The organism is Planococcus soli, from assembly GCF_016881065.1.
GTDB classification, from domain to species: Bacteria; Bacillota; Bacilli; order Bacillales_A; family Planococcaceae; genus Planococcus; species Planococcus soli.
In genome coordinates, this window is the sequence record NZ_WXYN01000051.1 from 173014 (window position 1) to 288356 (window position 115343).

At 44.3% G+C, this 115343-nt stretch carries 111 protein-coding genes and 1 riboswitch (1 of these 112 running past the window's edge); of the genes, 77 read left to right on the forward strand and 34 right to left on the reverse strand.

Annotated elements, in window-relative coordinates; genetic code table 11:
• The 17 genes from pdxA to ystJ form a co-directional block, all read left to right on the forward strand.
• On the forward strand, nucleotides 1-436 hold the final stretch of the coding sequence (gene pdxA / locus GJB59_RS15620; protein WP_142826005.1) for a 4-hydroxythreonine-4-phosphate dehydrogenase PdxA. Its footprint begins 563 nt before the window's first position; 436 of the gene's 999 nt are visible here — the last part of the coding sequence; its start codon lies beyond the left edge, outside the window; its stop codon occupies nucleotides 434-436.
• A gap of 330 nt (nucleotides 437-766) precedes the next feature.
• Nucleotides 767-4060, forward strand: coding sequence for an ATP-binding protein (locus GJB59_RS15625; protein WP_142826006.1), 3294 nt, complete (start codon nucleotides 767-769; stop codon nucleotides 4058-4060).
• Nucleotides 4061-4078: 18 nt separating this feature from the next.
• Nucleotides 4079-4774, forward strand: a complete 696-nt coding sequence (locus tag GJB59_RS15630; RefSeq protein WP_142826007.1) for a response regulator transcription factor — start codon at nucleotides 4079-4081, stop codon at nucleotides 4772-4774.
• 161 nt (nucleotides 4775-4935) lie between these two features.
• Nucleotides 4936-5724 carry a YveK family protein gene (locus GJB59_RS15635; protein WP_142826008.1) on the forward strand — a complete coding sequence of 263 codons (789 nt, stop codon included), beginning with the start codon at nucleotides 4936-4938 and terminating at the stop codon, nucleotides 5722-5724.
• Nucleotides 5666-6361, forward strand: coding sequence for a CpsD/CapB family tyrosine-protein kinase (locus GJB59_RS15640; protein WP_142826009.1), 696 nt, complete (start codon nucleotides 5666-5668; stop codon nucleotides 6359-6361). Before GJB59_RS15635 ends, GJB59_RS15640 begins: the two co-directional genes overlap by 59 nt.
• 33 nt (nucleotides 6362-6394) lie before the next feature.
• On the forward strand, nucleotides 6395-7330 hold the full coding sequence (locus GJB59_RS15645) for a polysaccharide biosynthesis protein (RefSeq protein WP_142826010.1): 936 nt from the start codon (nucleotides 6395-6397) through the stop codon (nucleotides 7328-7330).
• A 22-nt stretch (nucleotides 7331-7352) separates the two neighbouring features.
• Nucleotides 7353-7865: a sugar-transfer associated ATP-grasp domain-containing protein gene (locus tag GJB59_RS15650; protein WP_142826011.1), complete on the forward strand. Its 513-nt coding sequence runs from the start codon at nucleotides 7353-7355 to the stop codon at nucleotides 7863-7865.
• Nucleotides 7866-7944: 79 nt separating this feature from the next.
• Nucleotides 7945-9231: a nucleotide sugar dehydrogenase gene (locus tag GJB59_RS15655; protein ID WP_142826012.1), complete on the forward strand. Its 1287-nt coding sequence runs from the start codon at nucleotides 7945-7947 to the stop codon at nucleotides 9229-9231.
• 191 nt (nucleotides 9232-9422) lie between these two features.
• Complete coding sequence (locus GJB59_RS15660; RefSeq protein ID WP_142826013.1) at nucleotides 9423-10184, forward strand: polyphosphate polymerase domain-containing protein; 762 nt, start codon at nucleotides 9423-9425, stop codon at nucleotides 10182-10184.
• A gap of 1 nt (nucleotide 10185) precedes the next feature.
• Nucleotides 10186-10872 (forward strand): DUF4956 domain-containing protein, encoded by a 687-nt coding sequence (locus tag GJB59_RS15665; RefSeq protein WP_142826014.1) that lies wholly within the window; start codon nucleotides 10186-10188, stop codon nucleotides 10870-10872.
• A 90-nt stretch (nucleotides 10873-10962) separates the two neighbouring features.
• Nucleotides 10963-11295: a hypothetical protein gene (locus GJB59_RS15670; RefSeq protein ID WP_142826015.1), complete on the forward strand. Its 333-nt coding sequence runs from the start codon at nucleotides 10963-10965 to the stop codon at nucleotides 11293-11295.
• 127 nt (nucleotides 11296-11422) lie between these two features.
• The gene (locus tag GJB59_RS15675; protein WP_236015722.1) at nucleotides 11423-12409 is read left to right on the forward strand and encodes a LacI family DNA-binding transcriptional regulator; all 987 of its coding nucleotides are present in this window, start codon (nucleotides 11423-11425) and stop codon (nucleotides 12407-12409) included.
• 90 nt (nucleotides 12410-12499) lie between these two features.
• Nucleotides 12500-13777 (forward strand): histidinol dehydrogenase, encoded by a 1278-nt coding sequence (hisD, locus tag GJB59_RS15680; RefSeq protein ID WP_142826017.1) that lies wholly within the window; start codon nucleotides 12500-12502, stop codon nucleotides 13775-13777.
• A gap of 30 nt (nucleotides 13778-13807) precedes the next feature.
• Complete coding sequence (locus GJB59_RS15685) at nucleotides 13808-15124, forward strand: GntP family permease (protein WP_142826018.1); 1317 nt, start codon at nucleotides 13808-13810, stop codon at nucleotides 15122-15124.
• Between the two features lie 81 nt (nucleotides 15125-15205).
• Nucleotides 15206-16153, forward strand: coding sequence for a 3-hydroxyacyl-CoA dehydrogenase family protein (locus GJB59_RS15690; protein WP_328822974.1), 948 nt, complete (start codon nucleotides 15206-15208; stop codon nucleotides 16151-16153).
• Nucleotides 16150-16914, forward strand: coding sequence for an SDR family NAD(P)-dependent oxidoreductase (locus GJB59_RS15695; RefSeq protein ID WP_142826019.1), 765 nt, complete (start codon nucleotides 16150-16152; stop codon nucleotides 16912-16914). The genes GJB59_RS15690 and GJB59_RS15695 overlap by 4 nt, the downstream gene beginning before the upstream one ends.
• 201 nt (nucleotides 16915-17115) lie before the next feature.
• Entirely contained in the window at nucleotides 17116-18363 is a 1248-nt protein-coding gene (gene ystJ / locus GJB59_RS15700) for an NADP-dependent malic enzyme (protein ID WP_142826020.1), read from the forward strand.
• A 213-nt stretch (nucleotides 18364-18576) separates the two neighbouring features.
• Here ystJ and GJB59_RS15705 read toward each other — a convergent pair whose 3' ends face one another.
• From GJB59_RS15705 to GJB59_RS15730, 6 genes are all read right to left on the reverse strand, one after another.
• Nucleotides 18577-19320 carry an ABC transporter ATP-binding protein gene (locus GJB59_RS15705; RefSeq protein ID WP_142826021.1) on the reverse strand — a complete coding sequence of 248 codons (744 nt, stop codon included), beginning with the start codon at nucleotides 19318-19320 and terminating at the stop codon, nucleotides 18577-18579.
• 1 nt (nucleotide 19321) lies between these two features.
• A complete protein-coding gene (locus GJB59_RS15710) occupies nucleotides 19322-20953 on the reverse strand; it encodes an ABC transporter permease (protein WP_142826022.1) in 1632 nt (543 codons plus the stop codon).
• 70 nt (nucleotides 20954-21023) lie between these two features.
• On the reverse strand, nucleotides 21024-22091 hold the full coding sequence (locus tag GJB59_RS15715) for a Fe(3+) ABC transporter substrate-binding protein (protein WP_142826023.1): 1068 nt from the start codon (nucleotides 22089-22091) through the stop codon (nucleotides 21024-21026).
• Nucleotides 22092-22480: 389 nt separating this feature from the next.
• Entirely contained in the window at nucleotides 22481-23587 is a 1107-nt protein-coding gene (locus tag GJB59_RS15720) for a 5-methyltetrahydropteroyltriglutamate--homocysteine S-methyltransferase (RefSeq protein ID WP_142826024.1), read from the reverse strand.
• Nucleotides 23588-23623: 36 nt separating this feature from the next.
• Entirely contained in the window at nucleotides 23624-24796 is a 1173-nt protein-coding gene (locus GJB59_RS15725) for an aminotransferase class I/II-fold pyridoxal phosphate-dependent enzyme (RefSeq protein ID WP_142826025.1), read from the reverse strand.
• On the reverse strand, nucleotides 24789-25913 hold the full coding sequence (locus GJB59_RS15730) for a methionine biosynthesis PLP-dependent protein (RefSeq protein ID WP_142826026.1): 1125 nt from the start codon (nucleotides 25911-25913) through the stop codon (nucleotides 24789-24791). The genes GJB59_RS15725 and GJB59_RS15730 overlap by 8 nt, the downstream gene beginning before the upstream one ends.
• A gap of 76 nt (nucleotides 25914-25989) precedes the next feature.
• A riboswitch (SAM riboswitch) is annotated at nucleotides 25990-26094 on the reverse strand.
• Nucleotides 26095-26337: 243 nt separating this feature from the next.
• Here GJB59_RS15730 and GJB59_RS15735 point away from each other — a divergent pair.
• The 5 genes from GJB59_RS15735 to GJB59_RS15755 all read left to right on the forward strand — a co-directional run bounded on the left by GJB59_RS15735 (nucleotide 26338) and on the right by GJB59_RS15755 (nucleotide 30198).
• Nucleotides 26338-26643 carry an antibiotic biosynthesis monooxygenase family protein gene (locus tag GJB59_RS15735; protein WP_142826027.1) on the forward strand — a complete coding sequence of 102 codons (306 nt, stop codon included), beginning with the start codon at nucleotides 26338-26340 and terminating at the stop codon, nucleotides 26641-26643.
• Nucleotides 26640-26993, forward strand: a complete 354-nt coding sequence (locus GJB59_RS15740; RefSeq protein WP_142826028.1) for a hypothetical protein — start codon at nucleotides 26640-26642, stop codon at nucleotides 26991-26993. The genes GJB59_RS15735 and GJB59_RS15740 overlap by 4 nt, the downstream gene beginning before the upstream one ends.
• A 16-nt stretch (nucleotides 26994-27009) precedes the next feature.
• Entirely contained in the window at nucleotides 27010-27669 is a 660-nt protein-coding gene (locus GJB59_RS15745) for a cobalamin B12-binding domain-containing protein (RefSeq protein ID WP_142826029.1), read from the forward strand.
• Nucleotides 27644-28411, forward strand: a complete 768-nt coding sequence (locus GJB59_RS15750; protein ID WP_142826030.1) for an STAS domain-containing protein — start codon at nucleotides 27644-27646, stop codon at nucleotides 28409-28411. The genes GJB59_RS15745 and GJB59_RS15750 overlap by 26 nt, the downstream gene beginning before the upstream one ends.
• A gap of 779 nt (nucleotides 28412-29190) precedes the next feature.
• Nucleotides 29191-30198, forward strand: coding sequence for an LLM class flavin-dependent oxidoreductase (locus GJB59_RS15755; RefSeq protein WP_142826031.1), 1008 nt, complete (start codon nucleotides 29191-29193; stop codon nucleotides 30196-30198).
• A 79-nt stretch (nucleotides 30199-30277) separates the two neighbouring features.
• Here GJB59_RS15755 and GJB59_RS15760 read toward each other — a convergent pair whose 3' ends face one another.
• The 5 genes from GJB59_RS15760 to GJB59_RS15780 all read right to left on the reverse strand — a co-directional run bounded on the left by GJB59_RS15760 (nucleotide 30278) and on the right by GJB59_RS15780 (nucleotide 33851).
• Nucleotides 30278-30448 (reverse strand): hypothetical protein, encoded by a 171-nt coding sequence (locus GJB59_RS15760; protein WP_185959971.1) that lies wholly within the window; start codon nucleotides 30446-30448, stop codon nucleotides 30278-30280.
• Nucleotides 30449-30635: 187 nt separating this feature from the next.
• The gene (locus GJB59_RS15765; RefSeq protein WP_244946821.1) at nucleotides 30636-31520 is read right to left on the reverse strand and encodes a hypothetical protein; all 885 of its coding nucleotides are present in this window, start codon (nucleotides 31518-31520) and stop codon (nucleotides 30636-30638) included.
• 142 nt (nucleotides 31521-31662) lie between these two features.
• Nucleotides 31663-32385 (reverse strand): amino acid ABC transporter ATP-binding protein, encoded by a 723-nt coding sequence (locus GJB59_RS15770; RefSeq protein ID WP_142826032.1) that lies wholly within the window; start codon nucleotides 32383-32385, stop codon nucleotides 31663-31665.
• A complete protein-coding gene (locus GJB59_RS15775; RefSeq protein ID WP_142826033.1) occupies nucleotides 32378-33037 on the reverse strand; it encodes an amino acid ABC transporter permease in 660 nt (219 codons plus the stop codon). Before GJB59_RS15775 ends, GJB59_RS15770 begins: the two co-directional genes overlap by 8 nt.
• A 28-nt stretch (nucleotides 33038-33065) precedes the next feature.
• Nucleotides 33066-33851 carry an ABC transporter substrate-binding protein gene (locus tag GJB59_RS15780; protein ID WP_142826034.1) on the reverse strand — a complete coding sequence of 262 codons (786 nt, stop codon included), beginning with the start codon at nucleotides 33849-33851 and terminating at the stop codon, nucleotides 33066-33068.
• Nucleotides 33852-34021: 170 nt separating this feature from the next.
• Between GJB59_RS15780 and GJB59_RS15785 the strand changes: the two genes are divergently transcribed.
• On the forward strand, nucleotides 34022-34630 hold the full coding sequence (locus GJB59_RS15785; protein ID WP_142826035.1) for a pyroglutamyl-peptidase I: 609 nt from the start codon (nucleotides 34022-34024) through the stop codon (nucleotides 34628-34630).
• Between the two features lie 616 nt (nucleotides 34631-35246).
• Here the strand turns inward: GJB59_RS15785 and GJB59_RS15790 are convergent.
• Entirely contained in the window at nucleotides 35247-35951 is a 705-nt protein-coding gene (locus GJB59_RS15790) for an HAD family hydrolase (RefSeq protein ID WP_142826036.1), read from the reverse strand.
• A 108-nt stretch (nucleotides 35952-36059) separates the two neighbouring features.
• Between GJB59_RS15790 and GJB59_RS15795 the strand changes: the two genes are divergently transcribed.
• On the forward strand, nucleotides 36060-36353 hold the full coding sequence (locus GJB59_RS15795; protein WP_142826037.1) for a hypothetical protein: 294 nt from the start codon (nucleotides 36060-36062) through the stop codon (nucleotides 36351-36353).
• 112 nt (nucleotides 36354-36465) lie between these two features.
• Here the strand turns inward: GJB59_RS15795 and GJB59_RS15800 are convergent, their stop codons facing one another.
• Both GJB59_RS15800 and aceB read right to left on the reverse strand, forming a co-directional pair.
• Nucleotides 36466-36594, reverse strand: a complete 129-nt coding sequence (locus tag GJB59_RS15800) for a YhfH family protein (RefSeq protein WP_203583280.1) — start codon at nucleotides 36592-36594, stop codon at nucleotides 36466-36468.
• Between the two features lie 19 nt (nucleotides 36595-36613).
• The gene (gene aceB / locus GJB59_RS15805) at nucleotides 36614-38215 is read right to left on the reverse strand and encodes a malate synthase A (protein WP_185959972.1); all 1602 of its coding nucleotides are present in this window, start codon (nucleotides 38213-38215) and stop codon (nucleotides 36614-36616) included.
• Between the two features lie 164 nt (nucleotides 38216-38379).
• On the opposite strand from aceB, the gene GJB59_RS15810 reads away from it, so the two are divergent.
• The gene (locus tag GJB59_RS15810) at nucleotides 38380-39030 is read left to right on the forward strand and encodes a LytR/AlgR family response regulator transcription factor (RefSeq protein WP_142826039.1); all 651 of its coding nucleotides are present in this window, start codon (nucleotides 38380-38382) and stop codon (nucleotides 39028-39030) included.
• A gap of 49 nt (nucleotides 39031-39079) precedes the next feature.
• Here the strand turns inward: GJB59_RS15810 and GJB59_RS15815 are convergent, their stop codons facing one another.
• On the reverse strand, nucleotides 39080-40444 hold the full coding sequence (locus tag GJB59_RS15815; protein ID WP_142826040.1) for an FAD-binding oxidoreductase: 1365 nt from the start codon (nucleotides 40442-40444) through the stop codon (nucleotides 39080-39082).
• Between the two features lie 118 nt (nucleotides 40445-40562).
• Between GJB59_RS15815 and GJB59_RS15820 the strand changes: the two genes are divergently transcribed.
• From GJB59_RS15820 to GJB59_RS15850, 7 genes are all read left to right on the forward strand, one after another.
• Nucleotides 40563-41585, forward strand: coding sequence for a TRAP transporter substrate-binding protein (locus tag GJB59_RS15820; protein WP_142826041.1), 1023 nt, complete (start codon nucleotides 40563-40565; stop codon nucleotides 41583-41585).
• Nucleotides 41586-41926: 341 nt separating this feature from the next.
• Nucleotides 41927-42592: a GntR family transcriptional regulator gene (locus tag GJB59_RS15825; protein WP_142826042.1), complete on the forward strand. Its 666-nt coding sequence runs from the start codon at nucleotides 41927-41929 to the stop codon at nucleotides 42590-42592.
• A complete protein-coding gene (locus tag GJB59_RS15830) occupies nucleotides 42589-43617 on the forward strand; it encodes a TRAP transporter substrate-binding protein (protein ID WP_142826043.1) in 1029 nt (342 codons plus the stop codon). The genes GJB59_RS15825 and GJB59_RS15830 overlap by 4 nt, the downstream gene beginning before the upstream one ends.
• 122 nt (nucleotides 43618-43739) lie before the next feature.
• Nucleotides 43740-44234, forward strand: coding sequence for a TRAP transporter small permease (locus GJB59_RS15835; protein WP_142826044.1), 495 nt, complete (start codon nucleotides 43740-43742; stop codon nucleotides 44232-44234).
• Nucleotides 44231-45520, forward strand: coding sequence for a TRAP transporter large permease (locus tag GJB59_RS15840; protein WP_142826045.1), 1290 nt, complete (start codon nucleotides 44231-44233; stop codon nucleotides 45518-45520). Before GJB59_RS15835 ends, GJB59_RS15840 begins: the two co-directional genes overlap by 4 nt.
• Before the next feature lie 33 nt (nucleotides 45521-45553).
• Complete coding sequence (locus GJB59_RS15845; protein WP_142826046.1) at nucleotides 45554-46714, forward strand: aminotransferase class I/II-fold pyridoxal phosphate-dependent enzyme; 1161 nt, start codon at nucleotides 45554-45556, stop codon at nucleotides 46712-46714.
• A gap of 178 nt (nucleotides 46715-46892) precedes the next feature.
• Nucleotides 46893-47387 carry a cupin domain-containing protein gene (locus GJB59_RS15850; RefSeq protein WP_142826047.1) on the forward strand — a complete coding sequence of 165 codons (495 nt, stop codon included), beginning with the start codon at nucleotides 46893-46895 and terminating at the stop codon, nucleotides 47385-47387.
• A 69-nt stretch (nucleotides 47388-47456) separates the two neighbouring features.
• Here the strand turns inward: GJB59_RS15850 and ahlS are convergent, their stop codons facing one another.
• Nucleotides 47457-48305: an AhlS family quorum-quenching N-acyl homoserine lactonase gene (ahlS, locus tag GJB59_RS15855; protein WP_142826048.1), complete on the reverse strand. Its 849-nt coding sequence runs from the start codon at nucleotides 48303-48305 to the stop codon at nucleotides 47457-47459.
• Nucleotides 48306-48421: 116 nt separating this feature from the next.
• Entirely contained in the window at nucleotides 48422-49786 is a 1365-nt protein-coding gene (locus tag GJB59_RS15860) for an aspartate kinase (protein WP_142826049.1), read from the reverse strand.
• 127 nt (nucleotides 49787-49913) lie between these two features.
• On the opposite strand from GJB59_RS15860, the gene GJB59_RS15865 reads away from it, so the two are divergent.
• Genes GJB59_RS15865 through thrB form a run of 3 tightly spaced genes read left to right on the forward strand, consistent with a single transcriptional unit; the run spans nucleotide 49914 to nucleotide 53166 of the window.
• Nucleotides 49914-51206, forward strand: a complete 1293-nt coding sequence (locus GJB59_RS15865; RefSeq protein WP_142826050.1) for a homoserine dehydrogenase — start codon at nucleotides 49914-49916, stop codon at nucleotides 51204-51206.
• A complete protein-coding gene (thrC, locus tag GJB59_RS15870) occupies nucleotides 51203-52264 on the forward strand; it encodes a threonine synthase (RefSeq protein WP_142826051.1) in 1062 nt (353 codons plus the stop codon). Before GJB59_RS15865 ends, thrC begins: the two co-directional genes overlap by 4 nt.
• On the forward strand, nucleotides 52261-53166 hold the full coding sequence (gene thrB / locus GJB59_RS15875; protein WP_142826052.1) for a homoserine kinase: 906 nt from the start codon (nucleotides 52261-52263) through the stop codon (nucleotides 53164-53166). The genes thrC and thrB overlap by 4 nt, the downstream gene beginning before the upstream one ends.
• A gap of 67 nt (nucleotides 53167-53233) precedes the next feature.
• On the opposite strand, the gene GJB59_RS15880 is transcribed toward thrB, so the two are convergent.
• Complete coding sequence (locus GJB59_RS15880; protein ID WP_142826053.1) at nucleotides 53234-54658, reverse strand: NAD-dependent succinate-semialdehyde dehydrogenase; 1425 nt, start codon at nucleotides 54656-54658, stop codon at nucleotides 53234-53236.
• Nucleotides 54659-54978: 320 nt separating this feature from the next.
• Here GJB59_RS15880 and GJB59_RS15885 point away from each other — a divergent pair, with 320 nt between their 5' ends.
• From GJB59_RS15885 to GJB59_RS15925, 9 genes are all read left to right on the forward strand, one after another.
• Complete coding sequence (locus GJB59_RS15885; RefSeq protein WP_142826054.1) at nucleotides 54979-56175, forward strand: hypothetical protein; 1197 nt, start codon at nucleotides 54979-54981, stop codon at nucleotides 56173-56175.
• A 66-nt stretch (nucleotides 56176-56241) separates the two neighbouring features.
• Nucleotides 56242-57369: an amidohydrolase gene (locus GJB59_RS15890; protein ID WP_142826234.1), complete on the forward strand. Its 1128-nt coding sequence runs from the start codon at nucleotides 56242-56244 to the stop codon at nucleotides 57367-57369.
• A gap of 25 nt (nucleotides 57370-57394) precedes the next feature.
• A complete protein-coding gene (locus GJB59_RS15895; RefSeq protein WP_142826055.1) occupies nucleotides 57395-58696 on the forward strand; it encodes a Zn-dependent hydrolase in 1302 nt (433 codons plus the stop codon).
• 210 nt (nucleotides 58697-58906) lie between these two features.
• A complete protein-coding gene (locus GJB59_RS15900; protein ID WP_142826056.1) occupies nucleotides 58907-59206 on the forward strand; it encodes a replication/maintenance protein RepL in 300 nt (99 codons plus the stop codon).
• Between the two features lie 387 nt (nucleotides 59207-59593).
• Nucleotides 59594-60262: a YveK family protein gene (locus GJB59_RS15905; protein WP_142826057.1), complete on the forward strand. Its 669-nt coding sequence runs from the start codon at nucleotides 59594-59596 to the stop codon at nucleotides 60260-60262.
• A gap of 28 nt (nucleotides 60263-60290) precedes the next feature.
• Nucleotides 60291-61301 (forward strand): GNAT family N-acetyltransferase, encoded by a 1011-nt coding sequence (locus GJB59_RS15910; protein WP_142826058.1) that lies wholly within the window; start codon nucleotides 60291-60293, stop codon nucleotides 61299-61301.
• 56 nt (nucleotides 61302-61357) lie between these two features.
• Nucleotides 61358-61828, forward strand: a complete 471-nt coding sequence (locus GJB59_RS15915) for a hypothetical protein (RefSeq protein ID WP_142826059.1) — start codon at nucleotides 61358-61360, stop codon at nucleotides 61826-61828.
• Between the two features lie 27 nt (nucleotides 61829-61855).
• A complete protein-coding gene (locus GJB59_RS15920; protein ID WP_142826060.1) occupies nucleotides 61856-62185 on the forward strand; it encodes an MGMT family protein in 330 nt (109 codons plus the stop codon).
• A gap of 181 nt (nucleotides 62186-62366) precedes the next feature.
• Entirely contained in the window at nucleotides 62367-63101 is a 735-nt protein-coding gene (locus tag GJB59_RS15925; protein WP_142826061.1) for a gamma-glutamyl-gamma-aminobutyrate hydrolase family protein, read from the forward strand.
• A gap of 37 nt (nucleotides 63102-63138) precedes the next feature.
• Here the strand turns inward: GJB59_RS15925 and GJB59_RS15930 are convergent, their stop codons facing one another.
• From GJB59_RS15930 to GJB59_RS15940, 3 genes are all read right to left on the reverse strand, one after another.
• Nucleotides 63139-63732, reverse strand: a complete 594-nt coding sequence (locus tag GJB59_RS15930) for a DUF3267 domain-containing protein (protein ID WP_142826062.1) — start codon at nucleotides 63730-63732, stop codon at nucleotides 63139-63141.
• 98 nt (nucleotides 63733-63830) lie between these two features.
• Nucleotides 63831-64214: a hypothetical protein gene (locus GJB59_RS15935; protein ID WP_142826063.1), complete on the reverse strand. Its 384-nt coding sequence runs from the start codon at nucleotides 64212-64214 to the stop codon at nucleotides 63831-63833.
• A 5-nt stretch (nucleotides 64215-64219) separates the two neighbouring features.
• Nucleotides 64220-65515 (reverse strand): helix-turn-helix domain-containing protein, encoded by a 1296-nt coding sequence (locus tag GJB59_RS15940; protein WP_142826064.1) that lies wholly within the window; start codon nucleotides 65513-65515, stop codon nucleotides 64220-64222.
• A gap of 516 nt (nucleotides 65516-66031) precedes the next feature.
• On the opposite strand from GJB59_RS15940, the gene GJB59_RS15945 reads away from it, so the two are divergent.
• Together GJB59_RS15945 and GJB59_RS15950 are read left to right on the forward strand one after the other, a co-directional pair.
• Nucleotides 66032-66625, forward strand: coding sequence for a general stress protein (locus tag GJB59_RS15945; RefSeq protein ID WP_142826065.1), 594 nt, complete (start codon nucleotides 66032-66034; stop codon nucleotides 66623-66625).
• Between the two features lie 142 nt (nucleotides 66626-66767).
• Entirely contained in the window at nucleotides 66768-67628 is an 861-nt protein-coding gene (locus GJB59_RS15950) for a YflT domain-containing protein (protein ID WP_142826066.1), read from the forward strand.
• Nucleotides 67629-67660: 32 nt separating this feature from the next.
• Here GJB59_RS15950 and brnQ read toward each other — a convergent pair whose 3' ends face one another.
• The 3 genes from brnQ to GJB59_RS15965 all read right to left on the reverse strand — a co-directional run bounded on the left by brnQ (nucleotide 67661) and on the right by GJB59_RS15965 (nucleotide 69656).
• Nucleotides 67661-68986: a branched-chain amino acid transport system II carrier protein gene (gene brnQ, locus GJB59_RS15955; RefSeq protein WP_142826067.1), complete on the reverse strand. Its 1326-nt coding sequence runs from the start codon at nucleotides 68984-68986 to the stop codon at nucleotides 67661-67663.
• 123 nt (nucleotides 68987-69109) lie between these two features.
• A complete protein-coding gene (locus GJB59_RS15960) occupies nucleotides 69110-69289 on the reverse strand; it encodes a CsbD family protein (RefSeq protein ID WP_142826068.1) in 180 nt (59 codons plus the stop codon).
• Between the two features lie 64 nt (nucleotides 69290-69353).
• Nucleotides 69354-69656, reverse strand: a complete 303-nt coding sequence (locus GJB59_RS15965; protein WP_142826069.1) for a hypothetical protein — start codon at nucleotides 69654-69656, stop codon at nucleotides 69354-69356.
• Nucleotides 69657-69761: 105 nt separating this feature from the next.
• Here GJB59_RS15965 and GJB59_RS15970 point away from each other — a divergent pair, with 105 nt between their 5' ends.
• Both GJB59_RS15970 and GJB59_RS15975 read left to right on the forward strand, forming a co-directional pair.
• The gene (locus tag GJB59_RS15970; protein ID WP_142826070.1) at nucleotides 69762-70724 is read left to right on the forward strand and encodes an NAD-dependent epimerase/dehydratase family protein; all 963 of its coding nucleotides are present in this window, start codon (nucleotides 69762-69764) and stop codon (nucleotides 70722-70724) included.
• Nucleotides 70725-70929: 205 nt separating this feature from the next.
• Nucleotides 70930-72006, forward strand: coding sequence for a glycosyltransferase family 4 protein (locus tag GJB59_RS15975; protein WP_142826071.1), 1077 nt, complete (start codon nucleotides 70930-70932; stop codon nucleotides 72004-72006).
• A 95-nt stretch (nucleotides 72007-72101) separates the two neighbouring features.
• On the opposite strand, the gene GJB59_RS15980 is transcribed toward GJB59_RS15975, so the two are convergent.
• Both GJB59_RS15980 and GJB59_RS15985 read right to left on the reverse strand, forming a co-directional pair.
• On the reverse strand, nucleotides 72102-73145 hold the full coding sequence (locus tag GJB59_RS15980; RefSeq protein ID WP_142826072.1) for an LCP family protein: 1044 nt from the start codon (nucleotides 73143-73145) through the stop codon (nucleotides 72102-72104).
• A 172-nt stretch (nucleotides 73146-73317) separates the two neighbouring features.
• The gene (locus tag GJB59_RS15985) at nucleotides 73318-73953 is read right to left on the reverse strand and encodes a YigZ family protein (RefSeq protein WP_142826073.1); all 636 of its coding nucleotides are present in this window, start codon (nucleotides 73951-73953) and stop codon (nucleotides 73318-73320) included.
• A 156-nt stretch (nucleotides 73954-74109) separates the two neighbouring features.
• Between GJB59_RS15985 and GJB59_RS15990 the strand changes: the two genes are divergently transcribed.
• Entirely contained in the window at nucleotides 74110-75255 is a 1146-nt protein-coding gene (locus tag GJB59_RS15990) for a sensor histidine kinase (protein WP_142826074.1), read from the forward strand.
• 27 nt (nucleotides 75256-75282) lie between these two features.
• Complete coding sequence (locus GJB59_RS15995) at nucleotides 75283-75957, forward strand: response regulator (protein ID WP_142826075.1); 675 nt, start codon at nucleotides 75283-75285, stop codon at nucleotides 75955-75957.
• Nucleotides 75958-76315: 358 nt separating this feature from the next.
• Here the strand turns inward: GJB59_RS15995 and GJB59_RS16000 are convergent, their stop codons facing one another.
• A complete protein-coding gene (locus GJB59_RS16000) occupies nucleotides 76316-76924 on the reverse strand; it encodes a 3'-5' exonuclease (RefSeq protein WP_142826076.1) in 609 nt (202 codons plus the stop codon).
• Nucleotides 76925-77057: 133 nt separating this feature from the next.
• Here GJB59_RS16000 and GJB59_RS16005 point away from each other — a divergent pair, with 133 nt between their 5' ends.
• The 5 genes from GJB59_RS16005 (at nucleotide 77058) to GJB59_RS16025 (ending at nucleotide 80980) form a co-directional block, all read left to right on the forward strand.
• Nucleotides 77058-77624, forward strand: a complete 567-nt coding sequence (locus tag GJB59_RS16005) for a nuclear transport factor 2 family protein (RefSeq protein ID WP_142826077.1) — start codon at nucleotides 77058-77060, stop codon at nucleotides 77622-77624.
• Nucleotides 77625-77728: 104 nt separating this feature from the next.
• Nucleotides 77729-78562 carry a DegV family protein gene (locus tag GJB59_RS16010; protein ID WP_142826078.1) on the forward strand — a complete coding sequence of 278 codons (834 nt, stop codon included), beginning with the start codon at nucleotides 77729-77731 and terminating at the stop codon, nucleotides 78560-78562.
• Nucleotides 78563-78600: 38 nt separating this feature from the next.
• Complete coding sequence (locus tag GJB59_RS16015) at nucleotides 78601-79929, forward strand: ATP-dependent helicase ComFA (protein WP_142826079.1); 1329 nt, start codon at nucleotides 78601-78603, stop codon at nucleotides 79927-79929.
• Nucleotides 79926-80582: a ComF family protein gene (locus GJB59_RS19315; RefSeq protein ID WP_244946822.1), complete on the forward strand. Its 657-nt coding sequence runs from the start codon at nucleotides 79926-79928 to the stop codon at nucleotides 80580-80582. The genes GJB59_RS16015 and GJB59_RS19315 overlap by 4 nt, the downstream gene beginning before the upstream one ends.
• Nucleotides 80583-80620: 38 nt before the next feature.
• Entirely contained in the window at nucleotides 80621-80980 is a 360-nt protein-coding gene (locus tag GJB59_RS16025) for a PilZ domain-containing protein (protein WP_142826080.1), read from the forward strand.
• A gap of 212 nt (nucleotides 80981-81192) precedes the next feature.
• Here GJB59_RS16025 and GJB59_RS16030 read toward each other — a convergent pair whose 3' ends face one another.
• Complete coding sequence (locus tag GJB59_RS16030; protein ID WP_142826081.1) at nucleotides 81193-81900, reverse strand: SDR family NAD(P)-dependent oxidoreductase; 708 nt, start codon at nucleotides 81898-81900, stop codon at nucleotides 81193-81195.
• A gap of 126 nt (nucleotides 81901-82026) precedes the next feature.
• Between GJB59_RS16030 and hpf the strand changes: the two genes are divergently transcribed.
• From hpf to GJB59_RS16090, 12 genes are all read left to right on the forward strand, one after another.
• Complete coding sequence (gene hpf / locus GJB59_RS16035; protein WP_142826082.1) at nucleotides 82027-82593, forward strand: ribosome hibernation-promoting factor, HPF/YfiA family; 567 nt, start codon at nucleotides 82027-82029, stop codon at nucleotides 82591-82593.
• 343 nt (nucleotides 82594-82936) lie between these two features.
• Nucleotides 82937-85453: a preprotein translocase subunit SecA gene (gene secA / locus GJB59_RS16040; RefSeq protein ID WP_142826083.1), complete on the forward strand. Its 2517-nt coding sequence runs from the start codon at nucleotides 82937-82939 to the stop codon at nucleotides 85451-85453.
• Nucleotides 85454-85514: 61 nt separating this feature from the next.
• Nucleotides 85515-86616, forward strand: a protein-coding gene (gene prfB, locus GJB59_RS16045) for a peptide chain release factor 2 (protein ID WP_142826084.1) whose coding sequence is annotated in 2 segments (ribosomal slippage) — nucleotides 85515-85586 and nucleotides 85588-86616 — 1101 coding nt in all. Because the reading frame shifts where the segments join, the coding sequence is not laid out codon by codon here.
• Between the two features lie 163 nt (nucleotides 86617-86779).
• A complete protein-coding gene (locus GJB59_RS16050; protein ID WP_142826085.1) occupies nucleotides 86780-87652 on the forward strand; it encodes a YitT family protein in 873 nt (290 codons plus the stop codon).
• Nucleotides 87653-87702: 50 nt separating this feature from the next.
• Nucleotides 87703-88044 carry a cytochrome c551 gene (cccB, locus tag GJB59_RS16055; protein ID WP_142826086.1) on the forward strand — a complete coding sequence of 114 codons (342 nt, stop codon included), beginning with the start codon at nucleotides 87703-87705 and terminating at the stop codon, nucleotides 88042-88044.
• Between the two features lie 265 nt (nucleotides 88045-88309).
• Nucleotides 88310-88996 (forward strand): cell division ATP-binding protein FtsE, encoded by a 687-nt coding sequence (gene ftsE, locus GJB59_RS16060; RefSeq protein ID WP_142826087.1) that lies wholly within the window; start codon nucleotides 88310-88312, stop codon nucleotides 88994-88996.
• A complete protein-coding gene (gene ftsX / locus GJB59_RS16065) occupies nucleotides 88986-89870 on the forward strand; it encodes a permease-like cell division protein FtsX (protein ID WP_142826088.1) in 885 nt (294 codons plus the stop codon). The genes ftsE and ftsX overlap by 11 nt, the downstream gene beginning before the upstream one ends.
• Nucleotides 89871-89982: 112 nt before the next feature.
• Nucleotides 89983-91455, forward strand: a complete 1473-nt coding sequence (locus GJB59_RS16070; protein ID WP_142826089.1) for a murein hydrolase activator EnvC family protein — start codon at nucleotides 89983-89985, stop codon at nucleotides 91453-91455.
• Nucleotides 91456-91588: 133 nt separating this feature from the next.
• Nucleotides 91589-92167 (forward strand): peroxiredoxin family protein, encoded by a 579-nt coding sequence (locus GJB59_RS16075; RefSeq protein WP_142826090.1) that lies wholly within the window; start codon nucleotides 91589-91591, stop codon nucleotides 92165-92167.
• An 11-nt stretch (nucleotides 92168-92178) separates the two neighbouring features.
• The gene (locus tag GJB59_RS16080) at nucleotides 92179-93285 is read left to right on the forward strand and encodes a trans-sulfuration enzyme family protein (protein ID WP_142826091.1); all 1107 of its coding nucleotides are present in this window, start codon (nucleotides 92179-92181) and stop codon (nucleotides 93283-93285) included.
• A 90-nt stretch (nucleotides 93286-93375) separates the two neighbouring features.
• The gene (locus GJB59_RS16085; RefSeq protein WP_142826236.1) at nucleotides 93376-94527 is read left to right on the forward strand and encodes a PDZ domain-containing protein; all 1152 of its coding nucleotides are present in this window, start codon (nucleotides 93376-93378) and stop codon (nucleotides 94525-94527) included.
• A gap of 12 nt (nucleotides 94528-94539) precedes the next feature.
• On the forward strand, nucleotides 94540-94797 hold the full coding sequence (locus GJB59_RS16090; protein WP_142826092.1) for a CsbA family protein: 258 nt from the start codon (nucleotides 94540-94542) through the stop codon (nucleotides 94795-94797).
• An 18-nt stretch (nucleotides 94798-94815) separates the two neighbouring features.
• Here the strand turns inward: GJB59_RS16090 and GJB59_RS16095 are convergent, their stop codons facing one another.
• The gene (locus GJB59_RS16095; protein ID WP_142826093.1) at nucleotides 94816-95121 is read right to left on the reverse strand and encodes an AzlD domain-containing protein; all 306 of its coding nucleotides are present in this window, start codon (nucleotides 95119-95121) and stop codon (nucleotides 94816-94818) included.
• Nucleotides 95121-95813 (reverse strand): AzlC family ABC transporter permease, encoded by a 693-nt coding sequence (locus GJB59_RS16100; protein WP_142826094.1) that lies wholly within the window; start codon nucleotides 95811-95813, stop codon nucleotides 95121-95123. The genes GJB59_RS16095 and GJB59_RS16100 overlap by 1 nt, the downstream gene beginning before the upstream one ends.
• Before the next feature lie 157 nt (nucleotides 95814-95970).
• Between GJB59_RS16100 and GJB59_RS16105 the strand changes: the two genes are divergently transcribed.
• The 7 genes from GJB59_RS16105 to GJB59_RS16135 all read left to right on the forward strand — a co-directional run bounded on the left by GJB59_RS16105 (nucleotide 95971) and on the right by GJB59_RS16135 (nucleotide 108213).
• Complete coding sequence (locus GJB59_RS16105; RefSeq protein WP_142826095.1) at nucleotides 95971-96582, forward strand: TVP38/TMEM64 family protein; 612 nt, start codon at nucleotides 95971-95973, stop codon at nucleotides 96580-96582.
• A 77-nt stretch (nucleotides 96583-96659) separates the two neighbouring features.
• Nucleotides 96660-100136 carry a helicase-exonuclease AddAB subunit AddB gene (addB, locus tag GJB59_RS16110; protein ID WP_142826096.1) on the forward strand — a complete coding sequence of 1159 codons (3477 nt, stop codon included), beginning with the start codon at nucleotides 96660-96662 and terminating at the stop codon, nucleotides 100134-100136.
• Nucleotides 100114-103722: a helicase-exonuclease AddAB subunit AddA gene (addA, locus tag GJB59_RS16115; protein ID WP_142826097.1), complete on the forward strand. Its 3609-nt coding sequence runs from the start codon at nucleotides 100114-100116 to the stop codon at nucleotides 103720-103722. Before addB ends, addA begins: the two co-directional genes overlap by 23 nt.
• Before the next feature lie 10 nt (nucleotides 103723-103732).
• Entirely contained in the window at nucleotides 103733-104911 is a 1179-nt protein-coding gene (locus GJB59_RS16120; RefSeq protein WP_142826098.1) for a DUF418 domain-containing protein, read from the forward strand.
• A gap of 43 nt (nucleotides 104912-104954) precedes the next feature.
• A complete protein-coding gene (locus GJB59_RS16125) occupies nucleotides 104955-105854 on the forward strand; it encodes a fumarylacetoacetate hydrolase family protein (protein ID WP_142826099.1) in 900 nt (299 codons plus the stop codon).
• Nucleotides 105855-105922: 68 nt separating this feature from the next.
• Nucleotides 105923-106294 (forward strand): YisL family protein, encoded by a 372-nt coding sequence (locus GJB59_RS16130; RefSeq protein WP_142826100.1) that lies wholly within the window; start codon nucleotides 105923-105925, stop codon nucleotides 106292-106294.
• A gap of 452 nt (nucleotides 106295-106746) precedes the next feature.
• Nucleotides 106747-108213, forward strand: a complete 1467-nt coding sequence (locus GJB59_RS16135; protein WP_142826101.1) for an alpha-amylase family glycosyl hydrolase — start codon at nucleotides 106747-106749, stop codon at nucleotides 108211-108213.
• Between the two features lie 63 nt (nucleotides 108214-108276).
• Here the strand turns inward: GJB59_RS16135 and GJB59_RS16140 are convergent, their stop codons facing one another.
• Genes GJB59_RS16140 through GJB59_RS16150 form a run of 3 tightly spaced genes read right to left on the reverse strand, consistent with a single transcriptional unit; the run spans nucleotide 108277 to nucleotide 111310 of the window.
• A complete protein-coding gene (locus GJB59_RS16140) occupies nucleotides 108277-109614 on the reverse strand; it encodes a CoA-disulfide reductase (RefSeq protein WP_142826102.1) in 1338 nt (445 codons plus the stop codon).
• Nucleotides 109615-109628: 14 nt separating this feature from the next.
• Nucleotides 109629-110480: a DegV family protein gene (locus GJB59_RS16145; protein ID WP_142826103.1), complete on the reverse strand. Its 852-nt coding sequence runs from the start codon at nucleotides 110478-110480 to the stop codon at nucleotides 109629-109631.
• 23 nt (nucleotides 110481-110503) lie between these two features.
• Nucleotides 110504-111310, reverse strand: a complete 807-nt coding sequence (locus GJB59_RS16150) for a Cof-type HAD-IIB family hydrolase (protein ID WP_142826104.1) — start codon at nucleotides 111308-111310, stop codon at nucleotides 110504-110506.
• A 160-nt stretch (nucleotides 111311-111470) separates the two neighbouring features.
• On the opposite strand from GJB59_RS16150, the gene GJB59_RS16155 reads away from it, so the two are divergent.
• The 3 genes from GJB59_RS16155 to GJB59_RS16165 all read left to right on the forward strand — a co-directional run bounded on the left by GJB59_RS16155 (nucleotide 111471) and on the right by GJB59_RS16165 (nucleotide 114977).
• Complete coding sequence (locus GJB59_RS16155) at nucleotides 111471-112241, forward strand: prolyl oligopeptidase family serine peptidase (protein WP_142826105.1); 771 nt, start codon at nucleotides 111471-111473, stop codon at nucleotides 112239-112241.
• Between the two features lie 67 nt (nucleotides 112242-112308).
• Nucleotides 112309-112617, forward strand: coding sequence for a metal-sulfur cluster assembly factor (locus GJB59_RS16160; RefSeq protein WP_142826106.1), 309 nt, complete (start codon nucleotides 112309-112311; stop codon nucleotides 112615-112617).
• A gap of 218 nt (nucleotides 112618-112835) precedes the next feature.
• On the forward strand, nucleotides 112836-114977 hold the full coding sequence (locus tag GJB59_RS16165; protein WP_142826107.1) for an ATP-dependent Clp protease ATP-binding subunit: 2142 nt from the start codon (nucleotides 112836-112838) through the stop codon (nucleotides 114975-114977).
• Between the two features lie 32 nt (nucleotides 114978-115009).
• Here GJB59_RS16165 and GJB59_RS16170 read toward each other — a convergent pair whose 3' ends face one another.
• Complete coding sequence (locus GJB59_RS16170; RefSeq protein WP_142826108.1) at nucleotides 115010-115195, reverse strand: YjzD family protein; 186 nt, start codon at nucleotides 115193-115195, stop codon at nucleotides 115010-115012.
• Nucleotides 115196-115343 lie beyond the last annotated feature (148 nt).

The window sequence follows — 115343 nt, forward strand, 5'->3', positions numbered from 1 at the left end:
TATTCAATTGGCTCACGATACCTTAACAAAAGCAGGAATTCAAAATCCGAAAATTGCGGTTTGTGGCATTAATCCGCATGCTGGAGAAAATGGTTTATTCGGAAACGGCGAAGAAGAAGAGAAAATTATTCCAGCTGTGGAACAAGCAATTGCACTAGGGATAGACGTGCAAGGGCCATTACCTGCAGATACCTTGTTTTTCCGAACAGTCCGTGGGGATTTTGATATAGTCGTTGCTATGTACCATGATCAAGGGCATGCGCCAGTTAAAGTTCTTGGTTTGGAAGCGGGGGTCAACATCACCGTAGGGCTTCCGATTATCCGTACCAGCGTAGATCACGGGACGGCTTTTGATATTGCAGGGACTGGAATTGCTGATGAACAAAGTTTAGTTGAAGCATTGCGGCAAGCCGTAGAATTGGCTCCCAAAAAATAAACATAAAAACCATCCACGGTTAATATTTGCCGTGGGTGGTTTTTTGTGTCGATGTGTTTTTTTCTGTTAACTAAAGTATATATGGAAAAATTAGTAGGCATTAAGTTATATTTGAATTTTCAGAAATAAAATAAGTTTTCTTTTTCTGTGAAAAATGTTATGATTTTATTAAATCATAAAACCTATTAAATATACATAAAATGGTTAATTTGATAATCATATATACCTTTAGTCTTTGGTGACTGACGGGATATTTGCTTCAAAGCATTGATAGTAAAGTTAGAGACTCAACTTGAAATAACTGATTAATTGAATAATTGGGGTGAGGAAATGAAAGAATCCTATAGTAGTGGAATTTCTATTGTCATTGGAATTTGTTTTGCTTTGTGGATTTCTTTCTTTTTTCTTAGCATCGAAAAAATATCTGCGAATACAGCCGAAGCCGATGCTGCCATTTTAAATTCTGATACCGGGGAAATGCCGCTTGCAGCTCACTTGGAGATCTTAATAGATACCAAGGGCATACTTGGAATAAGTGAATTGCTGCAGCCTCCGCACAACTGGAAGTTTGTTTTAAATGAACAAGAGGTTCCAAACGGCGGGATTACATCGGACGTCTATTGGCTGCGTTTTACTGTCTCGGACCTATCGTATGATCAGCAATGGCTCCTGGAACTGGCCAACCCCTCCATTGATAAAGCGACTCTTTATACACCGGAACCTTCAGGAGAATTTTCCGCTGCTGCACAGGGGGAAGGCATAGCAGATTCTGGAAGTGCTTTTCGCCATCACAATATTGTGTTTGAGCTGATTCCGCAGAAAGAGAAGGAAACTACATTTTTCTTGAAAGTCGAGTCTCAGGGGTTCATGCATCTCCCTCTGACAATTTGGGAACATGAAGCATTCGAAGCGCAGTCACGGCAGACAAGTGCAATCATCGGGTTATTGACAGGAGTGAGTTTTTTATTTCTAGGCTATTGCATCAAATGGTTTTTCGATTACCGCCAAAAAAACTTCCTGCATCTTTTTATATTGGCATTAACAACACTGGCTGTTTTTTCGGTTGGAACCGGATTAAGCTGGTCCGCGATATGGCCGGAACTTGGATGGGGGAATAGAAAAATTTCAGGAGTGTCCATAGGGATTGCCAGTCTTTCGATTCTATTTATTACCAAAGGTTTATTTAAAGAAGCTATGCTACTGGGATGGTTTTCTAAAGCTATTAAAATTATGGCTTTTTTCATGTTGTTTTCAATTGTTTTTTCTTACTTCTCAGATCAGGTAGCCAACTTGTTTCTGTTTTTTGCGATGTTGCTATCGATTGCCTTATCTTCGAGCGTGTCTTTGCATGCCGGCAAAAAAGGCCATGCTTATGCTATGCCTTACACATTCTCATTATTCTTAGCAATGGCTGCAATCTTCGTTTTATTTCTCACTGCAGCTGCGGTTTTGCCCTATGAAGAGAATGTCCAATATGGGCTTTATTTCGCAAGTGGAATCAGTCTTCTGCTAACAGCGAAAGCACTGCTGGCAAAAGAAAAGCTGAATGCCCAAAAGAACGAGCAATTGGAACGGCAAGCAAAAAATCGCCAGCTGGTGGAAATCGAAGCCTTAAAAAACGCAAACAGGCGGAAAGATGAACTCTTGGCGTTTACTTCAAATGGTTTGCGAACGCCTCTATACGGAATGATCGGCATCGCAGAATCACTGCAGGAATCGGCATCTGGAAAAATGTCTCCTTTAATGGCGAAACAATTAACAGACCTTGTGGCCAGCGGCAAGAATATGGCGCATTTAGTCAACGAGCTTCTCGACTTTTCAAAAATTAGACAGTCTCCTTTACAGGTTCATGCTGAAGCGGTAGCGATTGATGAATTGTGCAATGGGGTTTTATCGATGTGCCGGCCGCTTTTGCAGACAAAATCAGTAAAGCTCTATCATACAGTTCCAGACTCATTGCCAAAAGTGCTCGCTGATCCTGACCGGGTTAAACAGATTTTATACAATCTGGTCGATAACTCCATTCAGCATACGCGTGAAGGAGAGATTATTGTATCGGCACAAGTTATAGGAAATCTGCTGGAAATTTCGGTGAAGGATACCGGAATCGGCATACAGGAGAAGCGCATCCCATCGCTGTTTGAATGGGACATGCCATTGGAGAATTCTCCGGACAATCAGGGTATAGGGTTGCGGATCACCAAAAATTTAGTTGAACTCCAAGGCGGTTCTTTGAAGGTTGAATCACAGGCAGGCAGCGGTTCCATTTTCAGTTTTACTTTGCCAATTCAAAAGGACGAAGAAACTGCCCAATTTTTGAGTAGCTTTGAGTCTGAGATTAAAGAATTGACGGCACCCCAGTTAGCGGATTCCATATTAAAACAGCGGCCGATAAAGAAAAGTCTGCATGTTCTTGTGATTGAATCAGAAGAAATCAACCGCCTGGTTTTATTGCGCCAATTGATGTCAGCAGGCTATCAAGCGTACGGAGCAGCAGATGGGAAAGCGGCGATGGAACTGCTGTCGCATAAGCCGGTAGAGCTGGTAGTGATGGATGGCTATCTGACTGACATGTCGGGCGATGAGTTATGCCGTCGCATCCGGCTGGACTTTACGCTGACGGAATTGCCGATTCTCATGCTGTCGAATGTGGATAGCCTTCGAGAAAAAAAGGATGCTTTTTCAGCGGGAGCCAATGACTTTTTGCTGAAGCCCTGTGACAAAGAAGAGTTTCTTATGCGGATTGAGACCTTGGCAAACATGCGCAGCCTGACGCAGGAAATCACCAATCTGAACTATTTTCTTGAACGCAATGTCAAAGAACGGACCCTGGCACTCGAAATTACCAATATGAACCTGTTGACAGTAAATGATGAAATTCAGGAAATCGAAAAGTCCCGCAATGATATGCTGTCTGCAATTTCGCATGAACTGGGGACACCCATTACATTGATCCACAGCTATATACAGGCGGTTAAAGAAAGTTTGATCGAGGAAAATAATCCAAAGTATTTGGACATGATTCATAAAAAGCTGCTGCTACTTGAGCGGCTCACTGAGGATCTTGTAGAGTTGACTAAATACAAGTCAGGGAGTATGACCTTGCGTTTTGAGGAAAATGAGTTGCAAGGATGGCTGATGCGGCTAGTGGATTCGATGGCTTCTGACGTCAAGCAGAGCGGACGTGTTTTCGAATTCCTAGGAATAAAAGATCCGGATGATATGACTCAGTCATTCCTGGCTGTCGATTTGCATCGCCTCGATCAGGTTATCTCCAATATCCTATGGAATGCCGTTAAGCATACTTCTTCGGAAGAAGGCAAGATTACGCTATCTGCTGAAATGATTGCCAATAATAACAAAGATGCGTGGCTTAGCGAAGAAGTGGATGGAGAAATAGTTCTTCGGATTGCAGACAACGGCTGCGGCATCAAGAAAGAAGCATTGCCTCATATTTTTGAACGCTTTTACAAGATTGACAGTTCTGCTGGCTATAAAGGCAGCGGACTTGGATTGGCAATTGCCAAAGAGATTGTTTTAGCGCATAAAGGACAGATTTGGGCCGATAGCACAGAGGGAAAGGGCAGCGTCTTTATCATCGTATTGCCGCTGGCTCTCCGTTAAGGGATAGGAGGAAGAGAAATGAATGCTGCTACTGTATTAATCGTAGAAGATGACGAAGGAATCCGTGAATTGATGCGGTTGTTCCTGCTGAAAAAAGGCTATGGTGTTCTTCAGGCGGAAGACGGCCTTCAAGCACTGGCACTGCTGGATAAGGAAAAGCCGGATGTTATTTTGTTGGATGTCGAAATGCCAGGTATGAATGGACTGGAAGTGTGCGAAAAAATTCGTCTGAAGACAACTTTGCCGATTCTGTTCGTCAGTTACCGAAAAGAGCTGGTCTATAAAATTCAGGGTCTCGAAGCGGGTGGGGATGATTACATCACCAAGCCGTTTGATTTCAATGAACTCGAGGCACGCATTCGCGCAATTCTTCGAAGAAATGGCTGGAAGAGCGGCGAGGAGGACCAGCTCAATATCCTGAAATATGATGATCTTCATATTCATGTGGATGCCTGTGAGCTGTATGTTGCAGGAATTCCGGTAAAACTTTATCATAAGGAATTTCAATTGCTGTTGCTGCTGGCACAGACGCCCAATCGAGTTTGGACAGCAGAACAATTATACGATCAAGTATGGGGCTACTATTCCGAGGGAGATGTTGGGACAGTTAAGGTGCACATCAGCAATTTGCGGAGAAAAATCGAAAAGGATCCTGCCAATCCACAATTTATCCAGACGGTGCGGGGCTTTGGTTATAAATTCATTTTAGAGTGAAAAGCATTCGGCTGAAATTAGCCAGATGCTTTTTTTGCTTGGACAAATACTGTGCATAAAAATTTTCTCTTTTATTTGAATTTTAAGATTATTTAACGTCTATTTAACCTTTGCACTTTAATGTAAGCATCATAAAGGATAAACATTAGGAGGATCTAATTATGGAGAGTACATTCAATCTGAATAAATTCCTGAAAGCGATGCACAAGAGAAAAGCGTTGATCATCCTCGTCACTCTGGCTTTTATATTCTTTAGTGCTGTTGCGAGCTATACCATCATGAAGCCGGTTTACAAAGCGACCACTCAGATTTTGATCAATCAAAACTCTGTCAGCAGCCAGGACTTTGACAGTCTGGACATCAGTACGAATCTTCAATTGATTGGCACCTATAATGTCATCATTAAAAGTCCAGCGATTTTGGGCAATGTGATTGAGGAATTGGAGCTGGATGACACGGTTCAGTCCCTGACAGAGCGGATCACTGTCAACAATATTGAAAGTTCACAAGTGGTCAGCTTATCAGTCGAGGATTCTTCAACGGAACAGGCCGCGCTGATCGCCAATACGACTGCTAAAGTGTTCCAGGAAGAAATTCAGCAAATGATGAAAGTGGACAATGTCAGTATTTTAGCTGCAGCAGAAGGCACTGGAAGCTCGAAACCGATTCGGCCTGATCCCGTCTTTAACATGGCGATTGGAGCGATTGCAGGCATGGTTTTCGGAATGGGCATCACGTTGATTCTGGAACAACTGAATACAACAGTCCGTTCGGAAGAGGACATCGAAGAAATGGTGGGACTTCACATTTTAGGGGTGGTCAGCCCAGTGGACAGCAATATGAAAATGGAAAAACCGTTAAATCTAACAAACAGATTGGAGAAGGATTTAAATGCGGACAACGAAAAAGACAAAAAGGTTAATGCCGCGAAAATTGGTGGCTCGTACTAACCCGCAATCGATTGCAGCGGAACAATATCGGACGATCCGAACCAACATCAACTTCTCTACTCCCGGTCTGGATTCGAAAGTCATCTTGTTTACGTCCGCTTCAAAAGAAGAAGGAAAGTCAACGACTGCTGCAAATATGGCGATTGTTTTTGCCGAGACTGGCAAAAAAGTCCTGCTGATCGATGCAGACATGCGGCGGCCGACTTTGTACCGGACGTTTCAGCTTGGCAATAATATTGGACTATCCAATTTATTGCTGCGAAAAGGCAAGCTGAAACAATCTGTAAAAGCGAGCGGCATTCAAAATCTGGATTTGCTGATGAGCGGACAAATTCCTCCGAACCCAGCTGAACTGCTGGAATCGGATGCGCTGGATGAATTGATGGAAGAAATGCGCGGAATGTATGATTACGTCCTCTTTGATTCCCCGCCGATCTTGTCGGTCACCGATTCCAAAATTCTGGCAAATAAATGCGACGGTACAGTGCTGGTGGTCAATACCGGCAAGTCTGAAAAAGTCAGCGTTGAAAAAGCGCGCGATTCGCTAGCAACTGCAAAAGCTTTTATTTTGGGAGTCGTTTTAAATAACTATCCGATGACAAAAGAAAACTATTATTACCACAATTATAATGAGTAATTAGCTTGATACGGCAGGGAAGGGAGAAAGGGCATGAAGGTTGATAAGCAGCAAATACTCAAAATTCTTCATCAATCTTTGGTGCCTTTTCTTTTGCTCTTCCGCCATTTTCGTACATTCGTGTTGGATGGTTTTGAACATATCGAAGAAAAACTTGAGCATGCAGCTTTGCCGGCAGCGCCTCATCTAACAAGCAAGACTGTTATGGTAACAGGAGCTGGGGGATTGATCGGTTCAGAAATCAGCCGCCAGCTGATTCAATTTCAACCTGCGCAAATTTTGCTGGTCGGAGACGGAGAAAAATCCATCAATTTGCTTGATGTCCAGCTAAAAAAGCTGTTGGAAAGACATACAGAAATTATTCCAGTTATTATCAATGTTCAAGATAAGAAAAGGGTTTTTGAAGCTGTTGGCCGATATAATCCAGAAATCATTTATCATACAGCCGGCCACCATCAAATGGATGTTTCAGAAGAAAAAGCAGAAGAAACTTTGTACGCCAGCGTTTATGGAACAAATAATATTGCGGAAGCTGCAAACCGCTATCGGGTCGGTACATTTGTGATGGTTTCTTCGGAGCAGGCAGGAAAGCCGCGCAATCTGAAAGAAGCAGCAAAAAGACTGGCAGAAATAACGACGGAAAGCATTGCGGCGACGAGCTTGACCCGGTATACAATTGTTAGGTTGCCTGAAAATCTTCATGTAAAGAAATTAGCCAAAAATTCGGATTTCATTTTTGAACAAAAAGCGCCCATTGTTTATGCAGCGCAAAATATACTTCAGGCGGGAAGTGCAGATGCACGATTCAGCAAAGGCGGACTGTTCCAGCAAAGGGATGGGGTATTGCGCCTAGCATACCAAAAGCAGACAGAGCTCAGCCAAATAGAATTGGCGCGCCTGTTGAAACAATTGAAAACGGCTAAAGAAGACGAGGCACGAAAATTGGTTATTTCATTTATAAAGCAATAAATAAATGAAGGGGTGGAAGAAAATGGGGGCGCAAAAGCATTCTAATGAATTCCGGTTTGAAGAGGATACACATGAACTTCGTACAAAATTTTCATTTCAAAACGATGATATAATTGTTCAGCATCCTTTCCTGAACAAAATTTATCCATATGCCCTAAATACCATTCATTTGGTGACTTATTGCGAAAATAATACAGTATCCTTGCTTTCGGGAAGCTTAGAAATAGGGACTATCGAAAGCATGTCGGGATATGCAGATGAAATTGGCGGAATTTCATGTGGAGTGGATCATCAGGGGAATCTAAAGTCATATGCCTATGATTTAAAGACACTTGAGAAAATCGACAAGCATCCACAAACACGGTTTGTTTTTGCTGGGAGCAGAATTCCACATTTCGATCGCCTCAAAGCATTTGCCATCGATCTGCATGTAAATAATAAAGTGGACGATGTAATTTCGTGGAAGCTGGCATTGGATAGTTACGGCCAAGCTATCCTGATCAATACCCTTATGGAAAAAGAGAACTTGCTTTGATTTTTAAAAAAGGGAATTGATCTGACAAGTGTAAGCGGCTAGGCTATTGGAAAAAGCGGGGAAAGGGGCATACGTCAACATGTTGCAAAACTTGAAAATAGCAGTAGTTGGAATGGGGTATGTCGGATTGCCGATAGCAGTCGCCTTTAACCAAAAATATCCTGTCACCGGCTACGATGTAAATACAGAAAGGATTCAGGCTTTAACATTAGGGCTTGATAAGACCAACGAAGTAAGCCGTGATGAACTTGCAAAATCAAGCATCATTTTTACGGCTGATCCAATGGATTTAAAAGAAGCAGGGTTTATAATTATTGCCGTACCATCAGCTATTGACCAGGATAGTGTGCCTGATTTATCTGCTTTGAAAAAAGCCAGTAAATGTGTAGGGGAACATATGAAAAAAGGTGCGGTAGTAGTCTACGAGTCAATTGTGGCACCGGGGATGACAGAAGAGGTTTGTATTCCGCTGCTGGAAAAGTACTCAGGCTATGAGAGCGGCAAAGAGTTTTTTGTCGGCTACTCCCCGGCAAGAATGGTGCCCGGAGATAGGAAAAACAATTTTACAAAAGTAAAAAAAGTAGTTGCCGGCCAGAATGAAGAAGTCACAGAGTTTTTAGCTATGGTATATGGAAGCATTGTAGGTGGGGGAATACATAAAGCTCCATCCATCCGTGTCGCCGAAACCGCAAAATTGATAGAAAATATCCAACGCGATGTCAATGTGGCACTGATAAACGAATTGGCATTGATCTGTGAACGTTTAAAAATCGATACACAGCAAGTTTTGGAAACAGCGGGCAGCAAGCGCGATTTTCTAAAGGTTGCACCGGGCTTGGTGGGAGGGCAAGGAATTGATCTGGCATCTGTTTATTTGGCAAACAAAGCAGAATCGATCGGCCATAGTTCCCAAGTGATTTTATCAGGACGCAGCATTAACGAAGGGATGAGCAGCTTCATTGCACAGTCACTGATAAAAAAGATGAGCCAGGACAATATCAGTCCGGCTGATGGCCGTGTCATTGTTTTGGGGCTTTCTTATCAAGAGGACATTCCTGATCTGCGAAATTCCAAAGTAATTGGCATCGTACAGGAATTGAGAAAATCCGGCATGGATGTCCAGCTCGCCGATTCCTATGCATGTGCGAAAGATGCTGAAAGCCATTTTGGATCAAAGCTACTCTCTCATCAGCAATTGGAGCCGGCGCATGCGGTCATTCTGGCTGTCCCCCATAAGCAATATAAAGAAGGCGGATGGAAGCAATTTGAAGGCTTATTGATCGGACAGCAAGGAATTGTTTTTGATATTAAAGGCGCCCTTGATGCGAAGAAAAAGCCGGAAAAAATCCAGTTGTGGCGTTTGTAACTTTCTGTATCCAAAAAAAGGCGATGCTTATCAAGAAATCACTCAACCCATCTGCGTCATGCAGATGGGTTTTTCTGTGCATATTTATAGGCAACTCAGGAAAAATTAATACTTGTCTCACGATGTTCACAGAAACGGAGACTAAACTAAATTTATAAAGTTAGTAAATAATCAAAAAGGAGGCGGAGGTTTTGGCTATTGAAATATTTTGCAGAAAAGAGCAAAAGTATTTGATCAGCAAGGAACAGTACAACCGATTGATTGAAGAAATGGGCAATCGCATGAGGAGCGACAAAAATGGGGATAACGGAAAATATACGGTCACCAGCCTTTATTTTGAAAATGAGGCAAAGCAAATCTATTTTGAAACTAAGAACAAATTGCAGTATCGGCAAAAGCTGCGGCTTCGTGTATACGGAGACACTGATTTGGCTGGGACCGCGTTTTTTGAAGTAAAACAAAAGCATAAAGACGTTGTCAATAAACGTCGTGCAGTGATTCCCCTTGCTGAGGCGTATCGCTATTTGAAAGAAGGTAGCAAGGGTGGATTGGACCATTTTCATGTATCGAACCGGCAAGTATTGAAGGAAATTGATTACTTTATAAATTATTACGGCCTTCAACCCGAAATGATTGTCAGCTACGACCGTCATGCATTGCATGGAGTGGATGATGAAGATCTCCGCATCACTTTCGATTTTAACTTGCGTTGCCGCAACCAGGATTTGCATCTCGAGCACGGCACTTATGGCGACCCTTTTATCGATTTGAATCTGGTGGTGCTGGAAGTGAAGGTGGATCACAGCGTACCTTTGTGGCTTGTTCGGATCCTGCAGAGCCTCGACTGTGAGCAGCGCAGCGCGTCAAAATTCTGTACGAGTACAGAATTACTCGATGGTGAACTTTTTCCGTTGGAAACAGAATTTGAAAATACCACAATAGGAGGAAACTGACATGACATTCATTAATGAACTGTTTAACTACAATACGGAAACAGGGGAGTCCACCATTTGGATGAGCCTGGCAGCAATGGCCATAGCCTTGGTTCTAAGCCTAATCATCACCACAGTTTATCAGTATACCTTTAACGGAGAAAATTATTCACAGGATTTTGTCCATACCATCATCATGATGAGCGTGGTCGTTTCAGTAGTCATGAATGTGGTCAGCGGAAATGCAGGTGTGGCTTTCGGGCTGTTTGCGGTTTTTTCCTTGATTCGTTTCCGCAGTGCTGTCACGAATGCAAAAGACATCGCCTATATTTTCTTCGGTCTTTGTGTAGGAATGACCTGCGGGCTGTTTCAATTTCAGCTGGCGATTCTTTTGACCTTATTCGCATGTGGGGTTTTCTATTTCCTTTTCAAAACGAATTATGCAGAAGGGCGGGATACACAGATTTTAAAAGTAACGGTCCCGGAAAATTTAAATCATGAAAACCTGATCGACGATATTCTTAAGGACAAAACGGTCGATCATCAATTGCGCCAAGTAGAGACGACCAATTTGGGGACGATGATTTTGTATACGTTTTCCATTCGCTGCAAACCCAATACGAAAGATCGTGACCTGCTGGATCAGATTCGGGAACGCAACGCCAATTTAAAAGTTTCCTTGTCTTATCTGCCGAATAAAGACTGCTGACGTGAATGCAGTCCGGTATATTTTTTCGGACTGTTTTTTTGGAGATGCGGAAGGGTATGGAACAGTATAGAACTGAAGGAGGGCGAAGTTATGGAAATTAGAGCAAAGAGAGATTTGCTGAAGGACCGTTACGGAAATTATTATATGGTGTCCTACGCTTCCAAAAATGCATTGACGATTGTCAATGCCGCCATGTATCACGCGTTTAACCAAACCTTAAACGATGAGCTTGTCGCTAAGGTAAAAGCGAAATACCCGAAAGATGTAGCCTGTGGAAAGTATTTTGCTGATTTGGTGCATGAACAAGTAGAACAAATGAGTAGCCCTGAACATCCGGGCAAAATTTACGATATTGAAGAAGTGAAAAAAGAATATGTTCTGCATATGAAACCATTGTATGATGATTCATTTCACTTATCATAAAGCGGTTCGCAATGTCAGTCTGCCGTATGAACGGCAGGCTTTTTGTTATGCAGCCAAACAACGGATGCGAAGAGAATAAATATGGTGTAAGCTAGAGTTCGAGATTAGTTGAAAAGGGTTGAAAAGAATGAAGTCTACCATCAATGCAAAAGATGTGGCAAAGCTTGCAGGCGTTTCGCAGTCTTCTGTTTCCAGAGTCTATTTTAAAGGCGCTAAAGTGTCGGAAAAAACACGCCGAAAAGTACTGGCTGCTGCAGAAGAGCTTGGCTATCGGCCAAATGAATTTGCCAGAAGCCTGATCACCAACCGGACAAAAATCATCGGCCTGGTGATGAAAGGCGTGCAAAATCCTTTCTACCCTCAAGTATTGACACAGTTTACTGCTGCTTTTAAAAAATACGGCTATAGTGTGTTGTTCGTCCATACAAATAACGATGAAATCGAAACGGAAGATGTTGAAACTTTACTGAATTACAATGTTGCCGGGGTGGTTATTACGGATGCAACCATGTCGTTGAATGTAGCCGAGAGCTTCCGTGCAAATCATATTCCCTTGGTGTTTTTTAACCGGAAACTGAGCAGCTCGGATTTCTATTCAGTTTGCTGCAATAACTTGAATGCCGGACGTGCAATAGCGGAATATTTACTTAAGCAGGGATTAACCGATATGGCTTATATATCGGGAAATGAAAATACGTCAACCAGTCTGGAGCGGGAAAAAGGCTTTAGCGAAGTATTGGCACAGCATAACTTGGAATACCACAAGCATGCTTCGGACTATACATACGGAGGCGGCTATGCCACTGCACTAGACATCATCGAAGCAGGAGAATTGCCGTCAGCTTTTTTTGTGGCGAACGATATCATGGCGTTAGGCGTTTTGGATGCGCTGCAAAAAAAAGGCGTAGCCGTACCGGAGCAGGTCAAAGTCATTGGCTTTGACAATATTGAAATGGCGTCCTGGCCGGGCTATGAACTGACGACCTGGGAACAGCCCATCGAAAAAATGGTGGAAGAGACGGTAAAATATTTATTGTCAGAAATGGCTGGATACACAGGATCGGCGCAGTCTGTCGAAGTGGAAGGAACATTTATTAAGCGGAAAACGACATAATAGGTGTTGACATTCTCTATGAATTCACCTATTCTCTAAATAGTTTCACTTTTGCATACGTATTCAAAATATGAAATTGGAGGAATTAGCATGATGAAAGTTTTGAAAGCAGGAAAATCGCAGGAAGAAGTAAGCGCTAACGATTCGAAAGTATCGCTAATTGTATCAGAAGCTTTGAAAGCTGTTGAAGCAGATGGAGACAAAGCAGTCCGTGAACTTTCCGAGAAATTTGATAAATGGGCACCAGAATCTTTCCGCTTAACTCAAGAGCAGATAAATGAAATCGTTTCCAAAGTTCCGGACAGTGTCATTGAAGACATTAAATTCGCTCAAAAGAACATCCGTGAGTTTGCAGAAGCGCAACTGGCATCTATGAATGATATCGAAGTTGAAAATATTCCGGGTGTCATCCTGGGCCATAAAAATATTCCAGTTAATAGTGTAGGATGCTATATTCCAGGAGGGCGCTACCCAATGGTTGCTTCTGCACACATGAGTGTATTGACTGCCAAAGTTGCTGGGGTCAAACGTGTAATCGCTTCCACGCCGCCGATCAACGGAGAAATTCCGAATGCGACAATTGCAGCAATGTCGCTGGCAGGTGCTGATGAAATTTATCTTCTCGGCGGAATCCAGGCGATGGCTGCAATGGCGATCGGCACAGAAACAATCGAGTCGGTCGATATGATTGTCGGGCCGGGTAATGCCTTTGTAGCAGAAGCGAAGCGCCAGTTATATGGACGCGTCGGAATTGATTTATTCGCTGGACCGACTGAAACTTTAGTGGTTGCGGATCACACAGCGGATGCTGAAATGGTTGCGACAGACTTGTTGGGGCAAGGCGAACACGGACCGACTTCACCTGGAGCTCTGATCACTACTTCGGAAGAGCTGGCAAATGAAACAGTGAAAGAAATCGAACGCCAATTAGAGACATTGGCTACTGCAGATGTTGCACGGGTTTCATGGGAAGACTACGGACAGATTTTACTGGTCGACTCCATTGAGGAAGCGCGCATTGAGGCCGATCGTTTAGCATTCGAACATGTTGAAATCCTGACAGAAGATCCAAATTATTTCCTTGAGCACATGACAAACTACGGATGCCTGTTCCTTGGTCCGGAAACAAATGTGGCTTACGGAGACAAAGTAATTGGAACCAACCATACCTTGCCGACAAAAGGCGCAGCACGTTATACCGGCGGATTGTGGGTCGGAAAATTCATTAAGACAGTCACCTATCAGAAAGTGACACCGGAAGCGAGCGCCTATATCGGTGAATACGCGGCACGTTTGTGCCAGCTTGAAAATTTCGCAGGACACGCAGAACAAGCGCTCCTCAGAGTTAGAAGATACGGCAATAAATAATTTAACTTAAGGGGTATGGGGGGATTTTAAATGCTGGGCATGATTGGGATGTTTGGTGGATTGCTTTTATTGATTTATTTAACGATGCGCGGGATGAACTTGCTCATTGCAGCACCATTGACGGCTTTGTTTGTGGCATTAATGAATGGGCTGCCTATGTTTCCTCAGCTTGCTGAGGAAGGCGCAGCCAACTTTTTAACAAATTACATGACCGGTTTTACAGGGTTTATCGCCTCTTGGTATTTGATGTTCCTGGCCGGTGCGATTTTTGGTAAAGTGATGGAAGACAGTGGAGCAGCTGACAGTGTATCGAAATGGATCGTCGGCAAAATCGGCATGAAGCGGGCTGCTCTGGCTGTTGTCATGGCCTGTGCGGTCTTGACTTACGGCGGCGTCAGCCTATTTGTTGTAGCCTTCTCGGTTTATCCAATGGCTCTCAGCCTATTCAGACAAGCCGACTTGCCGCGCCGTTTCATACCGGCAGCGCTTGCTTTTGGATCCACTACTTTCACCATGACTTCGGCCGGTTCACCGGAGATTCAAAACTGGATTCCAATCGAATTTTTAGGAACTACTCCTTATGCTGGATGGGAAGTCAGTATTATCGTCGCTTTGTTCATGATGGTCTTCGGCTACTGGTGGCTGAAGAAGATGATCTCCAAAGCTATGGCAAAAGGCGAGCGTTTTACAGCCCGCAAAACAGATCCTTCTGCGGACGAACGCCAGGAATTGCCGAATCCATTGCTTAGCATGATTCCATTGGTTGTGGTCTTGGCCATTTCGTTTGTTTTCCATGATTCGCTTGGAACTTCTGCATTAATCATCGCCTTGAGCGGCGGAATTCTTGCAACTTATGTAATCAATCGAAAATATTTCCGCGATATTGGACATGCTTTCAGTGAAGGTGCATTAGGAGCCGTGATTGCAATCGCCAATACGGCCGCAGTTGTCGGTTTTGGCGGAGTTGTCCGAGTGACGCCTTCTTTTGAAGCAGCCGTCGACGTTATGACCGGTATTCCGGGCAGTCCGTTGATTGGCGGGGCACTGGCGGTCGCCGTCATTGCCGGCTTGACCGGGTCTTCATCCGGTGGACAGGCCATCGCTTTGCCGCTGCTTGCACCGCATTATTTGGACATGGGCGTCGATCCGGAAGCTTTGCATAGAACGGTTGCGATTTCTTCCGGTTCGCTTGATTCATTGCCGCAGGGCGGATATGTGGTAACGACGATTCGTTCGATTGCAGGTGAAACACATAAAGATGCCTATCCGGCATTTGGTGCATTGACCGTTGTCGTTCCACTGATTGGTGCTGCATTGGCAGTTGTATTATTCTCACTTGGATTATAAGATGAAATTGCCCAACAAACTTTAAGCTACAGTGTTTGTTGGGCAATTTGCGTTATGCAGTCAAAAGATGGAGAGGTGCAGATGATGGAGAAAATTTCAATTCTTGGAGCAGGAACGATGGGACATTCCATTGCGTTGTCCGCAGCGTGGTCCGAACAACCGGTAACTGTCTATGGCATCAATGAGCAAGATCTTGAAAACGCGGACAGAGGCTTGAACAACAAACTTAAAGTTATGGCAGACAATGAGTTGTTTACTGCCGAACAAGCTATAGAAATCAAGAAACGCATCCGGTTGACGACTTCCCTCGAAGAAGCAATTTCGAATTCGACTTTCATTATTGAGGTGGTGCCGGAAGTTCTCGAGTTGAAAAAAGATTTATACACTAAATTAGAAAAGCTGGTGGCTGATGACGTCGTTATTGCCAGTAATACTTCCGGGTTTAAGCCAAGTTTGTTGGCTGCGGATATGAAACTTCCCAACCGTTTTGTGGTAACACATTTCTGGAATCCGGGTCATCTTATTCCCTTAGTGGAAGTGGTCAAAGGCGAGCAGACAGATGATGAAACAGTTGAGCGGGCAATGGCAGTTTTAAATGCGATGAACAAGAAGCCAATTTTGCTCAATAAGGAAATACCGGGTTTTATCGGAAATCGCCTGCAGTATGCGCTATTCCGGGAAGCTCAAGCGCTGCTGGATGCGGGAGCAGCGTCTAAGGAAGATATTGATGCTGCAGTGACTTACAGCATCGGCCGCAGATTGCCGGTGACAGGGCCGCTCATGACTGCGGATATGGGAGGACTCGATGTCTTTTCGGCCATCTCAAACTATTTATTTGAGGATTTGGCGACAGATCAACGCTCCGGTAGAACACTATCCAAACTTGCATCTGAAAACAAGCTGGGGGATAAAACGGGTGAAGGGTTTTATTTGTGGGAGCCTGAGATTTCAGCAAAGTTGAATGAAGAGCGGGAACAGACCTTGATCCACTTCCTGAAAAATGATTTAAAGGCGGGTGAAAGAGAATGAGCGGCTACTTTTCTGAACTGGCGAACAAAACCGTTGTGGTTACAGGCGGGAGCAAAGGCATCGGCAAAGACATCGCACTGACTTTTGCAAAACTGAATGCCAATGTGGTGATCTCAGGAAGAAATAAAACAGCACTTGATGCCGCGCTTTTGGAGTTGCAGATGCACAATCCAAAATGTATCGCGGTTTCAGGAGATTTGAGCGATATCGCAGAAGTCCGGAAGCTGATTGACAAAGCGGCTTCCGAGTTTGGCACGATTGATGTGCTGGTAAACAATGCTGGTGTCAATATTGCCAAACCCGCAATGGAAGTGACGGAAGAGGATTGGGACACAGTGCTCGATCTGAATCTGAAATCGGCATTTTTTGCGAGTCAGGCGGCAGCCAAGTATATGCTTCAACAAAACAGCGGCCGCATTATCAACATCGCTTCTCAGATGGCGTTTGTCGGCTATGTAAAGCGTGCAGCATATTGCTCAAGCAAAGGCGGCCTGGTGCAAATGACCAAGGCACTGGCAGTGGAATGGGCAAAGCAGGGGATACGCGTTAATGCAGTGGCGCCGACCTTCATTGAAACCGAGCTGACTGCCAGGATGTTTGAAGATAAGAAATTTAAACAGGATGTCGACAGCAGAATTTTGCTCGATGGGTTGTCCCAGCCGGAAGACATTTCTGGAGCGGTGCTGTATTTGGCTTCCAACCTGGCAAATTTTGTGACCGGCGAAACCATCAAAGTTGATGGCGGCTGGACAGCGATATAATTGTCACGAAAAAAGAACTGGAGCATCTCCAGTTCTTTTTTTCTCTAAGTTTTCACAGCTGGAGCATAAAGCGGTTTATCGTTTGAAGTTTACCGCTTTATCCGCCTAAAGTCTGAAAAATAACAGAATTGAGCGAAAACTCTTTCAATTAATTGAATACCCTTTATAATGAACAATTATATACAAAGGGAGATGAGGCAAATGTCTAAGCTGAAAAACGATTCGTTGCAGTTGCATAGAACGCATCAAGGGAAATTGGAGATTCGGTCGAAAGTAGCAGTTGAAAACGAAAGGGACTTGAGCCTCGCTTATTCTCCAGGAGTTGCTGAGCCATGCAGGGAGATCGCTGCAGATCCAGCAAAAGTTCATGACTATACAATGAAAAGCAATATGGTTGCCGTAGTGACGGATGGTACCGCTGTCTTGGGGCTAGGCAATATTGGTCCACTGGCTGCATTGCCGGTCATGGAAGGAAAGGCCATATTGTTTAAGGAATTTGCAGGAGTTGACGCATTTCCAATTTGTTTGGATACAACAGATGCAGAGACGATCATTCAAACGGTGAAATTGCTTGAACCCGGTTTTGGAGGCGTTAATCTTGAAGATATTTCAGCCCCTACTTGTTTCGTAGTGGAAGAGCGTTTGAAAAAGGAAATGGGAATCCCAGTGTTTCATGATGATCAGCATGGTACGGCCATTGTCACCTTGGCGGGCTTGATCAATGCGCTGAAATTGGTTGGCAAGGACGTACAGGAAACGAAAGTTGTGGTGAATGGTGCTGGTGCTGCAGGGATTGCTATCGTCAAGCTGCTAAGCAAATTCGGCTTTGGCCATCTAATCATGTGTGATACAAAAGGGGCCATTTTCAAAGGACGCCAAAACGGCATGAATCCATATAAAGAAGAAGTGGCTGAAATGAGCAATTATGAACGTAAAGAAGGTCTATTGGCTGATGTCATCGTGGGTGCAGACGTCTTTATCGGCGTTTCAGCAGAAGGTGCATTGACTGAAGAAATGGTTCGAACCATGAACAGCGACGCCATCATCTTTGCAATGGCCAATCCGAATCCCGAAATCCTGCCCCATTTGGCGAAACAGGCTGGGGCAAGGGTGGTCGGAACAGGCCGTTCTGATTTTCCGAATCAAGTCAATAATGTATTGGCTTTCCCAGGACTCTTTAGAGGTGCATTGGATGTATTGGCGACAGACATCAACGATGCGATGAAGATCGCTGCTGTTGAAGCAATTGCTGGCTTGTTGGAGACTGATGAACTGCATGAAGAGTACGTCATACCAAAACCGTTTGACTTGCGCGTCGCTTCAGCGGTTGCAGCAGCGGTGGCTAAAGCGGCAATTGAGACCGGGGTCGCGCGCAAAACAATCGAAACGGATGATCTTGAGCAAAAAACAGCAAGCTTGTCAGCAGCTGGAGAAAAGCGCACATTATAATAGAAGAAACCTATTCGCTTTTCTTGTGGCGGATGGGTTTTTTTGTGGGAATTTGGCTGAACGATTATACATTTCATTGAACGACTGAAAATTCAGCTGAGCGACTGCAAATCTGGTTGAGCGACCACAAATACGTTATAGCTAGGAAAAGTGCAAGAGGCAAAAAAAAAATAGCCAACACATCGCTTGTTTAAGAGCGGGTGTTGGCTATTTTTAGGTATATATTAATTCTTTTTCTTCTGAGGCTGCCGGCAAGCTTTGTTTTTCTTGGCGATAAACATCAATCAAGTCACACGGGCGCCCGATAAAGTCGGTCTGTCCGTTCTTAATTTTGACAATCCGATCTGCTAAGATGTGAGCATCTTTTTCATCGTGTGTTACAAAGATGGAAGTAATGTTTGCTCTTTTTAAAATATCTCGCAACTCTTTGCGTATTTTTTCCTGCAGTTCCGCATCCAGGTTGCTGAATGGTTCGTCAAGCAGCAGGAGGTGGGGATTGGGAGCGAGCGCTCTTGCAATCGCGACACGCTGCTGCTGTCCGCCGCTCAATTGATGAGGATAGCGTTTTTCATAACCCTGCAATTCTACAAGTTCCAAAACTTCTTGAAGACGAGTTTGTTTGGCGGACCGTTTCATCCGGAAAAGTCCAAATAAAATATTATCGGCAACAGTTAAATGCGGGAACAGCGCGTAGTCTTGAAAGACCATACCGATGCCGCGCTTTTCAGGCTGTACAAAAGTCCGGTCATCAACAAGGATTTCATCTTGGATGGAAACCTTTCCAACAGAAGGTTTTTCAAGTCCGGCTAATAGGCGCAAAACGGTGCTTTTGCCGCTGCCGCTCCGTCCAAGAATTGAAATAACTTCGCCTTTTTTGATCTGCAGAGAAAAATTATCGAGTGCGGTTGCTTTAGTATTCGAATAAGAAAAACTAAGATTTTCAATTGACACAAACATGTCAGTCCATCTCCTTCTCGAGAAACTTATAAAAGATCACAATGGCCAGGGCACTGATGCCTACAATCAATAAGGAAGCTTGTGAAGCTTCCATAATTTTTTCGTCACTTGCGTATTGAAAGGCTTTTGTAGAAAGTGTATCAAAATTAAATGGCCTCAAAATCAAAGTCAACGGAATTTCTTTCAGCACATCAATAAAAACAAGAATGAATCCACTGATGATGGCACCTTTCATCATGGGCATGTCTACTTTGAAAAAGGTTCTAGTCAGCCCGGCTCCAAGGAGGCGGGACGCATCCTGAAAATCAGTGCCGATCTTATCATAGCCGGTCTCAATAGAGTTGTAACCTATAGCGAAAAATCGGATGATGTAAGCAGTGATGAGCAGGATGATGCTGACGCTAAGAACCAGCGTCGTATTCATCCCAGCCAACTGATACAACGGCGCTAAGAATTCATCCAATGCGACAAAGGCGGTTACGACCGCCACCGCTATAACAGCACCTGGAATAGAATAGCCAAGAACTGTCAGTTTCGGCAGCAACTTAGCGAATCTCCCTTGTACCAGGCGCGCAAAATTGCCGACAATCAATGCGAATACGATTATGGCTGTCGCACTTAGCCCTGCCACAACGATCGAATTTCTCATATAGGACATAAATTCATCCAATGGAATGGTTCCAAACGTCAAAATCGTCCATTCGATCAATTGGGCAATCGGTATGAAAAATCCCAATGACAGTATGCTTAAACAATAACTAGCGGCCGCAATTGCTTTCCAACCGGTTAATTTGATCAAGGGCAACGGACGAACCTTAGTGGAAGAATAGCTGTATTGGCGTCTGCCCCGCAAAACTTTTTCGACCAGCAGAATGACAATCACAAAGCCCATTAAAGAAGCTGCCAATTTAATGGATGTTTCGATATCTCCCAGACCGAACCAGGTTTGAAAAATGCCTGTTGTAAACGTTTGGATGCCGTAGTATTTCACAACTCCATAATCATTCAATACTTCCAGGATTACCAGGCTGGCACCAGCAATGATGGATATACGGGAAATTGGCACAACCACCTGAAAAAACGTGCGCCACGGCCCTTTGCCAAGCAACCGCGTACTTTCTATCAATGAAGCGGATTGCTGCGACAGGAAAACTTGTGTAATGGTGTAGACATATGGATAAAGAAAAACTGTATAAATAAAAATTGCACCAGGCAAGTTCATTATATCGAAGTAAGCGGGATTCAGATCCATGCCGAAACGGTCACGGAGGGTTGTCTGAATCACTCCGGTAAAGTTGAAAATTCCATGATACGTATAAGCTCCGATAAAAGGTGGTATAGAAAGGGGAAGAATCAGTGCCCATTTCAAAAAACGCCGGAACGGGAACTGGTACTGGGCAATCAGCCAAGCCAAACTCAAACCAATGAATATCGTTGCTCCAGCAGTAACGACAACGAGGATCAATGAGTTTTTAATAAATGACCACAGGACGAATTCTTTCATGTGCTCCCAGTTTTCATTCGAGGGAGTAAACAGGCCCATCACAATTGTAATATTCGGCAAAAACAACGCAGCGATTATGGCAATACCTGTAACCGTCCATATATTTACATTTGCCAATCTTCTTTGCATGGCTTTGTCCACCTTTCCAATAACAAGAAACCCCTTGCTGTAAAAATACAGCAAGGGTCCAGCATATTTATTATTTCCAGCCGACTTCGTTAAAAATCAAAATGGACTTGGCATTATTTTCTCCAAGAGCTGAAAGTGAGATGTCCTGCTCTTTAAACTCGCCCCATGATTTCAACAACTCAGACGGTTCTACTTCTTCATTTACCGGATATTCATAATTCGCTTCCGCAAACGTTCCTTGAGCTTCAGGAGCAGATAGGAATTCCAGCAGTTTTATCGCATTTTCTTTATTTTGGGATGATTTGACGACACCTGCACCGCTGACGTTAACGTGAGTTCCATCTGTTTCCTGGTTCGGGAAAAATAGGCCAAGGCTTTCTGCAACTTCCACTTCTGCCGGATCTTCAGAGTTCAGCATTTGTCCAAAATAATAACTATTCATAATCGCGACATCGCCAATTCCTGCTGCAATGGCCTTGGCCTGGTCACGGTCTCCGCCTTCAGGATCACGTGCAAAATTGTTAACTAATCCCGAAGCCCACTCTTTTGCCTGTTCTTCACCATTCAACTCGATGAATGAAGCAAGTAATGACTGATTATAAACGTTTTCTGAACCACGAATTAATACGCGGCCATTCCACTCATCTTCTGTTAACGCTTCATATGTTGATAATTCTTCAGGTTTTACTGTTTCTTTGTTGTAAACAAGGACGCGTGCACGTTTTGTTAAACCGTACCACATCTGGTCAGTGTCACGGAAATTTTCCGGGATTTGTTCGTTCAGCAGGTCACTCGATACAGCCTGCAGCAAGCCATCGTCTTTTGCACGGAACAGGCGGCCGGCATCAGCAGTAAGGAACAAGTCCGCCTCAGTACCATCGCCTTCACGTTTGATGCGTTCAAGCAGCTCATCAGCTTCACCTTTAATAAGGTTGACTTTAATGCCTGTTTCTTCTTCAAATTTTTTGTATAATTCATCATCTACATCATAATGTCTTGCAGTATATAAGTTAACTTCTGTGCTTTCCTCGGCTTCTTCAGAAGCTCCCTCTGTGGCGGGGGCAGATGTATCGTTGCTTCCGCATGCTGTTAAAACAAGAAGTAAAAAAGTCAAAACGAGGTAAATAAGTTTGTTCATGAATGTCTCTCCCTTTGATGTGTTATTAATGATTCAATTGAAAATCATTCTCATTTTCAATTATAAGGGGCTAATTGATAATGTCAATCGGATTTGGTGAAGTATATTAAAAAAACTATATTTTAGTGTAGGTTCAAAGAAGGGGGTAGTTAAAAGTATCTAGTTTTTTATCCTTTTAAGGAAAGCAGGGAGCTAAGCTGTTTAATGCGATTTTACTTTATCTGTGGCTATATTAAGTTTTACGCTAACTATAGAAGAAACTCATCCGGTATTGCTTATTGAATGTTTTTATGGTGATGTGATAAACGCCCATAAATGCATAGCATATGGGGAAAAAGAAAGAAAAATCCTTTTTGCCAATTTTGGCAAAAAGGATTTTTCATAATTCCTTATCCAAAAATCTCTTCAGAGACTTCAACAATGTATTTTAATTTGTTCCATTGCTGCTGTTCCGTCAATTCATTGCCATGGTGTGTTGAAGCAAAGCCGCATTGCGGGCTGATGCACAATTGCTCAAGCGGTACAAATTCAGCGGCTTCTGCAACGCGTTTCTTGATCAACTCTTTGTCTTCCAGTTCCCCATGTTTTGATGTGAAGACACCGAGCACTACTTTTGCGCCACCGGCAGGGATGTGCTGAAGTGGTTTGAAGGAGCCTGAGCGGTCATCATCATACTCCAGGAAAAATCCGTCGACTTTTTCTTTTGCAAACAGGGTAGGGGCGATTAAAGCATAGCTGCCTTCAAAAGCCCATTTTGATTTGTAATTGCCGCGGCACAGATGGGTGGTCACTGTTAAATCATCCGGTTTTCCTTCCAGTACGCCATTGGCTACACGCGATGCCAAATCAATCAAATAGTCTCTTGAGTGCGCGCCTTCATTGAAGGGAATGTCCGGTGAAGAAAGGCCTGCGATATAGACGTCATCAATCTGCAGGTAACGGACACCTGCGTTGTAGAAAGCCTGCAGCGCATCGCGGTAAACCTGGATAATGGCTTGCGCATATTCTTCAATATCCGGATAAATTGCAGTGTCGCGGATTCCAGCATTGAAAAATTGGTTCGGGCTTGGAATTGTTAATTTCGGGACGGCTCTCCCGCCAACAATCTCTTTAAATTCTAGAAAGTCCTGAATAAACGGATGGCTGTCATCAAAAGAGATTTTGCCGATATTCCGCACATCATAGCGCTCCGTTTCCTCTCCGGCAAACTGATAGCCCGATTCCGGCACATAGCCTTCAAAGCCGTTGATATGTTCCATGAAATCCAAATGCCACCAGGATCGCCTGAACTCGCCGTCGGTGACAGCCTTTAAGCCGACTTCAATTTGTTTTTCGACGATGTGTTTGATTTCCTTCGTCTCAATGTTCCGCAAATTTTCTGCTGAAATTTCGCCTGCTTTGAATGCTGTTCTAGCTTTATGTAAGGAAGCCGGACGCAACAGGCTTCCTACGTGGTCTGCTTTAAATGGGGCAGTGATCGTTTTCGTCGTTGTCATGTCATTCTTCCCTCTTTCTCTCTATGGATTTTTTGTTCAGTTGGCAATGCTCAATCCATTGCGGCGAGCGACCTGAGCCAATGCCTGGCTAAGATCCTGCACCAAGTCGTCCGGGTGTTCAAGGCCTACAGAGTAGCGCAGCAAGCCATCTGTGATTCCGCGTTTTTCACGTTCTTCGACAGGCATAGAACCATGTGACATCGTGGCCGGGTACGACAAAATCGACTCGACTGCACCTAAGCTGACCGCAAATACCGGAATTCGAAGATGTTCCACGAAAACACGGGCTGATTTTTTATCAGCTAAGCGGAAAGACAGGACTGCACCTGCACTTTTTGCCTGGCGCTCGTGAATCGGGTTGCCGGGATGGAATGAAAATCCTGGGTAGTAGACTTCTTCGATTAATGGGTGGTTATGCAGATACTCTGCAATTGTACGGGCAGATTCGGACGACTGTCCCAGACGGGCTCCCAAAGTCTTAATGCCTTGAATCAGCAAGTAAGAATCCTGTGCGCCCAACACCGATCCAAACGTATTTTGAATAAACCCAAGGCGATTTCCAAGTTCCTCGTCTTTTGTCACTGCAAGCCCCGCAACAACATCACTGTGTCCTGACAGGAATTTCGTCGCACTGTGAAGGACAATATCCGCACCAAGTGCCAATGGATTTTGATAAAGCGGCGTCATGAAAGTATTATCGACAAATGTTAAACAGTCATTGGCTTTTGCCAGTTTTGCGGCGATTTCAATATCTGTGATATTCATCGTCGGATTCGAAGGTGTTTCCAGGTAGACCACTTTCGTGTTCGGCTGGATCGCATTGGCCATTGCATTCAAGTCGGTCATATTAACGAATGTATATTCAATGTTGAACTTATCCAGAACTTCCGTGATGAAACGGTAAGTTCCGCCGTAGACATCCTCTGACACAAGTACATGATCGCCGGACGACAGCAGCATGAATGCGGAAGAAATGGCCGCCATCCCTGAAGAAAAGGCGAAACCGCGTTTGCCGCCTTCAAGGTTTGCAATAGTTTCTTCCAATGCCAGACGCGTCGGATTTCCGGAACGGCTATAGTCAAACGGCCCGAACGAATCGAGGCTTTTCTGATGGAATGTAGAAGATAAATAGATCGGTACGTTTACAGCCCCTGTTAATGGATCAACACCTGTAGAGTGAATAAACTTGGTTTCAATACGATCAGTCATATTCAACAACCTCCTTCTTCAATTTCGAAAATGCCTGTGTCAGATCAGCAATCAAGTCTTCAGCCAGTTCGACGCCAACCGAGAAACGCAATAATCGGTTGCAGACGCCGCGTTTGGTGCGTTCTTCAAAAGGAATATCTGCATGGGTTTGGGTAGCTGGGTAAGTGATAAAGCTTTCAACGCCCCCTAAGCTTTCCGCAAAGGTGATCAGTTTGATATTTTCCAGGAAAGGCCCAATCCATTCTTCTTCCTGCAATCGGAATGACAGCATGCCGCCTTTTCCTGGATACAGCACATCGGAAATGACCGATTGCTGGGCAAGAAATGCTGCAATTTCTTTTGCATTTGCTTCATGCTGCCGCATGCGCAACGGAAGCGTCTTTAATCCGCGGATCAATAGCCAAGAATCGAAAGGTGACAGGACTGCACCAACTGCGTTATGGAACATTGATAGCTTCTCACAGATGCTTTCTCCTTTTGCAGCAACCAGGCCGGCAAGGACATCATTGTGTCCGCCGATATATTTTGTAGCACTGTGGATGACAATATCTGCTCCCAGTTCGATAGGCTGCTGGAAAAAAGGCGTAAGGAATGTATTGTCAACAATCAATAGCAGATTATGCTTTTTCGCTAATGCGGCATAAGCAACAAGATCGATTTCCTGCATGAGCGGATTAGTCGGCGTTTCAATAAAGAGCGCCCGGGTATTTATCGTAATTTTTTCTTCGGTATCGGATACATCTTTAAATTCAGCATATTTAGGATGGATATTGTAAGCAGCTGCGAAATGATCCAGCAAACGGTAGGTTCCTCCATAAATATCCTCTGGCACTAATATTTCATCGCCGGGACGGAAAAGAGACAAAACCAGTTGGATGGCTGCCATCCCAGAACTGCAGGCAAATCCGGCATCTGCGCCTTCGAGTTCCGCAAATCCTTCTTCAAGGACTGAACGTGTCGGATTTTTTGTTCGTGTATAATCATAGCCGGTTGATTGGCCAAGCCCTTGATGTTCAAAAGCCGTTGATAAGTAAATGGGCGGGTTCACCGCTCCTGTTGCAGCGTCGCTGCGATTGCCTATTTGAACCAATAAAGTTTCCAAGCTGTGTTTTGTCATTCCACTCATCCTCTCAACAATAAAAAAACAGGGGCTCTTCTTCAAAAGAAGAAAGCCCCTGTCTGGAAACGCATTCTTCTCATCTGGTAGGCAAAGCCTATTGGAATTAGCACCGTAGTCTTCGTCAGACTGGTTGCTGAGACTTCACAGGGCCAAATCCCTCCGTCTCTCTAGATAAGAAATATCTTATTAAGTTATAAGTCGTTCTGTTTCGATGTTTCTAATCTTAAATCATTTGAAGTGGGAATGCAAGGATGAAAACCAAATAGTTGAAATAAAAAGATAATAAATATACAAGTTGAAGAATTGAATTCCTGTTAATAGCCGCCTGGGCCGACTCTATGCTAAGCACGGGGATTCTTTTAATTCGGTTATCAAAATGGTATAATGATTGAATGAAATTTGTATGCAAAGGGGAAAACGAATGTATATTGTCACCTCGACGGTGGTTGTTCCGCCTGAAAAAACCGGAGAAGTTATCGGGATCTATCAAAATCGTTCACGCCGTGTAGATCTGGCGGATGGCTTCCATCTATTCAGGCTTATCCAAAATACCAAGAAGAAAAACGAACTGACGGTTCATATGGAATGGCACACAAAAGCTGCGTATATGGCTTGGGTGAAAAGCCAGGAGTTCAAGGAAATTCACGACCTTGAAAAAAACTACCCGGACCAGGAATTGGCTAAAATTATACCAACCGTCAGACAGTATGAAGTGGTGGCAGAATGAAGCTGGAAATCAAAAATAAAATCGCCTCTGAAACAGCCAAAAGCATATACGCTGCGTACCCGTCTCTTTGGGAGCGCTTTGGAGAGCGCGGCTTTGAACATACCGAAAAAGACAATCACCACCACTTGGATCATTTGGAGACTGCGTATTCCCTAAACGATGAAAAGGTATTCGTCGACTACGCTATCTGGCTGGAAACAGTCTTGACTAGCCGCAACGTCGAAACAGCATTGATTATTGATAATTTTGAACGCTTACAAAAGGTTCTTCCGGGGAATATAGGTAAAGATGAAGAAGCCTTTATGCTGCGTTGTTTAACAAGTGCAATTGCGGTGTTAAGCCCTTCATAAGGTTAGGGAGGGTTATATGAATAGTAAATCACAAGAACTGGCCGATTTATTTTTGGCAGGCAATGAAGATCAGGCTTTGCATTTAGTTCAGACATACTTGGAAAAGCATACGAAGGATGAGCTTTACCAATTGGTGCTGACTCCTGCGATGTATTGGATCGGGGAATTATGGGAAAAGAATATTATTACAGTGGCAGATGAGCACTTGGCCACTGCCATTTGTGATTTTGTGGTATCGGTTACGGAAGTGCGGCGACCGGTGCAAAGTCTTCAAAAAAAGAAAGCAATGGTTCTTGGTCCTGAAGGAGAAGATCATTATATCGGATTGAAGATGGTGGCATCTTTGCTAAAAGAAAATGGTTGGGAAGTTCAATATTTAGGACCGAATTTGCCGCTCGATGCCGCCATCGATTCTGCAGACCGCTGGAAGCCGGACGTTATTGCTTTATCAGCAGCGCTTGCTTACCGTTTGCCTGTCCTCAAGAAATATGCGGAGGCATTTATCGCACTTGATTTTAAACCGACTGTTGTTTTAGGAGGACGAGCTGTCTCCATGGCTAATTTGCCAGTTTCCGATACCGAAGGCATTATCATCGTAAAAGATTTGGACCAGCTAAAGAATTGGATCCAAAGTGGAAAGGAACCTGACAATGACTTCAGCATCTCATTTGGATGAATGGCCGCTGCCAGCCTTTAAGTTGAACAGCAAACTGGCAATCGTTGAATACTCCGAAGAAGCGAAGAAGTTGGTTGGCGACTGCTCGTCTTTTTTGGAAATTCTTGATGAAGGAAGCAAGGAAAAGGCACGTGAATTTCTTTCGAGCGACCGGCCATCTGAACCGCTGGAATTGAATTTCATCTCAGTATCCAAGGAATTGTTCCTGGGAGACGTTTACAGCAAATGGGAAAGTGATTTTTGCCTGAACATTGTGCTGGTGCCAAAAGGCAATCGCCTTCTTGAAATAACCAGCCAGTTGCTCAGTCTCCGCACACGTCTTCAGGAAACTAACTATGATCTGCTTCTTGAAAAGGAACGGACCGAAGAACTGCTGCAGCAAGTACGGCAATTATCAGCCCCTTGCATTGACCTCGGTAAAAAACATGTATTGATTCCGCTGTTCGGCGATTTAGATCCCCGCAAAATTGAAGTGATCCGTTTCCATATCCTTAACCGGATTTACGAAACAGGTGCTGAAACAGTCATCATGGATCTTACGGCAATGGAACAGCTTGAGCAGGGTGGCGTTGACTACTTGGAATCTCTGATGCAGACCTTCAAGGTGATGGGCATCCATGGCATTGTCACAGGAATCAAACCTCAGCATGCACTGCAGCTTCATCATTTAAAAAATGGCCACGATTTGCATTTTGTCTCTTCTTTGCAAACAGTCCTGGCTTCACGGAAGCTTCTTTTATAAATATGATTGAAACCCGAAGCGCATCGCTTCGGGTTTTTTCATGTTGTCCAGACTCCAGCAGCCAGCCACTCGAGTCGCTTCACCCTTACCAGCAATGGCAAAGGCCGCCATTACCGGTAAGGCCTCCAGCGCTTGTCGTGGCTAAACGGCTGCTTGCGCTTTTCTAATTGTCCAGACTCCAGCGCCCAGGTCCTAGGGTCATAAGCCACTCTGGCTGTGCGGCTGAAACACGCCGCTTCGCCAGAGCGTCTTATGTCCGTCGGACCTACACGGGCGCTTGCGCCTATCGTTATTGTCCAGACTCCAGCGCCCAGCTCTTCGGGTCATAAGCCAACCCAGCTGTGCGGCTGAAAACATGCCACTCTGCTGGTCTGTCTTATGCCCGTCAGAGCTACACGGGCGCTTGCGCTTTTCGTGTTGTCCAGACTCCAGCAGCCAGCCCCTCGAGTCGCTTCAGCCTTACCCGCAATGGCACAGCCCGCCATTACCGGTAAGGCTTCCAGCGCTTGTCGGGGCTAAACGGCTGCTTCCGCTTTTCTAATTGTCCAGACTCCAGCGCCCAGGTCCTAGGGGCATAAGCCACTCCGATGTCCAGTTGCAAGTGCCTAGCTCTTCGGGATGTAAGCCACTCTGGCTGTGCGGCTGAAACACGCCGCTTCGCCAGATCGTCTTACACCTGTCAGAGCTGAACAGGCACTTTCACTTTTCTATCATGAGCAGGAAATAGGACGTTTTTAGGAAACATCGCTACAATGGAATGGATAGGAGTGGAAATGGCTATGGAAATTAAGAAATTCGAAAATATACCGTTGGGTGTGCTTGATTTGGCACCAATCAATGAAGGTGCAGAAACGGCACAGGCATTTAAGAATAGTGTAGAGTTGGCGCAGCATGTTGAAAAATTAGGATTTAATCGCTACTGGCTGGCTGAGCATCACAATATGCCCGGCATCGGCAGCTCAGCAACATCGGTTCTTATTGGTCATATAGCAGGCGCTACGGAGTCTATTCGTGTGGGCTCCGGTGGTATTATGTTGCCAAACCATGCACCGCTTGTCATTGCTGAGCAGTTCGGGACATTGGAAACAATTTACCCAGGTCGCATCGATTTAGGGCTAGGCCGTGCACCGGGCAGTGATCAGGCAACCGCTTATGCTTTGCGCCGGACTTTGCAGAGCAGCGGAGATGATTTTCCGCAACAGGTGGCAGAACTGGAAAATTACTTTTCGGAAAATCCGGTGGGACGTGTTCGTGCTTATCCCGGAACCAATTTGAAGATTCCACTTTGGCTGCTCGGGTCAAGCGGATTCAGTGCACAGCTTGCGGCGCTTAAAGGGCTTCCATTTTCATTCGCCAGCCATTTTGCACCCGATTATATGATGCAGGCGCTGCAACTGTACCACCAGAATTTCAAGCCTTCTGCAGTTTTGGCATCGCCTTACGCAATGCTCGGGGTCAATATTATTGTTGCAGAGACACAGGAACGTGCTGAATGGCTCGCGACTTCTTCGCAGCAGCAGATGTTCTCGTTGATGCGAGGGGAACCGACGACATTCCAAGCGCCGATTGACAACTTGGAAGAGGTTTGGACAGATCGTGAAATTGCGATTTTCCGTGACAAGCTGGATTCTGAATCGATGATCGTCGGTACACCGGACGTCGTCAAACAAAAGCTGAAAAACTTTATCCAAAAAACGAGAGCCAACGAAGTCATCGTCAATTCACCGATCTTCCACCAGGAAGATCGCTTGCGGTCGTATGACTACGTAGCTGAAATGATGGACTGAACAAAACCCCGTTCTCTGAACGGGGTTTTTTATGCCATAAAAAATCACCTCTCCATTACAGAGAGGCGACTATTCGGCGTCAGTGAAGGTCTTTCGCCTTTTCTTCTTCACGCTGCCGTTGCTTTGGAATCTCGTCTTCTTCATAGGCTGCATAATCAGGTGCGCCTTCGCCAATCATATTCAGAACCGCATTGAAGTCGTCGTCTAAACGAAGTTCAGCTTCTCGTGGATCGAGTACTTTGCGTTCCATTATGACCAACCTCCTTGTACTATAGTCAGCAGCCGTATGGCAATAAAGGCGGAGTCCTTTCTCACTTACAGTATACAGACTATTCTGCCAAATTGAAAGGGAGGCAACTTAGAATCTCATAGATTATTTTAAAGGAAACTCTTGTATAAAAAACGATAGAGCAAAGGCTCTATCGTTTTTTGTGCTCTTATTGCTGATTAGTTTCTGAGTTCAAAATCATGGATTCGAAAAATAAGGAAGGCGAACTTTCATTCCATTCCATGGAAGTTAAGTCTGCCGTGCGTTTTTCGATATAACCGTATGCAAGTTCTGTTCGCAGGTCATCTGTCAATTCGAGTTTGACGTACGGACCTGCTGGTGTCAGCCAGTTTAATTGGGACAAACGGTTTTCAAGTGAAAAAGAAATCCATTCATCTTCCGCTTCTTGGGTTCCGAATAATGGCTCTTGGGAAGCCATCAGCCATGTCTGGCTTGAGTGTTTAGGTGGCAGCCATAGATTTTTAGACAGTGTGCCTTCTTCGGTTGTGAATTCGGCAATCTCATGGCGCAGTTCCCGTACCCATTCGCCATTGCCGAGCTGCAGGCTGCGGGATACATAGACGTTGCCTACAAGAATTTCGCTATTGTTTTTTGTGAACACCCCATAAGGATTGGTGGTGGGATCTGGACCATAAAGTGCTTCATCGAGCCTGACTGTCGGCTCGGGATTCCAGGATTTAAATTCAGCATCTTCCAAGCCATTGACGTTCAATGAAAATGTATAAGGAATCCACCCAGTGTTGTTGATTTCTTCAAAAATGAGAGATGTGCCGTTTTGCAGCGAACGGTCAATCAGTGTATACGTACCGACATCCAATCCAAGGAAAGTCATATTGTATACCTGCTTAAGATCCGTTCCGCTCTCACTGACTTCGGGTTCGCTAAGTGCAATGAAGGTCGGTTTATCAATCGTTAGAGAAACATTGTTTTCCGAATAAAGTTCAACTTCATTTTTTAAAAACATGACGGCTGTAAAGACGATCAGCGACATGAAAAATACGACTCCCACTAAAATAACGATTTTTCTAAACACATTTTCACCTCTATTTTCTGCATGTTTGCCAAAACTGATTATAACATGGCCAGAGGGTGAGGAGCCTGTCCATATTTGAGCATCAAATGAACAAACATAAAAAGTGAAAGCATCAAAAAAACAGGCATCCCAGAGACGCCTGCTACAATACTTTATCCAAGAAATCTTTGGCACGTTCGGTTTTTGGATGGCTGAAAAATTCAATCGGCTGGCCTTCCTCGACCAGGACACCATGGTCCAGGAACAGCACGCGGTCTGCAACTTCACGGGCAAAGCCCATTTCGTGCGTCACAACGACCATTGTCATGCCGGATTTCGCCAAGTCTTTCATGACGTCCAACACTTCTTTGACCATTTCCGGATCCAACGCTGAAGTCGGTTCATCAAAGAGCATCAGCTCAGGTTCCATGGCCAAGGCACGCGCAATCGCGACACGCTGCTTCTGGCCGCCTGACAAGCTGTTTGGATATGCTTTTTCTTTTTCGGACAAGCCGACGCGTTCCAGCAGGAGGCGGGCTTTCATTTCCGCTTCGGCTTTTTTGATGCCTTTCGCTTTCATTGGTGCATATGTCAGATTTTCGAGTACCGTCAGATGCGGGAATAAATGAAAATGCTGAAACACCATGCCGATTTGCTGGCGGATTTTATGGATCGTTTTTTTAGATGCCGTCAAGTTCTTGCCGTTGATTTCAATTGTCCCGGAAGTCGGAACTTCCAGCAAGTTCAGGCAGCGCAGGAACGTCGACTTGCCGGAACCGGAAGGGCCGATGATCGATACCACTTCACCTTTTGTCACGGATGTGGAAATGTCGCTCAGCACTTCGTTGGTGCCAAACTTTTTATACAGGTTTTGGACGTTAATCACTTTGCTTCAGCCTCCGTTCGAAAACTCTGCCGATCATCGTCAAGCCCATTACGAGACACCAGTAGATGAGGCCGACGAATAACAGCGGTTCGAAGTTACGGAACAAGTCGGCGCCAACCACTTGAGCCCGTCTCATGAGATCGAGATAGCCGATGGTCGAGACGATGGCGGATTCTTTTGTTAACGTAATAAACTCATTCATTAAAGCCGGCAGGATGTTTTTCAAGGCCTGGGGCAAAATAATGTCTTTCATCATGGCGCGGTAAGGTACACCGAGAGCTTGTGCTGCTTCCATTTGTCCTTTATCGACGGCCTGGATGCCGGCACGGATAATTTCCGAGATATAAGCCGATGAATTCAGTCCGAAAGCCAGGATGGCCGACAGAAATGGTGAAATGTCATAGCCGGTCAACTGGGGAATCGAATAGTAGATGATCATCAGTTGCAAAATCAGCGGTGTTCCACGGAATATTGATGTATAGGCATCAGCGAACCATCTTAATGGTTTGATGCTGCCGATTTTGAATAAGGCCAGCAAAGTTCCAAGAATCGATCCAAGAATGATGGCGAAGAATACGAATTTTAAGGTGACCCATATCCCTTCCAGCATGAAAGGGATATAGGGAACTATTTGTGAGAAATCCAGGTTCATAACTTACAACTCTTTTCTAAAGGAAAGTTTACTCTTCGTCAGTCAGCCATTTTTCTTTCAGTTCGTCCAATTCGCCGCTTTCTTCCATCGCAGCCAATACACCGTTGACATCTTCTACAAGATCGCTGCCTTTAGGAAAAGCGACAGCCATACCTGGTGAAGCCGTTGTCGGGTCATCAAATGCCCCAAGGTCCTGCGCTTCAATGTAGCCAAGTGCGACTTGTTTGTCCATGTAGGCAGCGTCGATGCGACCTGATAGGATTTCCTGAATCAATGCGCCGGAATCGTCCAAAGCTTTCAATTCGAAATTAATGCCCTCATCCGCAATGATGCTTTTTGCACCTTCTTCCTGGATGGTACCAAGCTGAACGCCGACAACTTTTCCTTCCAGTGAATCAAGGCTGGTAAGTTCAGAACCTTTAGGTGTAACGAACATTTCGCCGGAGTGATTGTATTCTGTAGAAAAATCAACATTTTCTTTACGTGAGTCGGTTGCGGACATGCCCGCAATGACCATATCCACACGATCATTTTGCAAAGCCCCGATCAAGCCATCAAACTTCATATCCGTGATTTCAAGTTCATAGCCAAGCTCGTCTGCGATGTGATTGGCAAGGTCAATGTCAAAACCGACAATTTCACCTTCGGGATTGCGCGATTCAAAAGGTGCAAACTCTGCTGATGTGCCCATTTCCAGTACTTCTTTTTCCTCTGAAGAACCTGATTCGCCCTCGCTCGAGCTGTCACTTCCACAAGCACCAAGCAATAAAGCAGAAGACGCGAACAAAGCGATAAATGGTTTTTTCTTAATCATGATTGTTTCCCCCTGTTATTTGTATGTTTATTCATTAAAATGAATTTTAACACAACGAAAAAATTTTGGGAAGTTTTTTTCTGACCAAATAAAAAGTTTATGTTTTCAGAATTTTAGTTTGTATGAAACTGGGAAGAAATGCGTATAATAACGGGTAGGAGGCGATAGAATTGAAAAAACTATTATTGACGGGATTCGAGCCGTTTTTGGATTTCACGGTCAATCCTACCATGAAAATTGTGGAAGCATTGGATGGGACCAAAGTTGGCGGTTATCAGATTGCAGGGAAGATCATGCAAGTGGATTTCAATTCTTCCGGAGCCGCATTGCTCAAATTTATTGATGAAGAAAATCCGGATGCCGTGATTTCGCTTGGCCTTGCAGCAGGGCGTTATAAGATTACCCCGGAACGGATTGCCATCAATTTTAAAGATGGTGCGGTGGACAATGAAGGCAACAAACCTGTGGATGAACCGATCCGGGAAGAAGGGGAACCGGCATACTTGTCGACACTTCCTGTCCGGAAAATGGTTGATAGCCTGCTTGCAAATGGATTGCCTGCAACTATTTCCAATACGGCAGGTGCATATCTATGCAATAACGTTATGTACGAAGGATTGCATTATGCGAAAACACATAAGCCGGATATGCCATCAGGATTTATCCATATTCCAGCGTCGCACGAATTGGCGATTCAGCATGGGCGGATCCCAAGCTGGTCTCATAATGAACTCTTAAAGGGCATCCGAGTTTGCATCGAGGCATTGGACGAAACATGAAAAAAGCGAAGCCTCAATGGCTTCGCTTCAGACTGTAGACAAAATCTAACCGAAATGATTAATAGTGTATCATCCCAACCGGTCAGGCCACTTCGCTTTCCGTGGGCTCAGCTTCAGCCTCCTCGCTACTTGCGTTCCTGCGGGGTCTTCAGCTTTCGCTGTGCCACAGGAGTCTTCGTGGCCAGCCCGGTTGGGAGCATGCGGCTTTAATCAAAGGGAGAAGCCTGTTCGTCAGTTTCTCCATAACACTGATTTCGACAAGCCTGATCATCACCTCACTCCAGGGTCCGGAGCGCAAGGCGGCGAAGGGCCAACATGTGCTCCTGCATCGCTGCGCTAGCTTCGTCGCAAAGACTTGGTCTCGCTAGCTTCGACCAATGTCTTTCCTGCGGGATAGCGAAGTGCCGAAATCCACTCGGACCCAAGTCCGAGTTAGTTCGGCGCAAGCCCGCGGAAAGCGTCCGCCTGGAGCGCAGGATCCCGTATAAACAAGCTAAAATGAGGATTCATTCTTTAAATTTCATTACTATTCTTTTGTCTACAAGCTCAAGCGAATCGCAGCTGCGATTCGCTTTTCTATTTATATCCACTTGAATCCGACCCATTAACTAATCTTCTAAATAATTTCCCAATTGCGCTCAGTCGCGACGGTCCGCAGTCGGGGTTCTGGTTGAACTGCCACCGGATTCCCCACGAGTTCAAGCACAGGCAAATCAGAGTGGCTGTCGCCATACGCATAGCTGTTGGCCCAGTCGATGTCTTGCCCTTGGAGTGCTTCTTTGATTTTTATTGTTTTCAAGGGTCCCTGGATATGTGAAATGGGTGTCCGGTGATCCAGGATTTCATTTTTATAAAGAATTTCGGTCCCGATGATGGTTTTAATCGGCAACTGCTTTGTGACTGCGTGAAGAAGCGGAGTGAAAGCTCCGGATACGAGCATGACGTAATCGTTATTGGCAACATGATTTTTTAGCCGTTCAACGACTCTCGGATTCATGTCGCCGTGCATCCGGTCGGCAATTTCACCGAAATACTGCTCGAGCTCTTTCTGCGAAAAGGTTTCGAGCGCAGATAAGTATGCCTGGACAGAGCGTTCGCGCATTTTCCGTTCCGGATAGATTTTCAGCTTATGGCCGATATACGGCGGCATGATGGCCCGGTAAAACTGGCGGTAGCGCCTGCTGTGTTCAGGATGGTTCTTTAAATGATCCATCATCAGCTGGAAAGTTTCTTTCGAATAGAGGGTTCCATCAAAATCAAATATGGCTACGCGCAAGGCGATCAACTCCGGTTTCTCAATTTTTTCTGCTGCAACCATCATAACGGAAATTGGAGTCCGCTTCCAGCGAGTGGCAGCTGCAGGTTTATGTAATTTCTACTGAAGGGTATAGAAACAGAAATGACTTATTAAGCCCCAGGAGGTTTTACAATGGAAAAGCAGCGCATTACAGTGGGATATGTCGAATTGACACAGCAAGAGTCGGACCGATTGTATCAGGAAGTAAAAAAAGACAAAGATATTAAAAACTATAGCGAGCTTCAAGGGTTGATGGAAGATTTTGATTCGGTGATCATTGAGCCCGATGCACGTCCGCTTGCCGAAATCCTTGATGGAGATGAAGCACCTACTGAAACGGAACAGGGAGGTGCACGCTATATAGAAGTTTTCAATAAACTCGAAGAAGATACCCGCTACCGATTTGAATCATCTGATCAGCAATAAAAGCAGCCGCCCGGATCCTGTTTGGGCGGTTTTGATATGAATAGATATAATTTATTTAAACCTTCTCCCAAAAAAGAGGACGACCCGCTACCGGATCGCCCTCTACTCAATATTATTCTTCTTTATTCCCAATGCAGCGTTCGCATTCATAGATGATCGATTCGCGCTGTTCCTTAATTTCGCATCCGCATTCCCGGCATTCCTTTTTTGAACGAGTTTCATAAGCCTGTGTGTGTTTCATCATGATCCTCTCCATTCGCTTAGTTTAGTATTTCATATCCAGGCAGCGTCAAAAATTCGGCAAAATCACTTTGCAAGGTAAGGTTTGTAAACAACTCGCAGGCTTTCTCATAATTACCAGACGAATAGTTTGCTTCGCCGACCGCCTGTTGGATTTTGGCGGTTTCTTCTGCGAGGACTTCATGGAACAAAGAAACATCAATGTTCCGGCCATCTTCCAGAATGCCCTTCGGATGGCGGATCCATTGCCATACTTGAGAGCGGGAAATTTCAGCAGTAGCCGCGTCTTCCATCAGGTTATTGATTGGAGCGGCACCATTGCCAGACAGCCAGGAAGCAATATACTGGATGCCGACTGAAATATTGGAGCGGAGGCCTTCTTCCGTAATCGTACCCGTTGGCACACTAATCAACTGTTCAGCGCTCACTTGGACATCCTCACGTTTTTTATCAATTTGATTGGGCGCCGGCATATGTTCATCAAACTGCTCCATTGCTATCGCGACCATGCCAGGGTGCGCCACCCATGTGCCATCGTGGCCGTCTATCGCTTCGCGGCGTTTGTCTTCCGCAACTTTTTGGAATGCCGCAGTATTTGCTTCGTCGTTTCCTTTGACTGGAATCTGGGCAGCCATGCCGCCAAGAGCCGGTGCATTGCGCCGATGGCAGGTCTTGATGCACAGCTGGGTATATGCCCGCATGAACGGGACGGTCATTGTCACTTGTGAACGATCCGGGAAAATATACTCCGGCAGATTGCGCATCCGCTTAATGATACTGAAGATATAATCCCAGCGCCCACAGTTCAGTCCGGCAGAATGATCACGCAATTCGTAAAGGATTTCATCCATTTCAAATGCTGCCAGAATGGTCTCGATCAATACAGTTGCACGAATCGTACCTCGTGGAATCTCCAGTTCATCCTGCGCAAAGACGAAAACGTCGTTCCACAGGCGGGCCTCTAAATGGCTTTCCATCTTGGGAAGATAGAAATAAGGGCCGGTGCCGCGGTCAATCAATTCTTGTGCGTTGTGAAAAAAGTATAGTCCGAAATCGACAAGGCTGCCGGAAATCGGCTGACCGTTAATGTGGATATTCTTTTCCATCAAGTGCCATCCGCGAGGACGCACCATCAGTACGGCAGTTTTTTCATTCAACGCGTATTTCTTCCCGGTTTCTGGCGCTTCAAAATCAATTTGGCGCCGAACTGCGTCGCGTAAATTGATTTGTCCGTCGATGACGTTAAACCAATTGGGTGCGGTCGCATCTTCCAGGTCTGCCATGAACATTTTGGCACCGGAATTTAATGCATTGATCAGCATTTTTCGATTGGTAGGTCCCGTGATCTCGACTCGGCGGTCTTTCATATCTTCCGGGAGAGGGGCGATGGTCCAATCGTTGTTTCGGATATGTTTGGTTTCAGGCAGGAAATCGAGCTTTTTTCCGGCATCGATTTCTTTTTGCCGCACTTGGCGTTTTTCAAGAAGCTTGACACGCCGTTTATCGAAAGTCGTATGCAGCTTTTCAATAAAGTCCAGCGCCTCGGGAGTAAGAATGGATTCCATTCCCGGTATTTCTTCACCTTTTATGGTTACAGTAGATTTCGTTAACAAACGAATCATTCCTTTCTAAAAAAATTTTTTATAACTGTATTAATACAGTTATATTTGTTGTATATTAATATATAACAGAAAAGGCCGACTGTCTTGCAAAGAGGATGGAAAGGATTATTCAGCGATAGGAGCGATTATTTGGTGATAAATACATCTGGAAGGGGAATTGGGGTATGGAAAACAATGTGCTGGAGCAAATGGGGTTTATCATCGGAGACTGGATTCCGAAAGAGGCATCAATTGCAATTGCTGTAGAGGACCGTTATATCTACTATAAAGCGGGTGTCCATGATCTGCAGATTCAGGAAGGCCAGCCGGTGCTTCACGGCAGCATTGCTGCACGCGCCAAAAAGGAAGGGCACCGGATTGAAATGTTTGTCGAAGAGTCGATTCTGGGAACAGCATATTACGGTATTGGCTATCCCATGAGGCTTGGCGATAAAGGAGGGGTATTAGTGATCATCCTTCCGCCGGATTACCTTGTCCGCAAAAAACAGCCGATCCGATTTTTGACTGGTAAGCTTGATGAAACATGGCGGCCGGTTCCGGTTGATAGAGTTTCCCATATCGAAAGCAGCCAGAAGAAAACCTGGTTCTACACGGACAATGAAACCTATTGCTCCATCCATACCTTGAAAAACCTGAAGCATCAATTGCCGGACAGCTTCCTGCCTATTCATCGTTCCTATATCGTCAATATCAATTATATAGAAGAAATTTCCCGTGACATCGCCTCGAATTACCAATTGACGCTACGAGACGGCTCGATTTTGCCGGTCAGCCAAAATTATGCAGCTAGTGTCCGGGAGCGGCTTGGGTTTTGACTGCATTCATAATACGAAAAAACCAGCTGGAATGATTCCAGCTGGTTTCTTATGAAAAAATCTTCCCTGGGTTGAGCAGGTTATTGGGATCGAGCATCCGTTTCATGTTTTTCATGACTGCAACAGCCGCACCATGTTCAGCATCCTGATATTTCATCTTGCCGAGGCCAACGCCATGTTCGCCTGTACAAGTGCCTTCCAATGCGATGGCACGGTAGGCAAGTTTTTCATTGATTTCTTCAGCGGCCAGCTGCTGGGCAGGATCTTTGGCATTATAGGCGATCGAGGTGTGGAAATTGCCGTCGCCGATATGTCCCAAAACGCCGCCTTCTAGTCCACTTTCAGCAATTAGCTGACGCGCGTAATCAATCAATTCGGGCAGTTTTGAGATGGGGACGCAAACGTCGCCGCCAGTAATTGTCATTCCGGCCTGATGCCGGTAAGCATAGGCCATTTCGTGGCGGGCTTTCCAAATCAATGAACGTTCTTCTGAATCAGCCGCAACGCGCCAGTTTTCACAATCCATATCAGTCAACAGCTCCTGTGCCATGGCAGCTTCTTCTTCAGCTGCGCCTTTCATGCCCGCAAACTCAAAGAACAGCGAATGCTTCTCGGGCAGTCCATAATTTCCGTAGACGTTGACTTTCGCGATGCTGTAGGCATCCACAAATTCCATTCGCTGGACTGGAATACCGCTCAATAGGATTGTGTGCGCCGCTTCTGCACATTGGTGGGGAGTTTCAAATGTGCAGCTGGCTGCGATGGTGTGCTCCGGAATTCCATGAAGTTTTAACGTGATTTCTGTAATGATGCCAAGCGTGCCTTCTGATCCTGTGAACAATCCGGTCAAATGGTAGCCGGAAGACGATTTTTTGGCTTTTGTACCGGTATGCAGCAAGGTGCCATCGGCCAACACGACTTCCAAATCGACAATTTGATCACGCATGACCCCGTAGCGGACGGCGGTCGTGCCACTGGCATTGGTGGCTGCCATGCCGCCGATTGATGCATCTGCGCCAGGATCAATCGGGAATTGAAGGCCGTGCCGGTTGATGATGTGATTTAATTGCAGGCGCGTTATACCCGGCTGGACTGTAACCAATAAATCCTCGGGTGAAAACTTCACTATCCGGTTCATGCGTTCAAAGTTGATTGAAATGCCGGCATTCAAAGGAATAGCCTGGCCTTCCAGACCTGAACCAACACCAAATGGCGTGATGGCTACGGAAGCTTCACGAGCGATATGCATGATAGCTTTTACGTCTTCTGTCGACTCCGGAAAGCAGACGATTTCCGGTTCCACGGGTGCATGGTCGGATTCATCATGGCTATGCCGATATAATTCGCTGACGCTCGTTGAGCATTGATCTTCTTTTAAAGTGTTTTGTAGTTGGGTAATCCAGTATTTTGTCATCTAAACAGGCTCCTTTAAATAAAAAATATACGTGCGGAAAAATTTCTGCATCTCTGTGCAGGTTTAACATAAATTCGAATGGGGGTAAAGAAACTAAAAAATCAAACAGGGAGGGACTATGAAAAAAACTATCGCATTTGTATGGATTCTTTTGATTCTGCTGGCAGCCTGCGGACGGCCCGATGATCAATCCCCCTCAACAGAGCAAGGTGAAGGGGAAGAAACTTACACCATCCGAATGGCCTATCTGGTGCCGGAAGAGCATTCCGCCCATATTCAATCCATAAAATTCAAAGAAAAACTGGAAGAGGAATCCGATGGGCGATTAATAGTTGAACTCTATCCCAATGGCCAATTATACGGCTCTGACCGTGAAGCGATTGAAGCAGTGCAGCTGGGTAACTTGGAAATGACCATTCCGGCAGTAGCTCCGTTAGCCTCATTTAATGAGAAGTTTTTAGTTTTCGATCTGCCATTTCTTTTTAATGACTACGAAGCGGCCTATAGCGCATTGGATGGAGACCTGGGTCAGGAATTGTTGGACAGTTTAGAGCAAAATGATTTGAAAGGTCTGGCATTTGGCGAAAATGGCTTCCGCCACGTCTCCAATAATGAGAAGCCGATCGAATCACCGGAAGACATGGACGGCTTGAAATTGCGGACCTTAGAAAATCCGCTCCATACCGACACATTCAAAGCATTCGGCGCAAACGCCTCACCGTTTGCTTTTGGAGAGCTTTATACTGCCCTCCAACAGGGAACATATGATGCAATGGAATGTCCGATTTCCCTTTACTATACAAATAAATTTTATGAAGTCCAAGATTATTTGACCTTGACTGGCCATGTTTATGCAGCAGCAATCGTTTTGGCTAATAATGACTTCTACAACAGCCTGCCCACCGACCTTCAAGAATTGGTCACGGAAGCTTCTGAGGAATTCCGGGATGAGCAGCGCCAACTTGCTCAGCAGCAGGACGTCGAATTTTTAGAGCAGCTAAAAGCTGAAGGGATGCAAGTCAACGATTTGACGGCTGAACAGCGCGATGAATTTCGACAGGCCGCACAATCTGTTTATGACAAATACGAAAGCCAGATCGGCAAAGAACTGATCGACCGTGCGCTGGCAGCAAATGAATGAGGAAACAAAAAACCAAGAAGCCATTCTTGGTTTTTTAATATGAATTTTTCAGTTAGATAAGTGGGGAAAGGATCTGCCAGATGGCCGGAATAATCATATGCGTATGGATGCTGCAGATAAAAAGATCTGCTGAAGCATGCCTTGAAATTCCAAATTATTTTCAACACAACGTCCCTATTTTGAAAAACAGTAGCTGCTAAAGATTATTAGTTCGGCTTAAAGAGTTTGTATGACTAATTATTAGAAAATTATAATTTTAACTATACAAACGAATCTGTCTATTCTATACTTTCTGTATACAGTATACACTGTATCGATTAAGTATGTAGAGAGGAGGAATTATGGAGAAAATCGTAAAACAAGCCACATTGGCGGATCAAGCATATGAATACATTAAAAAAATGATTATTACCGGAAAGCTGAAGCCGGGACAGGAGTTGCCTGAAGAAAAGCTGGCCCTGGAACTTGGCATCAGTCGCACCCCCTTAAGAGAAGCACTAAAAAGACTGGCTGTTGATGCGCTTATCGAGTTAAGAAAACCAAGGCCTGCAGTAGTTGCAGCTTTTACTTATCAGGATGTCATCGAAATCATGGAGCTTCGCAGGCTATTGGAAATCCACGGGCTTGAAAACCTGTCGAAAGCAGATCAACAGCCTGTCATGCAGCAAATTAAGGAAAATGTAAATCGCCAATTGCTCGCAGTAGAGGCAAAGAGGGTTGTGGAATTTATGGATTTGGACCAGGAATTTCATTCTTTCCTTTATCAAAACCACACAAACAACCGTTTGAAAGAAATGATAAAAGGCATCAACAGCGGCGGCAGCAGAGCATTTTTGCTGCTATCGGATACAGCTGCTGACAGCGCAAAAAAAGCGTATGAAGAACATCTCGCCATTCTCCATGCAATTGAAGAGGGAAATTTGATCAAAGCCAAGCAGCAGTTGGCCATCCATTTGGACAATATTGAAAGCCGGCTGCTGAAATACATCACACAGGAGGAACTATGAAAAAACTACTCGGACTATTTCTTATTGGATTATTTATTCTTTCTGCCTGCGGCAGACCGGATAGTGGGACGACGACTTCTGAAGACGGTGAAAGCAGCGAAGAAACCTTCACAATCCGTTTGGCCCATTTAGTGCCGGAAGAGCAATCTTCCCATGTTGCGGCAGTAACTTTTAAGGAAAAACTTGAAGCTGAATCGGATGGCCGCTTAACAGTTGAGCTCTATCCGAACGGCCAGTTATATGGATCTGACCGTGAAGCGATTGAAGCGGTTCAGCTTGGAAATGTTGAGATGACAATTCCAGCTGTAGCGGCAATGGCTTCATTTAACGAAAAGTTCCAAGTGTTTGATTTGCCTTTCCTTTTTAACAATAATGAAGCAGCATACCGGGCACTGGACGGTGAACTTGGCCAGGAGCTATTGGCTGACCTTGAAAACAACGGTATGAAAGGCCTCGTTTTTGGTGAAAACGGCTTCCGCCATGTTTCCAACAATGAAGGGCCGATTGAATCTCCGGAAGATATGCAAGGATTGAAAATGCGGACATTGGAAAGCCCGTTGCATACGGACACTTTTAATGCTTTTGGCGCAAATGCTTCTCCGTTCGCATTTGGAGAGCTATACACCGCACTTCAACAAGGCACTTATGATGCGATGGATTGTCCGATTTCCCTTTATTACACCAATAAATTCTATGAAGTGCAGGATTACCTGACATTGACGGGGCATGTATATGCAGCTACTGCGTTGTTAGTGAACAACGATTTCTATAACGGCCTTCCGGAAGACCTTCAAGGCATTATCACAGAAGCTTCCGAAGAATTCCGCACGGAGCAACGTGAAATGGCTCAGCAGCAAGATGCTGAATTCCTTGAGCAGCTGGAAGCAGAAGGCATGCAGATCAACGATTTGACGGATGAACAACGCGATCAATTCCGCGAAGCGGCCGAATCTGTTTATACAGAATACGAGGATGAGATCGGCAAAGATGTTATCGATCAAGCCTTGGCAGCAAACGAAGAATAATTAAAAAAACAGTTGAAGAATCAAGGGAGAAATTCCTTGATTTTTCATTTTATTCGGCTTTAGCAATTAGCAGGAATGAAACCGACCCCTAATGAAGTTTTTTTGTGAAAGGAAGTGGCATGATGATCAAGAAGTTTGAAAAAGCAGAAGAAATCTTTCTGGTTCTGACATTAGTAGTCATGGTAGCTTTAATCTTTGGCCAGGTCGTTGGACGCTATGTTTTTTCCGATGCACCAAGCTGGACAGAAGAAATGGCGCGCTATATCCATATATTTCAGGTGTGGATAGGTGCCAGCTATGCCGTGAAATTACGTGAACATATACGCGTGGAAGCATTCATCACCCGATTTAAAGGATTGCCGAGAAAAGTTTTGGAAACGATTACGCTTGCAATCTGGTTTGTGATGGCTTTGTTCTTGGCTTATTTTGGAACAGATCTAGTATTGAACAGCATTTCCAATGGGCAGGTTACTCCAGCGATGCAGCTGCCGATGTGGATTCCATTTTTAGCCATTCCATTGGGCGGGATCGGAATGTGCATCAGACTGATTCAGCAGCTGTTTAAAATCTGGAAAGGCGATTATGAGATGCATAAGGGAGGGGACCTTCCGGTATGACAATAGCTCTGTTATTCGGCACTTTATTTATTTGTTTATTGATTGGCGTTCCGATTGCGATTGCGCTGGGCGTCTCTGCTTTGACAGCGATCTATTTCGGTACGACTTTGCCTCTTAGCATTATCACTCAAAAAGCGTTTACTTCGCTCGATTCATTCCCTTTGCTGGCAATTCCGTTCTTCATGCTTGCCGGGATCCTCATGGGTAAAGGCGGTGTTTCCAAACGGCTGTTGGCATTCGCCTCTGCTTTGGTTGGTTGGATGACCGGCGGGTTGGGTATGGTGACGATTGTGGCCTGTATGTTTTTTGCGGCAATTTCAGGATCAGGCCCGGCAACTGTAGCAGCTATCGGCGGTTTCATGATTCCGGCGATGATTGCCCGGAATTATGACGGCGGCTTTGCTTCAGCAGTCGCAGCTTCTGCTGGATCTATCGGTGTTATTATTCCACCGAGTATTCCATTTGTGCTGTATGGCGTTATCGGAGGGGTGTCAGTCGGCAGCATGTTCCTTGCGGGGATCATTCCGGGGTTGATCATCGGAGGCGGACTATTGATTACAGCTTACATTATTTCCAGAAAGCGCGGATATAAGCCAGAACCTGGAGAAGCGGCATCATTTGAATTCAAAGATGTGCTGAAGACCTTCTGGGATGCAAAATGGGCTCTGCTGATCCCAGTCATTATTCTCGGTGGAATTTACGGCGGAATTTTTTCGCCAACAGAAGCAGCCGTAGTAGCAGTGGTGTATGCTATAATTATTGGCAAATTCGTTTATAAAGAATTATCCTGGCAAGGGCTTTATGAAAGCTTCAGGCAGGCAATTGTTATCAATGCCACCACGATGATCATCATCGGCTTATCGGTGTCATTTGCATACTTTATGACCATCGAACAGATTCCAGGTGAAATCTCCGATTACTTGACGGCTTTATCGACTAATCCACTGGTTATTCTACTGGCAATCAATTTACTGCTGCTTGTAGTTGGCATGTTCATTGATACTATTTCGGCACTGGTTGTCCTGACTCCGATTCTTTTGCCGATTGTCGTGACTGTAGGCGTCGATCCGATCCATTTTGGCGTTATCCTTGTGGCCAACCTGGCAATCGGTTTTGTTACGCCGCCATTAGGGGTTAACCTCTTTGTGGCTTCGAGTGTCGGCGGTGTCCGCTTTGAGCGAATCGCCTATGCGGTTTTGCCGTTCCTGCTGTCGATGGTTATTTGCCTGCTGATCATCACATTTATTCCGGCTCTGTCCCTATGGCTGCCAGGACTTTATGAATAACGAAGATTTATAATTAGAGAAAGGTTGTCACTCATGAGCATTTCAATTAATAGCCGGATCGAGTCCATTGAGATTTCAGGCATACGCCAGTTTGCCAATCAATTGATCGATTTTCCGGATGCCATTAACTTAACAATCGGACAGCCCGATTTTCCTACGCCCGAGGCTGTCAAGTTAGCAGCAATCGAGGCAATCAAAAACAACCAGACCAGTTATACACATAATGCAGGATTATTGGAGCTGCGGGCGGAAATTGCATCATTTTTCCGCGATTCGTATGGATTGGACTACAATTCCAAAACGGAAATTATTGTCACTAATGGGGCAAGTGAAGGATTGGATTCTCTTTTCCGGGCTATTCTGGAGGAAGGCGATGAAGTCATTTTGCCTGCACCCGCTTATCCAGGATACGAACCGATCATCAACTTGTGCGGCGGGAAAGTGGTTTATCTGGATACTTCGGATACCGGCTTTCAGCCAGATCCACAGCGTCTGGAAAGCTTAATCACCGGCCGGACAAAAGCGGTATTAATGAACTTCCCATCCAATCCGACAGGTGTCACAATGGAGTCTGCTCAACTCGAAAAAGTTGCTGCAGTACTTGAAAAACATGAAGTTTTTATCATTACCGATGAAATTTACAGTGAAAATTCATACGGTGAAAAACATTCTACTTTTGCACGCTTTGAAAAATTGCGCGATCGCACGTTCTTAGTCCATGGCTTGTCAAAATCCCATTCGATGACAGGCTGGAGAATCGGTTTTGTTCTGGGGCCGGAAACGTATATGAAGCACGTCTTGAAGGTCCATCAGTATAATGCCATCTGCGCTTCTGTACCGGGTCAATTTGCGGCACTCGAAGCGATGAAAAATCAGCGCCACATTCCTGCTGAAATGAATAAAGAATATATTCAGCGGAGAGATTTTGTCTACAGCCGCTTAACCGCAATGGGCCTTGATGTCATACTGCCCAAAGGCGCATTTTATATTTTTCCTTCAATTGAAAAGTTCGGCATGACTTCCTATGAATTTGCTGTGCGTTTATTGAAAGAAGGGGGCGTGGCTGCAGTGCCTGGCTCTGCATTCACTGTATACGGAGAAGGGTTTGTACGGATATCTTATGCCTACAGCATGACCATACTAGAAGAAGGCATGGATCGATTGGAGAAGTTTGTTCTTAGCTTAACTGATTAATGGATTGTTTAGAGTCTTTGTTGGCCTGCTCTACATTTTTTAATAGAGGGTGAAAATGTTGAATCGCTTCTTGCGGAAGTGTTGTGTCATGGCCAGTTTTACTCGGCTCAATTTATATTTGTGATTTAACCTATGATTATCCGGGTAAAGTTCCTTAAACGACAAGGAGTTGAACGGCATGGGAAATTCACAGTTTTACCGGTTTGAAGACGATGGAGCGATTCCAAATAATCCTTCACTTGAAGTGATAGTCTATCCAGCTGCTTTTAAAGAAAATCCGCAGGAAATTGAAACGGTCTTCAACAGTCATGACTGGACAAACAGCTGGACTGGCGGTGTTTTCGATTACCACCACTACCACAGCAATACGCACGAGGTGCTGGGTGTGCGCAGCGGCTCTGCAACTTTGCATATTGGCGGCGAGCAGGGTGAAGCGTTAACCGTAGCAGCAGGCGATGTTGTGCTGCTGCCGGCAGGAACCGGACACAAGAAGTTGGAAGCCAGCAGCGACTTTGAAATAGTCGGAGCTTATCCAGGCGGTGTCTCCTATAACTTGAAAACCGGGGAGCCGGGAGAACGCCCCTATGTTTTGGAAGATATCCAAAACACGCCTTTGCCAAAAAACGATCCTGTTTTCGGCAGCGAAGGGCCGGTTATCGAAAAGTGGACATAGAACGGAGAAAAGCCCTTTGCCAGTCCCTGGCGAAGGGCTTTTGAGTTGTGAAACTCATGCTTTTATTAATTATTCGTAATAGCCTTCAGTCGATTTGCGGAATGTTTTAAACTGATCGGCATCATGACCAAACCAGACATCCGAATTGGTTTCTTTTGAGATTCTGCGGATTTTTTCGACAGCTGAAGTATAGCCGACGGAATCATATAAAATGCCTGGCGGTTTGATTGGCGGGCCAAAGCTCTCTGCTGTGTATATGGCGTCAGAAGCAAGTATAATCCCCCCGGTTTCCGGAAGTTGAATTTGCAGTCCGAGCATTCCCCACGCGTGGCCGCTGCCAAAGTTCAGGATTTTGATGCCTTCGGCAAGCTGGAGCCCATCCTCGGTCCGTTTGACAGTTTGCCATTGCAGATTATTTTTGATCCATGCATCAATGTCTCCCCAGATATATGCCCCTTCTTTGGTGTTTCGGGCATAAGTTTGCAAGGCGCCATTCAATTCATCTTCATGGACGATGATTGTCGCATTGGTGAACAGCTCAAGGCAGCCGGCGTGATCCAGATGAAGATGGGAAGCCACAACGTATTTGATGTCTTCTGGCCGGACGTTCAGTTCCTCCAACCGGTGATGCAAATAGCATTCCTCTGGCATGTCAATTGGAAACAGGGATTGAGTAACTTTCCCCCAACGGCCTTCTGCACCCATCGAATTCGGATTGCAGGCTGTGTCGAACAAAATTTTGCCTTCCGGATGGTCGATCAGTACTGTGTAAACCGGAAATGTCACCATCTCTCCCGGCGGATTCGGGTTTTGTATACTTGCCGGGTTGTGCATTGAAATCATGTAATTCTTATCCATACTTAATGTGCCATTGTCCATTACATAAAGCTTTGGATTTGGCTTGATAATACCAGTCATCAATTTTCCCCCTTTCAGAATAATTCCATAATATCACAATTTTCAGATAATGGTATAGGGGCATTTAAAAAAGCTCCTGAGCTGGTGGGCTCAAGAGCTGGAGATGGGAGTGAAGACTAATGGACCATAGCCGGTTCAAAAAATTCTTTGTACAATTCATTTAATATTTTTTGCTCATCTTCTTTTAAGATGCCAAAAACCAAACTTACTTCAGAAGAACCTTGATTGATCATTTCAATGTTAACGCCGGTTCTGGCAAACGCATTTGCTGCCCTTGCAGTGAGGCCTTTTGTATTATGCATGCCTTCTCCAACCAATACAATCATTGAAAAATCATTGCGAATGTGAACATCATCCGCTTGCAGTTCCGATTTGACACGATCTACGATGCGCTGCTCTTTGGCAGCCGTCAATTGGTGGCTGCGCAGAATAACAGACAGATTATCGATGCCTGACGGGATGTGTTCATAGGAAATTTCTTCATCTTCCAGTATTTGCAGCAATTTGCGCCCAAAACCGATTTCACGGTTCATGAGGTATTTGCTGACGTATAATGTTGAGAAACCGCTATCAGCGGAGATTCCTGTTACGGGACGCAGTGAGTGGTCGCGTTCGGCAACAATCATTGTACCAGGAGCAGCAGGATTATTCGTATTGCGGATGCATAAAGGAACTGCTGCTTTAAAAACAGGCATTAGGGCTTCGTCATGAAGCACGGCAAATCCGGCATACGACAGTTCGCGCATTTCGCGATAAGTCATCTGTTCGATTTCAACTGGTTTTTCAACTACACGCGGGTTTGCGGCGAAAACACAGTCAACGTCGGTAAAGTTTTCGTAAAGCTCCGCCTTGACTGCAGCTGCTAGAATTGAACCGGTAATATCTGATCCGCCGCGTTCGAATGTCCGCAGCACGCCTTCTTTTGTATAACCAAAAAATCCAGGGAAGACGGTAATTGTTTTTTTATGCCGCAGATCGGCCAGAAGATCGTAGGCTTCAGGAAGAGCTTGAGCCCGCTCTGGCAATCCATTGACGAATAAACCAGCGTCAAACGGATTAACGTATTCGGCAGTCAGTCCGATCGATGTCAGGTAGGCGGCAATCAATTTCGCAGAGTTGTCTTCGCCACTTGCTTTGATTAAATCAGCAAAAAGAGGGGGAGAGCTCTTATCCGATTGAAGACGGTTCATGAGGTCTGTTTCGATGACTCTTTTGATGTCGTTGCCAAGCTCCAGCTCATCCGCAATTTCCGAATATCGTCCCACGACTTTGGCAAGTGCAGCATCGGTTGATTCCTCCCGAAGTGCCGCTGCTGACAATTGGATCAGCAAATCGGTAACTTTTACGTCACCATCGAATCTTTTGCCTGGAGCAGAGACGACGACAATCTTGCGGGAAGGCTCTGCTCCAACGATTGCAGCGACTTTTTTTATCTGTTGTGCACTAGCTACTGAAGTACCTCCAAATTTGCTCACTTTCATCCAATCAAGTCCCATCTTTTTTAATAGTCTGTAAAAGGGTTGTTTTAACTAAGATATAATACTATAATGTCCCTATGACAAAAACAGCTGTTTTTTCACAGTGTACACACCATGGGAGGAATCGTCAATGAAAAATGAAATTTCAATCGGATTATTAGGCCTTGGAACGGTGGGCAGCGGAGTTGCTAAAATCATCCAGCAGCATCAGCAGGATTTGCATCATAAATTAGGTGCCCAAGTTTCAATCCGGAAGGTACTGGTCAGAGATGCAAAAAAAGACCGGCTTTCCAGTTTAGATCCGAGTGTATTCACGACGGATATAGAAGAAATATTGAATGATTCTTCTCTCGATATCATAGTTGAAGTGATGGGCGGCATGGACGGAGCCAAATCTGCCATCGAAAAAGCGCTAAAAGCGGGCAAGCAGGTCGTTACGGCCAATAAAGATGTCATGGCGGAATATGGCCACGAATTGCTGAAACTGGCTGACGCCGAAAAATGCGACCTTTTCTATGAAGCAAGCGTTGCCGGCGGCGTGCCGATTATTCGTACGCTTGAAGATGGCTTGGCTTCTGACCGGATCTCCAGTTTGATGGGGATTGTCAACGGCACGACAAATTTCATTTTAACAAAAATGAAAAAAGAAAATATGACTTATGAAGCTGCATTGGCTGAAGCCACTGAACTGGGCTATGCCGAAGCAGATCCGTCTGCAGATGTCGATGGCATTGATGCAGCGCGGAAAATGGTCATTCTCTCTTCTCTGGCATTCTCGACAGAAGTTCACCTGGATGATGTGCTGGTCAGAGGCATGAAAGAAATTCGCGATGGCGATTTGGAGCTTGCGAATAAGTTCGGTTATACCATGAAAATGGTCGGTTCTTCAACTAAAGATGAAGATGGAATCGAAGTTTCGGTAGAACCGATCTTCCTGGCAAACTCGCATCCGCTAGCTTCTGTTAACAATGAATTCAATGCCGTATACATATATGGTGATGCTGTAGGCGAGACGATGCTGTATGGTCCAGGGGCCGGTTCATTGCCGACTGCGACTTCAGTGGTTTCCGATATTATCGCTGCTTGCCGCAACTTGCAGCTGGGCGTTAACGGCAAACGAGCACATGCTGCACAGCATGAACGGGTCATAAAGCCGGAATCAAAACGGTTTGCGAAATATTGCCATCGCCTGCTGGTGAATGACGAAGTTGGTGTCTTATCGAAAATGACTTCCATTTACAGCAAGCACGCGGCAAGTATCCAATCGGTTATGCAGTCACCGGCAGCAGACGCTGACAAGGCTGAATTGGTGCTGCTGACTCACCAAATTTCACGCCAGCAGCATTTAGATGTGTTAAATGATTTGGAAGGAACGGCTAGCGTCATTAGCCATTACCGCATAGAAGGAGAGGAAACCGCATGAGATGGCAAGGACTGATCGAAGAACATAAAGAGTGGCTTCCGGTTACAGAAAATACGCCTTCATTAACATTGCAGGAAGGCAATACGCCGCTGGTGCATTTGGATAGTTTGTCAAAAAAATGGGGAATTGACCTTTACGTAAAACTGGAAGGAGCAAATCCTACCGGTTCTTTTAAAGACCGTGGCATGGTGATGGCTGTCGCGAAAGCCAAAGAAGAAGGCAAAACGGTATTGATATGCGCTTCAACTGGCAATACATCTGCATCAGCAGCTGCCTATGGTGCAAGAGCCGGCATGCGGACTATCGTTGTCATTCCTGAAGGGCGTATTGCACTTGGGAAACTGGCTCAGGCAAAAATGTACGGAGCGGAGATCCTCGAAATTAAAGGGAACTTTGATGAAGCGCTGCAGATGGTGCGTGAGGTAGGTCAGGAAGCGGGCATCGCGCTCGTCAATTCCGTCAATCCGTATCGTTTGGAAGGACAAAAAACCATCGCTTTTGAAGTGATTGACCAGCTTGGCCAAGTACCGGACATCTTCGCGTTGCCAGTGGGCAACGCCGGCAACATATCTGCATCTTGGAAAGGCTTCACGGAATATGCAGAACGCACCGGCGAAAAACGTCCGACACTTTTAGGTGTTCAGGCAGCCGGGGCAGCACCGATCGTCAACAACAAAGTCGTGGAAAATCCGGAAACAGTGGCAACTGCCATCCGCATCGGCAATCCGGCAAGCTGGCAGCTGGCGCTTAACGCCCTCGACGAATCAAACGGCACCATTTTAGCGGCAACAGACGAAGAAATTCTGGAAGCATATCAGCTGCTGGCATCAACCGAAGGTATATTCGCTGAACCTGCTTCATGCGCCTCTATTGCAGGAATCAAAAAACAGGTGGAAAGCGGTATGCTCGAAAAAGGATCGAAAGTGGTTGCTGTACTGACAGGCAATGGTTTAAAAGATCCTGAAACAGCGATTTCCGTGAATCAGCACAAAGCACTTCTTGTTCCGGAAGATATGGAACGTTTCTGGGAGGATTTAAAAAAAGGAGTGAAGATATGAGCTGGAAAGAGTTTTCAGTGAGTGTTCCTGCTTCAACCGCCAATCTTGGTCCGGGTTTTGATTCGATTGGTCTGGCATTGGACCTCCATATGCTTGTTCACGCATCGCCGGCTGCAGATTGGCTGGTCGAGTACAAAAATCCTGGCTATCAGCAAATTGCCAGCGGCAAGGATAATCTGATTGTCGCCACTGCGCAAACCGTCGCAGACAAATACGAGCGTTCGCTGCCCAGCGCAAAATTAGTGGTGGAGACAGAAATCCCTTTGAGCCGTGGCCTTGGCAGCAGCGCTTCAGCAATCGCTGCGGGCATTGAGATTGCAGACCGGCTGATTGGGCTAAAGCTGTCTATGAAAGAAAAACTGAGGATCGGTACAGAGATGGAGGGGCATCCCGACAACATTTCTGCATCGCTGCTTGGGGGTTTGACAATCTCCTATTTTGATGAAGAAGATTTGGAAATCGTCCATGTACCGGAAGTGGAGATCGGAGTGGTCATTCTTGTTCCTCCGACCGAGTTTTTGACAGTGGAATCCCGGAATTTGCTGCCGGAAGTTTTGGCGTATAAAACCGCCATACGCGGCAGTGCAGCCGGCAATGTCATGGCAGCGGCTTTAGCAAAAGGAGACTGGGATACAGCGGGGCGAATGATGCAGAAAGATTTATTTCACGAACCCTACCGCAAAGACAAGTTCCCTGATTTTGATGCGATTCAAAGGAGCTGCCGTGAGTTAGGCGTTTATGGAACGGCAATCAGCGGAGCAGGGCCATCCCTGTTCATCGCAGTAAAAAAAGGGGAGGAAATCAGGGTTGCCGCACAATTGGCAGAAAAGTTTCCGCTCTACGAAAGCCTTGCTACCAAACCTTCTTCTGCAGGCATTAAACTTGGTGAAACAGTTGTATAAATGAAAAAGAAGCGATCCGAGCTTTCCGGATCGCTTCTTTTTTTGTTTTAAATTGCAGATTTTCTCCTTACACTTTTATAGAAATGTATTTCGTTTCCAGGAATGCATCCAAACCTTCTTGTCCGCCTTCGCGCCCGACGCCGCTTTCTTTCATTCCGCCGAAGGGAGCTTGTGCTGTAGATGGAGCTCCGTCATTCCATCCGACAATTCCATAATCGAGATTCTCGGATAAGTAAGTGCCGCGGGACATGCTCTCGGTGAAGAAGTAAGCTGCCAGGCCGAAGCGTGTATCATTTGCCAGTTTGACGGCTTCTTCATCTGTTTCAAAAGACATGATCGGAGCGACAGGGCCGAAAGTTTCTTCGTTCATGACCAGCATATCCGAAGTGGCATCCACCAAAACTGTCGGGTTGTAGAAATAGGCATTGTTCTCTGAACGGCCATCGCCGCCGACCAGAACGGTAGCTCCTTTTTCGACTGCATCGCTGACATGCTTTTCGACTTTTTCATAGCCGTCCTTGTCAACCAGTGGTCCGATTTGGACACCTTCGTCCAATCCGTTGCCGACTTTCAAGTTGCCAGCTGCCTGCTGGAGCTTCTGAGAAAATTCCTTAACGATGCTTTGCTGCACATAAATGCGGTTGCCGCAGACACAAGTTTGTCCGGCGTTCCGGAATTTTGATGCCATGACGCCTTCAACCGCCAGGTCCATATCTGCATCTTCCAAAATGATGATTGGAGCATGTCCACCCAACTCAAGAGACAGGTTCAACATGGTTTCTGAAGCCTGCTTCATCAGTTCCTTGCCGATCTCAGTCGATCCGGTAAAGGTCAGTTTTCGGACATCCGGATGGCCGGTGAACACTTTGCCGATTTTGCTTGCGCTGCCCGTCACCAGATTGATGACGCCTTTAGGAAATCCGGCTTCAATTGCAAGTTCATACATTTTAACAGCAGTTAATGGAGTCATTTTTGCCGGTTTGGCTACAAATGTACAGCCAGCAGCAAGGGCGGGTGCCATTTTTCTGGCCATCATCGCAGCCGGGAAATTCCACGGCGTGATCGATACCACAACACCGACCGGCTGTTTGTTGATCTGAATCCGTTTGCCCTCTTTGCTTGCTGGAATGGTCCGGCCATACATGCGTTTGCCTTCTTCTGCAAACCAGGATACAAATGAAGCCGAATACTCAATTTCACCGATGGCTTCGGCTAAAGGTTTGCCCATTTCTTTTGTCAGGATTTCTCCAATCTCTTCTTTATGTTCAAGCAACAGATCATGCCATTTCATCAGAAGTTCAGCGCGGTGATAGGCTGTCGTCTTCGACCATTCCGGAAAGGCGGCAGCGGCAGCTTCAACTGCTGCTGTAGCTTCTTCCTCGCCCCCATTAGGTACTGAACCTACAATTTCGCCGGTTGCCGGATTCGTTACTTCAATCTTTCCATCGCCTGTTTCTGTCCACTCGCCATTGATATAGTGTTTGCCATTCATTTGCCTGACTCCTCCTTTGAGTTTTCACTTATCCTAATAAATACCTCTAATGTCTTGCAAGTAAACGTTTGAGGCATAGCCAGCAAAAGAACTATAAAGCTTTTCAAGAAGTAAGGACAAGCTATATACAAGTGTGAAAAACTGCAAACTTCAGAAAATGAATGATTATTCAATTTAATGTTATTTCAAAATAGTCGTTTTATTCTATTTATTATGCTGCGATATTGTGCTACTATTGCAACATTATTAAAATCTTCAACATAAAGCTTTGAAGAGGATAGTGTATTTGCTATTGGAAAAAGAAAAAGGAGGAACAAAACATGGCTCAGATGCTCGCGTTAACAATTTTGATTCTTGTATTATTTATCGGCGAGGCAATTTCTACTCGCACTAAAGCTTGGATTCCTTCTATATTTGTCAGTGGGGTTCTGTTCCTACTGGGGTATTGGACGTTCTTTCCTCCTGAAATCGTTGCAATCGCAGGTATTCCACCTGCGGTAGCCGTCATGCTCATCTATTTATTAATTACGAATATGGGTACTTTGTTATCTTTAGAAGAACTGAAAAATCAGTGGAAAACCATCTTGATTGCCTTAGCTGGCATACTGGGAATTATTGCAGCATTATTCAGCATCGGGATTTTGCTGTTCGATTTTAATACGGTTGTAGTGGCAATCCCGCCGTTAGTCGGTGGGTTGGTATCTGCACTGATCATGTCAGAGGGAGCAGCCGCCGCAGGTCTTCCAACTTTGGCAGTCTTCGCAATCGTCATATATGTGGTACAAGGATTTGCTGGATATCCGTTGACTTCGATCATGCTGAAAAAAGAAGGACAAAACTTATTAAACAAATACAGAAACAATGAACTGACCGCAAAACAATTGCCTGGTGAACAAAAAGGGGCATCAGGCAAAACTGTCAAGGAACCGCGCATGTTTGCGAATATGCCGGAAAAGTACAATACCGATTTCTTTAAGTTTTTCCGGTTGGCATTGGTTGGATACCTGGCTTACCTGACATCGACGCTTGCTGCACCGATTGTGGAAATCAGCCCGTTTGTCCTGTGTTTGCTGTTTGGTGTTATTGCTCGCAGCATCGGTTTTTTGGAACGCCACCCGCTGCAGAAAGCAAACGGTTTTGGGTTTGCAATCATGGGTTTGTTGCTTTATATTTTCGACGGTTTAAAGAACGCTACTCCAAGCATGATGCTGGAAATTCTTTATCCATTAATCGGCTGTATCGTTATTGGTGTAGTTGGCATGTACATCTTTTCATTTATTATTGGAAAACTTCTTAAAGTCAGTAAAGAAATGGCCTTTGCGGTTTCTTTGACTGCACTTTATGGATTCCCGGCAGATTATATCATCACTGTGGAAGTAATCAATTCGTTGACAAAAGACGAAGAAGAACGCGAAGTCTTGACTAGCCATATGCTGCCGCCAATGCTGGTGGCAGGTTTTATCACCGTAACCATCGTTTCTGTTATATTGGCCGGCATATTCGTCGGCTTCCTATAGAATAGGAGGAAATTCAACGTGATCAACCAAACGATAAAAAATTCCATCAAAGAAAACAGTGGAGAAATGATCGAAAATCGCCGGAAGCTTCATAGTGAACCCGAGTTATCGTGGGAAGAGTTCCGAACTTCTCAATTTGTTTACGATTATTTAACGGAACTTGGAATTGAAGCACGCAAAACAGAGCCTACGGGGGTAATTGGAGAACTTAAGGGCGGAAAAGACGGAAAGACCGTCGCACTTCGTGCCGATATGGACGCGCTATCTGTAGAGGAATTGAATGTGGATTTGCCATACAAATCAAAAGAACTTGGAAAGATGCATGCCTGTGGACACGATGCACATACTTCCATGCTTTTGGCTGCAGCAAAAGCTTTAGTTAGCGTGAAGCAAGAGATTCCAGGAAATGTCCGGTTTATTTTCCAGCCTGCCGAAGAAGTTGCAACTGGAGCTAAGGCCATGGTTAAGCAAGGTGCCGTAGCAGGTGTTGATGATGTTTTCGGCATTCACATATGGTCTCAAAGCTCTTCGAACACGGTTTCCTGTAATCCCGGCGCTTCATTTGCTTCGGCAGATATTTTTAAGGTGCGTTTTAAAGGGCAGGGAGGTCACGGAGCGATGCCGCAAGCCTGCATCGATGCAGCAATTATCGCTTCCTCATTCGTTATGAATGTGCAGTCGGTCGTCTCCCGTACAATTGATCCTCAGCAGTCGGCGGTAGTAACCGTTGGGAAGATGGTCGTTGGAACCCGTTTTAATATCATCGCGGAAAATGCGGAAATTGAAGGCACTGTCAGATGTTTCGACCCTTCCGTCCGCGACCATATTGAAAAGCAGTTAAAGGTGTATGCTGACCATACTGCAGCAATATATGGCGGAACTGCAGAAGTTGAATACATTAGAGGGACTCAGGCTGTGATTAATGGTACTGAAAGTGCCGAATTGGTGCGGCAAGTGGCAATTGAGGCATTTGGTGCAGATTCGATTTATGATGAAAAACCGACTATGGGTGGAGAGGATTTTTCATTTTATCTCGACGAAGTGCCAGGCAGCTTTGCATTGGTAGGAAGCGGAAATCCGGAAAAAGATACCGAATGGGCACATCACCACGGAAAGTTCAATATTGATGAAGATGCAATGGCTACAGGTGCAGAACTCTACGCCCAGTATGCATGGTCATTTTTAACTAAGTAAGATAGCCAAAATCAAGGAGGAAACTATGCCAGTAGACAATGACAATCCTTTATATGAAGACTTAATGAAAGACTATGATAACAGCCTTGATCATTCGGGCATCCATGGAGAGCGTATTGCAAAACGGTTGTTCGAATTGTCCAAGATCGGATTTGTCCAGATTGGCGGTGTGAAACGGCCAGGCTTTTCTAATGAAGAAAAAGAAGCAAAAACACTGGTGAAAAAATGGATGGCTAGTGCGGGTTTAACGGTTTCTGAAGATGGAGCAGGCAATATCACGGCTCGGCTGGAAGGCAATAACGAAGGGGCGGCAATCGCATCTGGATCTCATGTTGACAGTGTTCCAAATGGCGGGAATTTTGATGGGCCTCTTGGCGTTTTATCGGCTCTTGAAGTCGTGGAATCCTGGAAGGAAACTGGCTATACCCCTGAAAAACCATACGAAATCATTGTTTTCTCGGATGAAGAAGGCTCTCGTTTCAACAGTGGATTAACGGGAAGCCAAGCAATGACCGGCGCTATATCAGAAGAAGAAATGGCGCAGCTGCGGGACTATAACGGAGAGACCCTCGAACAGGTTCTAGCGCATTACGGCAGTACGCTGGATGCTTTTAAAGCAGCTAAAAGAGATATAAGCGAGCTGGAATTGTTCGTGGAAGTGCATATTGAGCAAGGAAAGAAACTGGAAAAAGCAAATGAACCAGTCGGAATCGTCAGTGGCATCGCTGGGCCAGCTTGGCTCGAAGTGGAATTTGTGGGGGAAGCCGGACACGCTGGCAATACACCGATGATCGGCAGAAGGGATTGCCTCGTAGCAGCAGCAGATTTTCTCCAGTCAATTCCTGAGTTTCCAAAAGGGATCAGCGATACCGCCGTGGCAACGGTTGGAAAGATGGATGTCTATCCGAATGGAGCGAATGTCATACCAGAAAAAGTAAGAATGCTTGTTGATATTCGGGACATCAAGGAAGAACCGAGAGACCGTCTCATCGATCAGGTGATCGAACAGGCGGAAAAAGTTGCTGCGAAACATGAGATCCACAGCAACATAAAACTGAATACGCGTATTCAGCCGGTACCGATTGCTGAGGACTTACAGAATCGCTTAGCTTCTTCGCTGAATAAATTTGGGATTTCGCCGATTTATATTCCAAGCGGGGCAGGTCACGATGCCATGAACCTCGGACGCTTTATTCCAGTGGCCATGCTTTTTGTCAGAAGCAAGGATGGCATCAGCCATAATCCGAAAGAGTGGTCTTCGCTAAATGACTGTGTAACAGGCATTCATGTACTGAAGGATTTTATTGAAGATGCAATGACAAAATAAAAAAATAAAAAAACAGGAAAAGAGCGTTTTTCTTGTTTTTTTTTATTTTTAAGATCCCGTTTTAAAAAAGAATAAAATCCTTAAACTGGATAATAAAAAATAATATTGGAATTATCAGTATTTATTGAAATTCTGTGTATATTATTAAAAAGAAAGGGTATATAAATTATAAGCATGCATTAAAGAGCTGTAATTTTTGGAGGTGGTTAGATGAAAGTAATGGAAAACCGAGTGAACAGCAATACGAAAATTTTCTCCGAAGAAAAAATTCTAAATGAATGTCGTGAATATTTTTCATCAGAAACTGAAAAAACAGCGGAAATTGGAGAAAGATTCATGCAGTATTTTATGAAAAATGCTTCACCAGAAGGTGTCTTATTTAAAACCATCAAGGAAATCACGACGGACATCAATATCTCACATCAAACTTTAACTAAAGTACTAAAGACGCTTGAGTCGAAAGAAATAATTTACCGCAGAAATGGTATTATCGGTTTGTGGAAAGAATAGTAAAGCGAAAGAGCATTTCTCAGTAAAATGAGAAATGCTTTTTTGTTTTGTCAAAATTGCGCAGATGGTAAATAAATAGGAATTTATAGAAACTTGCTCAGTATTAGTGAAAAGTTGCTGTCATAATACTAAAAAAGATTCAGTGTGCCTTAAGGCTAGGATTACTAAAATTCTATTTGGGTATAAAATACTAAATTAAAGTATTTATTTATACTATTTTTTAATAATGCAGACTAAGGACTTATGTTTTTTGAGAATAATTAAAAAAATATCCTTAAAAGTGTAGATTGAACCAAAAAACTATGATATAAATGAACTATAATAATCTGAATTTTTAGAAATAAATTCTAAAAATCCATCTGTCTCGGTGAAAGGAGGAGTGTCCGGATGATCGGTAAGAAAGCAAAAAAGCAATTATATCAAAAAAATATCAATCAATTTGGATTTGCTGTCTCGATCACACTTTTTCTTATGCTGGCAGTGTGGGCTGTATTTGCTTTTATTCTTGATCCGCAGTATCAGGCATCAACTCAAGTACTCGTTGAAGAGTCAGAGCCGGCGACTTTACATCGGGCAGTGGAAAGCAATCGGATAGATTCACAGATTATTGAGGCTTATGCAAGCTTTGCGACAAGCTCGGATATATTAAGGAAAGTAGCTAAGGAGCTGGAATTGAAAAATTCAATCGCCGACCTGCGCCAGAAAATCCAAGTAAGCTACACCAGTAATTCACCGGTCTTAACAATCACTGTTTTATCCGAAGACAGCAAACAGGCCGTTCTAATTGCAAATAGGCTATCCTTCATTTTTCAGAACGAAGTAAAAAATTCACTAAAAGCCGATTATATCAGTGTTATTTCGCAGGCATCATTTGAAGAAACAGAGGCTGCCCCAATCCAGAGCGGGCTACTGCTTAGCCTCTTCATTGCCGCAGCTTCTGGGTTTGCTTTCAGCGTTCTGATCAAATTTATTCCTTTGGCAGTAGAAGGTTCTGTAAAGACTACAAATAGAGATCTAAGAAAAAAAGAAAATCAAATGCAGACAGTGTTCAAATGATTTTTTAGGTGAAGCAGGGGTGGAATGTATGTATGAGCTAATATCAATACGAGAGCACAGCCGTTGGCAAAAGATTCTTGATATTTTACAAATATCCGATATCTACTATACTAGCCAATACTTTTTAAGTGCTTTGAAACTAGATCCAGGAGAAGCTTTGCTCTTTTATTATAAAGACGATGATGGAGAAGTTGCTTACCCCTTCATTAAAAGACAGATAAATAATGAAGATGCACCATATTTTGACGTTACAACACCTTTCGGCTATGGGGGGCCAATATTAAAAATAGGGAAAAGCAGTGCGAATCTGGCTGCCAATTTCAGAAAAGCTTTTATTGAATACTGCAATAGTGAAAAGATTGTCGTCGAATATATACGTTTCCATCCTCTTAAAGAAAATGCTCAATTTTTTAAAGATCACCTAAAACTTTCTCCACTGTACGAAACTTTTTCAATAAAACTAAAAGATTATTTCTCTTCTACGTTAAATACCGAACTCGCTTATGGTGAATCTGAAAAAGAAACAGATCTTGTGGTGAAAAAACTTGGAACTGTTCGTCATATGTTTGAGTTTCTCGTACTATATTACTCCGCTGCAAGACGAAGAGAGGAAGCAGACAGCTATTATTTTTTCACCAATGACTATTTTGAAACACTAATTAGTTCAATGGGACCTAACCTTCATTTGTTTGGAGCCTATCAGGACAACAAATTGGTTTCGGCATGCTATATTCTTGCGCTGGAAGATAAAATTTACTTTCATTTGGATGGCAGCTTGTCTGAAACTGACAGTGAAAGTACCATGAGAACACTGTTATTGAATGTTGCTGAATGGGGAGAAGAAAACTACTACGCTTTTTTTCATCTAGGCGGTGATTTTCAAGGAGATCAAAATAGAGAGAGAAAAATAAAAAGAAGAATGGCGAATAGCAAACCCGCTGTTTTCTATATTGGACAGCAAGTACACGATTTGGAAACCTATAATAAGTTGGTTTATTTGGAAGAAAACGATATCGTCCGAAGATACCGAAATGTCTGAAGCGCTGTTAGGAAGTTAAGCATAACTATCGAAGTTATTCCGGGGGAGGTATAATGATGAGATACATGCAATATAAAGGTGTGGTGGAAAGAGAATATAAAAAATCATTAAGAAAGATTATGTACGAAATTTGTGTGGTTGAAGGCTTAAATGCTTCTCTTGGAGCAAAAAAACTGGGAGTCGCCAAAGAAATTTTCGTATTTTGGAGAAGCTTTTACCGCCTGGACAAAAATCAACAGCTTTTTGATCAAGCAGTCGATAACTTGGATCAGATGAAGTTTCTCTATCTAAATGAAGCAAAAGGGATCGATCTGTCGCGGCCTCTGCAGCATGAAAATGAGCAATCGGTAGATGGGCTCGAAGAATTGGTTGAGCGGATGGTAGAACACTATAAGTGCAAGCATGCTGAAAGTGGCGGGTTGGATGTAGAAACTGGAAAGCTGCCATTATATGAGTTTGCCCAAGAGCTGCTAAAAGAATATAAAAATGGGAGTTTACTGCTGGAAGTCAAAAGTAAGAAGAAATAGACATGTAAATGGAATGGATGAAAAAGAATGCAGACTTTTACTGAAAAAGCATTGGATGTAATGAAAAGGATACCATCTGGCAAAATTATGACTTACGGCCAAGTTGCGGCGGCTGCGGGAAGTCCGCGTGCTGCCCGGCAAGTGACAAGAATACTTCACAGCATGAGTGCGAAGTATAACTTGCCGTGGCATAGAGTAGTTAATGCACAGGGACAGATAGTGTTGCGGGATGAAGAGTCCCGGCTTTTCCAGAAGGCCTCGCTGCAAAGAGAAGGCGTGGAAGTGGATGTAGATGGGCAAATCGATTTAAGCAGGTTCCGCTTTGACCCTGGAACAGATGAAGAGAACGGAAATTAGTAGAATCATACCCTTAAAAGGGTTTTTTTTATGGATTTAAAACTGCATTAGATAGCTTATAGCGGTACATCGAGAATGGAGCATTGTTGGCCACATGGAGCAGCGAAATGTTTAATACTCCATAAGGAACGGGTATAGATGATGATGGACAAGTCGAATAATTGGAAAAGAGGAATTTAAAATGACAGTTAAAGATAAGCCGGTTATCGGCATAACAGCACGAGTAGAAGAAGATCAAACCTATTCATTGGATCCGGTATATGGCAGGGCAATTTTGCAGGCAGGCGGTTTGCCGCTGATTGTTCCTATTGTGGATAAAGAAGATATCCCGTTGCTGTGTGAACGATTGGATGGACTGATAGTTACTGGTGGAGGCGATATCAACCCAACACTGTATGGAGAAGAACCTCATTTGCGTCTTGGGGCTGTATATCCAGGCAGTGATGAGTATGAAAAAGAATTGATTTTAAAGTTTTTAGAGCTTGATAAGCCGTTTATTGGGATGTGCCGTGGCCTCCAAATGTTCAATATTTCATTGGGCGGCACCAATTATCAGGATTTAGAAGCTCAATTTGAAGGAGAACTGCATCAGCATAAGCAAATGGCGATGCGGACTCATCGTACACACTCCGTCATCTTAGAAGACGATAGTTTGTTGTATGATATTATGAAAGAAAAAAAGTTCAATGTAAACTCTTTCCACCACCAAGGAGTTAAAGATGTGTCAGATCAGTTGAGTGTTGCGGCATATGCTGCTGACGGACTGGTGGAAGCGCTGGAAAGCAAGAACCATCAGTTCGCGATGGGAATTCAGTGGCATCCGGAAGAATTTGCTCTTCAGGGCGACGATGCTTCGATGAACATTTTTAAACGTTTTGTAGATGAATGTTTAGTGGATAAAAAACAAAACCAGTAATGCAACAAAATAGAGTTAAAATTAAAAAATCCTGAGACTAACTAGTCCCAGGATTTTTTTTATTGTCTGCCAGCATATATATAGTTGTTTCTATTCCGTTGTCTTGAAACAACGTTGCTGTTGGTGCCTTAAGCGCAATGTATGTCTGTACGTAATCACCTGCTGAACCAGCAAAGTTGACGATAAACAGTATATAAACACTGAAGAAAATCTGTGAAGGCACAACAAACAGCAATGCAGCAAGCGTTATACCCCAGACCAATACTGGTGCAAGAGCAATGATAATAAATTTCTTCCGATTAAAATAAGCTTCACTGCCGATTGACAGAAAAGGAAATCGGATCCGAAACGAAGGAAGTCTGCCGGAAAAAACTTTGATAAAAAATGCATGGGTAAGTTCATGGAGCGACATGTATACCAAAATCAAAATAACGGTAACTAAAAGGGAGGGAAGCAGGCCTATGCTATTCGACAACGGAAAGCCAATCCAAAAAGCCAAACCCATTAGGATGCCGGCAATGACAATAAAGCAAAGTTGTATCACTAAATTAATATGCTTGTCCTTGGATAAGTTAACTTTTCGCCGCACTTTATAATTAGCAGGTAAAATAAAGATATCTCCATTTTTCATGTGAGTTCCTCCGCCTTTAATAATATTAAATTTATTCGAAAAAGTAAAAAGGCTGCCGCTGTATGAAACAAGCGACAACCTATCATAGTTTTATAATATTAAGCCTGCTGGTTTTTAACAGACCAAGGTTCAGGAACGCGAGCTTGTACAGCGACTTCAGTGCCGACAGACCAAGGTTCAGGAACACGAGCTTGTACAGCGACTTCAGTGCCAACGGACCAAGGCTCAGGAACGCGAGCTTGTACAGCGACTTCAGTGCCAACGGACCAAGGTTCGGGAACGCGAGCTTGTACAGCGACTTCAGTGCCAACGGACCAAGGCTCAGGAACGCGAGCTTGTACAGCGACTTCAGTGCCAACAGACCAAGGTTCAGGAACGCGAGCTTGTACGGCGACTTCATCTGTTGAATCTAAATTATTGCCAAATGATAAAGTGCTTATTGCAAGGATAGAGAAAAATAAAATTGTCATTCCTTTTTTCATCACTTTCACTCCCTAAATAAAATATTAATATTCTTATATGATTCTCTTGCTTTGTTCATGATTTCAGCAGCTTCTTTGTAACGGCCTTGTTGATAATATATTTGACCCAAATGTCCGAAATAATAGCCACTTTCAAAGTAATTATCAGTGGCTTCTAGACTTGGAATCAGCTGATTTAATACATAGTTTTCAAACTCGTCATACTTTTCATCTAACAAGTGCACCAGGCATATAAACTCAATGTAAGCTTCTTTAAAAATATGATTAGTTGGTGAATGGATATTCAATTTTTTATTTTCTACTATCTCCAAACCTTTGCGGACCCATTCTTTTGCTGCATCCAAGTTTTTCATTTCATATTGTGATTTAATTAAAATACAGTAACTTAGTAAAAGATCCGCGGTGTATTCAGGATGAATGTATTTTAATGAATTTTCCATATGCACAATTGAGAGATCGTAATTCTGGAACAAAAAATATGAGTATCCGAGATTAAATTCTGTAGTAAAACGCAGAATGTCAATCTCCAATTTGTTTCCAATAGTTAATGCGTTTTTGTAGTGTTCCATAGACATTCTAAAGTTTCCAAAGTGCTGGTGAGTAATCGCTATGTTCAAATGGCATTCGACTATGCGTTTCGGTATAAATTCTTGTTGGTAAATTTTCAACGCCATTTCGGTATACTTAAATGCCATTTCTGTTTCTCTGCATTTAGTACTGGAGATTCCAATTGAATAGTATAGATCCCCAATTTCAGAAGCAGAAATCGTATTTGGTGCTATTTTTTCAGCGACCAGATAGGTTTTTAATGCTTTTTCAAAATCGCTTAGAATGTAATTATAATTTCCGTTGTATTTATGAAACAGATAAAACTGTTCCTGATTCATAAACTCTCTAAAGCGATCCATTTCCTTGATTTTTTCTTCAGCACTATCTAAATCTCCGATAATAATAAAATACCTGATTTGCTGGATGCTATACTCCAATTCCACATCTTCATCAGCGTGCAGCAGAGGGTGGCCTTGAATATCGGAATACTGCTCCATGATTTTAGCTTTGTTTTGCGGGTGAAGCAATGAACTCTTAAAGTTTTTTACAAGTACTTTCCCAATAGGGTTATCTTTTGGCGCTAAAGGAATGGCAAGTTTCTTGCATAAAGCTTCCAAAACTTTTAATGCCGGATCTTTAATGCCATTTTCCAGTTTTTTCAGTTCTTTAGGAGAGAGTATTCCAGAAGCTACTTCTTCCAAACTGATTTTTTGTTTTAAACGATGGTATTTCAAACGCATTCCCGTGTCCATTACTGCTCTCCTTTCCTTTTGCAAGGGCAGTACTTCGGTCATCCACGTAGGAGAGTTATTATCTGCCTTTGTCGGGTCCTCCGAAAAGTAAGAAGAAAATAGATCGCCAAGTACGATAATTGCCGCCTCCATATCCCATATTTTACTTTGTGTAAATATCTTTCATTCATGATAGCATCAATTTTCAAAATAAACTGCTTTTTTACTTTGTAATTTTGAAAAAAGTTAAAAAAGGTAAAATAAGCCTACTACGGTAAATGTTGATTGAAAAAACACTTATATTATCAACGAATGTAGGTAAAATATACCACTTAATTATAAAGTAATTAAATTCTCTTTATTTATACAGTTGTATCAACAATCTGCTATAAAGTTTGTTCCACTAACATGTTTAGTCTGAAAATTTGGAGGATTATAGAAATCTTACTAAGTCTTATTAATAGGCAAGGTTATGGAATCTTTATTAATGGGTAAAGAAGGAATAGAATATTTTACTAAATCAATGGAGGTTTTCTTATGAGTTCGGAAAAAACGGTATTGACAGTAGTGTTTTCAGAAAATGACTTGGTGAATAAAATAGAGGATTTAAAGAGAACTGGCTATAAGGAAAAAGATCTTCATATTATGGCTAAAGATATTTCGCATTTTGAAAACTATTCGTTCGACAAAAAGGAAGTTGATACATTCGCTGACAAATTCAAAGGATTTGTATCTGGAGAAAGCGGCGTCCGTGAAGGAGTTAAATCACTGAATCTTTCAGAATCTGAAACAGAACGTTACACCGCCGATCTTGCTAAAGGCGGAATTCTTCTATATATCGATGAACAAAACAAAACCATACTGGATACGATTTCAAGTAAAGAAATAGATGCAGAACAGGAAGATCCAAATGATCTTCAAAGACAGCAATTCATTAATTCGGTCGACAATAACTTTGATGAACAGGAAGACCGCTTTGCGCGGGGAGAAACATTTACGCAGGATCCTACTTTAGTCAAAGATGAAAAACATAATTCTTTTACTACTCAGCAAAATCCGGAAGTCGGAAAAGCCAGAGGCGGATCCAGTGAAGCGGAGAAGCACAGCCAGAGCGACAAAAAGTATAAGTAAACCTTGCGGAACGTCACGCAAGGTTTTTTTATGCTTTATTTTAATGCCTATTAATTGTTTATTGCCTTTTGGCTGCTCCAGGTTTTAGCAATCGGTATGAAAGGGTAAACAAAAATAACACAGTCTACAGGAGGTCATAATAATGAGATCAGGTAATCGTGAATTCGAAATTGTATATAGCAAAGAAGAGTTAGAAACGGCCATTCAAGCGTTGAAAGCAAAAGGCTATCATCAGGGAGATATCCATGTATTAGCCAATGATAAAGGTTTAGTAGAGTCGGCTGGAAGTGAGGGTGTAAAGGCTGACCAGGCAAATTCTTTTTCCAATCGCTTCAAATCTTTTCTTGGAGGGAAAGATATTGTCAGAAAAGAACTGGATAGATTTAACTTGAACAAGGACAGAACAGATGACTATGAGCGTGAAATCGAAAAAGGTGCTGTTCTTCTTTATACAGATGGGCAAGCTGGATCATCTGAAGATGAACATTTTTCAAGTTTGGATGATTCCAATAACCCAACCGACCTCGAAGAGAAAACTGCAGGTACACCTGGGTCTGGAGCTGTATCTCGCCACACGGATACTAAGCATGGTTCTGATGAAATCTATGCACGAGAAGTTTCCAGAGAAGACCAACATGTTAGAGCGGGAAAAGGCGACCGCTTTCAGGATTCCCGGTTGAAGGGTGACGAAATCCATCCCACCAGCGGGCTCGCTAAAGATGAAGGCTCAATACGTGAGAAAGAAATGGATCATGAACCAGCGCTCCAAACAAAAGAAGGCGAAGAGAATTTATTGCGGGAAGATGGGGTAAACCGCCGGCAGGATGAACCATCACCTGGCGTTGATCCAAATCTGGGACCAGCACCATTCGGGAGAGACTCTGAAGAAGAGCATTTACTGAATGATGACTTGGATACAACTAGAGAATCCAACGATCAACATGATGAGAGAAATAAAAGAAACAAAGACAACACACCACCACCGACACCTAAATTATTTTAAAACAAAGGAGCCTTCCCAATAGGGAGGCTCCTTTAGTGATTTTTATGTGTAACTCGTGCAATCACAATTCCTGCTAGAGTTCCGATTACAGCTGGGAGAACCCAGCCTATACCCTGTTCAAAAAATAACAGGTGGCGCAAAACAGAGTCTACCTGCTCAAATTCCAGGCCGGTCGAACGCAGTGCATCAAAAATACTGATAACCGCAGTGGCAGTGAGAGCAATCACATAAACAAAAGGCTTCCGGTAAAATACACGGTCAAAAAATGACAAAATCACTAGCACGATAGCCACCGGATATATAGCCAGCAAAACAGGAAGAGAAATAGCGATTAATTGTGTTAAACCGACATTCGCAATGACGGCAGAAAAAGCCGCAAAAAACAAAACATAAAAAATATAAGAAAACTTCGGGAGAATCTTGTAGAAAAACTGTGCAGTTGCGGACACCAAACCAATAGAAGTTGTTAAGCAAGCAAAAGTTATTGCTGCTGATAGGATAATGCCGCCGATATCTCCATATAAAACACGTGAAGCCATAGCGATAATGATGCCGCCATTGTCCTGCAAACCGATAGCATCAACACTTGTAGCTCCAATATAACTCAAAGATAGGTAGACAGCCGATAAACCGATGGCCGCAATAAATCCTGCGTAAGCAGTAGATTTTAGAATGGTTCGGGTATCCGTGATTCCTTTGCTTCTTATCGACTGAATAATGACTATTCCGAAGACTAAAGCCGCGATTGCATCCATCGTTAGATAGCCTTGCAAAAAGCTTTCGAAAAATGCTTCTGTATCATAATTTCCAATAGGTGCGTTAATGGAACCCATGGGTGTCAGAAAGCTTTTTACAGCCAGCAATCCGATAACCAGTATGAGCAAAGGAGTCAAAACTTTGCCGATCCTGTCCACTAATTTTGTTGGATTCATTGCAAATAACACGGTAATAGTGAAAAAAACTATAGTGAATACTGCTAATGACCAGTTAGATTCCGCAAAAGCAGAGGGAAGAAATGGTGCTGTGCCAATTTCAAACGCAACAGTAGCAGTACGCGGTATACCAAAAAAAGGGCCAATGGCCAAGTACACAATCAAAGTAAAAGCGATTCCAAATATTGGGTGGACCCGGCCGGCGATAGATTGGAGATCGCCACCCGCTTTAGCTATGGCCAAAATTCCCAGCAACGGCAAGCCAACTCCTGTCAGCAAAAAACCCGTAATGGCAAGAGCCAATTGGTCACCGGCAAGCTGACCTAAATAAGGGGGAAAGATAATATTCCCGGCTCCCAGGAATAAAGCGAAAAGCATTAGCCCTAAAGTTAAAACATCCGTTTTTGTAAGCGCCTTCTTTTCCATGACAAACTCCTTAATAAATAACATTTACGCACGAACATACATTATAACCGAATTCTTTAATTTTTGAAAACATTAAAAATGCAAAAGAAAAACCCGGTCAGAAAACCGGGTTTGAAGCGCTAATTATTTTTTGTTCTTAAAGTCGCCAATCTTATCTTGAACATTCCCTTTAGCTTTGTCCATCTTTCCATCTGCCTGCTTGTCTGGATCATTTGAAGCATTGCCGATTTGATCTTTGATTTCGCCTTTTCCTTTGTTTACTGCACCTTTTAGTTTATCAGAAAACCCTTTGTTATCACTCATGAGTATTTCCTCCTTCAAATTTTCAACTACTAGTATAATTACCTTCTTTCACGATAACTAAACATCACGATGAATGATTCGGCACAAATGAAAGGTTTGATATGGTATCTTTAGCGGTATCTTTAACAGTAATACACAAATCTTCTTCACTTAGCCTTTTCAAAGTTTGAAAAGGGGTTTGACCATTTTGGGCAACCGCCAGTCTCACTTCTGCATGTTGGTCCATTGATAAGTCGACAAGAAGCCCTTCACAGTTAATAATTTTAGCAAGTTCTGCACGGGATTCGTGATTCATCTTCAATACAGCAGCCTCATCCCAAGGTGTCCAAACAGTCTTCAGTGAATAAGATTGAAGCGTGTCATCCATCTAGCTTACACCCCTAAAAAATATTTGAAAATTCATTTTATTTTATTTAATATATCATATTATGACTAGTTTAGAAATTAAAATCGCTTATTAAGGAGTGGAAAAATGAAAGTTTTAATTATCGGAGGCACATCTTTTGTAGGACGTTATATTGTTGAGGAACTCATGAAAAAAGGGCACGAGGTAGTGTTGTTCAATCGAGGTAAAAGCAATCCTGGCATCTTCCCGGAACTAAGACGAGTTTTAGGGGATCGCAGAAAAGATGCAATAAAGTTGGCCCAAGAAAAATGGGATGCGGTAGTAGATACATCAGCATATACCCCAGCCGATTTGCGGCCGATACTGGAAAATGTTAGGACAGATCACTATACATTTATTTCTACAATTTCTGTGTATACCGATTTTAAAAAGGGGGCGGTTAAAGAAAATGCCGCTGTATTTGAGGAAGAGGTGCAAGGGGATAAAGTAACAGGTGAAACATACGGTCCTTTCAAAGTGATGTGTGAACAGCTTATTGAGGAGCGTATAAGTGACAAAGCACTGGTCATCCGTCCTGGTATTGTTGTAGGGCCGGCTGATCCGACGGGCCGATTTACATACTGGGCAGTCAAGTTAAATGGTGAAGGTCCCGTTTTGATACCTGGCAGCAAAAAAAGAAAGGTCCAATGGATCGATGCAAGGGATTTAGCCGAATTCACAGTTTCTCAGCTTGAGAAGAAAGCGACAGGAGTATTTAATGTGGTTGCTGATCCTGTTTCAATGGAAGAATTCGTATCAGTCGTTTCACGGGAGGAACTCGAAACCGTTTGGGCGGATGACCATTTCCTATTAGAAGAAGGAGTGCAAGCTTTTGAATTGCCTTTTTGGATACCGATTTCAGTCGATTTTCCTGAAGGTTTCATTTTGGCCGATAACAAAAAGGCGAAAAATGAGGGGCTTACGCAACGTCCTCTTGGGCAATCGGCAAAGGATACGCTTGAATGGAGCAAGGAAGAAGGGCTTGCAGAGCTGAAGGTGGGGATATCAAAAGAGAGAGAGCGCGATTTGTTAGAGAAACTGAAAAGATGAGAAGCTGATTATTGTGAGTTATTCCCTGAACCAGCTGAGCTGTTAAAAAAATGATATTGCTGAAACTTTATTTGCAAGAATGCGTCCAATTCATTAAAGGCCTGAACTATAAAGTTATAGAGCAGATTTTTCTTTATTTCTCATATAGTCATGCTATAATACAAATGGATATGTATGTACAAAAGATGTTTTAAGGAGGAAAGATATGCTTTACCTTACCATGGTCTTGGCATTTATCGCTTCAATTGCACTGACTCCGATTGTCAAACGCATCGCCTTTCGCGTAGGAGCAGTTGACCGTCCCAATTACCGAAAAGTTCATGCGAGAATAATGCCGCGTTTAGGCGGATTGGCCATATTTGGTTCTTTTCTAATCGCATATTTTATACTGAAACCTCAAGATCCGATCTCAAATGCAATTCAAGCTTCTTTTATTCCGATTGAAACCGCAATAATCATCGGAGCATTTTTAATCATCATTACTGGTGTACTGGATGACATGTACGAAATCAGTGCCAAAGCGAAGTTGCTGGGGCAGCTGGTTGCTGCAGGCATTGTGGTAGTCGGCGGCGGGCTCGAAATTTCTTTCATCAATCTTCCATTTGGCGGGGTTTTGGACTTTGGCTATTTTAGTATTCCATTGACTATTCTGTGGATTGTCGGAATTACCAATGCCATCAACTTAATCGATGGGCTGGATGGATTAGCAGCTGGTGTTTCAACAGTAGCTTTGCTGACGCTTGCGGCTATGGCTTTCATCATGGGCGACGTTTACGTTATGTCTATGGCTGCTTTAATGGCAGCAAGTACTTCAGGATTTTTAGTTTATAATTTTCATCCTGCAAAAATCTTTATGGGGGATACGGGCGCATTATTTCTAGGGTTTATGATTTCCGTACTGGCGTTGATGGGCTTTAAGAACGTTACAGTTGTAGCGTTGATCATCCCCATTATCATGCTCGGTGTTCCTATTTCAGATACATTTTTCGCTATTGTTCGTCGAGTTCGCGAAAAAAAATCAATTTCAGAAGCGGATAAATCCCATTTACACCATTGCTTGTTGAATATTGGCTTTTCACATAGCCAAACGGTATTGATTATTTATGGAATCGCAGCGTTGTTCGGGCTGGCTGCATTATTATTCTCTCAAGCAACCTTATGGGGAGGGATTTTGCTGATCAGCGTTATGCTGGTAGCAATTGAACTTTTCGTTGAAGTGGTAGGCTTGGCAGGTAAGAATTATCGTCCATTATTAAATTTAGTACGGCTAATCGGCAAGTGATAGGATTGGACTTAAAGCGCAAGCTTTTGGTTCAATCTTTTATTTTGGCGATTTGGGAGTGAGAAAATTTTAAAACCTAAAAAAAAACACCACATTTATTGTGGTGTTTTTTGTTCTTTATTTTCATTTAGAGATTCTGCGAATCTTTGTTCAATGTCTTTATTGGTTAAGTTGGATGTATCAGGTTTTAATCCGAGATGGCTTTGAAGGACATCCTGTATTTCGAGCAAGGACTCTTCTTGTAACTTCCAATAGTAAATTCCCGTCGACATATCGTCATAACCATCAAGTGTAATAGTTTCTACATCAGGTTTTCCGTTTTTTGCGTATTCGAACAATGAACTCATATTTTTGAAACTCATATCGGTTTTCATATTATCTCCAACTGCTTCAAAGACGTCCCCGTACTTCGTAATTGATCCGACTGATAGGGCACGGTTCATAATGGATTCCAATATCATCTGCTGGCGTTTTCCGCGCTCGATATCATTATCGTAATGACGGGTTCTGGCCAGTGCCAGAGTTTCGCTGCCGTTAAGAAATTGAATTCCTTCTTTTAACTCGACTGCACCTTGTGAATCGTTTTCATCCTGCTCGGTTATATCATAAGGCACTTCAACCTTTATTCCGCCAAGTGCGTCAATCGTATCAATAAAAGCATCAAAATTCATGCGAAGATAATAATCAACCGGTACATCCAACAACTCTTCAACACTTTCAATCGTTGAACTTGGGCCGTTATAGGCATAGGCGTGGGTTATTTTGTCTTCTTCCCCCCCGTCCGGGATGTACGTATACGTATCGCGGGGAATGCTGACCAGTTTAATGGATTTGTCTTCATTGTTTAAAGTTGCCAGAATGAGAGCATCCGAACGAATATTATTGTCGCTTTGATCGCGTTCTTCGCTGTCATCAACTCCGATGAATAAGATCGAGATGTTGTCGGTTAACGGCTCAACATCTTCGTTTGTGTTGCCAACTGGTTCATAAGCTGTATCGACTGCAGATTCAGCTTTCTTAACTAAATAAATCCCGTAGGCGGATACACAAATAAGCAGGGAAACAGCCAACGTGGCGATTACTTTTAAAATAGTCCTTTTTCTGCTTGATTTGGTTTTCCGATAAACTTTTCGGTTCATGTAAGTTGCTCCTCTATTGATTATGGGCCAACCGAGTATTTAATTCGGATCAATCCATTTTTTATCAGTGCATGGATCTTCTTTTCAGTAGACGGTTTTTATGAATGAATGTTTCATTTTTCTGTGCTTTTGATATTATACAGTGATTTTCGAAATGCGTAAATGAAAAGAATCAAGGCAACTTAAATTCAAGGAACTGATTGTCCACTATACTGATATGCGCCTGCCCATTTGTCAGTTCATTTATCCAATCGATAAACTCCTGTTCTTTTTCGACAGGAACATGGATATAGAGGTCTACACCTTCTGTATATTCAAGGTGATCCAACGGGAATGGCGATTGGCGGATTTCGTTTTCCAACTTGCCGAGCCATGTATAGTCAATCGATGTTTTTATCAGGTGATGAAGTTTTCTTTCTACGATGCCTGCCGCTGAAAGAGCTGCGGAGGCAGCTTTGCCATAAGCTCGTATCAATCCGCCGCTGCCTAGCTTAATGCCGCCGTAGTAGCGGGTAACTACAAGGACAGTATCTTTCAACCCCTGTTTCTTTAGTACTTCAAGCATAGGGAATCCGGCAGTGCCACTTGGTTCGCCGTCATCATTTGCTTTCTGAACAGAGTCGTGTTCTCCTATAAGATACGCAGAACAATTGTGGGTGGCGGTCCGGTGAAGGAGTTTAATCGAGTTGATAAATTCAATTGCCTGCTGTTCTGTTTCGGCACGGGCTGCATGTCCGATAAACCTGGATTTCTGGATAAGTATTTCTGCACTGGCAAAATCGCCTACAGTTGTGTAATTTTCTCGCAATTTGACTCCTCCTGTTGTAAAATAAAATCAGATAATTTGTAACGTATATTTAATATGGTCTTGCTTATATAGTGATATACTTAGTACAGCCGACAAGGTATAAAGAAGCAATAAATTTACCCGGTATACAGTCAGTATAGCTAAGGCGGTTTTAGGATGGCAAAGAAAATCGGTAACAAAGCACCTGATTCTATTTTTAATGAAATGCTAGCAGGAATGGAACAGGCAAAACAAGATATCTTCGTCATTAGTGAAGAAAGTCGCCAAAGTTATGAAGAAATGAAAGATGAACTGGAAGATGTGCGGTTGAATATTTCACGTGTGGTCGAGGCTGGGGATTTCTTGGAGGAGAAGACACGTGCTGCCCGCAGACGTCTGGCGGAGGTATCGCAATTTTTCAATTCTTTTTCTGAAAGTCAGGTTCGTCTGGTATATGAGCAGGCAAATGACCTTCAAGTGCAATTATCCCTTAACCGGAATGAAGAAAAAAAGTATCGGCAAAAGCGCGATAAGCTGCAGCGGCGTCTTCAGGTTTTGCTTCAAACGATTGAGCGGGCTGAAAGTTTGGTCAACCAAATCAATGTCGCCAGCAGCTATTTAACTTCAGATTTGAAAAACGTTGATGAAGCAATTGGCAAAGACAAGTCAAGTAAAGATTATAGCCTTCGCATCATTGAAGCACAAGAGGAGGAAAGAAAGCGTCTTTCCAGGGAAATTCACGATGGCCCTGCGCAAATGATGGCTAATGTCCTGCTTCGTTCAGATTTGATAGAAAGAACCTACCGCGAAAAAGGCCCAGAATTGGCATTCCAGGAAATAACTTCACTAAAGGAAATGGTCAGGCAGGCACTTACCGAGGTAAGGAAAGTAATTTACGATTTACGGCCAATGGCGCTCGATGACTTGGGACTGGTACCGACTTTAAAGAAATACATCGATACCATTGAAGAATATAATAAAGGCATTAAATTGAAGTTTCAATCAAATGGAAAAGAAGTACGGTTGCCCAATAAATATGAAACCGCTATTTTCCGTCTTGTTCAGGAAGGTATTTCAAACGCAATACGCCATGGCAAAGCGACTGAAATTACAGTTGAATTAGAGTGGTTAAAAGATCAAGTGAAAATTATCGTAACGGATAATGGAACTGGTTTTGATCAAGGGATTGTTAAAAACCAGTCATTCGGATTAGCGGGTATGAGGGAGAGAATTGACTTAGTCGAAGGCGACTTTTTCATCAATTCCTCGCCTGGAAACGGTACGATCCTAATGTTTCATATCCCATTTAAAAAGGGTATATAAGATAGGGTATTCGAGGAGGACGACGTGATGACAAAAATTATTATTATTGACGATCACCAATTATTCCGTGAAGGTGTAAAAAGAATTTTGGATTTTGAAAGTTCGTTTGAAGTTGTTGCTGAAGGCGGAGACGGCAACGAAGTCGTTAAATTATATGAAGAAAACCAACCAGACGTGGTATTGATGGATATCAACATGCCACAAAAAAATGGTGTAGAAGCTACAGGTGAATTGATCGAAAAGTTCCCTGATGCAAAAGTCATTATGCTGTCTATCCACGATGATGAATCATATGTAACACATGCATTAAAAACCGGCGCTCTAGGTTATATGCTCAAAGAAATGGACGCCGATGCAATTATCCAAGCTATCAAAGTTGTAGCAAAAGGCGGATCTTATTTACATCCTAAAGTTACACGCAATTTAGTAATGGAGTTCCGTCGGTTGAGTGAGCGTGAAAACAAAGGCTCTTTCCATCAAACGGAAATTCGCCGTCCCTATCATTTATTGACGAAACGTGAAAGTGAAGTTCTTCAATTATTGACTGATGGCCAGAGCAATCGTGTCATCGGAGAAACTTTATTCATATCTGAGAAAACAGTTAAAAACCATGTATCAAGCATCTTACAGAAAATGCAGGTGAATGACCGGACACAAGCAGTTGTGACCGCGATTAAAAACGGCTGGGTTGAAGTAAGATAATATTTGAAGACGGTGTTTCTGCAAAAAGCAGAAACACCGTCTTTTTTGTTTGAATAGAGCTCGGCAAATCGCTTTATGCCCGTCGAATCTACACGGGCGCTTCCGCTTTTCTTTGTCCAGACTCCAGCGCCCAAATTCTAGGGTCATAAGCCACTCTAGCTGCGCGGCTGAACACATGCCGCTTCGCCAGCGTGTCTTATGCCCGTCGAATCTACACGGGCGCTTCCGCTTTTCTTTGTCCAGACTCCAGCAGCCAGCTCCTCGAGTCGCTTCAGCCTTACCAGCAATGGCTGAAAACCGCCATTACCGGTAAGGCTTCCAGCGCTTGTCGGAGCTAAACAGCTGCTTCCGCTTTTCTTTATATCCGGTCGTAGCAGTATTGGTAGATGGCTGCTGTGGCTAGGCAATCGCCCAATGCATCATGGGCGTCGTGTTCCAGCTTTAAAAAGGCAGTCAAAGTGGTCAATTTGTGATTGGGTGTTTGAGTTATGGCTCTTCTCGCCAGTTTGACGGTGTCGATTACCGTATATTCCGGAATCGGTGTGATTTCTTCGAGTGCGTAAAGAAATCCCATATCAAAAGGTGCATTGTGTGCGATTATTGGGAGACCGCCGATAAATGCAACCAATTCATGGGCAACTTCTTCAATAACCGGGGCATTCTCCACATCCTTATTGGTGATGCCTGTGATGCGGGTAATCGTGCTTGAAATGGAACATTCGGGATTGACCATCAGGTACATAGTTTCCTTGCGTTCATGCTTGATGTATTTGACAGCACCAATTTGAATGATTTTATCGCTTCCCGCACGCAAGCCAGTAGTTTCAAAATCCAGAACTACGTAATCTTCCACTTTTTGCATGCTGGATTTGTATTTTCTGGGCCGGGTGGGTTGTTTTCGGCTCCATTGAGGGCGCGTTTCCCTCATTTTTTGTTCCAGTATTTGCCGTGCATCTCTTTTTTCCATGCGACCCCTCCTATAATTTGTACCTATTAGTGTACCGCAAAATGAGAAAAAGTTCCGTTTTGAGAGTTGACACAGTTTCTTCATTGTATTCACGATCTGCCTATGGCAAAATGAAGCGCAGGAGGAATGCATGATGAAAAAATTGATAATTGCTGCAGGCCTTATTCTGGCGCTTGCTGCTTGTTCGAATTCAGAAGAGCCTTCAGTCAATGGAAACACGGTCGAAGATGGCAATTCAGCAAATGAAAACAATGCAGTCGACCATGGCATTGATGAAGAACAGGAAGAGTCCGCGGGCTTTACAGTGGATGATGAAGGAAACGTCATTGAAGCAGATGTACCTGAGGGAAAAGCGAGTGAGCTTTTGTCAGCATATGATGAATATATAGCTGCTTTCAACTCTGAAGACATCGATCGCTACATGAAAACCATTGCACAGGAACCGGACGGTTTTGATCGCGAAGAAGATCAAGCTGCACTGAGCGAAGCTTTTGAAGCGTACGATACCCAATATGAAACAACTGATGAAACCATCGTCAAATACGAAGAGGAACGTGCAGAAGTTTTTGCTACTCTTTCGGTAAATATGAAAGATGCGAATTCGGATGATGCTGTAGAACAGGAAGGCCGCCAAGTGGTAGTATTTAAAAAAGAAGACGATGAGTGGAAAGTTACCAGCGTTCATTTTATCGGCAATTAATGAGTAATTTCCCGCGAATTGCGGGTTTTTTTATTTTTGTCTTTTTAACTTATGTCTTTTTCGTGTCTTTTATTGGTAAACTAGAAAAGGAGGCTGATTAACTCATGAAAACGGTAATTGTAACTGACAGTACAGCTTATTTACCAGATGAAACACGAAAAGCATTGAACATTCATATGGTTTCCTTGCAGGTGACATTTGGCGGCCATTCCTATAAAGAAGGGGAATTGACCGAAGAAGCATTTTATCAAAAAGCCAAAGAGGAATTTCCGAAAACATCTCAGCCGCCTTTAGGAGAATTCGTCAATTTGTATACCGAGCTTTCTGCACACTACGATGAAATTGTTTCCATTCATTTGTCGAGCGGCATTAGTGGTACTTACGCGGGTTCGCAACAGGCTGCTGCAATGGTGGACGGAGTCGCAGTCCACTCTTTCGACTCGGAACTCACTTGTGCACTCCAGGGCTTTTATGTGGTGAAAGCTGCAGAACTGGCGAGAGATGGAGCCGATGCACAGAGGATTTTGAATGAATTAAGCGAAATGAAAAAAACCTTGCGTGCTTATTTCATGGTAGAAGACCTGAAGCATTTGCAGCGGGGCGGCAGATTGTCCAGTGCTCAAGCCCTAGTTGGCGGAATGCTGCAAATTAAACCGATTTTGCATTTTAAGGAAAAAGTTATTGTGCCATTTGAGAAGGTGCGGACGCGCAAAAAAGCGATGAACCGGATTGTTGATTTGCTGAAAGAAGATAGTAAGGATGGCCAAAAACTGCAGGGAACGATCATTCATGCAAATCGGCCGGATGAAGCAAGACAATGGCGTGCAGAGCTGGAAATTGCATGTCCGGATGTAGACTTTGAAATTTCCTATTTCGGACCGGTTATTGGAACACATTTAGGCGAAGGAGCAATGGGTCTTGGTTGGGTAGCAAAATAACCTGCTGAGGCTTTTTCTCTAGCTAAAGGGGGCTGCGAATGAAGCAAATAGAAGAATTTTTAACAGGCAGGGTGTGGCTTAGAAATTTCACCCCATTTACAAAAGAGCAGATAGATAAAGCTATCTCTGACGGTTCGGTCAGTATCAGTCCAGGTATTATTGACGGACGCCAATGTGCCAGGTGCCTGGAAAAATCCACGAAAAAAATTGTTCCTTTTTTCTGTGCCGCTTGTAATGCGATCTGTTATTACTGCCGGCATTGCATAAAGATGGGGCGCATCAGTTCCTGCACGGAATTGATCACTTGGGCGCTCCCTTCAACGATTTCTCCTCAAAGCCATTCATTCCATTGGAATGGCAGCCTCACCCCACTGCAGCAAAGAGCTTCACAGGAAGTTCAAGCAAGCCTCTCTCAAAAAAACGATCACCTTGTTTATGCAGTATGCGGAGCAGGAAAGACCGAGTTGCTGTTTCCGCCTATCTTCGATGCGTTGAAAAAAGGCCAGCGCGTCTGTCTTGCAGCACCTAGAACAGATGTGGTTTTGGAACTCACTCCACGATTGCGCAATGTCTTTCCAACTACGACTATCCATAGCCTGTATGGGAATTCTCCCGAAGAATCCGGCTTTGCATCGCTGGTCATTGCGACCACACACCAGTTGTATCGATTTAAAGATGCTTTTGATGTCATGATTGTCGACGAAGCGGATGCATTTCCTTATTCTTACGATCCGGCTTTGAAGCGTGCAGTCATAAAAGCCAAGAAAAAAAGAGCGCCGATTGTCTATGTATCAGCAACCCCTTCCGCCGAGTTGCTAAAACAAGTGTCTCATACCTCCCACATATTCCAGCGTTTTCACGGATATCCTTTGCCGGTCCCGGAATTCCGGTCTTTATGGAGATATGATAAGGACTTTGCAAAAGGGAAGATTCCTCCAAAATTAGCTGCCTGGGTAGATGAAAAAATACAGAAAAACGAACCTTTTTTGGTGTTTTTCCCGACGATTGAACTGATCGAGCAAGCAATTGTCTTATTCCAGAAAAAGCATCCAGGCATCCAAGCAGTTCATTCTAAAGATGAAGAAAGAAAAGAGAAGGTTATGAAGCTGCGCGAAAGAAAAATTCCAGGCGTTTTGACCTCAACCATTTTGGAACGCGGAATTACCATACCGAATGTGCAAGTGGCAGTTGTGGGAGCCGACCAGCCAATTTTTGATGCAGCAGCATTGATTCAAATTGCGGGCCGTGCTGGCAGATCCATAGATTATCCGGATGGCAATGTTATATTTTTTCATAATGGCATAGTGCGGCAGATGGACAAGGCAAAAAAACTCATTGTTTCCTATAATAGAGGAGGTGCATTGTGAACTGTTATTTATGTGGTCGCGACATGCCCGTGCATGTCAGCTGGCGAAGCATATTTTTTAATGAGCTGGAAAGCGTCATCTGCAATCGCTGCCGCAGCAGTTTTGAACTGATAGCAGGAGGCTGCCCAATCTGCAGTGCACCAGGAGAAGGGTTATGCCAAAATTGCTGCAAATGGGAAACCACTGAATATGCAGGATTGATCGATTCAGGCAAATGCTTGTATCGCTACAATCCACCCATGAAAGAATTTCTGCATCAATACAAATTTCTCAAAGATGCAGTGTTGTCGGAAGTTTTTGCGGAGATGCTGAAAGAAGTATTGGACGGGCAAAAATCAATCGTAGTTCCGATTCCGATGAATGAAAACAAATTGAAAGAGCGTACGTTTTCCCAAGTTGACCGCCTGCTCGATACGGCTTCAGTGCCCTACCTCCACCTGCTCGGTAAAAATGAAGTAGGTTTGGGTGGGAAATCTAAGTCAGCAAGAATGGCATTAGAGGACGTCTTTTGGTGGAATGGCAAACCTGCACCAGAAAAAGTATTGTTGTTTGATGATCTTTACACGACGGGGAGTACGATGCGCTTAGCGGCTAAAGTTCTAAAGGAAAATGGTGTTAAGGAAATAAAGGTGTTGGCGCTTATCCGGGCGTAAGCAGCAGTTTGTGATCGAAGAAAAAGAGGAGGGATATCATGTTTTACAGAAGATCAGAAAGTTTTCGCTATACATTCGGTACACCGCCGGAAATATTTCTGCAATTGAGGGATCCGCTTAAAGATCAAGTATTGCCTGTTAAAATTTATTGCTTACTGCTTGATATTTCCCCTAAAGGGGCAAAGCTTTTTTCCGAGAGAGAATTGAAGTTAGGCGAAGAATCCGTAAGTTTAGAATTTGTCCTGAATCATGAAAGGATAACTGCGAATGCAGAAATTGCCTGGATGCATCAATACGAGGAAGGCTGGATGTACGGCGCCGACTTTGAGCACAATTCGATTAAAGAAATGCTTATCTTAAATGAAATTAGAGAGCTGAAAGAAATAGAAATGAATTGAAAAAACCGGCGCAAGCCGGTTTTTATGTTTTAAGACTGTTGAATTTATTTTTTTATCGAATCTCCACGGGCGCTTGCGCTTTTCATTGTCCAGACTCCGGCAGCCAGCCTCTTGAGTCGCTTCAGCCTTACCAACAATGGCAAAGAACGCCATTATCGGTAAGGCCTCCAGCGCTTGTCGAGGCTACATGGCTGCCTTCGCTTTTCTTTGCTTCAGTGCTCGTAAATCATTTTTCTTGTCATGCCGCCGTCGATGTTCAGGCATTCTCCTGTGATAAATGAGTTTTGTGGGTTGCTTAAGAACAGGCAGGCGCGGGCGATATCGGCAGGTTCACCGACGCGGCCGCTCCAATGCTGCTGGTGATCGACATCGCGCAGTTCCGATGTGTCTCCTGTATGGATCCAGCCTGGCGCAATCGAGTTTACGCGTATTCCTTTTTCGCTGAAGGTAGCTGCAAGTGAATGGGTTAATGCAAAAATGCCGCCTTTGGATGCCGAATAAGTTTCGGTGTTCGGTTCTGACATAAATGCCCGTGTCGAGGTCATATTAATGATGGATCGAATGTCCTCCGTCATGTAGCGGGCTGCTTCCCGGCTGCAAATAAAGACACTCTTCAAATTAGTATCCAGCACGTGATCCCATTCCTGTTCATCCACTTCCCAGATAGACTTGAAAGTTGAGATGCCGGCATTGTTGACAAGTGCATGGATAGCTCCGTAGTCTTCATTGATTTTTTTGAATACTGCCATAACATCATTAAAGTTGCCGACGTCGCATTTTCGGTATTCCACGCCTTCCAGTTCAACCGGTTGGACATCCAATCCGATGACGCGTGCATTTTCTGCAGCAAAGTGCGCTGCGATACTGTGGCCGATGCCTTGGGACGCACCGGTAATTACGATGGTTTTATTTGTAAACATGAAATTCATCTCCTTGTCATAATGTTTACCTGTAATCAATGTTCTTAAAACTTTTTTGGTTTTAAGAAGGAAAGACAAGGGAACATGTAGAATTGTACAGATAGCACAATAGAAGGAGGAGTTAACATGTTGCAATTTAACATCAGAGGCGAAAATATTGAGGTAACTCCCGCAATACGTGAGCACATTGAAAAGAAAGTAGAAAAGATTGAACGATATTTCACAGACGGTGCAAATGCTACCGCAATGGTCAACCTGAAATCTTATAATCACAACCAAACAAAAGTGGAAGTTACCATACCGATGAAAAACCTGACATTACGTGCTGAAGAACGGCATGATGATATGTACGCAGCAATCGATTTGATCGTCAGCAAGCTGGAGCGTCAAATCCGCAAGTACAAAACAAAAGTAAACCGCAAATTCCGCGAGCGCGACGGTATGGGTGTTGCATTTGCGACAGCTGAAAATGAGACGCGCGTCCAAAATGAACCTGAAGATGAAGAGGATTTCACAATCGTACGTACCAAGCAGTTTGATTTGAAACCGATGGATGAAGAAGAAGCGGTTTTACAGATGAACATGCTTGGACATAATTTCTTTGTCTTTACCGATGCTGAATCCAACGAAACAAATATCGTCTACAAGCGAAAAGATGGAAGCTACGGCCTGATCGAAACTTCTGCACAATAATGAATACAGTGGATCTGCTGTCTGGCGATCCCTGCAGCAAAAGCCTCTCAATTTAGAGAGGCTTTTGCTTTGGCTTTATTTATTTGAAATTCGGCCCATATCCCAGTTCTCGATGGTTTACAGAGGGCTTGCCTAAAGCGCATGCAAGTCTGGCGTCATCATTATTTGCACGCATTTCTGCGCAGTGTTAAAATGAATAGTGAGATTTTTTTTGAACTGACTGATGATGATTTGGGCAAGTACGCTCTTTAAGCGCCAGCGCTTAACAGGGCACTATAAAAGCTAAAGCGATCATCCGGCATGTGAAATGCCGGCGGACACTTACGCAGGGAGCGGTATAATTATGCTAGGAGTATTGAATAAAGTATTTGATCCGAATAAACGGGATTTAAAACGATTGGAAAAAGTGGCTGATCGTGTAGAAGCATTAGCTTCAGATTTTGCAGCTTTGACTGATGAAGCACTACAAGCGAAGACAGAAGAATTTGTAGCGCGCCACGCTAAAGGAGAAGCATTGAATGACTTGCTGCCGGAGGCTTTCGCGACAATCCGTGAAGCATCCAAACGCGTGCTTGGGCTTTATCCATTCCGCGTACAGATTATGGGTGCTGTTTCCCTTCATGAAGGGAATATTTCAGAAATGAAGACAGGTGAGGGTAAAACTTTAACCTCCACACTATCCGTTTACTTGAATGCCATCAGCAAAAAAGGTGTTCACGTCGTTACAGTCAATGAATATTTGGCCAGCCGTGATGCTTTGGAAATGGGCCAGTTGTATGAATGGCTTGGATTGTCTGTTGGATTGAATTTGAACAGTTTGACGAAAGACGAAAAACGGGCTGCTTATCAGGCTGACGTTACGTATAGCACGAACAACGAGCTGGGCTTTGATTATTTGCGTGACAATATGGTGCTGTATAAAGAAGACATGGTTCAGCGTCCATTAAATTATGCAGTAATTGATGAAGTCGATTCCATCTTAATCGATGAAGCGCGGACACCGTTGATTATTTCAGGACAGGCTGCCAAAGCTGCTCAGTTGTATCAGCAGTCCAATGCATTTGCGCGTCTATTGACGAAAGATACGGATTACACCTACGATGAAACGACTAAGGGAGTCGTTTTGACTGAGGACGGCATTGAAAAAGTTGAAAAAGCGTTTGGCATCGATAATCTTTTTGATATTAGCCATGTTCGCCTGAACCACACCATCAACCAATCATTAAAGGCTTATGTAACGATGCACAAAGATGTCGACTACGTTGTCCAGGAAGAGGAAGTTGTCATTGTCGATCAGTTTACAGGACGATTGATGAAAGGCCGCCGCTATTCTGACGGCTTGCATCAGGCTATTGAAGCCAAAGAAGGCCTGGAAATCCAAAATGAATCGATGACGATGGCAACAATTACTTTCCAGAACTATTTCCGTATGTACGATAAACTCTCGGGAATGACAGGTACAGCTAAGACGGAAGAAGAAGAATTCCGCAATATCTACAATATGTACGTCATTGTTATCCCAACGAACAAACCAATTATCCGTGAAGACCATGTTGATTTGATTTATTCTACTACAGCTGGCAAATACAAGGCTGTGGGCGACGATATTGCAGAACGCAATGCCAAGGGCCAGCCGGTGCTTGTCGGAACCGTAGCGATTGAAACGTCGGAAATCATTTCGGAGTATTTGACGAAAAAAGGCATTAAACATTCCGTTCTGAACGCGAAAAACCACGCACACGAAGCGGAAATCATCTTGAATGCCGGCCAAAAAGGCGCTGTAACAATCGCGACCAACATGGCAGGCCGTGGTACAGATATCAAGCTCGGTGAAGGTGTGATCGAGGCAGGCGGACTTGCTGTTCTTGGCACAGAGCGCCACGAATCACGACGGATTGATAATCAGCTGCGCGGACGTTCTGGACGCCAGGGAGATCCCGGTGTCACTCAATTCTATCTGTCCCTTGAAGATGATTTGATGCGCCGTTTCGGATCCGATGCTATGCGCAGCATGATGGGCAAATTGGGGATGGACGATTCTCAGCCGCTGCAGTCAAAAATGGTGACGCGTTCTGTAGAATCCGCGCAAAAACGAGTGGAAGGCAATAACTTTGATGCACGGAAACGCCTGCTTCAATATGATGACGTTCTACGTCAGCAGCGCGAAATCATATACAAAGAGCGAATGGAAGTTCTGGAAACAGATAATATGCGTGCATTAGTTGAAAATATGATCAACAGCTCGATCGAACGCATGGTATATGCACATACTACTGAGGAAAAACAGGAAGACTGGCATTTGAAAACTCTTTCTGAATTGATTGCGGGTAATCTGCTTCCAGAAGATACGGTGACTGAGTCGGATCTTCAAGGGAAATCCCAGGAAGAGCTTATCGCGTTCCTTAAAGAAACGGTCACTAAGCGTTATGATGAAAAAGAAATAGAAATGACGCCTGAACGGATGCGTGAATTTGAGAAAGTAGTTCTGCTTCGTTCAATCGATACAAAATGGATTGACCATATTGATGCAATGGATCAGCTTCGCCAAGGAATTCACTTGCGTGCATATGGACAGAATGATCCACTTCGTGAGTATCAAAGTGAAGGATTTGCGATGTTTGAAGCAATGGTGGAAGCTATTGAAGAAGACGTAGCGAAGTATTCGATGAAGGCTGAAATCCGCAACAACCTTGAGCGCGAGGAAGTGGCAAAAGGCCAGGCGGTCAATCCGAAAGAAGACGGACCGGCTCCAAAAAAGAAAAAAGCTCCTGTCCGTAAAGAAATGGAAGTCGGGCGCAATGACCTTTGCCCGTGCGGCAGCGGCAAGAAATATAAGAATTGTCACGGTACAGCTTCATAAGAATGTTTTAAAATACCGAAGAGCTCTTGCTCTTCGGTGTTATTTTGAGGAGGAACATATGATGGAATTAGCAGACATCCGCAACGAGCTCGACAAATCAGCCAGTAAACTGGCGGACTTTAGGGGGTCTCTTTGACTTAGAAAACAAAGAATCCCGCATACAGGAATTAGACGAAATGATGCTGGACCCTGATTTTTGGAACAACCAGGAATCGGCGCAAACGGTTATTTCGGAATTGAATGGCTTAAAGGAAATCGTTAATACTTATTACGATTTTATGGAAACGCAGGAAAATATGGAAATGTCTTTGGAGTTATTAAGAGAAGAAGACGACGATGATCTGCATGAAGATGTCGACAAAGATATGAAGCAATTTATTTCGAAACTTGCGGATTATGAATTGACGATGCTGCTCAGCGAACCATACGATAAAAACAACGCCATTTTGGAATTGCATCCGGGTGCAGGCGGAACGGAATCCCAAGATTGGTGTTCGATGCTGCTGCGCATGTATACGCGATGGGCAGAAAAACGCGGCTTTAAAGTAGAGACTCTTGATTATCTGGCAGGCGACGAAGCCGGTGTCAAATCTGTTACGCTTGGGATTCGTGGCCACAATGCATATGGTTACTTGAAAGCGGAAAAGGGCGTTCATCGATTGGTCCGGATTTCTCCGTTCGATTCATCTGGGCGCCGCCACACTTCGTTTGTTTCCTGTGAAGTGATGCCGGAATTTACGGGTGAAATTGAAATCGACATCCGTACGGAAGATTTGAAAATCGATACTTACCGGGCAAGCGGGGCGGGTGGCCAGCACATCAACACCACAGATTCTGCTGTCCGCATCACTCACCTTCCAACAGGAGCTGTCGTCACATGCCAGCAGGAACGGTCACAAATCAAGAACCGCGAAAAAGCGATGCAGATGCTGAAAGCAAAGCTGTATGCATTGAAAATAGAAGAAGAAGAAGCACGACTTCTTGAAATTCGTGGAGAACAAAAGGAAATTGGATGGGGAAGCCAAATCCGTTCCTACGTATTCCATCCATATTCGATGGTCAAAGATCACCGCACAAATTACGAAACCGGCAATTTAGGCGCTGTCATGGACGGCGATATCGATGGATTCATCAATTCCTTGCTGCGGTCGAAAATGGATTAATAATAAAGTATAGGAAGCCTGAAAGCAAATTTGCTTTCAGGCTTTTTTAGATTCTTCCATTCTGTGAAACTTTGCTTTATCCGGATGAAGTTCACAAAGCCTTGGGCGTTTGGTATACTCTGACAGGGTTTAACCGAACATTAGAGAAGAGGAAGAAAAACAAATGACAAAAAAAAATCGGCGTCTCCGCAAAGATCCGCATCCTTTGCTGACTTTGTTTGTAGATTATGCCAGCGTAATCGTTGGATCAGCTATAGTAGCTATTTCCTTTAATGTATTTTTATTGCCAAACGAAGTGGCATCGGGTGGTGTCAGCGGGATCAGTACGATACTGAAGGGATTGTTTGAATGGAAGCCGGCATTTGTCCAATGGGCTTTCAACATCCCTTTATTTATTGCAGGATTGATTTTATTAGGAAAAAACTTTGGCATTAAAACGGCAGTCGGCACAGTATTTCTGCCTCTTGTGGTGTTTTTGACCGAATCATGGGAGCCTTGGACGCGAGATCCGCTGCTCGGCGCGTTATTCGGAGGGATTATGGTGGGTCTTGGGCTTGGCATCGTTTTTCGGGGCAAGGCATCTACCGGCGGAACCGATCTTGCCGCACAGATTATTACAAAATATACTGGATGGACGCTTGGCACCAGCGTTGCGATGATTGACGGCTTTATTGTTTTAGCTGCCGCATTGGTATTTGATATTGAAAAAGGGCTCTACGCATTAATCGGCCTGTATGTGACGACCAAAACCATCGATCTTGTCCAGGTTGGGTTTGGCCAATCAAAACTGGTCTATATTATCACTACAAAACAAATGGAAATTCGCGATGCTATTTACGAAGAAGTGGACCGGGGCGTAACTGAGCTGGCGGCGACAGGTGGCTATTCAGGAACTGAAAAGCCATTATTAATGGTAGTCATTCCTCAAACTGAGTTTACAAGACTGAAACAATTAGTTAAGTTTATCGATCCAGCGGCTTTTGTAATCGTGTCAGATGCCTCTGAAGTTTTGGGCGAAGGTTTTAAAAGGCCTTAACTTTGGTATACTCTAATAGGAAGAAACAATCGATTTGAGGAGGTCACCAGATGAAAAAGCAATTGATGGCGATGCTATTCGGTGCAACGCTTATACTGGGCGCATGCGGCGGTGGAGAAACAACAGAACCTGAAGAAGCCCCTGCTGAAAACGGTGGAGAAGAAACTGCTGAAGTTGATGCTGAGCAAGTTGTTCAACAAAATTGTATTTCCTGCCACGGTGAAAACCTGGAAGGGGCAGGGAATTTTCCAGCTTTAGATGATGTAGGATCCCGCTTGTCACAAGAAGAAATTCTTTCGGTCATCGAAAATGGTCAAGGTGCAATGCCGCCGAACATTATTGAAGGCGATGAAGCGACAGCCGTAGCTGAGTATTTAGCGAATATGAAATAAACCTGTTAATTAGCAGGTTTATTTTTTTTGCTGGATAAAGGATAAAATGATACTTTTCTATTGTCAGAAAGTTATAATATGGAAGTTGGATAATAGATTTATATCTGTAAAAATAAAATTTCTTATAGTTCAGATTATTCAGATTGAATTCCAAATGATACAGAAATGTAATAAAAATATATGTTTAAGGTGTTATAATAAGCTTGCTGCAAAATTCTATGGAAATAATTTGGCGAGAGCCAATCAATAATAGGTGGGTATTAAAATGATCCAAATGAAGAATGTTTACAAAAAATATCCGAATGGCATTGTTGCTTTGAACGGTCTCAACGTTGAAATCGAACAAGGTGAATTTGTTTATATCGTCGGTCCAAGTGGTGCAGGGAAATCGACATTCATTAAAATGATGTATCGCGAAGAACGGCCATCTTCTGGCCAAATGTTCGTCGACGATATTGACATAGCAACATTGAAGAACAGAAAAGTACCTATGCTTCGCCGTCAGATCGGTGTGGTGTTTCAGGATTTTAAATTGCTGACGAAGCTAAGTGTTTATGAAAATGTGGCATTTGCACTTGAAGTCATCGAAGAAAAACCTGCAGACATTAAAAAGCGCGTCATGGAAGTATTGGATTTAGTCGGATTAAAACATAAAGCCAAAATGTTCCCAACAGAATTGTCTGGTGGAGAACAGCAACGTGTATCCATCGCACGGTCTATCGTCAATATGCCAAAAGTGATGATAGCAGATGAGCCGACAGGAAATCTCGATCCCGATACTGCCTGGGACATTATGAACCTGTTCGAACGCATCAATAAAGCGGGCACTACGATTATTATGGCGACTCACAATCAACAAATCGTTAATACGCGGAGACATCGCGTAATTGCAATAGAAGGCGGATTGATTGTCCGTGATGTAGCTGGAGGTGACTACGGCTATGAAGGCTAGAACTTTAGTGCGCCATTTTAAAGAAAGCTTTAAAAGCATCGGGCGCAATAGCTGGATGACATTTGCTTCTGTAAGTGCGGTAACGGTAACGCTGCTGCTGGTCGGGGTATCTGTTCTCATTATGATGAACTTAAACAAAGTGGCTGATGATCTCGAAAACGATGTGGAAATAAAGGTATTCGTCTCCTTGGATGCCGAAGAAGAAACTGTTCAGAATCTGGAATCTCAGATAAGTGAGCTGCCCGGAGTCGAATCGACCAACTTTTCAACTAAAGAAGAAGAATTGACTGACCTGGTCCTAGATTTCGGTGATGAGTTGAGCTTATTCGAACAAAACAATCCATTGTTCGATGTTTTTTATGTAAAAGCAGTTGACCCGCAGCAAACCGAACAAGTAGCCACAGATATTGCAGCTTTAGAAAATATTGAAAATGTGGAATACGGCAAAGATAAAATAGAAAAGCTCTTTAATTTCTTGAACGGCGGAAGATATGTTGGATTGATTTTAATCCTGGCCCTGTTGTTTACGGCAATGTTCCTGATTTCCAATACAATTCGCATCACAATCGTCGCAAGACGCCGTGAAATCGAAATTATGAAATTAGTCGGAGCGACCAATTGGTTCGTCCGTATTCCGTTTATTTTGGAAGGCATGTGGCTGGGAATCCTGGGATCACTCGTTCCGATTGGCTTGGTGGCACTGCTCTACAAAGAAATTACCGACTTTGCACAACCCCGTTTAACCGGTGAGCTGTTTCAGCTGCTTGAATTTACGCCATTTATCTATCAGGTAAGTGCTTTGATCTTGATGATGGGTGTATTTATCGGCATTTGGGGAAGCTTTATGTCGATCCGGAAGTTTTTGCGGGTATAAGATGGATTTATTTCCAGTTTACAGGTACTATTGAGAGACCTTATGCCACTGGATAAAATAGAGAAAACATAGACAGATAGAAAAGAGCGTAAACTGAAAGGGGAACACGAACTTGAACTCGAAGTCGAAATGGTTGTTGACTGGTGTTTCATCTGTATTGGCGTTAACCTTGTTGATTCCAACAGCTAGCGCAGATACATTAAGTGAATTGCAGCAAGAGCAGCAAAAAGTGGAAGAAAAACAAAGTGAATTGAATTCAGGCATTGGTGAAAAATCCACAGAAATGGATCAAAACCAATCCACACTGGAAACCATCATGGCTAAAATCCAGGAGCTGGAGAACCAAATGCAGGAAACCCAGTCAAGAATCAATGGAGTTCAAGGTGAAATCGATCAGACAATGGTTGAAATTGATGAACTGAGAGAATCTATTGAAGAACTTGAAAGAAAAATCGCTGAACGAACAGAGTTGCTGCAGGAACGTGCACGTGCGATTCAACTGAGCGGAGGCTCGGTTGATTACATAGATGTATTATTGGGTGCCAATAGCTTCGTTGATTTTATTGATCGTTTTTCGGCAGTGAACACGCTGATTGATGCAGATCGCGAAATAATGAATGAACAAGCAGAAGATAAAAAACTGTTAGGCGAGCAAAAAGCGCAGGTTGAAGAAAAACTTGCCGGACAAGAAGAACGCCGTGCAGAACTAGTTAATCTTAAAGAATCGCTGGATGGACAAAAAGCCCAGCAAGCCGGTCTTGTAGAGGATTTAAACGCTGAGCAGGATCGTTTGGCAAAAGAAAAAACTACACTTGTCCAGCAGCGTGATGAAACAATTGATGTAAGTGCGGAATTGGAAACGAAAATTGTTAACGAACAAGAGCGCCTTGCGGAGTTGGCAAGAAAAGCTGAAGAAGAACGTTTGCGGAAACTGGCAGCAGAGCGTGCAGCAGCTGAAAAAGCGGCGGCTGAAAAAGCAGCAGCAGAACGCGTTGCAGCAGAACGTGCAGCAGCAGAGCAAGCAGCAGCTGAGAAGGTGGAAGCAGACAGAGCAGCTTCGCAAAAAGCGGCAAGTGCAGCTCAGGCGTCAAGTGCTCCTGTTGCCCCGAGTGCACCTGCACCAACGCCTGCACCAACGTATAGCGCACCTGAGCCAGCAGTTTCAGTTAATGCTAGTTCTGGGTTTATCCGCCCTGCAGCGGGCCGTTTCACTTCTAAATTTGGCATGCGTGATATCGGTTCTGGACCCGAGTTCCACCAGGGCGTTGATATTGCCAACAGCAAAGGCACAGCTATTGTCGCAGCGGCTAACGGATTTGTTTCCTACGCCGGGTCGATGGGCGGTTACGGCAATGTAGTCATTATCACCCATTCAATCAATGGACAAACGCATGCAACGGTTTATGCTCACCTGAATTCGATTGGCGTTTCAGTCGGACAACAAGTATCACAGGGACAAAACATAGGCGGAATGGGGAATACCGGACGTTCGTTCGGCGATCACCTGCATTTCGAAATCCATGTTGGACCTTGGAACGGCGGACGGACGAACGCGGTCAATCCAGCGGGCTATATTTCATTATAAGTTCAAAACAGCCGGCATCCCGATGCCGGCTGTTTTTTTAGAGTTCTGGCATTTTGTCACATATATTAACAAACTTAGTGGAACAAGCCGGCTTATTTATCGTATGATGAAAGTTGAATGGAGTGAATAACAGATGCCTAAAAAAATCATTGGCTTATTGGTGATTGCTGCTATGGTGGCGATCGTTATCATAGGAGCTGTCCAAGACAATATGGCGGAATCTGAAGCGCTCGATAATATGGCTCTCGGCAGTGATGTGGATTTTCTGCCAACGGACGAAGGTTTGGCTAAAGGGGAGCAAGCCCCCGACTTTCAGTTGACCACCTTGGATGGTGAAGCAGTGAGATTATCAGATTATCAGGGACAAAAAGTGATGCTGAATTTCTGGGCGACTTGGTGTCCACCCTGCAGAGCCGAAATGCCGCATATGCAAACTTATTTTGAAGAACAGGCAGAAGATGAAAACGTTGTAATCTTGGCAGTGAATTTAACGACTGAAGACAGAGGACTCGGAAAAATTGAGGATTTTGTTGAGGAGTTTGGATTGGAATTTGCCATTCCGATGGATGAACACGGCGATGTTGGCTCGACTTATCAAGCAGTGTCGATTCCGACTTCATATATGATTGATACGCAAGGGCGCGTTCAGAATAAAATAGTCGGTCCAATGGACTTGGCAATGATGGAACAATTAGTTGAAGATATGGAATAGGGGATGAAACGATGACATCAATCGAAACAAAATCAGTGCATACCGCAACAATGAAAGAACGGACGATTCAATCGAAAGTTATGCCGCTTTACCAGACCTCGGCGTTTTCTTTTTCGTCTTTGGAAGAGCTTGAAGGCTACTACGAAGGAAATGGCACGTATTTGTATTCACGGACAGCCAATCCGAATACCGATGCTTTAGGGCAAACTGTAGCAGATTTGGAGATGGCTCCAAAAGGGGTTTCAGCATCATCGGGAACTTCTGCAATTCTGGCTGGGATTTTGTCAGTGGTTAAAGCAGGTGATCACATTTTGGCCGCTCAAGATGTCTATGGGGGAACCTTCCACTTATTGAAAGAAGAACTGGTCCTGATGGGAATTGGTGTCCATTTTGCTGATTTTTCGAATTTCAGCGAAATCGAGCAACTGTTAATCGATATGCCGGAAATCAAACTGGTTTTCAGCGAATCAATCACTAATCCTTTTTTGCGGATGGAAGATATTGAAGCTCTTTGCCAGTTGAAATCGACTTACGATGTCCGGATTATGATTGATAATACTTTTGCTACACCGTACACAACGACTCCTTATTCGCTTGGAGTGGATTTGGTCGCTCACAGTGCGACCAAGTATCTTGGCGGCCACAGCGACGTTACAGCAGGGGTTTTAGTGGGGGATGCAGAACTGATCGGCATTGCTGAAAAGCGGGTGGTGAACCTCGGATTGAATTTAAGCCCTTTTGAAGCGTGGTTGACCATTCGGGGCATTAAAACCCTTGCTCTTCGAATGAAAACTCAAACGGAAAATGCACAGGCAATTGCAGCATTTTTGGAAGGCAAAGCACGTGTCTGGTATCCGGGGGCAGGAGCCATTGTATCATTTGAATTGCCAGAATCAGTCGATGTATCGGAGTTCTTTTCTTCGCTCGGCTGGATAAAAATTGTTCCGACTTTGGCAGGCGTAGAGACGACAGTATCGTATCCATATGGGACTTCGCACAGAGCGCTGTCAGCAGAAGAAAAAGAAAAAATCGGTGTTACCCGCCAAGTCGTTCGGCTGTCGGCTGGAATTGAAGGTATTGAGGATATTTTAGAACAATTAGGCGCAGCGTTTGTTTAACTGAAAAAGAAGTGCAGAAAGCCGGTTTTGTTTGGTACAATGAGTGTTAGTGTTAATTGCCGGCGATAGGATGGTGTAAGTACAGTGATAATGGATTTAGTATTCGCGATTGGTAGATTTTTTGTAAATCCGGTTTTATACATAGCATTGCTCGCTGCAGTGTTGTTGGGATATTATCGAGTAAAGAAAGAACGCAAGATTTTCAGGATTCGGATTGTCTACGGACTGACCGAATTTAAACGGCTTTTAAAAGATGGCTGGTTATATGCCCTCATTTTTTCTGTGCTGTTTGCAGGAATCGGTCTGGTTGTCCCGATCGGATGGCTGATTGCCTTGAGCATCGTATCCATTCTACTGATGGCGACGACTTTTTATCAGGCCGGTTCATTCATCTATTTAGCGGCAGCTGCAGTCGGAGTAAGCTGGTTGTTTCATACCAATGAATGGTCTTTGAATTTTGGAATGTTCAGATTCGAAGGAACAGAATTTGCTTTTCAATGGCTGATTCCCGTCGCCCTTATTGCAGGTGCGCTGGTATTTGCAGAAGGCAAACTGATCGATAAAGCTGCAGCGGAAGCCGCATCGCCCCGTCTGCATAAATCGGGTCGCGGCCTTAAAGCCGCAGCCTATATCTCAAAACGCCTGTGGCTATTGCCGATTTTAATGGTGGTGCCGGGTGAGTTAATTGATTCGTATGCACCCTATTGGCCACAGTTGCCGATTGGCGAAACCAGCTTTTCGCTGATTTTGTTCCCGTTCATCTTCGGATTCCAGGGACGTTCTCAGCGGACATTGCCGGTTTATCTTTATCCGGTAATTGGCAAAGCCGTTTCAATTTTGGGAGTCAGTATTGTGGTAATCGGCTTGGTTTCCTTGTTATGGGAGCCATTGGCAATTGCTGCACTTGCTGTCGGAGTGATTGGACGCATCGCCATCTCGATTCATTTTGCAGTGAAAGAGCGCAGCGGCAATTACGCCGTTACGCCGCAGTCTCAAGGAGTCATGATTGTAGATGTGCTGCCGGGTTCGCCTGCTGATAAAATGGGCTTGCTGCGCGGAGAAGTAATCCGCAAAGTAAACGGCATTGCTATTGCAAACGAGTCGGAATTGTATGAAGCAATTCAGGTCAATGCGGCACATTGCCGATTAGAAGTGCTGGACCACAACTTGGAAGTGCGTTTGCGTCAGCACGTTATTTTCCGTCATGATCATCATCGATTGGGATTATTAGTGGTCAATTAAGGAGATAACCAAATGGAATCAATGGTAACAAAATTTTTCCTGTCGCTGCTGGTACCAGGATTGCTCGTCATTTTATTCACAAGAGTCACATTCAATCACATTGTTGCATTGATTTTGACTGTGGCACTGATAGCGGCAGCTGTTTATGCGGGTTATACCCATACCTGGCTGCTGTTCGTCGCGAATGCGGCTTCTCTTACCGCCGGGTTCTGGTATTCTACCAGAATGTTCAATCGCAGGAAAAAAGCCGAAACTCATGAAAATGAGTAACGGCTTTTTTTTGTAAATTTAAATAAAGACACTGAATACTGCCAGCACTGCAATAGAACCGAGTACGACGATCATCACATTGGCCCCTGTAAACGCAATGCCAAATGCTGCGAAGGCACCGATGACGCCAAACCAGATGTTTTCCTGTATAAAAAAGATCGCTGGAAAAATCAACGCGCCTAAAACAGCATACGGAATATTGCGCAAGACGTTTTGAACGGGTTCTGGCAACTCCCGGCCTTCCAAAAATGTCAGCGGTATGGCACGGGGGATATAAGTCACCACGGCCATGCCAAGTATCATCCACCAATACCACGAACCCATTACGCTTTCACACCTTTCCGGGAAATCCATTCAATGAAAATCGCTGAAGCCAAAGTCGAAACCATAATGGCCCAGCCTGTGGACAGCCATTCGGTAAAATAAAAGAAGGAATTGACCAGCCCGGCTATCACTGCCAGACTAATTACTTTGCGATTGCCCCGCATCGAGGGCACTAATAAACCGACGAACATGGCATACAGCGCAATAGACATGGAAGCCTGAAGAAATTGAGGCAGGTTGGCCCCGATCAAGTGGCCGACTGCTGTAAAAATGATCCAGCTGCCATAAGCGATGACAATGACACCTGCTGCAAAAGCCGTGCTCAATTTATTGCCTTTTTGAGTAGCCAATACTGAAAAAGATTCGTCCGTAATGCCGAAAGCATAAAGCGCTTTTTTCCAACGGTCATCCGGCTGCATCTTTTCATTGAGTGAAGCTGTCATAAGGAAATGGCGGATGTTGACAATAAAAGTGTTTAAAACAATAACCGCAGGTGCCACTCCTGCTGTAATGAGAGTCAAGGATATATACTGGGCAGCTCCAGCAAAAACAAAGATGCTCATCGCTGTTGCTTCCCATAGTGACAGGCCAGTAGTCTTTGCCAACAAACCAAATGTCAATGCTATCGGAAAATAGCCGATCGCTATACTGGTACCAGCCTTTATGCCGGCTGAAAATTCGCTTCCGCCCATTTTTTTCGCTCCTTATGTATAGGTATTTCCTTTTCCAAACTCAGTGAAAGAGTGTAAAGTAATTATAATAGCATATCATAAAAGCTTTTTAGTTTTGAAGAGCATTTATTAAAATTTTGTATTTTAAAGGACTGAGCTTATGTCGGATTTTTTTTCCATGGAGAATATTGTTGAATTGACCCAGTCCTACCGGGCATTTGGTCCGCTGATCGGCTTCCTGCTGCCGTTCATCGAAGCTTTTCTGCCGTTTCTGCCGTTGTTCGTCTTTGTATTTGCCAATGCAACGGCCTACGGACTTTGGCTGGGCTTTCTATTATCCTGGGGCGGTTCAGTCCTGGGAGCCTATGCAGTATTCTTGCTGGTTCGCAAATATGGCCGGGCGCGACTGATGAACTTTATGACCCGGCATGAAAAAGTGCAAAAATTGATTCATTGGGTCGAGAGGAATGGTTTTGGTCCGCTGTTCTTGCTGCTGTGCCTGCCTTTTACTCCGTCGGCCCTCGTCAACCTGGTCGCAGGCTTGTCGGATATCCGCAAACATTACTACTTGCTGACGGTCATGGCCGGAAAGTTTGTTATGGTATTTACGATTTCGTTTGTAGGCTATGACCTGCGCGCTTTATTTACGCAGCCTGTGAGGACAGCGGTTGTCATCCTTGTCATCATACTGCTGTATGTAATCGGTAAAATTCTTGAAAAACGTTTAAATAAAAAAGTGGAAGCCGATTTTCGATTGGCCAAAGAAGAACGTAAAAAGCAGAAGCAGTAATAGATTATTAGAGTTGGCTATTAACCGCAGTTAATCGTATAATAAGAACAAACGTTCTTATTTGAGGGAGTGATCATGTGTCTTTGCGCATAGTATATGGCAGAGCGGGAGCTGGAAAAACTCGTTTTGTTCAAGATGAAATTGTGGAAGAGCTAAAGCGGCAGGCTGATGGAGAACCGATTTTCCTTATCGTGCCGGACCAGATGTCGTTTTCTACCGAGTATCGCCTTGCAGCGTCCTATGGCATGAATGGCATGATCCGCGCACAGGCGATTACCTTTAAGCGGCTTGCGTGGCGCGTACTTCAGGAAGTCGGGGGCATCAGCAGAAAAGAAGTGGATACATTCGGCTATCGAATGCTGATTCGGAGCCTGCTGGAAGAGCATCGCGACGATTTTCAATTGTTTCGCAGAGCTGCTGGAAAGCGGGGCTTTACCGATCAGATTGAACAACTGGTGAAGGAGTTTGCCCGCTATTGTGTAGACTGCGGGGAATTGAGCTCGATCCGTTCTTCATTAGCGGAGGCAGGCGCACCAAAAACCTTGCTGGACAAAGCGGAAGACCTGGAATTGATCTTGACCGAGATCGAAAACCGTCTGGGCAAAGTATTTGTGGATTCTGAAGGCCATTTAGCCTTATTGAGTGAAAAAATTCCTTATTCCGATTTGGTCAAAACGGCCACGATCTATATCGATGGATTTGTGACATTCACAGCAAGAGAGTATGAAATTCTTTTTGAACTAATGAAACATGCCAAATCAGTGACCATCGCCTTGCCGATGGATGAGCAAACCGACCCGAACGACGAGCAGGCTTTGTTTTACCAGTCCGCCAATACAGCCCGCCGTTTGAGCGAAGAGGCTGCCAAAGAGGGCATCGAGATTGAAAATCCGGTGCACCTTGCTTTGCCGCGCCGTTTTGCTCAACCGGAACTCGAACATATCGAGCGGCATTTTGATGATTATCCATTGCCGAAAATTCAAGGGCATGGCCATGTGTCTTTGGTCGAGTCTTCGAACCGGCGCGCTGAGATGCATTCGGTTGCGCGAAGGATCAGAGATCAAGCGAGGAATGGCCTTCGCTATAGTGAAATTGCCATCCTGTACCGGCAGCCCGAAATTTATGACGAATTGATCAATACCATTTTTCCGCAATATGACATACCGTATTTTATCAGCCAGAAAAAATCGATGCTGCATCATCCCTTGATTGAATTCAGCCGTTCGGTTCTTGAATCCGTCGTCTCCAATTATTCCTATGAGTCCGTGTTCCGGGCCGTTAAAACGGATTTATTTTTTCCATTGGGACCTGTTTCCAAGTGGCGGGAGCGAAGCGATGTACTGGAGAACTTCGTTATAGCCAATGGGATATATGGGGAACGCTGGTTTGAGGAAAAGCGCTGGTTTTACAAGAAATATCGCGGTCTGGAATTTCATACTTCTATACAAACAGATGAAGAATTGGCGGCACAGATGGAGCTTCATGCAGTCCGTGATTTGATCAGGGATCCTTTGGCCGAGTTAAAAGAGCACCTAAAGCATGCGAAAACCGGAAAAGACGTTGCGGAAGCTTTGTTCCTGTTTATCGAGAAAATGGATGTATACGCAAAAATTCAGGCGTTGAGAGAGCGTGAAGAAAATGAGCACCGCCTATTAGCAGCTACTGAACATGAACAGGCTTGGAACCAGTGGATTGGTGTGCTGGATCAGTTTGTGCTGATGTTCGGAGACAAAGAAATCGACTTGGCAACAGCTGTTAAAATTTTGGATGAAGGATTTGAAACATTGGAATTTTCCCGCATTCCGCCTTCGCTGGACCAAGTGACGGTGTCTAAAATCGATTTGGCGCGTTTGATGGACATCAAGTCGGTTTTCGTCATCGGCGCCAATGATGGAGTACTGCCTAAACGGATCGAGCAGGAAGGGATTTTGACCGATACGGACCGGGATTGGTTTGCGCAAATTGGCTTTGAGTTGGCTCCGACGTCGAAGATGCGTTTAATGGATGAAACCTATATGGTATATCGGACATTCACATCTGCCTCGGATTTGCTGACAGTATCATTTCCGATTGCAGATGAAGAAGGAAAAGCGCTGCTGCCTTCTCTTTATATCCAAAAATTGAAGGACATGCTGTCAATCGATCTAATCCCTGCAGTTATCGATCCGGAAGAACTGATGGACGCGTCACCGATGGCTTATATTTCACATCCTCGGGCGACATTGGCTTATTTGGCTTCGCAGATTCGCAGCGGAGACTTGACAGCCGAATGGCGTGCCGTTTTGGACTATTACCGTGAAGATCCGTTTTGGTCTTCTGTCATTGAGCGAATTTTAGCACCGATCAAACCAAACACAGCAGACCCATTGCGCCAAGACATTGCTGAACCATTATACGGCTCTCCCATTTCATCCAGTGTTTCACGGGTTGAAACTTACTACAGCTGCCCATTTGCGCATTATGTTACTTACGGCCTTCGCCTTGAAGAGCGCAGCCAGTATAAATTGGCGGCTCCTGCTATGGGAGATCTTTTCCATGCAGCGATCAAATGGATTTCGGACGAAGTGTTAAGGCTTGGCGTTTCCTGGTCATCTTTAACCCAAACACAATGCCAGAATTTGGCCAAAGAAGCAATTGAACAGTTGTCGCCTTATTTCGTCAATCATATCCTGATCAGCTCACACCGCTACCGCTATATTCAGCACAAGCTGGAGGGCATCATCCGACAGACGGCGTTTATGCTCAGCAAGCACGCCAAAGTGTCCGGATTTGTGCCAGTGGCCTTGGAAGTCGGTTTTGGTCCGCAAGAAACGATTCCACCACTCGATATCCCGTTGAACAACGGCCGTAAGATGAATGTCCGCGGAAGGATAGACCGGATTGATTCAACCGAAATACATGGCAAACCGTATTTGCGTGTGGTCGACTACAAGTCTTCCAAACAGGGGCTTGACCTCAGCAATGTCTATCATGGCCTGTCCTTGCAGACGTTCACGTATCTGGATGTGGCATTGACCCACTCGGACCGCTGGCTTGGCGAGAGAGCGGAACCGGCAGGCGTACTTTATTTCCATATGCACAATCCGATGCTGAAACTGACCAAATTGATGACTGCCGAGGAACTGGAAGAAGAAATGGCCAAATCATTTAAAATGAATGGGTTAGTCGTCGAAGATCCTGAAGTTATTCAAGCGATGGATGACGGAATTGAAGGCTATTCCAATGTCATCCCGGTTCGGCTCAATAAAAGCGGTACGGTGTCCGCTTCCCAGTCGAAAACAGTGGTCAAAGAAGATATGCAGGCGATACGCCGATTTGTCCGGCGCAAGCATCAACATGCCGGCAACGGCATACTGGAAGGCAATACAAGCATCACTCCTTATAAAGTAAAAGAAGATACGCCCTGCCAGTTTTGTTCCTACCGTTCTGTCTGCCAATTCGACCCGGCAGATCCGGAACAAAGCTACCGCAAACTCCCCGCCTTGTCACCGGATAAGGCAGTAGAGTTGATCAGAAAGGAGGCTGCTGACGATGATACCGAAAAAACCGAGTGATGCCACATGGACCGATGAACAATGGCTGGCGATTTGGGCAAAGGGCCAGGACATGCTTGTATCCGCCGCAGCCGGTTCAGGAAAAACGGCTGTCCTGATCAATCGTATGATTGAAAAGGTGTTGGCTGAAGAGGATCCCATTTCGGTGGACGAGCTTTTGGTCGTTACTTTCACCAATGCATCCGCTGCCGAAATGCGCCATCGCATGTCGAACGCGCTGGAAAAAGCGGTGGCAGAAAATCCGGAATCGAGCCACCTCAAAAAACAATTGCGTTTAATCAATAAAGCTCAAATTTCCACCTTGCATTCTTTTTGTCTGCAGGTGGTAAAGCAATATGCTTATTTGCTCGAAATTGATCCGGGCTTCCGGATTGCCGGAGACACGGAGGCAGCCTTGCTGCGGGATGACATACTCGAAGCAGTTCTTGAAAACGCTTATGAGGGTGAAGGGGCGGAAGCAGTATACCGTCTCGCAGACAGTTTTACTTCTGATCGAAGCGACCAAGCCATGGAAGTGCTGCTGAGCAAGCTTTATGACTATTCACGCGTCCACCCTGAACCTGAGGAATGGCTGCAGCAAGTGCCAGCTTTATACGATGTGGCCGAAACTGCTGCTATCGACGAACTGCCATTTATTGGCGACTTAAAACTGACGATAGGACATGCTTTAGAGGAAGCGCTGCAGCTGACCCAGCAAGGACTGCAACTGGCTTTGCAGCCGGATGGCCCATCTTTGCTGGAAGACACGTTCAAGACAGATGCAGAAGTCATCCAAGCTGCCCGCGCTGCTCTGGAAAATTCGTGGGACAGCCTTTATGCTTTTTCAAAACCATTCCAATTCGAAAAAGCAGCTTCTATTAAGAAGGATTCCTGTGATCCTGCAATGGCAGAGGAAGCGAAAGGCATACGCAATGAAGTGAAGAAAATCGTCACAGGTTTGTTCGATGCCTATTTCACTCGCTCGCCAAAGCGGCTTCTCGAAGAGATGCGCGAAATGGCGCCAATGATGAAGACTTTAGTAGAGCTGACGCAGATTTTCGCCGACCAATATAAAGCCTTGAAAATTGACCGGGCATTGGTCGATTTCTCTGATCTGGAGCATTATGCATTGGAAATCCTATCGGATGAAGGCAGGCCTTCCGCCATTGCCAAAGAGTATCAGGATCGATTTAAGGAAGTACTGGTAGATGAATACCAAGATACCAATCTACTGCAGGAAACCATTTTAAACCTGGTGAAGTCCGGTGAAGAACACAACGGCAACTTGTTCATGGTGGGAGATGTAAAACAATCGATCTACCGTTTCCGCCTTGCTGAACCGATGCTGTTTTTAGGGAAGTATGCCCGTTTCCGCCACGATGCCGAATCTACAGGGCTGCGCATCGATTTAAATGCGAATTTCCGAAGCCGCAAAGAAATATTGGATGGCACGAACTATATCTTCTCGCAGATCATGGGGGAGCGGGTTGGGGAAATCGATTACGACGAAGCGGCTGCATTAAAAGCCAAAGCCCCATATCCGGATCATCAGATTCCAATAGAATTAGCATTGATCCACGAGCCGGAAACTGAAGAAGAAGCGGTGGACGAGGATCTGGTTAAATCACAATGGGAAGCACGCTTTATCGCAAAAAAAATAAAAGAAATGATGGACCAGGAAATGCTGGTGAATGACCCCTGGACACAGCAACAGCGAAAATTGGAGTACCGGGATATTGTCGTCCTGATGCGCTCCATGACCTGGTCGGGTGACTTTGTGGACGAATTCAAAACGGCTGGTATTCCGTTATATGCTGAATTGACCGGCGGCTATTTTGATGCGCTTGAAGTGATGATCATGCTCAATACGCTGCGAGTCATTGACAACCCATACCAGGATATTCCACTCGCTTCTGTCTTGCGTGCACCGTTTATCGGATTAAAGGAAAATGAGCTCGCTGAGATCCGGCTGGCCGCACCTCAGGCCACGTTTTACGAAGCAGTGAAAACCTTTATGCGCGCAGGAACAGGCATTGATCCTGCAGCGGCTGAGAAGCTGCAGCGCTTTGTCCTTCAACTGGAAGGATGGCGCAACCAGGCTCGGCGGGGCTCCCTGGCAGAACTGATCTGGCAGGTTTATCTGGATACGAATTATTACGAGATGGCAGGTGCTATGACCAACGGCAAGCAGCGTCAGGCTAATTTGCGCGCTTTGCATGACCGGGCACTGGAATACGAGAAAACTTCTTTCCGCGGATTGTTCCGCTTTTTGCGTTTTATTGATCGGATGCGTGAGCGGGGGGATGATTTGGGAACAGCCAAATCGCTCAGTGAAAAAGAAAATGTCGTTCGTCTTATGACTGTCCACAAGTCGAAAGGGCTGGAGTTTCCAGTAGTCTTTTTTGCAGGCACTGGCCGTTCTTTTAATGAAATGGATTTTCGAAAATCCTATCTGTTCGATCAGGACTATGGATTGGCAGTTAAGGCAGTCAATCCTGATACGAGAATTGAATATACATCTTTGCCTTTCCTCGCAGTCAAGGAAATGAAGCAGCTGCAGATGAAAGCGGAAGAGATGCGGGTGTTGTACGTCGCAATGACACGGGCCAAAGAGCGGCTGTTTTTGACAGCCTCTGTAAAAGACATTGATAAGCTCTTTGAAAAATGGAAAGTAAGCACCAGCGATGTCCGATTGCCGGATTTCATGCGCTCGCGTGTGAAAGGCTATTTGGATTGGATTGGTCCGGCCGTTGCAAGGCATCCGGATGCGGCAGAACATTTGAAAGTTAATGGCCATATTCTCAGCCACTCATCCCGATTTCATATTGAAATTATCGAATCCCAGTCATTGCTTCCAGGAGTTGTGAATTTGGATGAACTGCTGGAGAGAGTGGATTCAAATGAAGATTATCGCCAATTAGTCAAACAGCGATTTAACTTTCAATATCCGCATCAAGCGGCGGTTGAGAAGCGATCCAAACAATCAGTGACAGAAATGAAACGGCTGCAAATGCTGCAGCGTTCGGATGAGCCTGAATCGTTCATTCAAACGGCAAAACCCGAAAGAACGATGCTGCTGCACCGGCCGGACTTCATGATGGACAAGCGGTTGTCACCCGCTGATGTCGGCACCGCTGTCCATGCGGTCATGCAGCATATTCCGCTGGACCGAACGATGGACTCAGCCGAAATAGAAGAATTTATCGAGACGCTGGTAGGGATGGAAATTCTATCGGCTGACGAAGGCAAGGCAGTAAAAGTTGAAGAAATAGAACGCTTTTACGCCAGCAATACAGCGGCCCGCCTGCGATCAGCGAAGCACATCAAAAGGGAAGTCCCATTCACATACGCCAAAGCGGATGCGGAGGGGGATCATCAAATCATTCAAGGAATCATCGATTGCCTGTTTGAGGAACCGGATGGCTGGGTGTTGCTTGATTACAAGACGGACCGTGTGGCACATATCAGTAATATCAGTACGGAAATGAGCGAACGTTATGGTGTACAGTTGACTGTATATCAGGAAGCCGTTGAAGCAATTCTTCGCATCCCGATCAAAGAACGGCTGCTGTATTTGTTTGCGGCAAGCCAAGAAGTAAACATTTAGGAGGATTAATTTGAACTTACAGCCAGTTTTATTAAACGAACGAGTAAAAGCGATTGATTTGATGAGGGGTTTCTCGCTTTTCGGCATTTTGATCATCAATATGCTGGCTTTCCATTCGCCTCTTTCCTATATCGACCCGTATAAATGGTTTGATGGGACTGTGAATGAATGGGTGTACCTGTTCATTGATATTTTCATTCAAGCCAGTTTCTATCCTTTATTCGCGATGTTGTTTGGCTATGGGCTGGCCATGCAATTTATGCGCGCAGAAGCGAAGCAGAGCCCCTTTATGCCAGTGGCTGTAAAGCGCCTGGCAGTTCTGCTGCTGTTTGGCATCGTCCATGCCTTTTTGATTTGGTATGGAGATATTCTGATCACGTACGCCATCATGGGCTTTTTGCTTATCGGGATGATCAGGCTGCCATCGAGCTGGCTGATGGGCTTTGCAGCCATTATTTATGCAGTCCCACACCTGCTGCTATTGGGTGTCATGTTTATAGCCGCGGCCGCAGATCCAAATACGTATGTAGGATACATGGAAATCGAAAGCTCGATCCAATCCTATCAATCCGGCAATTTTGCCGAAATCTTCAGCCAACGCTTAGCGGACTGGACTTACACGAATAATTTGTTCGGCTATATAATTTTGATTGCAACGATTCTGCCGTTTCTGATGATTGGAGCAGCTGCGGCAAAGTGGCGGCTAATTGAGCGGACGCAGGAAAAACGCAAATTGTGGCTGCTGTTAGCTATTGTCCCGTTGTTAGTCGGTTTGCTGTTGAAAGCTGCGCCGTTTTTGTTTGAGCCGAATTATGCCTTTGTCTATCTGCAGGATATTTTCGGTGGGCCGCTTGTAGCAGTTGGCTATGCGGCAATAATCGCTTTGCTGGCACAAAAAACGAACATACAGAAGCTGTTGTCTCCAGTAGCGAAAGTGGGACGGATGTCGCTGACAACCTATATTATGCAATCCATCTTGGCCACGCTGATTTTTTATTCGTACGGGTTTGGCCTCTATGGTCAAGTGGATTTGCTTACGGGAACATTGATTGCCATCGGAATTTTCGTTGTTCAGCTGATTTTTGCAGAACTTTGGTTTGAAAAATTCTCAAGAGGCCCGCTTGAAAGCCTCTGGAGAAAATGGACATATGGAAATAAATTCGAAAAAACTAACAATTCAAAACCCTGAATGTGTATAATGAATTCAATCAAAGAAAAGGAGTGTTTGACGAATGAAGCTGTTATCATTTCGCTATGAAGGAAAAGAAGGATTCGGACCAAAGGTTAAAAAGGAAGAAGCTGTATGGGATCTGCTTGCTATCCAACAGCAATTAGAGGTCCTTCCTGCATTCCCGGCACAATTGATAGAAGGAATTCCGCAAGGACTGGAGTTTGTCGAACAAATTCGTAAATTGACGGAAGCTGCTGTTCAGTCTGACCGCTCTGAAGAATTCAAACACTCTTTTTCAGAAATTGAATGGTTGTCTCCGATTTCAAGAACTCCCAAGAATATTATTTGCATCGGAAAAAATTACGCGGATCATGCAAAAGAGATGGGCGCAGAAGCTCCAGTAGATTTGGTGGTTTTTACCAAATCGCCTACTTGTATTTCAGCGGACGGAGAAACTGTCTCTGTTCACAGTGATTTGACCGATTCATATGATTATGAAGGCGAGCTGGCTGTCATAATAGGCAAAGCCGGCCACAAAATACCTAAGCAAATGGCTTATGACTATGTTTTTGGCTATACCATCGCAAATGATTTGACTGCACGGGACCTGCAGGAAAAGCATCAGCAGTATTTCCTAGGGAAAAGCTTGCCGGGTTCATGTCCGATAGGTCCTTATATTGTGACAAAAGATGAAATTCCGCAAGCACAAAATCTGTCAATTGTGACAAAAGTGAACGACGAAGTACGCCAAAACGGCAACACAGAAAACATGATCCGCCGCGTGGATGATCTGGTGGCGGAAGTTTCAAAATATATTGCTTTGGAACCAGGTGATGTTCTGCTTACTGGAACACCTGCTGGAGTCGGGAAAGGCTTTAATCCGCCAAAATTCCTGAAAGCTGGAGACACTATCAAAGTATCAATTGAATCCATCGGTACTCTCGTCACACATTTGTCATAAGATAGGAGCTCTTCCGACTGTCCAACTTGTGATAAACTGGAAAGGACTTTATTAGAAGAGGTGAGCTTTTGGATATTTTTACACAGACTACACATTTACACATCACGACGTGGGTCGTTGCAGTCATCTTGTTCTTGATCGCTGCATTTATGCAGCGCGATAGCAAAGGCCGTAAAATTCTGCACATGGTCTTGAGATTGTTCTACGTTTTGATCATTATTACAGGGCTTACATTGTTCATCGAATGGTCTTCTTCAGATCCAATGCTGTACGGCATCAAATTCCTGTTGGGAGTTTTGACAATCGGAATGATGGAAATGGTTTTGGTCCGTTCGAAAAAACAAAAACCGGTTACGATGTTTTGGGCATTGTTTGCAGTATTCTTGTTTGCAACAATGTTCATCGGTTTTATGTTGCCGATCGGAATGGATTTCTTTTAAAGAAATCAGGCAGGTGTGCATCCAGCACCTGTTTTTTTTATGTTTTGAAATAGTATAATTTGCGCTTTTCGTTGTCCAGACTCCAGCGCCCAGCTCTTCGGGTCATAAGCCAACCCAGCTGTGTGGCTAAAACATGCCACTTCGCTGGTCTGTCTTATGCCCGTCAGAGCTAAACGGGCGCTTACGCTTTTCTGTGTCCAGACTCCAGCTGCCAGATTCTGGGGTCATAGGCCGCTCTGGCTGTGCTGCTAAAAACATGCCGCTTCGCCGGAGCGTCTTATGCCCGTCGGACCTACACGGGCGCTTGCGATTTTCTATGGATTTTCACAGTTTAGACGAAACTCCGGCAAGTCGCTGCCGAAACTTGAACTTAACATGGCGGCGGTAGCTGGAGTTTGATAAAATTAACCGGGTGGAACGCAATAACAACCTCATTGAAGGAGGATTTCAGATTGAAGGCAAAATGGATTTCAAGCATCATAACGGGCGCACTGCTGCTGACACTTGCCAATCCGGCATTTGCTGCTGACGAGCGCGATTTGGAAGATGAGCTCATCTATGATGTGCTGGTTGACCGTTATTTCAACAAAAAGATCGACAATGATTATGAAGTGAATGCTATAGACCCTTCGAGTTTTAACGGGGGCGATTTTGATGGCATGGCCAGTGAACTATTATTTGTGAAAGAAATGGGCTTTACCGCTCTTTCAATAGGATCTGTGTTTTCGACAGCTACATATGATGGGAAAAGTGTATTGGACTATACCGAATTTGAGCGCCATTTTGGAACAGAGGAAGAGTTCCAAACATTGGTAGCCGAGATTCATGATCAGGATATGAAAGTGATTGTGGATGTCCCAACGCAGCAAGTAAATGAAGATCATGTTTGGACAGCGGAAAATCCGGAATGGTTTGCGGAAAATGAAGACGGCAGCCTCGCTTTGGATACAGCGAATTCAGAAGTCCAAGAAGCGCTGATTTCTACATTTTCGGAATTCAGCGAAACCTATCAGATTGATGGGTTCCGGCTCCAGAATGCAGACCAGCTGAATCCGGATTTTGTCCTTGCTTTTTCCGAAGCTATTAAAGCTGTTCGGGACAGCTATATCCTAAGCGACCGTGAAATGCCGGAAACGCCTGGTTTTGATGCTGTCGTCTTGCCAGGGGTGGAGGAAACTCTTCGTGCGGCCTATAAGAATTTTGATCAGGATTTAACGGAGATTTCTTCTATTATGGAAGAAAGCGAAGACAGCCTGATTCAAGTGGATTCTTTAATAGGATCACGGTTTACGGCGGATATCGTCGCAGAAAATGGATTTCCACCGACACGCTGGACTCTGCTGTTGACACAGTTATTGACAATGCCTGGAATACCAGTCGTCCAGTATGGCTCCGAATCTGCAATGAATGGGACAGAATTGCCAGAATCGCATCAAATTTTGGATTTGGCTGTAGACAAAGAACTGGTTGACCATATTACAGATTTGACATCCTTGCGCAATTCATCTGAAGCATTGCGGTCGGGTGAATTGGAAATGCTGCATGATGAAGATGGCTGGCTGGTCTACAAACGTTCCAATGACGAAGAAACCTGGATTGTTGCGATTAACAACTCTTCTTCGACAAAGAGCATTAACCTGTCTGCTGACACCATTGGTGATGGCCAGGAGCTTCGCGGTTTATTTGAAAGCGACATTATCCGCCAGGAAGACAACGGGGAATACCGTATAACGCAAGACCGTGAAATTGCGGAAGTCTTCCATGTGACGGAAGAAACTAAACTCAATACGGCCTATATTGCAACTCTTGCAATCATGTACGTCGTGTTTATGCTGTTCCTATGGGTCGTTTGGCGTAAAGGCAAGCAGCGCAAAGCAGACGCCGCAGCAAAAAAAACAGCCGGAAAAACGGTGCAATAGTTTCTCAAAACAAAACAGGCAAAGAAAAAGCAAATCGCTTTTTCTTTGCCTGTTTGCATATGGTTACTTTTCAATAATCGCCTTATAGCCAATCATGTTGATTGGATCTTTAGGTGAAGAATAGGGAGGGGCATAACAAAGCTCCAATGCCTGCAAATCGTCGACTGTCAGCCCTGCGTATATGGCTGTTACGATGACGTCGATGCGTTTGTCAACACCTTTTCCGCCAATGCACTGTGCACCCAGGATTTTGCGGGTCTTTGGATCATAATGGACCTTTAATGTTATTTTTGAATGCTCGGGATAATAACCGGCATTGGAGTTGCCTGTATGAACAACAGTGGCAAAATCCAGTTTTTTGTCGGTAATCGCCTTTTCGTTCAATCCGGTCATTGCGGCAGTCAACGAGAAAACCTTTAAAACAGAAGTTCCAAGCAATCCTTTTTTCGCTATTTTGTCTCCCATCAAATGGCGGGCAGCGATAAATGCCTGCCGGTGGGCAGGAGAAGCGAGTGGAACTCTTTTCGGATCACCGGTTACCATATCGAAATTTTCAGAAGCGTCGCCGATAGCATAAATGGATGGATCATTAGTCTGCATGAACTCATTGGTTCTGATGCCGCCAGTTTCACCAATGTTCAATCCGGCATTTTCAGCAAGCTCTGTATTTGGTTTTAAACCGATGCTCATAATAATGAAATCAGCCTGGAGCTCGATGCCATTTTCCAGCTTGATGGATTTGCCTTCGGTTTTTTCAATTGCAGTTCCGGTAATCAGCTTAACGCCGTGAAGCGCTAGTTCTTTTTCGATGATCAACGAAATATCGGTATCCAAAATGGACATAATGGTGGGCGATTTATGCACCAGCGAAACGTCCAGGCCAAGGTTTTTCAGGTTTTCTGCCATTTCAAGGCCAATAAAACCGCCGCCAGATACAACGCAGCTTTTCGGCTGCTGGGATTTGATAAACTGGTCGATCTTTTGCATATCTCCATAACTGCGCAAAGTGAACGTTTTTGAGGAATTCAGCCCTTCAATGTCCGGTACAATGGCGGAACCCCCTGGAGCTAGGATCAACACATCGTAAGGCTCTTCAAATAATTCCCCAGTTTCGATGTTTCGGACATGGACTGTTTTTGTTTCCCGTTTGATTTTTAACACTTCATGACGCAATTTCACATCAATATCCCGTTTGGTTTTAAACTGCTCAGGATCTGCCATGATGAGGGAACGTTCGTCTTCAATGACATCGCCAATCACGTAAGGCGTTCCGCATGCTGCGTAAGACATTGTGGAATCGCGGTCAAACACAACGATGTGCGCTTGCGGATCATAAAATCGGATTTGTCCAGCGGCTGTCGCGCCCCCACCTACTGCGCCTATAATGACAATTTTTTTCAAAGTCCAATCAGCTCCTAGTCAATCTGATTAAAGAAGAATAAAGCCAAAGTTCCGGGTCCGGTATGGGCGGCAATAACGGAACCAATCATATGGATTTCGACACTTTGTGGGTGAAAGTTTTCTTCGATTTCCTGTTTCAGGGCATTGGCGAACTCTTCGTCGTCTCCGTGGCTGATGGCAATGGTCTGCTGATCCAGCTGGTTTCCGCGTTCTTTCATAAGTTCGATCATCCGTTTGATGACTTTCTTTCGCCCGCGCAGCTTTTCGATGGGCACCAATTTGCCTTCTTCTACATGAAGCAATGGCTTAATATTCAGTAAGCCTCCGACAAATGCACTTCCTTTGGAAATGCGTCCGCCCTTGGCCATATAGTCCAGATCTTCTACGGTAAAGAGGCTTTCCAGATGGTCAGCCATAAAGCGTGTCTTTTCAATTATTTTGTCCAGCGGCTGTCCGGCGGCACGCAATTTTGCCGCTTCTTTTACCAACAGTCCATAACCGAGTGAAGCGGCTTTCGAATCCAGTATAGTCAGCTTTAAATCCGGATATTCTTCGCGCACCTGATCTGCCACCATCACGGCTGTACTATAAGTGCCGGACAGTTCAGAAGAAAAGGCGATATAATAGCCTTCATCGGCGTCTTTTGCAAGCTGCTCAAAAGCGGTCAGCATCTCTTCAGGTGAAACCTGCGATGTTTTTGGATGGCTTCCTGCACGAATCGCATCAAATACTTTGATAGACTGAATGCCTCTAATATCCTCAAAATCCTGGTCTCCAATATGAACGCGAAGCGGGAACAAAACAACATTTTCATTTTCAAAAAAATCCTTCGGCAGGTCTGATGCGCTGTCAGCGAATAATCTCATAAGTAATCCCCCCTTTTTAAAATTTACAATTTCAACCGGTCAATCAGCAATTCAGCAATGCCATCCTCGTTATTCGTTAGCGTGATTTCATTGGCAATATTTTTTAAGGGATCAATCGCATTGCCCATCGCCACTCCAACTCCTGCAAAATCAATCATTTCAAAGTCGTTGTCTTCGTCACCGAAAGCGATGATATTTTCTCTAGAAATACCAAGGGACTTGGAAACGCGGTCTAAACCGACTGCTTTGCTCATGCCGCTTTTGACAATTTCGATAACATGCCAAGGAGCTCCCCAACGGCGATGATCAATCACTTCCGCATGGACCGATGACAGGTGGTCGTGTATTTCCTGCACCCGCTCAAAAGGCGCGTGGATCAAAATGGATGTTGGATCTGTCTTTAAGTAGTTTCGCAAATCACCTGTAGTAATGGTCGGATCGCCAAAACGGAAAATATCCATCAGTTTTTCGTCGTGGTGATGGACATAAACATCATCGAGAACTTCGGCAACAATATTGTGGAAATCATAATCATGCATAGACTCCACAACTTCGTGGACCACATCCAATCCGATTGGATTATGATGTGTACCCCAGTGACGGTTGGTCGGGTGGTGGACAAACGCACCATTAAAGTTAACGATTGGCGTCGTCAATCCCAGTTCCTTATAATAGGTTTCACTTGAACGGTATGGCCGGCCAGTAGCAATCATCACCTCATGTCCTGCTTGAATTGCTTTATTTAAAGTCAGTTTCGTTTTGGGAGAAATGACTTTTTGGTCTGTCAATAAGGTTCCATCCAAATCAAGAACGATTAAATGCTGTTTCATAAAATAGCCGTCTCCTTTCTATCTATTACTAGTGTAGCGATAAAGCACAGGATTCGTCAAAAAATCTTGAGGAAATCTAAAAACGTGAACTGGAAAAGAATTGGTGATTGCCGGATTTCTGGAAGATTGGTAGGATAAATAATGAAGGAAGTGAATCTAGTTGAGAGTCCAACGACAAATGTGGGGACACATCCCCTTGCTGCATATAACTCCTGATCAGGGAGCGGAAACCGCATTGCCGACGGTTGTTTTTTTTCATGGCCATATGAGCGCCAAAGAACATAACTTGCATTATGCCTATCAATTGGCCGAAAAAGGGCTGCGGGTGATTTTGCCGGATGCGCTTTTACACGGGGAACGAAGTGAAGGGTCGGATGAAGTTCAAATAAGTCTGCGGTTTTGGGAAATTGTGCTGACCTCCATAGAGGAGCTGGCAATTTTGCACAAAGAATTGCATGAGCAAGGACTGGTCGCTGGCGAACTTGGAGTAGGAGGAACTTCAATGGGCGGCATCACTACTTTGGGTGCGATGACTGTTTATCCATGGATTCAGGCGGCGGCAGTAATGATGGGTGCAGGGAATTATGTGGAACTGGCGCAGGCGCAAATGGCTCAATACGAATCAAGAGGATTCCAGCTACCGATCAGTGCGGACGAACGCGAGCGCATGTTGTCGACTTTAGCTATTTTCGACAGTGGAAAAAATCAGCCGAAATTCAACGGCCGTCCGATTTATTTCTGGCACGGGGAACAGGACGTGACAGTGCCGTTTGAGCCAACTTATCGTTTGTTCAAAGAACTCAAAGAACAATACAAAGCGATGCCGGAAAATATTGTATTTGCCCGTGAAAGAGAAGCAGGGCATGCTGTCAGTCGAAAAGGAATGCTCGAAGCGACAGAGTGGCTCGCGAAACACTTGAAGACAGAGTAAGCGTGTCAATTTCAATTCCAGCCAAAGTTTGATAAGATGGTATTACTAGTAAAGGGAGGGATTTTGAATGGATCAAGATATGAAAGACAGCATGATGGGTGCATTAGAGACAGTAATCGATCCCGAATTGGGAGTTGACATTGTCAATCTCGGGCTTGTATATGATGTAATGGTAACAGAAGATGGCTTTGCTGTAGTAACGATGACGTTGACGTCAATGGGTTGCCCAATGGGACCTCAAATCGTAGAAATGGTCAAATCTGCTTTGTACGAACTGCCTGAAGTGGAAGAAGTCGATGTTAAAATCGTTTGGACGCCAGTGTGGGGCAAAGATCATATGTCACGCTATGCAAAAATGGCGCTTGGCGTCAGATAACCAACAGTAAAAACCTTGCCGGAGTTGAACCCGGCAAGGTTTTTTTAGTATATTTTTGCGGAGATCCTCAAAAAACGCTCGCCTGAAGCGATTTTCTCATCCTGCAGTTCAAATCCTCAAAACAAAAAAATAAATTCATAATAATTGCTTATTCCTGATAATTTAACTATAATTTAATTAGTCAAAGATAGTCAAACTAATTGGAAGGTGTGGTTGGTATGGTTCAATTTCCAAATAACACAGAACAAAAATCCCCATTGGAGCAGTTTGGCCGCAACATGGTCGAACAGGCACAATCCGGAAAAATGGATCCAGTCATTGGCCGCGACCAGGAAATCCGCAACGTCATCCGAATCCTGTCACGGAAAACGAAAAACAACCCCGTGCTGATCGGAGAACCTGGCGTCGGCAAAACAGCAATTGTCGAAGGGCTGGCACAACGGATTGTCCGCAATGACGTACCGGAAGGGTTGAAAAACCGGACCATTTACGAACTGGACATGAGTGCCTTGATCGCCGGCGCCAAATATCGTGGGGAATTCGAAGAGCGTTTAAAAGGCGTCTTGAAACAGGTGAAAGACAGCGAAGGACAGATCATCCTGTTTATTGATGAAATTCACACCATTGTTGGAGCCGGTAAAACAGAAGGTGCGATGGATGCAGGGAATATGCTGAAACCGATGCTTGCACGAGGAGAATTGTATTGCATCGGGGCGACTACGTTGGATGAATACCGGATGCATATTGAAAAAGATCCGGCTTTGGAACGCCGTTTCCAGCAGGTGATGGTGCGCGAGCCTTCGGTGGAAGATACCGTATCCATTTTACGTGGTTTGAAAGAACGCTTTGAACTTCACCACGCTGTCCGGATTCATGACCGGGCGATTGTAGCTGCGGCTGCGATGTCTGACCGCTATATTACCGAGCGCTTTTTGCCGGATAAAGCCATCGATTTGATCGATGAGGCTTGTGCCATGATCCGCACGGAAATCGATTCGATGCCGCAGGAACTTGATGAAGTGACGCGCCGTCTTATGCAGCTCGAGATTGAAGAGCAGGCTCTGATGAAAGAAAAAGATGCAGCAAGCAAAGCCAGATTAGAAACCTTGCGTGGAGAAATCACAGAGCTTCGAGACTCTTCCGCAGATATGAAAAATCAATGGACTGAAGAAAAAGAGTCATTGAAAAAAATTCAGGAAAAACGCGAACAGCTGGACCAGTTCCGCAGACAGCTGGAAGATGCCGAAAACCGGTACGACTTGAACGCCGCAGCTGTTTTGCAGCATGGCAAAATTCCTGAGCTCGAAAAAGAACTGCAGTCTTTGGAAGCGGATCTTGAAAAAGAAGGTGCTGAACGCTTGCTTCGTGAGGAAGTTACCGAAGAAGAAATTGCAGGCATTGTCGCAAGATGGACGGGTATACCGGTGACGAAACTAGTGGAAGGCGAGCGGGACAAGTTGCTGCGTTTAGGCGATACTTTGAAAAAACGTGTAATTGGCCAGGACCAGGCAGTCGAACTGGTAACGGAAGCAGTATGGAGAGCGCGCGCCGGCATCAAAGACGAAAGAAAGCCAATCGGTTCGTTCATTTTCCTTGGTCCTACTGGCGTCGGCAAAACGGAATTAGCCAAAGCACTGGCAGCAAACTTGTTTGATTCGGAAGATCATTTTATCCGGATCGATATGTCCGAGTACATGGAGAAACACAGCGTCTCCCGTTTGGTCGGAGCGCCCCCGGGATATATCGGCTACGAGGAAGGCGGGCAGCTGACAGAAGCAGTGCGCCGTAATCCCTACTCTGTCGTGCTGCTGGATGAAATTGAAAAAGCACATCCGGATGTTGCCAATATCCTGCTGCAGATTCTGGATGATGGGCGCATCACCGATAGCCAGGGACGGCTGGTCAACTTCTCGAACACCGTAGTGATTATGACTTCCAACATCGGATCTGCTTACATCAGTGATGCCAGCAGCGAACATGATATTGAAGATATTGTCATGAGTGAACTGCGGAAGCACTTCAAGCCAGAACTTTTAAACCGCATTGACGATATCGTCATTTTCCATGCGCTCAATAACACTCATTTTTATGGCATAGCGAAGAAAATGATTGCGGAACTTGCTGCCCGCATCAGCCAGCAGCAAATCAAGCTGACAGTGGATGATTCGGTTATCAGTTACATTGTTGAAGCCGGAACCGATCCGGTCTTTGGAGCGCGTCCGTTAAAACGTTTTATTCAGCGCAATATCGAAACAAACATTGCCCGTGAACTGATCAAAGGCGGGATTGTGGCCCATACGGAACTGGAATTGACGATGGATGACAACAAACAAATCATTATCAACAAAAAAGAAGCGTAATCCGGATTTCCGGATTACGCTTCTTTTTTGTATTAATGTTTTTCAGGAGCAGGACCTTCTGGGATAATAGCTGACATCACAAAAATCAGAATGGAAACCGCAACTGAAATGTAAACGCCGATCATGAAATCGAAAGGTACGTTCTGTACTGCACTTACCACGTAGTTTACCAATGAAATCAATAAGAATGACCATAAAAATGTTCCAATATATTGCATCTAGTTTCACCTCTACATAGAATATCTAGATTAATCATAGCATAAGCCTTAACAGACAGAAAGAAAGATTCCGTAGATTGAAGATTTTTTGTCGGAATTATGTCAGTTAGTTGAAATAAGCTATCCAGTGGCGTATTATTAACACCAG

Excerpts from the sequence above, each read along its gene's own strand:
- GJB59_RS15795 (WP_142826037.1), top strand. The coding sequence starts at position 36,060 with ATGGAAAAGCAGCGCATTACAGTGGGATATGTCGAATTGACACAGCAA.
- GJB59_RS15715 (WP_142826023.1), bottom strand. The coding sequence starts at position 22,091 with ATGAACAAACTTATTTACCTCGTTTTGACTTTTTTACTTCTTGTTTTA.
- secA (WP_142826083.1), top strand. The coding sequence starts at position 82,937 with ATGCTAGGAGTATTGAATAAAGTATTTGATCCGAATAAACGGGATTTA.
- GJB59_RS15950 (WP_142826066.1), top strand. The coding sequence starts at position 66,768 with ATGAGATCAGGTAATCGTGAATTCGAAATTGTATATAGCAAAGAAGAG.
- GJB59_RS16160 (WP_142826106.1), top strand. The coding sequence starts at position 112,309 with ATGGATCAAGATATGAAAGACAGCATGATGGGTGCATTAGAGACAGTA.
- GJB59_RS15925 (WP_142826061.1), top strand. The coding sequence starts at position 62,367 with ATGACAGTTAAAGATAAGCCGGTTATCGGCATAACAGCACGAGTAGAA.
- GJB59_RS16010 (WP_142826078.1), top strand. The coding sequence starts at position 77,729 with ATGAAAACGGTAATTGTAACTGACAGTACAGCTTATTTACCAGATGAA.
- GJB59_RS16015 (WP_142826079.1), top strand. The coding sequence starts at position 78,601 with ATGAAGCAAATAGAAGAATTTTTAACAGGCAGGGTGTGGCTTAGAAAT.
- GJB59_RS15800 (WP_203583280.1), bottom strand. The coding sequence starts at position 36,594 with ATGAAACACACACAGGCTTATGAAACTCGTTCAAAAAAGGAATGCCGG.
- GJB59_RS16105 (WP_142826095.1), top strand. The coding sequence starts at position 95,971 with ATGGAGAATATTGTTGAATTGACCCAGTCCTACCGGGCATTTGGTCCG.
- GJB59_RS15975 (WP_142826071.1), top strand. The coding sequence starts at position 70,930 with ATGCTTTACCTTACCATGGTCTTGGCATTTATCGCTTCAATTGCACTG.
- GJB59_RS15750 (WP_142826030.1), top strand. The coding sequence starts at position 27,644 with ATGACTTCAGCATCTCATTTGGATGAATGGCCGCTGCCAGCCTTTAAG.
- GJB59_RS15625 (WP_142826006.1), top strand. The coding sequence starts at position 767 with ATGAAAGAATCCTATAGTAGTGGAATTTCTATTGTCATTGGAATTTGT.
- GJB59_RS15970 (WP_142826070.1), top strand. The coding sequence starts at position 69,762 with ATGAAAGTTTTAATTATCGGAGGCACATCTTTTGTAGGACGTTATATT.
- GJB59_RS15820 (WP_142826041.1), top strand. The coding sequence starts at position 40,563 with ATGAAAAAAACTATCGCATTTGTATGGATTCTTTTGATTCTGCTGGCA.
- GJB59_RS15630 (WP_142826007.1), top strand. The coding sequence starts at position 4,079 with ATGAATGCTGCTACTGTATTAATCGTAGAAGATGACGAAGGAATCCGT.
- GJB59_RS16165 (WP_142826107.1), top strand. The coding sequence starts at position 112,836 with ATGGTTCAATTTCCAAATAACACAGAACAAAAATCCCCATTGGAGCAG.
- GJB59_RS16170 (WP_142826108.1), bottom strand. The coding sequence starts at position 115,195 with ATGCAATATATTGGAACATTTTTATGGTCATTCTTATTGATTTCATTG.
- GJB59_RS16075 (WP_142826090.1), top strand. The coding sequence starts at position 91,589 with ATGCCTAAAAAAATCATTGGCTTATTGGTGATTGCTGCTATGGTGGCG.
- GJB59_RS15705 (WP_142826021.1), bottom strand. The coding sequence starts at position 19,320 with ATGTTTGTGTCAATTGAAAATCTTAGTTTTTCTTATTCGAATACTAAA.
- GJB59_RS16005 (WP_142826077.1), top strand. The coding sequence starts at position 77,058 with ATGAAAAAATTGATAATTGCTGCAGGCCTTATTCTGGCGCTTGCTGCT.
- GJB59_RS15840 (WP_142826045.1), top strand. The coding sequence starts at position 44,231 with ATGACAATAGCTCTGTTATTCGGCACTTTATTTATTTGTTTATTGATT.
- GJB59_RS15845 (WP_142826046.1), top strand. The coding sequence starts at position 45,554 with ATGAGCATTTCAATTAATAGCCGGATCGAGTCCATTGAGATTTCAGGC.
- ahlS (WP_142826048.1), bottom strand. The coding sequence starts at position 48,305 with ATGACTGGTATTATCAAGCCAAATCCAAAGCTTTATGTAATGGACAAT.
- GJB59_RS15670 (WP_142826015.1), top strand. The coding sequence starts at position 10,963 with ATGGAAATTAGAGCAAAGAGAGATTTGCTGAAGGACCGTTACGGAAAT.
- GJB59_RS15650 (WP_142826011.1), top strand. The coding sequence starts at position 7,353 with ATGGGGGCGCAAAAGCATTCTAATGAATTCCGGTTTGAAGAGGATACA.
- ftsE (WP_142826087.1), top strand. The coding sequence starts at position 88,310 with ATGATCCAAATGAAGAATGTTTACAAAAAATATCCGAATGGCATTGTT.
- GJB59_RS15890 (WP_142826234.1), top strand. The coding sequence starts at position 56,242 with ATGATCGAAAATCGCCGGAAGCTTCATAGTGAACCCGAGTTATCGTGG.
- GJB59_RS15860 (WP_142826049.1), bottom strand. The coding sequence starts at position 49,786 with ATGAAAGTGAGCAAATTTGGAGGTACTTCAGTAGCTAGTGCACAACAG.
- GJB59_RS15915 (WP_142826059.1), top strand. The coding sequence starts at position 61,358 with ATGAGATACATGCAATATAAAGGTGTGGTGGAAAGAGAATATAAAAAA.
- GJB59_RS16085 (WP_142826236.1), top strand. The coding sequence starts at position 93,376 with ATGGATTTAGTATTCGCGATTGGTAGATTTTTTGTAAATCCGGTTTTA.
- thrC (WP_142826051.1), top strand. The coding sequence starts at position 51,203 with ATGAGATGGCAAGGACTGATCGAAGAACATAAAGAGTGGCTTCCGGTT.
- GJB59_RS15920 (WP_142826060.1), top strand. The coding sequence starts at position 61,856 with ATGCAGACTTTTACTGAAAAAGCATTGGATGTAATGAAAAGGATACCA.
- GJB59_RS16090 (WP_142826092.1), top strand. The coding sequence starts at position 94,540 with ATGGAATCAATGGTAACAAAATTTTTCCTGTCGCTGCTGGTACCAGGA.
- GJB59_RS15935 (WP_142826063.1), bottom strand. The coding sequence starts at position 64,214 with ATGAAAAAAGGAATGACAATTTTATTTTTCTCTATCCTTGCAATAAGC.
- GJB59_RS15735 (WP_142826027.1), top strand. The coding sequence starts at position 26,338 with ATGTATATTGTCACCTCGACGGTGGTTGTTCCGCCTGAAAAAACCGGA.
- ftsX (WP_142826088.1), top strand. The coding sequence starts at position 88,986 with ATGAAGGCTAGAACTTTAGTGCGCCATTTTAAAGAAAGCTTTAAAAGC.
- GJB59_RS16030 (WP_142826081.1), bottom strand. The coding sequence starts at position 81,900 with ATGTTTACAAATAAAACCATCGTAATTACCGGTGCGTCCCAAGGCATC.
- GJB59_RS15740 (WP_142826028.1), top strand. The coding sequence starts at position 26,640 with ATGAAGCTGGAAATCAAAAATAAAATCGCCTCTGAAACAGCCAAAAGC.
- GJB59_RS15790 (WP_142826036.1), bottom strand. The coding sequence starts at position 35,951 with ATGATGGTTGCAGCAGAAAAAATTGAGAAACCGGAGTTGATCGCCTTG.
- GJB59_RS15810 (WP_142826039.1), top strand. The coding sequence starts at position 38,380 with ATGGAAAACAATGTGCTGGAGCAAATGGGGTTTATCATCGGAGACTGG.
- GJB59_RS15775 (WP_142826033.1), bottom strand. The coding sequence starts at position 33,037 with ATGAACCTGGATTTCTCACAAATAGTTCCCTATATCCCTTTCATGCTG.
- GJB59_RS15760 (WP_185959971.1), bottom strand. The coding sequence starts at position 30,448 with ATGGAACGCAAAGTACTCGATCCACGAGAAGCTGAACTTCGTTTAGAC.
- GJB59_RS15880 (WP_142826053.1), bottom strand. The coding sequence starts at position 54,658 with ATGAATGGCAAACACTATATCAATGGCGAGTGGACAGAAACAGGCGAT.
- GJB59_RS15720 (WP_142826024.1), bottom strand. The coding sequence starts at position 23,587 with ATGACAACGACGAAAACGATCACTGCCCCATTTAAAGCAGACCACGTA.
- GJB59_RS15895 (WP_142826055.1), top strand. The coding sequence starts at position 57,395 with ATGCCAGTAGACAATGACAATCCTTTATATGAAGACTTAATGAAAGAC.
- GJB59_RS15725 (WP_142826025.1), bottom strand. The coding sequence starts at position 24,796 with ATGACTGATCGTATTGAAACCAAGTTTATTCACTCTACAGGTGTTGAT.
- thrB (WP_142826052.1), top strand. The coding sequence starts at position 52,261 with ATGAGCTGGAAAGAGTTTTCAGTGAGTGTTCCTGCTTCAACCGCCAAT.
- GJB59_RS15635 (WP_142826008.1), top strand. The coding sequence starts at position 4,936 with ATGGAGAGTACATTCAATCTGAATAAATTCCTGAAAGCGATGCACAAG.
- GJB59_RS15830 (WP_142826043.1), top strand. The coding sequence starts at position 42,589 with ATGAAAAAACTACTCGGACTATTTCTTATTGGATTATTTATTCTTTCT.
- GJB59_RS15695 (WP_142826019.1), top strand. The coding sequence starts at position 16,150 with ATGAGCGGCTACTTTTCTGAACTGGCGAACAAAACCGTTGTGGTTACA.
- GJB59_RS16095 (WP_142826093.1), bottom strand. The coding sequence starts at position 95,121 with ATGGGTTCGTGGTATTGGTGGATGATACTTGGCATGGCCGTGGTGACT.
- GJB59_RS16125 (WP_142826099.1), top strand. The coding sequence starts at position 104,955 with ATGAAGCTGTTATCATTTCGCTATGAAGGAAAAGAAGGATTCGGACCA.
- GJB59_RS15730 (WP_142826026.1), bottom strand. The coding sequence starts at position 25,913 with ATGACAAAACACAGCTTGGAAACTTTATTGGTTCAAATAGGCAATCGC.
- GJB59_RS15675 (WP_236015722.1), top strand. The coding sequence starts at position 11,423 with ATGAAGTCTACCATCAATGCAAAAGATGTGGCAAAGCTTGCAGGCGTT.
- GJB59_RS15815 (WP_142826040.1), bottom strand. The coding sequence starts at position 40,444 with ATGACAAAATACTGGATTACCCAACTACAAAACACTTTAAAAGAAGAT.
- GJB59_RS15945 (WP_142826065.1), top strand. The coding sequence starts at position 66,032 with ATGAGTTCGGAAAAAACGGTATTGACAGTAGTGTTTTCAGAAAATGAC.
- GJB59_RS16100 (WP_142826094.1), bottom strand. The coding sequence starts at position 95,813 with ATGGGCGGAAGCGAATTTTCAGCCGGCATAAAGGCTGGTACCAGTATA.
- brnQ (WP_142826067.1), bottom strand. The coding sequence starts at position 68,986 with ATGGAAAAGAAGGCGCTTACAAAAACGGATGTTTTAACTTTAGGGCTA.
- GJB59_RS15825 (WP_142826042.1), top strand. The coding sequence starts at position 41,927 with ATGGAGAAAATCGTAAAACAAGCCACATTGGCGGATCAAGCATATGAA.
- GJB59_RS15850 (WP_142826047.1), top strand. The coding sequence starts at position 46,893 with ATGGGAAATTCACAGTTTTACCGGTTTGAAGACGATGGAGCGATTCCA.
- addA (WP_142826097.1), top strand. The coding sequence starts at position 100,114 with ATGATACCGAAAAAACCGAGTGATGCCACATGGACCGATGAACAATGG.
- GJB59_RS15865 (WP_142826050.1), top strand. The coding sequence starts at position 49,914 with ATGAAAAATGAAATTTCAATCGGATTATTAGGCCTTGGAACGGTGGGC.
- GJB59_RS15665 (WP_142826014.1), top strand. The coding sequence starts at position 10,186 with ATGACATTCATTAATGAACTGTTTAACTACAATACGGAAACAGGGGAG.
- GJB59_RS15835 (WP_142826044.1), top strand. The coding sequence starts at position 43,740 with ATGATCAAGAAGTTTGAAAAAGCAGAAGAAATCTTTCTGGTTCTGACA.
- GJB59_RS16050 (WP_142826085.1), top strand. The coding sequence starts at position 86,780 with ATGACAAAAAAAAATCGGCGTCTCCGCAAAGATCCGCATCCTTTGCTG.
- GJB59_RS15940 (WP_142826064.1), bottom strand. The coding sequence starts at position 65,515 with ATGGACACGGGAATGCGTTTGAAATACCATCGTTTAAAACAAAAAATC.
- GJB59_RS15990 (WP_142826074.1), top strand. The coding sequence starts at position 74,110 with ATGGCAAAGAAAATCGGTAACAAAGCACCTGATTCTATTTTTAATGAA.
- GJB59_RS16150 (WP_142826104.1), bottom strand. The coding sequence starts at position 111,310 with ATGAAACAGCATTTAATCGTTCTTGATTTGGATGGAACCTTATTGACA.
- GJB59_RS15780 (WP_142826034.1), bottom strand. The coding sequence starts at position 33,851 with ATGATTAAGAAAAAACCATTTATCGCTTTGTTCGCGTCTTCTGCTTTA.
- GJB59_RS15995 (WP_142826075.1), top strand. The coding sequence starts at position 75,283 with ATGACAAAAATTATTATTATTGACGATCACCAATTATTCCGTGAAGGT.
- GJB59_RS15640 (WP_142826009.1), top strand. The coding sequence starts at position 5,666 with ATGCGGACAACGAAAAAGACAAAAAGGTTAATGCCGCGAAAATTGGTG.
- GJB59_RS15930 (WP_142826062.1), bottom strand. The coding sequence starts at position 63,732 with ATGAAAAATGGAGATATCTTTATTTTACCTGCTAATTATAAAGTGCGG.
- GJB59_RS15655 (WP_142826012.1), top strand. The coding sequence starts at position 7,945 with ATGTTGCAAAACTTGAAAATAGCAGTAGTTGGAATGGGGTATGTCGGA.
- GJB59_RS15690 (WP_328822974.1), top strand. The coding sequence starts at position 15,206 with ATGATGGAGAAAATTTCAATTCTTGGAGCAGGAACGATGGGACATTCC.
- GJB59_RS15900 (WP_142826056.1), top strand. The coding sequence starts at position 58,907 with ATGAAAGTAATGGAAAACCGAGTGAACAGCAATACGAAAATTTTCTCC.
- GJB59_RS15910 (WP_142826058.1), top strand. The coding sequence starts at position 60,291 with ATGTATGAGCTAATATCAATACGAGAGCACAGCCGTTGGCAAAAGATT.
- GJB59_RS16080 (WP_142826091.1), top strand. The coding sequence starts at position 92,179 with ATGACATCAATCGAAACAAAATCAGTGCATACCGCAACAATGAAAGAA.
- GJB59_RS16000 (WP_142826076.1), bottom strand. The coding sequence starts at position 76,924 with ATGGAAAAAAGAGATGCACGGCAAATACTGGAACAAAAAATGAGGGAA.
- GJB59_RS15685 (WP_142826018.1), top strand. The coding sequence starts at position 13,808 with ATGCTGGGCATGATTGGGATGTTTGGTGGATTGCTTTTATTGATTTAT.
- hisD (WP_142826017.1), top strand. The coding sequence starts at position 12,500 with ATGATGAAAGTTTTGAAAGCAGGAAAATCGCAGGAAGAAGTAAGCGCT.
- GJB59_RS15965 (WP_142826069.1), bottom strand. The coding sequence starts at position 69,656 with ATGGATGACACGCTTCAATCTTATTCACTGAAGACTGTTTGGACACCT.
- GJB59_RS15960 (WP_142826068.1), bottom strand. The coding sequence starts at position 69,289 with ATGAGTGATAACAAAGGGTTTTCTGATAAACTAAAAGGTGCAGTAAAC.
- aceB (WP_185959972.1), bottom strand. The coding sequence starts at position 38,215 with ATGATTCGTTTGTTAACGAAATCTACTGTAACCATAAAAGGTGAAGAA.
- GJB59_RS16025 (WP_142826080.1), top strand. The coding sequence starts at position 80,621 with ATGTTTTACAGAAGATCAGAAAGTTTTCGCTATACATTCGGTACACCG.
- ystJ (WP_142826020.1), top strand. The coding sequence starts at position 17,116 with ATGTCTAAGCTGAAAAACGATTCGTTGCAGTTGCATAGAACGCATCAA.
- GJB59_RS15745 (WP_142826029.1), top strand. The coding sequence starts at position 27,010 with ATGAATAGTAAATCACAAGAACTGGCCGATTTATTTTTGGCAGGCAAT.
- GJB59_RS15645 (WP_142826010.1), top strand. The coding sequence starts at position 6,395 with ATGAAGGTTGATAAGCAGCAAATACTCAAAATTCTTCATCAATCTTTG.
- GJB59_RS16145 (WP_142826103.1), bottom strand. The coding sequence starts at position 110,480 with ATGAGATTATTCGCTGACAGCGCATCAGACCTGCCGAAGGATTTTTTT.
- GJB59_RS15885 (WP_142826054.1), top strand. The coding sequence starts at position 54,979 with ATGGCTCAGATGCTCGCGTTAACAATTTTGATTCTTGTATTATTTATC.
- GJB59_RS15980 (WP_142826072.1), bottom strand. The coding sequence starts at position 73,145 with ATGAACCGAAAAGTTTATCGGAAAACCAAATCAAGCAGAAAAAGGACT.
- GJB59_RS15710 (WP_142826022.1), bottom strand. The coding sequence starts at position 20,953 with ATGCAAAGAAGATTGGCAAATGTAAATATATGGACGGTTACAGGTATT.
- GJB59_RS15755 (WP_142826031.1), top strand. The coding sequence starts at position 29,191 with ATGGAAATTAAGAAATTCGAAAATATACCGTTGGGTGTGCTTGATTTG.
- hpf (WP_142826082.1), top strand. The coding sequence starts at position 82,027 with ATGTTGCAATTTAACATCAGAGGCGAAAATATTGAGGTAACTCCCGCA.
- GJB59_RS15905 (WP_142826057.1), top strand. The coding sequence starts at position 59,594 with ATGATCGGTAAGAAAGCAAAAAAGCAATTATATCAAAAAAATATCAAT.
- cccB (WP_142826086.1), top strand. The coding sequence starts at position 87,703 with ATGAAAAAGCAATTGATGGCGATGCTATTCGGTGCAACGCTTATACTG.